This is a genomic window from Streptomyces sp. NPDC002669 (genome assembly GCF_042889165.1).
Taxonomy (GTDB): domain Bacteria; phylum Actinomycetota; class Actinomycetes; order Streptomycetales; family Streptomycetaceae; genus Streptomyces.
The window spans coordinates 80,745-194,659 of the sequence record NZ_JBIAQQ010000002.1 but is presented as its reverse complement, the minus strand read 5'-3'; the positions used below and the strand labels follow the sequence as shown (position 1 = coordinate 194,659).

At 71.8% G+C, this 113,915-nt stretch carries 103 protein-coding genes and 3 pseudogenes (1 of these 106 only partly in view); 43 read left to right on the top strand and 63 right to left on the bottom strand.

The features are described from left to right. Together ACFYW1_RS03315 and ACFYW1_RS03310 are read left to right on the top strand one after the other, a co-directional pair. Positions 1–863, top strand: partial view of a sensor histidine kinase gene (locus ACFYW1_RS03315; RefSeq protein WP_388986247.1) — the 3' portion only. 292 nt of this gene lie to the left of the window's left edge; only the last 863 of its 1,155 coding nucleotides appear in the window; its start codon lies beyond the left edge, outside the window; the stop codon is at positions 861–863. After that, complete coding sequence (locus ACFYW1_RS03310) at positions 860–1,510, top strand: response regulator (RefSeq protein WP_376038051.1); 651 nt, start codon at positions 860–862, stop codon at positions 1,508–1,510. The genes ACFYW1_RS03315 and ACFYW1_RS03310 overlap by 4 nt, the downstream gene beginning before the upstream one ends. A gap of 207 nt (positions 1,511–1,717) precedes the next feature. Here the strand turns inward: ACFYW1_RS03310 and ACFYW1_RS03305 are convergent, their stop codons facing one another. After that, on the bottom strand, positions 1,718–2,131 hold the full coding sequence (locus tag ACFYW1_RS03305; RefSeq protein WP_388986244.1) for a phage tail protein: 414 nt from the start codon (positions 2,129–2,131) through the stop codon (positions 1,718–1,720). 37 nt (positions 2,132–2,168) lie between these two features. Further along, entirely contained in the window at positions 2,169–2,489 is a 321-nt protein-coding gene (locus tag ACFYW1_RS03300) for a transposase domain-containing protein (protein ID WP_388986242.1), read from the bottom strand. Between the two features lie 540 nt (positions 2,490–3,029). On the opposite strand from ACFYW1_RS03300, the gene ACFYW1_RS03295 reads away from it, so the two are divergent. Further along, a complete protein-coding gene (locus ACFYW1_RS03295; RefSeq protein WP_388986239.1) occupies positions 3,030–3,827 on the top strand; it encodes an HAD hydrolase family protein in 798 nt (265 codons plus the stop codon). A gap of 15 nt (positions 3,828–3,842) precedes the next feature. On the opposite strand, the gene ACFYW1_RS03290 is transcribed toward ACFYW1_RS03295, so the two are convergent. Then, positions 3,843–4,702, bottom strand: a protein-coding gene (locus ACFYW1_RS03290) for an IS5 family transposase (RefSeq protein ID WP_388986235.1) whose coding sequence is annotated in 2 segments (ribosomal slippage) — positions 3,843–4,360 and positions 4,360–4,702 — 861 coding nt in all. Because the reading frame shifts where the segments join, the coding sequence is not laid out codon by codon here. Positions 4,703–4,900: 198 nt separating this feature from the next. Continuing rightward, entirely contained in the window at positions 4,901–5,053 is a 153-nt protein-coding gene (locus ACFYW1_RS03285) for a hypothetical protein (RefSeq protein WP_388986232.1), read from the bottom strand. A 340-nt stretch (positions 5,054–5,393) separates the two neighbouring features. On the opposite strand from ACFYW1_RS03285, the gene ACFYW1_RS03280 reads away from it, so the two are divergent. Further along, entirely contained in the window at positions 5,394–6,260 is an 867-nt protein-coding gene (locus tag ACFYW1_RS03280; RefSeq protein ID WP_388986997.1) for a phosphotransferase, read from the top strand. A 463-nt stretch (positions 6,261–6,723) separates the two neighbouring features. Here ACFYW1_RS03280 and ACFYW1_RS03275 read toward each other — a convergent pair whose 3' ends face one another. Beyond that, positions 6,724–7,221, bottom strand: a complete 498-nt coding sequence (locus ACFYW1_RS03275) for a DUF2004 domain-containing protein (protein ID WP_388986230.1) — start codon at positions 7,219–7,221, stop codon at positions 6,724–6,726. A gap of 111 nt (positions 7,222–7,332) precedes the next feature. Beyond that, entirely contained in the window at positions 7,333–8,202 is an 870-nt protein-coding gene (locus ACFYW1_RS03270; protein ID WP_388986227.1) for an alpha/beta fold hydrolase, read from the bottom strand. 104 nt (positions 8,203–8,306) lie between these two features. On the opposite strand from ACFYW1_RS03270, the gene ACFYW1_RS03265 reads away from it, so the two are divergent. Further along, positions 8,307–8,825 (top strand): CGNR zinc finger domain-containing protein, encoded by a 519-nt coding sequence (locus ACFYW1_RS03265; RefSeq protein WP_388986224.1) that lies wholly within the window; start codon positions 8,307–8,309, stop codon positions 8,823–8,825. A gap of 143 nt (positions 8,826–8,968) precedes the next feature. On the opposite strand, the gene ACFYW1_RS03260 is transcribed toward ACFYW1_RS03265, so the two are convergent. The 5 genes from ACFYW1_RS03260 to ACFYW1_RS03240 form a co-directional block, all read right to left on the bottom strand. Further along, entirely contained in the window at positions 8,969–9,931 is a 963-nt protein-coding gene (locus tag ACFYW1_RS03260; protein WP_388986222.1) for an NAD(P)-dependent oxidoreductase, read from the bottom strand. Further along, complete coding sequence (locus ACFYW1_RS03255) at positions 9,928–11,067, bottom strand: Glu/Leu/Phe/Val dehydrogenase dimerization domain-containing protein (RefSeq protein ID WP_388986219.1); 1,140 nt, start codon at positions 11,065–11,067, stop codon at positions 9,928–9,930. Before ACFYW1_RS03255 ends, ACFYW1_RS03260 begins: the two co-directional genes overlap by 4 nt. A gap of 93 nt (positions 11,068–11,160) precedes the next feature. After that, positions 11,161–16,557 (bottom strand): amino acid adenylation domain-containing protein, encoded by a 5,397-nt coding sequence (locus ACFYW1_RS03250; protein WP_388986216.1) that lies wholly within the window; start codon positions 16,555–16,557, stop codon positions 11,161–11,163. After that, on the bottom strand, positions 16,554–19,997 hold the full coding sequence (locus tag ACFYW1_RS03245) for an amino acid adenylation domain-containing protein (protein ID WP_388986214.1): 3,444 nt from the start codon (positions 19,995–19,997) through the stop codon (positions 16,554–16,556). The genes ACFYW1_RS03250 and ACFYW1_RS03245 overlap by 4 nt, the downstream gene beginning before the upstream one ends. Positions 19,998–20,149: 152 nt before the next feature. Next, a complete protein-coding gene (locus ACFYW1_RS03240) occupies positions 20,150–21,865 on the bottom strand; it encodes an amino acid adenylation domain-containing protein (RefSeq protein WP_388986211.1) in 1,716 nt (571 codons plus the stop codon). A 767-nt stretch (positions 21,866–22,632) separates the two neighbouring features. Here ACFYW1_RS03240 and ACFYW1_RS03235 point away from each other — a divergent pair. Then, complete coding sequence (locus ACFYW1_RS03235; RefSeq protein WP_388986208.1) at positions 22,633–23,082, top strand: hypothetical protein; 450 nt, start codon at positions 22,633–22,635, stop codon at positions 23,080–23,082. Positions 23,083–23,311: 229 nt separating this feature from the next. Here the strand turns inward: ACFYW1_RS03235 and ACFYW1_RS03230 are convergent, their stop codons facing one another. Beyond that, a complete protein-coding gene (locus tag ACFYW1_RS03230; RefSeq protein WP_388986205.1) occupies positions 23,312–23,458 on the bottom strand; it encodes a hypothetical protein in 147 nt (48 codons plus the stop codon). A gap of 251 nt (positions 23,459–23,709) precedes the next feature. Between ACFYW1_RS03230 and ACFYW1_RS03225 the strand changes: the two genes are divergently transcribed. Then, positions 23,710–23,931, top strand: coding sequence for a hypothetical protein (locus ACFYW1_RS03225; protein WP_388986202.1), 222 nt, complete (start codon positions 23,710–23,712; stop codon positions 23,929–23,931). 450 nt (positions 23,932–24,381) lie between these two features. Here ACFYW1_RS03225 and ACFYW1_RS03220 read toward each other — a convergent pair whose 3' ends face one another. The 5 genes from ACFYW1_RS03220 to ACFYW1_RS03200 all read right to left on the bottom strand — a co-directional run bounded on the left by ACFYW1_RS03220 (position 24,382) and on the right by ACFYW1_RS03200 (position 28,397). Continuing rightward, positions 24,382–24,738 (bottom strand): hypothetical protein, encoded by a 357-nt coding sequence (locus tag ACFYW1_RS03220; RefSeq protein WP_388986199.1) that lies wholly within the window; start codon positions 24,736–24,738, stop codon positions 24,382–24,384. Between the two features lie 281 nt (positions 24,739–25,019). Then, positions 25,020–25,289 carry a hypothetical protein gene (locus tag ACFYW1_RS03215; protein ID WP_388986196.1) on the bottom strand — a complete coding sequence of 90 codons (270 nt, stop codon included), beginning with the start codon at positions 25,287–25,289 and terminating at the stop codon, positions 25,020–25,022. A gap of 266 nt (positions 25,290–25,555) precedes the next feature. After that, on the bottom strand, positions 25,556–26,812 hold the full coding sequence (locus tag ACFYW1_RS03210) for a WD40 repeat domain-containing protein (RefSeq protein ID WP_388986194.1): 1,257 nt from the start codon (positions 26,810–26,812) through the stop codon (positions 25,556–25,558). A gap of 452 nt (positions 26,813–27,264) precedes the next feature. Next, positions 27,265–27,822, bottom strand: coding sequence for a GNAT family N-acetyltransferase (locus ACFYW1_RS03205; RefSeq protein WP_388986191.1), 558 nt, complete (start codon positions 27,820–27,822; stop codon positions 27,265–27,267). A gap of 227 nt (positions 27,823–28,049) precedes the next feature. Continuing rightward, positions 28,050–28,397: a transposase gene (locus tag ACFYW1_RS03200; RefSeq protein WP_388986188.1), complete on the bottom strand. Its 348-nt coding sequence runs from the start codon at positions 28,395–28,397 to the stop codon at positions 28,050–28,052. A gap of 219 nt (positions 28,398–28,616) precedes the next feature. Between ACFYW1_RS03200 and ACFYW1_RS03195 the strand changes: the two genes are divergently transcribed. Further along, positions 28,617–29,273 carry a hypothetical protein gene (locus tag ACFYW1_RS03195; protein ID WP_388986185.1) on the top strand — a complete coding sequence of 219 codons (657 nt, stop codon included), beginning with the start codon at positions 28,617–28,619 and terminating at the stop codon, positions 29,271–29,273. Between the two features lie 4 nt (positions 29,274–29,277). Here the strand turns inward: ACFYW1_RS03195 and ACFYW1_RS03190 are convergent, their stop codons facing one another. After that, entirely contained in the window at positions 29,278–29,433 is a 156-nt protein-coding gene (locus ACFYW1_RS03190) for a hypothetical protein (RefSeq protein WP_388986182.1), read from the bottom strand. A gap of 558 nt (positions 29,434–29,991) precedes the next feature. On the opposite strand from ACFYW1_RS03190, the gene ACFYW1_RS03185 reads away from it, so the two are divergent. From ACFYW1_RS03185 to ACFYW1_RS03175, 3 genes are read left to right on the top strand one after another with little or no spacing between them, the layout of a single operon-like run. Beyond that, positions 29,992–30,624, top strand: coding sequence for a TetR/AcrR family transcriptional regulator (locus ACFYW1_RS03185; protein ID WP_388986179.1), 633 nt, complete (start codon positions 29,992–29,994; stop codon positions 30,622–30,624). 3 nt (positions 30,625–30,627) lie between these two features. Next, positions 30,628–30,861: a hypothetical protein gene (locus tag ACFYW1_RS03180; RefSeq protein WP_388986176.1), complete on the top strand. Its 234-nt coding sequence runs from the start codon at positions 30,628–30,630 to the stop codon at positions 30,859–30,861. Beyond that, positions 30,858–31,244, top strand: coding sequence for a YrdB family protein (locus tag ACFYW1_RS03175; RefSeq protein ID WP_388986173.1), 387 nt, complete (start codon positions 30,858–30,860; stop codon positions 31,242–31,244). Before ACFYW1_RS03180 ends, ACFYW1_RS03175 begins: the two co-directional genes overlap by 4 nt. Here the strand turns inward: ACFYW1_RS03175 and ACFYW1_RS03170 are convergent. The 3 genes from ACFYW1_RS03170 to ACFYW1_RS03160 form a co-directional block, all read right to left on the bottom strand. Next, positions 31,234–31,626: an antibiotic biosynthesis monooxygenase family protein gene (locus ACFYW1_RS03170; RefSeq protein WP_388986170.1), complete on the bottom strand. Its 393-nt coding sequence runs from the start codon at positions 31,624–31,626 to the stop codon at positions 31,234–31,236. The genes ACFYW1_RS03175 and ACFYW1_RS03170 overlap by 11 nt on opposite strands. A 54-nt stretch (positions 31,627–31,680) precedes the next feature. Then, positions 31,681–32,355: an SDR family NAD(P)-dependent oxidoreductase gene (locus tag ACFYW1_RS03165; RefSeq protein WP_388986167.1), complete on the bottom strand. Its 675-nt coding sequence runs from the start codon at positions 32,353–32,355 to the stop codon at positions 31,681–31,683. 274 nt (positions 32,356–32,629) lie between these two features. Continuing rightward, positions 32,630–33,103 carry a cupin domain-containing protein gene (locus ACFYW1_RS03160; protein ID WP_388986164.1) on the bottom strand — a complete coding sequence of 158 codons (474 nt, stop codon included), beginning with the start codon at positions 33,101–33,103 and terminating at the stop codon, positions 32,630–32,632. Between the two features lie 66 nt (positions 33,104–33,169). Between ACFYW1_RS03160 and ACFYW1_RS03155 the strand changes: the two genes are divergently transcribed. The 3 genes from ACFYW1_RS03155 to ACFYW1_RS03145 all read left to right on the top strand — a co-directional run bounded on the left by ACFYW1_RS03155 (position 33,170) and on the right by ACFYW1_RS03145 (position 35,987). Then, the gene (locus tag ACFYW1_RS03155) at positions 33,170–34,132 is read left to right on the top strand and encodes a DUF5937 family protein (protein ID WP_388986161.1); all 963 of its coding nucleotides are present in this window, start codon (positions 33,170–33,172) and stop codon (positions 34,130–34,132) included. Positions 34,133–34,248: 116 nt separating this feature from the next. Then, positions 34,249–34,941 (top strand): recombinase family protein, encoded by a 693-nt coding sequence (locus ACFYW1_RS03150; RefSeq protein WP_388986158.1) that lies wholly within the window; start codon positions 34,249–34,251, stop codon positions 34,939–34,941. Between the two features lie 218 nt (positions 34,942–35,159). Further along, positions 35,160–35,987 (top strand): SDR family oxidoreductase, encoded by an 828-nt coding sequence (locus ACFYW1_RS03145; protein WP_388986155.1) that lies wholly within the window; start codon positions 35,160–35,162, stop codon positions 35,985–35,987. Positions 35,988–36,421: 434 nt separating this feature from the next. Here the strand turns inward: ACFYW1_RS03145 and ACFYW1_RS03140 are convergent, their stop codons facing one another. Together ACFYW1_RS03140 and ACFYW1_RS03135 are read right to left on the bottom strand one after the other, a co-directional pair. Then, positions 36,422–36,967 (bottom strand): transposase, encoded by a 546-nt coding sequence (locus tag ACFYW1_RS03140; protein WP_388986994.1) that lies wholly within the window; start codon positions 36,965–36,967, stop codon positions 36,422–36,424. 250 nt (positions 36,968–37,217) lie between these two features. Continuing rightward, complete coding sequence (locus tag ACFYW1_RS03135) at positions 37,218–37,865, bottom strand: DUF6518 family protein (protein WP_388986151.1); 648 nt, start codon at positions 37,863–37,865, stop codon at positions 37,218–37,220. Positions 37,866–38,198: 333 nt separating this feature from the next. On the opposite strand from ACFYW1_RS03135, the gene ACFYW1_RS03130 reads away from it, so the two are divergent. Next, positions 38,199–38,864: an MSMEG_1061 family FMN-dependent PPOX-type flavoprotein gene (locus tag ACFYW1_RS03130; protein ID WP_388986148.1), complete on the top strand. Its 666-nt coding sequence runs from the start codon at positions 38,199–38,201 to the stop codon at positions 38,862–38,864. A 304-nt stretch (positions 38,865–39,168) separates the two neighbouring features. Here ACFYW1_RS03130 and ACFYW1_RS03125 read toward each other — a convergent pair whose 3' ends face one another. The 4 genes from ACFYW1_RS03125 to ACFYW1_RS03110 all read right to left on the bottom strand — a co-directional run bounded on the left by ACFYW1_RS03125 (position 39,169) and on the right by ACFYW1_RS03110 (position 44,294). Beyond that, positions 39,169–40,491, bottom strand: a complete 1,323-nt coding sequence (locus ACFYW1_RS03125) for an erythromycin esterase family protein (RefSeq protein ID WP_388986145.1) — start codon at positions 40,489–40,491, stop codon at positions 39,169–39,171. A gap of 291 nt (positions 40,492–40,782) precedes the next feature. Beyond that, entirely contained in the window at positions 40,783–41,436 is a 654-nt protein-coding gene (locus ACFYW1_RS03120; protein WP_388986142.1) for a response regulator, read from the bottom strand. 4 nt (positions 41,437–41,440) lie between these two features. After that, positions 41,441–42,994: a histidine kinase gene (locus ACFYW1_RS03115; RefSeq protein WP_388986138.1), complete on the bottom strand. Its 1,554-nt coding sequence runs from the start codon at positions 42,992–42,994 to the stop codon at positions 41,441–41,443. A gap of 85 nt (positions 42,995–43,079) precedes the next feature. Next, positions 43,080–44,294 (bottom strand): Clp protease N-terminal domain-containing protein, encoded by a 1,215-nt coding sequence (locus tag ACFYW1_RS03110; protein WP_388986135.1) that lies wholly within the window; start codon positions 44,292–44,294, stop codon positions 43,080–43,082. Positions 44,295–44,781: 487 nt separating this feature from the next. On the opposite strand from ACFYW1_RS03110, the gene ACFYW1_RS03105 reads away from it, so the two are divergent. Next, positions 44,782–45,801 carry a carbon-nitrogen hydrolase family protein gene (locus tag ACFYW1_RS03105; protein ID WP_388986132.1) on the top strand — a complete coding sequence of 340 codons (1,020 nt, stop codon included), beginning with the start codon at positions 44,782–44,784 and terminating at the stop codon, positions 45,799–45,801. Between the two features lie 111 nt (positions 45,802–45,912). On the opposite strand, the gene ACFYW1_RS03100 is transcribed toward ACFYW1_RS03105, so the two are convergent. After that, positions 45,913–46,461, bottom strand: a complete 549-nt coding sequence (locus ACFYW1_RS03100) for a cupin domain-containing protein (protein ID WP_388986129.1) — start codon at positions 46,459–46,461, stop codon at positions 45,913–45,915. Positions 46,462–46,541: 80 nt separating this feature from the next. Here ACFYW1_RS03100 and ACFYW1_RS03095 point away from each other — a divergent pair, with 80 nt between their 5' ends. Then, positions 46,542–47,393, top strand: coding sequence for a LysR family transcriptional regulator (locus ACFYW1_RS03095; protein ID WP_388986126.1), 852 nt, complete (start codon positions 46,542–46,544; stop codon positions 47,391–47,393). 609 nt (positions 47,394–48,002) lie between these two features. On the opposite strand, the gene ACFYW1_RS03090 is transcribed toward ACFYW1_RS03095, so the two are convergent. Further along, positions 48,003–48,458, bottom strand: coding sequence for a MarR family transcriptional regulator (locus ACFYW1_RS03090; protein WP_388986123.1), 456 nt, complete (start codon positions 48,456–48,458; stop codon positions 48,003–48,005). Positions 48,459–48,748: 290 nt separating this feature from the next. On the opposite strand from ACFYW1_RS03090, the gene ACFYW1_RS03085 reads away from it, so the two are divergent. Then, positions 48,749–50,017 carry a wax ester/triacylglycerol synthase domain-containing protein gene (locus ACFYW1_RS03085; RefSeq protein ID WP_388986120.1) on the top strand — a complete coding sequence of 423 codons (1,269 nt, stop codon included), beginning with the start codon at positions 48,749–48,751 and terminating at the stop codon, positions 50,015–50,017. Positions 50,018–50,220: 203 nt separating this feature from the next. On the opposite strand, the gene ACFYW1_RS03080 is transcribed toward ACFYW1_RS03085, so the two are convergent. Beyond that, positions 50,221–51,867 carry a TROVE domain-containing protein gene (locus tag ACFYW1_RS03080; protein ID WP_388986117.1) on the bottom strand — a complete coding sequence of 549 codons (1,647 nt, stop codon included), beginning with the start codon at positions 51,865–51,867 and terminating at the stop codon, positions 50,221–50,223. Positions 51,868–52,133: 266 nt separating this feature from the next. Next, positions 52,134–52,880, bottom strand: a complete 747-nt coding sequence (locus tag ACFYW1_RS03075; RefSeq protein WP_388986114.1) for a hypothetical protein — start codon at positions 52,878–52,880, stop codon at positions 52,134–52,136. Between the two features lie 200 nt (positions 52,881–53,080). Between ACFYW1_RS03075 and ACFYW1_RS03070 the strand changes: the two genes are divergently transcribed. Then, entirely contained in the window at positions 53,081–54,646 is a 1,566-nt protein-coding gene (locus ACFYW1_RS03070; RefSeq protein WP_388986111.1) for a hypothetical protein, read from the top strand. A 146-nt stretch (positions 54,647–54,792) separates the two neighbouring features. Here ACFYW1_RS03070 and ACFYW1_RS03065 read toward each other — a convergent pair whose 3' ends face one another. Further along, complete coding sequence (locus ACFYW1_RS03065) at positions 54,793–55,572, bottom strand: NAD(P)H-dependent oxidoreductase (RefSeq protein WP_388986108.1); 780 nt, start codon at positions 55,570–55,572, stop codon at positions 54,793–54,795. A gap of 139 nt (positions 55,573–55,711) precedes the next feature. Here ACFYW1_RS03065 and ACFYW1_RS03060 point away from each other — a divergent pair, with 139 nt between their 5' ends. Further along, positions 55,712–56,560: a helix-turn-helix transcriptional regulator gene (locus tag ACFYW1_RS03060; RefSeq protein WP_388986105.1), complete on the top strand. Its 849-nt coding sequence runs from the start codon at positions 55,712–55,714 to the stop codon at positions 56,558–56,560. Positions 56,561–56,708: 148 nt separating this feature from the next. Here the strand turns inward: ACFYW1_RS03060 and ACFYW1_RS03055 are convergent, their stop codons facing one another. Then, positions 56,709–56,840: a hypothetical protein gene (locus ACFYW1_RS03055; protein WP_388986102.1), complete on the bottom strand. Its 132-nt coding sequence runs from the start codon at positions 56,838–56,840 to the stop codon at positions 56,709–56,711. Between the two features lie 145 nt (positions 56,841–56,985). Continuing rightward, on the bottom strand, positions 56,986–58,323 hold the full coding sequence (locus ACFYW1_RS03050; RefSeq protein WP_388986099.1) for a PLP-dependent aminotransferase family protein: 1,338 nt from the start codon (positions 58,321–58,323) through the stop codon (positions 56,986–56,988). A gap of 88 nt (positions 58,324–58,411) precedes the next feature. Between ACFYW1_RS03050 and ACFYW1_RS03045 the strand changes: the two genes are divergently transcribed. Together ACFYW1_RS03045 and ACFYW1_RS03040 are read left to right on the top strand one after the other, a co-directional pair. Next, a complete protein-coding gene (locus tag ACFYW1_RS03045; protein ID WP_388986097.1) occupies positions 58,412–59,062 on the top strand; it encodes a DJ-1/PfpI family protein in 651 nt (216 codons plus the stop codon). Positions 59,063–59,107: 45 nt separating this feature from the next. Continuing rightward, a complete protein-coding gene (locus ACFYW1_RS03040) occupies positions 59,108–60,607 on the top strand; it encodes a DUF4246 domain-containing protein (protein WP_388986094.1) in 1,500 nt (499 codons plus the stop codon). A gap of 275 nt (positions 60,608–60,882) precedes the next feature. Here ACFYW1_RS03040 and ACFYW1_RS03035 read toward each other — a convergent pair whose 3' ends face one another. The 5 genes from ACFYW1_RS03035 to ACFYW1_RS03015 form a co-directional block, all read right to left on the bottom strand. Further along, positions 60,883–62,286: a DUF3100 domain-containing protein gene (locus ACFYW1_RS03035; protein WP_388986091.1), complete on the bottom strand. Its 1,404-nt coding sequence runs from the start codon at positions 62,284–62,286 to the stop codon at positions 60,883–60,885. After that, complete coding sequence (locus ACFYW1_RS03030) at positions 62,283–63,545, bottom strand: amidohydrolase (protein WP_388986088.1); 1,263 nt, start codon at positions 63,543–63,545, stop codon at positions 62,283–62,285. Before ACFYW1_RS03030 ends, ACFYW1_RS03035 begins: the two co-directional genes overlap by 4 nt. A gap of 8 nt (positions 63,546–63,553) precedes the next feature. Next, the gene (locus ACFYW1_RS03025) at positions 63,554–65,116 is read right to left on the bottom strand and encodes an aldehyde dehydrogenase family protein (RefSeq protein ID WP_388986085.1); all 1,563 of its coding nucleotides are present in this window, start codon (positions 65,114–65,116) and stop codon (positions 63,554–63,556) included. Then, entirely contained in the window at positions 65,113–66,219 is a 1,107-nt protein-coding gene (locus ACFYW1_RS03020) for an NAD(P)-dependent oxidoreductase (RefSeq protein ID WP_388986082.1), read from the bottom strand. Before ACFYW1_RS03020 ends, ACFYW1_RS03025 begins: the two co-directional genes overlap by 4 nt. 183 nt (positions 66,220–66,402) lie before the next feature. Beyond that, complete coding sequence (locus ACFYW1_RS03015) at positions 66,403–67,278, bottom strand: MurR/RpiR family transcriptional regulator (RefSeq protein WP_388986079.1); 876 nt, start codon at positions 67,276–67,278, stop codon at positions 66,403–66,405. Positions 67,279–67,535: 257 nt separating this feature from the next. Here ACFYW1_RS03015 and ACFYW1_RS03010 point away from each other — a divergent pair, with 257 nt between their 5' ends. After that, positions 67,536–68,786: a PQQ-binding-like beta-propeller repeat protein gene (locus ACFYW1_RS03010; RefSeq protein ID WP_388986076.1), complete on the top strand. Its 1,251-nt coding sequence runs from the start codon at positions 67,536–67,538 to the stop codon at positions 68,784–68,786. Positions 68,787–68,834: 48 nt separating this feature from the next. Here ACFYW1_RS03010 and ACFYW1_RS03005 read toward each other — a convergent pair whose 3' ends face one another. Further along, positions 68,835–70,001 carry a cytochrome P450 gene (locus tag ACFYW1_RS03005; protein WP_388986073.1) on the bottom strand — a complete coding sequence of 389 codons (1,167 nt, stop codon included), beginning with the start codon at positions 69,999–70,001 and terminating at the stop codon, positions 68,835–68,837. A gap of 233 nt (positions 70,002–70,234) precedes the next feature. Here ACFYW1_RS03005 and ACFYW1_RS03000 point away from each other — a divergent pair, with 233 nt between their 5' ends. Next, entirely contained in the window at positions 70,235–70,969 is a 735-nt protein-coding gene (locus ACFYW1_RS03000) for an NAD(P)H-binding protein (protein WP_388986070.1), read from the top strand. 86 nt (positions 70,970–71,055) lie between these two features. On the opposite strand, the gene ACFYW1_RS02995 is transcribed toward ACFYW1_RS03000, so the two are convergent. The 3 genes from ACFYW1_RS02995 to ACFYW1_RS02985 form a co-directional block, all read right to left on the bottom strand. Next, positions 71,056–71,625, bottom strand: coding sequence for a rhodanese-like domain-containing protein (locus ACFYW1_RS02995; RefSeq protein ID WP_388986067.1), 570 nt, complete (start codon positions 71,623–71,625; stop codon positions 71,056–71,058). 94 nt (positions 71,626–71,719) lie between these two features. Further along, positions 71,720–73,108, bottom strand: coding sequence for a rhodanese-like domain-containing protein (locus ACFYW1_RS02990; RefSeq protein WP_388986064.1), 1,389 nt, complete (start codon positions 73,106–73,108; stop codon positions 71,720–71,722). 106 nt (positions 73,109–73,214) lie between these two features. Beyond that, a complete protein-coding gene (locus ACFYW1_RS02985; RefSeq protein ID WP_388986061.1) occupies positions 73,215–73,529 on the bottom strand; it encodes a rhodanese-like domain-containing protein in 315 nt (104 codons plus the stop codon). A 383-nt stretch (positions 73,530–73,912) separates the two neighbouring features. Between ACFYW1_RS02985 and ACFYW1_RS02980 the strand changes: the two are divergent. Continuing rightward, positions 73,913–75,154 (top strand): annotated as a pseudogene (locus ACFYW1_RS02980) (MFS transporter); the annotation flags it as partial. Between the two features lie 48 nt (positions 75,155–75,202). Here the strand turns inward: ACFYW1_RS02980 and ACFYW1_RS02975 are convergent. Both ACFYW1_RS02975 and ACFYW1_RS02970 read right to left on the bottom strand, forming a co-directional pair. After that, the gene (locus ACFYW1_RS02975; protein ID WP_388986991.1) at positions 75,203–75,538 is read right to left on the bottom strand and encodes a YnfA family protein; all 336 of its coding nucleotides are present in this window, start codon (positions 75,536–75,538) and stop codon (positions 75,203–75,205) included. A 77-nt stretch (positions 75,539–75,615) separates the two neighbouring features. Further along, positions 75,616–75,870 carry a MerR family DNA-binding transcriptional regulator gene (locus ACFYW1_RS02970; protein WP_388986058.1) on the bottom strand — a complete coding sequence of 85 codons (255 nt, stop codon included), beginning with the start codon at positions 75,868–75,870 and terminating at the stop codon, positions 75,616–75,618. A gap of 45 nt (positions 75,871–75,915) precedes the next feature. Here ACFYW1_RS02970 and ACFYW1_RS02965 point away from each other — a divergent pair, with 45 nt between their 5' ends. The 3 genes from ACFYW1_RS02965 to ACFYW1_RS02955 all read left to right on the top strand — a co-directional run bounded on the left by ACFYW1_RS02965 (position 75,916) and on the right by ACFYW1_RS02955 (position 77,869). Further along, positions 75,916–76,077 carry a hypothetical protein gene (locus tag ACFYW1_RS02965; protein WP_388986055.1) on the top strand — a complete coding sequence of 54 codons (162 nt, stop codon included), beginning with the start codon at positions 75,916–75,918 and terminating at the stop codon, positions 76,075–76,077. A 154-nt stretch (positions 76,078–76,231) separates the two neighbouring features. Continuing rightward, on the top strand, positions 76,232–77,368 hold the full coding sequence (locus tag ACFYW1_RS02960; protein ID WP_388986988.1) for an MFS transporter: 1,137 nt from the start codon (positions 76,232–76,234) through the stop codon (positions 77,366–77,368). Positions 77,369–77,434: 66 nt separating this feature from the next. Then, positions 77,435–77,869, top strand: a complete 435-nt coding sequence (locus ACFYW1_RS02955; RefSeq protein WP_388986053.1) for a GNAT family N-acetyltransferase — start codon at positions 77,435–77,437, stop codon at positions 77,867–77,869. A gap of 212 nt (positions 77,870–78,081) precedes the next feature. On the opposite strand, the gene ACFYW1_RS02950 is transcribed toward ACFYW1_RS02955, so the two are convergent. Continuing rightward, complete coding sequence (locus ACFYW1_RS02950) at positions 78,082–78,621, bottom strand: hypothetical protein (RefSeq protein WP_388986051.1); 540 nt, start codon at positions 78,619–78,621, stop codon at positions 78,082–78,084. 547 nt (positions 78,622–79,168) lie between these two features. Between ACFYW1_RS02950 and ACFYW1_RS02945 the strand changes: the two genes are divergently transcribed. Both ACFYW1_RS02945 and ACFYW1_RS02940 read left to right on the top strand, forming a co-directional pair. Further along, complete coding sequence (locus tag ACFYW1_RS02945) at positions 79,169–79,810, top strand: nucleotidyltransferase domain-containing protein (protein ID WP_388986049.1); 642 nt, start codon at positions 79,169–79,171, stop codon at positions 79,808–79,810. 46 nt (positions 79,811–79,856) lie between these two features. Continuing rightward, positions 79,857–80,076, top strand: a pseudogene (locus tag ACFYW1_RS02940) (DUF4158 domain-containing protein); the annotation flags it as partial. 7 nt (positions 80,077–80,083) lie between these two features. Here the strand turns inward: ACFYW1_RS02940 and ACFYW1_RS02935 are convergent. After that, positions 80,084–80,809, bottom strand: a complete 726-nt coding sequence (locus ACFYW1_RS02935) for a dienelactone hydrolase family protein (RefSeq protein WP_388986047.1) — start codon at positions 80,807–80,809, stop codon at positions 80,084–80,086. 298 nt (positions 80,810–81,107) lie between these two features. Between ACFYW1_RS02935 and ACFYW1_RS02930 the strand changes: the two are divergent. The 4 genes and pseudogenes from ACFYW1_RS02930 to ACFYW1_RS02915 all read left to right on the top strand — a co-directional run. Then, a pseudogene (locus tag ACFYW1_RS02930) lies at positions 81,108–81,494 on the top strand (hypothetical protein); the annotation flags it as partial. A 190-nt stretch (positions 81,495–81,684) separates the two neighbouring features. Continuing rightward, positions 81,685–82,521 carry a helix-turn-helix domain-containing protein gene (locus ACFYW1_RS02925; protein ID WP_388986046.1) on the top strand — a complete coding sequence of 279 codons (837 nt, stop codon included), beginning with the start codon at positions 81,685–81,687 and terminating at the stop codon, positions 82,519–82,521. 72 nt (positions 82,522–82,593) lie between these two features. Beyond that, positions 82,594–83,061, top strand: coding sequence for a cupin domain-containing protein (locus tag ACFYW1_RS02920; protein ID WP_388986044.1), 468 nt, complete (start codon positions 82,594–82,596; stop codon positions 83,059–83,061). Continuing rightward, positions 83,058–83,777 (top strand): SGNH/GDSL hydrolase family protein, encoded by a 720-nt coding sequence (locus ACFYW1_RS02915; protein WP_388986042.1) that lies wholly within the window; start codon positions 83,058–83,060, stop codon positions 83,775–83,777. Before ACFYW1_RS02920 ends, ACFYW1_RS02915 begins: the two co-directional genes overlap by 4 nt. 209 nt (positions 83,778–83,986) lie before the next feature. Here ACFYW1_RS02915 and ACFYW1_RS02910 read toward each other — a convergent pair whose 3' ends face one another. After that, positions 83,987–84,652, bottom strand: a complete 666-nt coding sequence (locus ACFYW1_RS02910; protein WP_388986040.1) for a hypothetical protein — start codon at positions 84,650–84,652, stop codon at positions 83,987–83,989. A gap of 826 nt (positions 84,653–85,478) precedes the next feature. Between ACFYW1_RS02910 and ACFYW1_RS02905 the strand changes: the two genes are divergently transcribed. Beyond that, positions 85,479–87,356, top strand: a complete 1,878-nt coding sequence (locus tag ACFYW1_RS02905) for a hypothetical protein (RefSeq protein WP_388986038.1) — start codon at positions 85,479–85,481, stop codon at positions 87,354–87,356. A gap of 13 nt (positions 87,357–87,369) precedes the next feature. Then, a complete protein-coding gene (locus ACFYW1_RS02900; RefSeq protein ID WP_388986037.1) occupies positions 87,370–87,906 on the top strand; it encodes a hypothetical protein in 537 nt (178 codons plus the stop codon). Positions 87,907–87,993: 87 nt separating this feature from the next. On the opposite strand, the gene ACFYW1_RS02895 is transcribed toward ACFYW1_RS02900, so the two are convergent. From ACFYW1_RS02895 to ACFYW1_RS02880, 4 genes are all read right to left on the bottom strand, one after another. Continuing rightward, positions 87,994–91,368, bottom strand: coding sequence for a protein kinase (locus ACFYW1_RS02895; protein ID WP_388986035.1), 3,375 nt, complete (start codon positions 91,366–91,368; stop codon positions 87,994–87,996). 317 nt (positions 91,369–91,685) lie between these two features. Next, positions 91,686–95,105 carry a DUF4132 domain-containing protein gene (locus ACFYW1_RS02890; RefSeq protein WP_388986034.1) on the bottom strand — a complete coding sequence of 1,140 codons (3,420 nt, stop codon included), beginning with the start codon at positions 95,103–95,105 and terminating at the stop codon, positions 91,686–91,688. 125 nt (positions 95,106–95,230) lie between these two features. Continuing rightward, positions 95,231–95,767, bottom strand: coding sequence for a hypothetical protein (locus ACFYW1_RS02885; RefSeq protein WP_388986032.1), 537 nt, complete (start codon positions 95,765–95,767; stop codon positions 95,231–95,233). Between the two features lie 201 nt (positions 95,768–95,968). Continuing rightward, positions 95,969–96,886, bottom strand: coding sequence for a hypothetical protein (locus tag ACFYW1_RS02880; protein ID WP_388986030.1), 918 nt, complete (start codon positions 96,884–96,886; stop codon positions 95,969–95,971). Positions 96,887–96,994: 108 nt separating this feature from the next. On the opposite strand from ACFYW1_RS02880, the gene ACFYW1_RS02875 reads away from it, so the two are divergent. Beyond that, positions 96,995–98,512, top strand: coding sequence for a S1 RNA-binding domain-containing protein (locus ACFYW1_RS02875; RefSeq protein ID WP_388986028.1), 1,518 nt, complete (start codon positions 96,995–96,997; stop codon positions 98,510–98,512). Here ACFYW1_RS02875 and ACFYW1_RS02870 read toward each other — a convergent pair. The 4 genes from ACFYW1_RS02870 to ACFYW1_RS02855 all read right to left on the bottom strand — a co-directional run bounded on the left by ACFYW1_RS02870 (position 98,500) and on the right by ACFYW1_RS02855 (position 102,400). Further along, complete coding sequence (locus tag ACFYW1_RS02870; RefSeq protein WP_388986027.1) at positions 98,500–99,498, bottom strand: glutamate ABC transporter substrate-binding protein; 999 nt, start codon at positions 99,496–99,498, stop codon at positions 98,500–98,502. The genes ACFYW1_RS02875 and ACFYW1_RS02870 overlap by 13 nt on opposite strands. Continuing rightward, positions 99,495–100,811 carry a hypothetical protein gene (locus ACFYW1_RS02865; protein WP_388986025.1) on the bottom strand — a complete coding sequence of 439 codons (1,317 nt, stop codon included), beginning with the start codon at positions 100,809–100,811 and terminating at the stop codon, positions 99,495–99,497. Before ACFYW1_RS02865 ends, ACFYW1_RS02870 begins: the two co-directional genes overlap by 4 nt. 334 nt (positions 100,812–101,145) lie before the next feature. After that, complete coding sequence (locus ACFYW1_RS02860) at positions 101,146–101,733, bottom strand: hypothetical protein (RefSeq protein ID WP_388986023.1); 588 nt, start codon at positions 101,731–101,733, stop codon at positions 101,146–101,148. 136 nt (positions 101,734–101,869) lie between these two features. After that, entirely contained in the window at positions 101,870–102,400 is a 531-nt protein-coding gene (locus ACFYW1_RS02855) for a DUF6924 domain-containing protein (RefSeq protein ID WP_388986021.1), read from the bottom strand. Positions 102,401–102,588: 188 nt separating this feature from the next. Between ACFYW1_RS02855 and ACFYW1_RS02850 the strand changes: the two genes are divergently transcribed. After that, positions 102,589–102,888, top strand: a complete 300-nt coding sequence (locus ACFYW1_RS02850) for a hypothetical protein (protein WP_388986019.1) — start codon at positions 102,589–102,591, stop codon at positions 102,886–102,888. A 105-nt stretch (positions 102,889–102,993) separates the two neighbouring features. On the opposite strand, the gene ACFYW1_RS02845 is transcribed toward ACFYW1_RS02850, so the two are convergent. Beyond that, positions 102,994–103,431: an SgcJ/EcaC family oxidoreductase gene (locus tag ACFYW1_RS02845; RefSeq protein WP_388986017.1), complete on the bottom strand. Its 438-nt coding sequence runs from the start codon at positions 103,429–103,431 to the stop codon at positions 102,994–102,996. A 312-nt stretch (positions 103,432–103,743) separates the two neighbouring features. Here ACFYW1_RS02845 and ACFYW1_RS02840 point away from each other — a divergent pair, with 312 nt between their 5' ends. Beyond that, a complete protein-coding gene (locus ACFYW1_RS02840; protein ID WP_388986015.1) occupies positions 103,744–104,853 on the top strand; it encodes a hypothetical protein in 1,110 nt (369 codons plus the stop codon). 75 nt (positions 104,854–104,928) lie between these two features. Here ACFYW1_RS02840 and ACFYW1_RS02835 read toward each other — a convergent pair whose 3' ends face one another. From ACFYW1_RS02835 to ACFYW1_RS02825, 3 genes are all read right to left on the bottom strand, one after another. Further along, positions 104,929–105,888, bottom strand: a complete 960-nt coding sequence (locus tag ACFYW1_RS02835) for a phosphotransferase (protein WP_388986013.1) — start codon at positions 105,886–105,888, stop codon at positions 104,929–104,931. A 60-nt stretch (positions 105,889–105,948) separates the two neighbouring features. Continuing rightward, on the bottom strand, positions 105,949–107,607 hold the full coding sequence (gene abc-f / locus ACFYW1_RS02830) for a ribosomal protection-like ABC-F family protein (RefSeq protein WP_388986012.1): 1,659 nt from the start codon (positions 107,605–107,607) through the stop codon (positions 105,949–105,951). Positions 107,608–107,920: 313 nt separating this feature from the next. Beyond that, positions 107,921–108,316, bottom strand: a complete 396-nt coding sequence (locus tag ACFYW1_RS02825) for a VOC family protein (protein WP_388986011.1) — start codon at positions 108,314–108,316, stop codon at positions 107,921–107,923. Positions 108,317–108,611: 295 nt separating this feature from the next. Between ACFYW1_RS02825 and ACFYW1_RS02820 the strand changes: the two genes are divergently transcribed. Together ACFYW1_RS02820 and ACFYW1_RS02815 are read left to right on the top strand one after the other, a co-directional pair. Then, entirely contained in the window at positions 108,612–108,884 is a 273-nt protein-coding gene (locus ACFYW1_RS02820; RefSeq protein WP_388986010.1) for a hypothetical protein, read from the top strand. Between the two features lie 42 nt (positions 108,885–108,926). After that, positions 108,927–109,076, top strand: a complete 150-nt coding sequence (locus ACFYW1_RS02815; protein ID WP_388986008.1) for a hypothetical protein — start codon at positions 108,927–108,929, stop codon at positions 109,074–109,076. Positions 109,077–109,165: 89 nt separating this feature from the next. Here ACFYW1_RS02815 and ACFYW1_RS02810 read toward each other — a convergent pair whose 3' ends face one another. The 3 genes from ACFYW1_RS02810 to rph all read right to left on the bottom strand — a co-directional run bounded on the left by ACFYW1_RS02810 (position 109,166) and on the right by rph (position 112,382). Further along, positions 109,166–109,438: a hypothetical protein gene (locus tag ACFYW1_RS02810; protein ID WP_283856404.1), complete on the bottom strand. Its 273-nt coding sequence runs from the start codon at positions 109,436–109,438 to the stop codon at positions 109,166–109,168. Then, positions 109,435–109,710, bottom strand: coding sequence for a hypothetical protein (locus ACFYW1_RS02805; protein WP_388986006.1), 276 nt, complete (start codon positions 109,708–109,710; stop codon positions 109,435–109,437). Before ACFYW1_RS02805 ends, ACFYW1_RS02810 begins: the two co-directional genes overlap by 4 nt. A gap of 71 nt (positions 109,711–109,781) precedes the next feature. Further along, complete coding sequence (gene rph, locus ACFYW1_RS02800) at positions 109,782–112,382, bottom strand: rifamycin-inactivating phosphotransferase (protein WP_388986004.1); 2,601 nt, start codon at positions 112,380–112,382, stop codon at positions 109,782–109,784. A gap of 284 nt (positions 112,383–112,666) precedes the next feature. Between rph and ACFYW1_RS02795 the strand changes: the two genes are divergently transcribed. After that, positions 112,667–113,320 carry a hypothetical protein gene (locus tag ACFYW1_RS02795; RefSeq protein WP_388986002.1) on the top strand — a complete coding sequence of 218 codons (654 nt, stop codon included), beginning with the start codon at positions 112,667–112,669 and terminating at the stop codon, positions 113,318–113,320. Between the two features lie 130 nt (positions 113,321–113,450). After that, on the top strand, positions 113,451–113,777 hold the full coding sequence (locus ACFYW1_RS02790) for a hypothetical protein (RefSeq protein WP_388986000.1): 327 nt from the start codon (positions 113,451–113,453) through the stop codon (positions 113,775–113,777). The last annotated feature ends 138 nt before the right edge of the window (positions 113,778–113,915 follow it).

The window sequence follows — 113,915 nt, the reverse complement described above, 5'->3', positions numbered from 1 at the left end:
TGGTGTGTGCGGCGCTCGCGTTGGCGGGCAACCTGCTCGGGGTGCAGGCCGGCTTTATCTGGACCGACCGGCGGTGGGCTGCGACGCTGACGGTGCTGCTGTTCGGCCTGGTGGTCGGACTGTGGCAGGGCAACCGCCGCCGCCTGCTGCGGACCCTGGCCGACCAGGTCGACCACCTGCGGGTGGAGGCCCGGCTGCGCGAGGACGCCGCCCGGGCCGCCGAGCGCTCGCGGATCGCCGCCGAGATGCACGACGTCCTCGCGCACCGCCTGAGCCTGATCGCCCTGCACGCCGGTGTCCTCGCCGCCCGCTCCCCCGATCTGCCGCCCCGGGTCGCCGAGCGCCTCGCCCTGCTGCGCGCCACTTCCGTCGAGGCTCTGTCCGACCTGCGCGAGGTGCTCGGCGCGCTGCGCGGACCCGCTTCCGAGGACGGCCCCGGCCCGCTGGAGCCCGCGCTCAAGGACGTCCGCGACCTGGTCGACCAGGCACGTGCCGCCGGGCAGGACGTCACCCTGACCGTCGACGGCGACCCCTCGCAGGCACCGATCACGCACCGCCTGGCCGCGTATCGGATCGTCCGGGAGGGGCTGACCAACGCCCGCAAGCACGCGCACGGCGGGCAGGTGGCCGTCCGGGTCGGCTACCTGCCGCCCGCGACCTCGGTCGAGGTCACCAACGACACCGGTTTCCCGGGGCCGGGCGCTTCGACCGGCTCCGGCTACGGGCTGGTCGGTCTGCGCGAGCGCGTCACCGCGCTCGGTGGCCACCTCGACGCCGGCCCGGCGGGTGCGGGGTCCTGGCGCTTGGCGGCCCGGCTGCCCCACCCCACCTCCTCCCCCGACCGGAACGGGAAGTGCTCGTGATCCACGCGATGATCGTCGACGACGACGCCCTGGTACGCCTGGGCCTGACCGACCTGCTCGACGGCGACCCCGGCATCGAGGTCGTCGCCCAGGCCACCGACGGGCTCCAGGCCATCGAGCAGGCCACCGCGCACCGCGTCGACGTTGCGCTGGTAGACGTCCGGATGCCCCGGATGGACGGCATCACCGCCACCGCCCGGCTGCGCGCCCTGCCCCACCCGCCCAGGGTGATCACCCTGACCACCTTCGACCTCGACGAGTACGTCTACAACGCCCTCGCCGCCGGCGCCGACGGCTTCCTGCTCAAGGACACCGACCCCGCCGAGATCCTGCGCGCCGTCCACCTCGTCGCCGCCGGTTCCGCGATGCTCCACCCCAACGCGGCCCGGCGCGTCATCGACCGCTACCACGCCACCAACCAACCCCACGCCATCGCGGCCCGGGCCCACCTCGACAAGCTCACCCCCCGCGAACGCGACGTCCTGGCCCTGCTCGCCGAGGGCGCCCCCAACGCCGACATCGCCACCCGCCTCGCCATGCGTGAAAGCACCGTCAAAGCCCACGTCAGCCGCATCCTCACCGCGCTGGAGGTCACCAACCGGGTCCAGGCCGCCCTCCTCGCCCGAGACGCCGGACTCACTTCCTGACCAAACCAAAGACCGAAACCACCGAGCGTGAGCGCGGCCGAGCCGACGCCGAGTGACGCCCCCTCCAGCAATCACTGCCTACTGCCGGTCGGTCTAAGCCCACCCAGCCGCTGAAGGGGAACCGAACGGGTTCAGGCCCGCCGACTATTGGCCGGCGGGCCTGAAAGGAGCTGTCAGCGGTCCCGGGCAGGAACCGTGTGACGCCTGCTACTCGATGGTGATGTCCTCGTACGTGATCGTGACCGCCTCAGTTGCCATTCCCGAGTTGGCTGCACCGAGCTGAGGCCCCTCCCAGCTGGAGGCCCATGCGTTGGTGAGGTGAATCCTTCGGACGTGGCCCGTAGCGTCGGAGATTTGGAGGACAGCTGGCTCCGGTGTGCCGTCTTCCGCCGCTTTGGCCAGGGCCTGGGCCTGTTCTGCCGGGAGCACGAGCGTGATTGTTCCGGGCTGGGCGACCTTCGGCTTCACCTCGCCGACCAAGTCCTGAACTGTGGTGGAGCCGTTGACCTCGATGACGTCCTGCCCAATGGTCAGGCCGTCGATCGACTGGACGGTCTCAACCTGGAACTGGCCCAGGCTGAGCTCGAACGTGTGGTCGGTCAGGGCGTCCTCGATAGTCATCCTGCGTCACCGATCTTCTGTCTCATGGCCCGGCGGGTCAGCCCCGGACAGGCGCATCCCGTTTCGGCGGTGCGTCCGACCTTGCATCGCAGCACCGACTGCTGACAGTAGTGGGGCGATTCCACTCTGTCTCGGGTGCGCGCCAAAAACCGGCTACGCGCGCGTTCTCGTACGACTCCCGGGCGAACAGGCAGAGCCCGAGCACGAAGTACATGACCAGCCGGGCGGGCAGTATTCGCCGTCGCTGCTCGGCCCTGCCGTGCTCGGCTATCGCCGCGTCGACCAGCTCCGGAGTGAACACCTGAGCCAGCGTTCCTAGCCTCAGCTGGCCGCCCGGCCCCGCCCCTCGAAGATCCACACCCGTCCAACAGGCCAGGCAGGGCTAAAGCAACGGCATTGGGTTCCTGGCCCCCCGGTACCCCGGCGCCCTCGCGGGCCCTACGCCCACCGCGACGGTGAACCTCTTCTGAGGGCACCGGAGCACGACCGGCACGCGTGGCCCCGCGAGAGCCCTTGCCGATCGAGGCACCCCGGCAGGGGCTCTCGCCGTTCCCGACACCAACCGCGCCCCGGGGGGCGATGTTCAACCGCTGGTCCAGGTAAGCACCTTCAGCCACCTCGGAGCCCGAGCTGTCAGCGGACGTCAAGTCCGTTTCTGGTAGCGGCCTGGCTGCGGGAACCCGGATCCCCGGTTGCCGACCGCGCCACCCGACCCTGCTCCCAAGCCGTGACCATCGCCTCGATCAACGCCCGCTGCTCGTCCGACAAGTCGCTCGGATACGCCCGTCCGTCCATGCGCCGCAGAGCCCCGCTCGCGAGGCCGGCTAGGAGTCTCCTTTCTGCTTCACGTGATTGCAAGCAGCCGAGGCGATGCATCTGGCGGGCGGGTAGGTTGTGTGTGGCGCTGGCCCGATACGATCTGATGGTGATCACTTCCATCGCGCGCACCACGGTCTTCGACATTGACGGCACGCTCTGCTTCGACGGCCGGACCATCGACCGCCGAATCCTGGCCGCCATCGAGGCATGCGAGCGGGCTGGTCACCGACTGGTATTCGCCTCCGCCCGACCGGTCCGCGATCTCCTGCCCGTGCTCAACGGAGCCTTCCCCACCGCCACCCTGATCGGAGGGAACGGCAGCCTCGTCTCCGTTGATGGTCAGGTCCGGGCTCGGGCCGCGTTCGACGGAGGCGACCTCGACAAGCTTCTCGTCAAGGCCGCCCAGTTCCGGGCGGGCTATCTCGCCGACGGCCCCTGGGACTACGCGTACACCGGGCCGGCCGACCACCCGATCCTCGGCCGCGTTGACCAGAGCCGCCTCGCCCGCCGGGTTGACCTCGCCGACCTCACCACCGTCGTGAAGCTCCTGGTGGTCGATGCGACCGACATGGCCGCCCTCGCCGATGCTGGCCGCGCACTCGGGATGACCGTCAACCACCACCTCGACGAGGCGATCATCGACTTTGCCCCGGGCACCACGAACAAGTGGGAAGCCCTCTCCTCCCTCGGCATCAATCAGTACAACGCCTTCGGCAACGACATCAATGACTTCGACCTGCTGCGCAACGCACAGCACTCCGTCCGCGTCGGCACTTACCCGGGCCTGGACCACGTCGTCCGCGTCACCACCACCCCCAACCCAGAGGCTGTCGCCGCAGAGATCTCCAGGCTTGCCGTAGCGACGCCTGCATACTGAGGGCCTGTCCCCGGCTCAGCCCCGGGTCCAGATGAGGATGGCTGCGAGATGAAGCGCAGCGTGGTAGACGATGGCGAGTTTGTCTGTTCGCATGGCCAGGCCGCGCCATTGCTTGAGCCGGTTGATGCAGCGTTCGACGGCGTTGCGCTGCTTGTATGCCTCGGCGTCGAAGCCGGGTGGGCGACCACCGGCGCGACCTCGCCGCAGTCGGTGACCGACCTGGTCGGCCGGCTGCGGGATCACGGCACGGATACCTCGTCGCCGGAGATGTTCACGGATCACGCGGGATGAATACGCGCGGTCCGCCAGAACGGCGTCCGGCCGGGTCCGCGGTCTTCCTGGCCCGTCTCGCGGAACACGGATGCCTGCCATGACCACCTCGAAGGCTGGCGCGTCGCCCGCCTGACCTGGGGAGAGGCGGAGGGCCAAGGGCCGTGCATGGCTGTCGCTGACGAGATGGACCTTCGTACTCAAGCCGCCACGGGAACGTCCGAGCGCATGGTCGTCAGGCTCAGCCCGAAATAACGCCCCTTTTTCCTGGCTCCGGCGGCGTGCTGGTGAGCCCAGCAGACGGTGGAGTCCACCGACACGGTCCAGCCGATGTCGTCAGCGCCGTCGGCCGCTGCCAGCAGCGCGGCGAGGATGCGTTCCCAGGTGCCGTCCACGGCCCACCTGATCAGCCGTTTGTGAGCGGTCTGGAATGCGCCGAGTTCGTCCGGCAGGTCCCGCCAGGGCGAGCCGGTGCGGTACTTCCACGCAATGGCCTCCAGGGTTCGACGATGGTCGGCCCCCCGCCGACCACGGACCGGATCGGCCGGCATCAACGGCTCGATCCGGCCCCACATCTCATCAGTGATCACCAACCGAACAGACACATCCGATCAACTGACCCATCGATCAAAGAGACACGCTCTAAGCGGACCCGGAACAGGATCCCGTTGATCACCGTCCGATGATCAACCCAACGTCCTCCCCGGCACCCGGTCTTCGGCAGATGCGGTGCCAGTTGCACCCACTCGTCGTTCGTAAGATCGCCCCGCCCCATGACCAACACAATGGTCCATGCGAGGCGATCACTTGATCCGCCGGACAGAACCTAGTAGCCGGTAGCCGAGCGTGTGGGCGATCTCGTCGATCCGACGCCGATTCGCTGCTGCGACGTGGCCGAGCCGCAACTCGACGCGGGCGCGGCCGTCGAAGCTCGCGCGTATCCCGTCGTCCTTCACCCGACTCCGCCCCCGGGAAGGCTCGGCATCACTCCAGTCGCTTCCACATCACGATCGTCGCACGCGCCTGCCTCTCGCGAGCACGGGGGTGAACCTCCGGCCGGCCCGCCGCGAGGTGCCGCACCCCGTGCCCCGTACCTCGCGCCCCGTGAAAAGCGGGGAGGTGGCTCGGGGCTGCCCGAGGACGGTGCTCCTCAGGGAACGCTCGGCGGGGTCGAGCGGGTGGTGGGTGAACACGGCTCCGCCCCCCGGTGGCCGGTAGACACTGTTGGCGAATCCGGTCCGCCGAGCCGAGGCGCGACGGCTGTCACGTCATCTATGCCAATATTCGAGGGTGGAGATGACCGACGTCACGCGTGCGATCGCGGCTGCGACTTCGGTCGCTGCGTCCCTCGACCTGCCGGCCAACGATGCAATCGTTCTCCACAACTCGAACAAGCTGGCACTGCGGCTGACGCCATGCGACGTCTTTGCCCGGGTCGCCCCTGTGGGACAAGAGGTTGCACAGTTCGAAGTCGAGCTCGCTCAGAGGCTCGCCGAGGTCGGATGCCCGGTGTGTCCCTTGGAGCCGCGGGCGGACCCGCGCGTGTACACGCGCGATGGCTTCGCAGTGACGCTGTGGACCTACTACGAGCCCGTGACACCTCGCACCTCACCAGTCCACTACGCCATGGCGCTGGAGCGGCTGCACGCCGGCATGCGCAAGGTCGATGTGCAGAGCCCGAGGTTCACGGACCGGATCACGGAGGCGGAAGAAGTTGTCGCCGACCCGGATCGCTCGCCGGAGCTCGCCGACGCGGACCGCGTGTTCCTCGGCGGCAGGCTCGCAAGCCTGCGGCGAGCGATCGACGACCGTGGCGCCGTGGAGCAGTTGGTCCACGGCGAGCCGCACCCGGGCAATGTGCTCAGCGCGAAGAACGGCCCGTTGTTCATAGACCTCGAGACGTGCTGCCGTGGCCCCGTCGAGTTCGATCTCGCCCATGCTCCCGAGGCGGTCTGCGAGCACTATCCGAGCATTGATCAAGGACTGCTGGATGAGTGCCGGCAGCTCGTTATCGCGATGGTCGCCGCGTGGCGTTGGGAGCTTGGCGACCAGTTTCCGAATGGGAGGCGATTCGGAGAGGAACTCCTGCGGTTGCTGCGAGAGGGTCCTCCTTGGCCGACACTCGACACAGTGACCAGGCGGCTGGAGGGTCTTCGGCAGTGACAACCATACGTGCCAGCGGCGGAAGGGCGGAGCGGGGGCGCGGTTCCTCAGCAGCCTGACGCTGTCGAACGTCTCCGCCGCCACGCCGATCGTCGTGGCCACGCGGGTCCGCGCCACGTCCTCGGACGTGAAGTGAATGCGTTTCACCGGGCACTCCGTCCTGCACGTCACTGTCCGGCCCACGACAGTCTCAGTTGCGGGCGAAAGCCATACAACGATCAATCAGGCCATGATCGGTCACTCCAGGGTTTGCGCGGGTATTTCGGCCACCCCGGCACGGACGTGCGAGTGGACTCGTACGACGGGACCAGCGGGACCGAAGGGCCCGGCGGAACCGGCGGCTGTCGTCGGTCCCGCCGGGTGGACCCGGGCGCGGCGCCGCCCGTGGGGAGCGCGCCGTATCGGCAGTGGTGTCGCCCCCGCGCCCGCGCTCGCGTTCTCACGTCGGGCGGCGCCGGATGCGTCAGCTCTCCCAGTCGACGGAAACCACCGTGCCGTCCCGGGTCAGCTTGACGGCGAGTATCTGATCGCTGAGATCGGGATCAAACACGTAGTCCAGGATGACAGGGGGCCCGTCGGACAGGCCGCCCAGCCACAGACCGACGCCGCTCAGGCGCATCGCGGCGGCGAAGGAATCCGCTCCGACCGCTTCCCCGGCCGCGTCCCGTACGAGATGGACGACCGGCTCACTGTCTTCGAGCTCCTCGACGTGGTGGTCGATGAAGGAGCGGTCCTCGCGCAGGTACGCACGCAGCGCCGTGCGCGCCGTCGCGTCGAGGGCCGGCAGGCCGGTGAGGCATCCGGCGAACGCGTCCAGTTCCTCGGCGTCCGGCTCACTGGACGGCCCGGCCCACAGCCGGACCTCGACTTCGTCGCCCCCGAGCCGCGCAGCGCCTTCCCAGACGACGTCCACGTCGTCCAGCGCACTTGTTTCCACGCGCCCGAAGTGGGCGTGTTCCATGGCTTTCACGAGAGATCACCGTTCTCCCGCCCGCGCCGGATGCGGGCAGCTCCGTAGGTCGGTTCACCGTAGTGGGGACCTCTGACATCGACGGCGGCTCGCTCGACCCGTTCAGTCCGGCAGGCCGCGCAGGAAGTCGCGGATCAGCGCCACGCTCCGCCTCCGCTGGGTGGTGAACGGGAAGTGGCCCGCGTCGAGCAGGTGGATGCGGGCGTCGGGCAGGTCGCGGGCGAACGCGCGGGCGCCGTCCGGGCCGAAGATGTCGTCGCCGCGGCCCCAGACCGCCAGCAGCGGCGGCCGGTGCGTGCGCAGGTACTGCTGCCACGCGGCGTAGCGCGGCGGGTTGGTGCCGTAGTCCAGGAACAGGTCGAGCTGGATCTCGTGGTTGCCGGGCCGGTCCAGCAGCGCCTGGTCGTGCAGCGCCTGCGACGGGTCCACCAGTGTGGGGTCCGGGACGCCGTGGGTGTACTGCCAGTGGGTGGCCTCGGCGGCGAACAGGCCGCGCAGCGCGTCGCGGTTCTCGGTGGACGGGTCGGCCCAGTAGTCGCGGATCGACTTCCAGAACGGGGTCAGGCCGTCCTCGTAGGCGTTGCCGTTCTGCGTGACGATGCCGGTGATCCGCTCGGGGTGGCGCAGCGCCAGGCGGAATCCGACGGGCGCGCCGTAGTCGTGGACGTGGAGCGCGTACCGGGTGATGCCCAGTTCCTCCAGCAGCGCGTCCACCGTGTCCGCCAGGTGGTCGAAGGTGTAGTCCCACTCGTCGGCGGGCGGCGCGGAGCTGAAGCCGAAGCCGGGGTAGTCCGGCGCGATCAGGTGGAACTCGTCGGACAGGTCGGCCATCAGGTCCCGGTAGACCACCGAGGACGTCGGGAAGCCGTGCAGCAGGACGAGTGTGGGCGCGGTCGGGTCGCCGGCCTCGCGGTAGAAGACGTCGAGCCCGTCGATCCGGACGGTGTGGTGGCGCACTGCGGTCATGATCATCTCCAACCATCTAAATTCACTTAGCCGGTTAGCTGCCCGATCACCGTAGGACGGCCACGACCAACCAGTCAAGTACGTTTTACCGGTTGAGTAGACTGTGCGGCATGACACGCCCGCTCATCGGCGAGCCCCTGGCCCTGGACCTGGTCGACTCCGTCTGGGTGGACCACGGCCGCCGCCTCGACCAGTTCGACGAGCCCGACGGCTTGGAGAGCTGGCTCGCCGACCACGACATGTCCGGCACCGCCGCCGACATCGCTGCTGTCCGCGACGCACTGGTGCAGGCCCGGTCCGCGCTGCGCGCCGCGCTGGAGGACGGCGACGACGAACCGCTCAACCGGGTCCTCGCCCACGGCTTCCACCGGCCCGGACTGCGCGGCGGAGCGCCGCTGGTCGCCGCCGTCGTGGACGACCCGGCCTGGCTGCCCGCCTGGACCGCCGCCGCCGACCTGGTCCGCCTGCTCGCCGAACGGCCCGACCGCGTCCGCCACTGCGCGCACCCCGAGTGCGTCCTGTGGTTCTACGACACCAGCAAGAACGGCTCCCGCCGCTGGTGCTCGATGGAGGTCTGCGGCAACCGCGCCAAGTCCGAGCGCTTCCAGAGATCGCACCCGCGGCGGTAGCGGGGGCGGTACGGCAGCCCCGTACGGAGGGCCCGACCGCATCGGTGCCGCCCGGTCCGGTGGCGCACGGCTCGTGCTCGAAAAAACCCGCGCCGGGCGGAGCGGGGGCTCCGTCCGGCGCGGGTTTCGGGCGGTCGCGTTTCTCAGCCGCGCCGGGTCCCGACGACGACGGCGTCCCGGGGCGTTCGGCCGGCTCGCAGGTCGGTGAGGTTGTCCCGGAACGCCTGGCCCACGGCGGCGGGTTCGCCGGGGAAGGCGAAGGCGCAGTGCGGGGAGATCACCAGGCCCGGTGTCCGCCACCGGGGGTCGTCGGCGGGGAGCGGCTCGATGTCGTGGACGTCGAGCAGCGCCCCGCGCAGTGTTCCGGTCTCCAGTGCCTCGTGCAGGGCCCGGTCGTCCACCGTGCCGGCCCGGCCGACGTTGACCAGCGCCGCTCCGGCCGGCAGTGCGGCGAGCACGTTGCCGTCGACGAGGTGATGGGTCCGGGCGGTGGCCGGCAGGCAGCAGACCAGGTGGTCGACGGTGGCGGCGGCCTCGGCCAGGCGGTCGGCGCCCACGGTGCGGTCCGCCCCCGGCACGTCCCGTTCCCCGGTGCGGGTGACGGCGACGCACCGGGCGCCCAGCGCGGTGACCTTGCGGATCACGGCCTGTCCGATCCTTCCGGCTCCCACGACCAGGACGGTCGATCCGCACAGCATCGTGGCGGTGGACGTGTGCCAGGCACGCCGTTGGGGGCGCGCCGACAGGGTCGGGAACTCCTTGAGCAGCATGAGCAGTGCGGACAGCGCGTACTCCGCGACGGATTCGACGGGGACCCGCGCCGAGTTGGTCACCAGTGTCCCGGGGGCGAGTCCGGCGGCGGGGAGGTGGTCGGTTCCGGTACCGGTGAGGTGCAGCCATCGAAGGCCGGGGAGCAGGTCGAGGGAGCGTTCGGGGAAGTGGTGTCCGACCAGCACCTCGACCTCGGCGAGTTCGCTCCGCGACAGATCGCGGAGGGAGGTCGCCCGCGCGGCCGTGGCCAGTGGTTCCAGATGGGGCAGCAGCTCTTCGGCCATCGCGGTGTGCGCGACGAGGACACGCGGGTCGTGCCAGGTGGACGTCCTCACCGGTGCACCGCCCGGTGTGCGAGGAGTTCCGCGACGGGGTCGGGGCTGCCGTGGCCGGTCAGCTCGGTCACGAGGGCGCAGTTGCGTCTGATCTTGTCCGCGATCCAGCTGCGCAGCCAGTCCGCGAGACGCGGCGCGGGCAGTCCGGACGGGGCCACCCCGGTCAGGATCGCCCCGGTCAGGGCCGCTCCGCCGACGTTCACCACCACGTCCGGCAGCACCGTGTGGCCCGCCTCGCGCAGGAGGCGGCGCGCGGCGGGGCCGCAGCTGAGGTTGCCGCCCTCGACGACGACGCGGGCGCGCACGTCCGGGACCGAACCGGGGCCGATCGCGTCGGCCCCGGCCGCGAGGACGAGGACGTCCGCGTCGACGGTCAGCCAGGACCGGTCCGGTCCCAGGGACCGCACCCGGGCCGGAAGCAGCGAACGGTCGACGGTGCCGTCGGCGGAGGTCGCCGCGATCAGTCCTTCCGTGCTCAGGCCGGCCGGGTCGGTCAGGGTGCCCAGGACGTCGGCGACGGCCACGACGCGGTGGCCCGCGCGTTCGAGGTGCAGGGCCGCGGCCCGGCCCACCGCTCCGAAGCCCTGCACCACCACGCGCTGGGGTGCGGTGACCCGTTGTGTTTCCAGTGTGCTCAGGGCCGCCGTCGCGACGCCGAAGCCCGTGATGTCGGACATGGTCCCGTAGAACTGTTCCCAGGGCATGTCCAGGCGGGTGGCCCCGGGTACTTCGGTGAGGTCGTAGTCGGCCGCGGCGAAGAACGCGTCGCGGTCCGCCGGTGTCGTGCCCTGGTCGCAGCCCAAATACACACCGCCGTGCAGGAGCGGGCGGCCGACCTTGCCGAAGGTCCGCATCAGCCGGTCGCGGTCGGTGATGGCGGAGCGGGGGCGGATGCCCGCCTTGGCTCCGCCGATCGGCAGGTCGACGAGTGCGAGTTTGTGGGTCATCGCCCGTGCCAGGGCTGCCAGTTCGAGTTCGTCGACGGTCTCGGTGAGGCGGGTTCCGCCCATGGCGAGGCCCCGTACGGTGCTGTCCACGACGACCCAGGCGTCAGCCTCGCAGCCGGGCATCGCGAGGGTGGTGGTGAAGAGCGGCGACGCGGCCAGGGTGTCGTCGCTGTGAAGGAGTTGGTTCATGTCCACGTCTTTCTGGTTCCGGTGGGTACGTCGTGACGGGGGCGCGGGCGCGGGCCGGGTACGTGTCCGGGTGGGGGCGCGGCCCGAGCGGCGTCAGGTGCGGGTGGTGCTCCGGCGCAGCAGGGCGTCCGCCTCGTCCTGGAGCGTGTCGAGGTCGTCCGCCACGACCTCCGCCGTCGAGATGTCGGGGAGCCGGCTCTCGATGTGGCGCAGGGGGCGGTAGCGCAGGCCGAGGACGCCCCAGCCCGCGAGCAGGAGCCCGCCGGTGATCATGAGCAGTCCCATGCCCCGGCCGGGCCCCGTGCCGCCCGCGATCTGGAGGAAGGGGGTCTGTCCGACGAGGGGGTCGAAGAGGTGGTTCAGCAGGAGGGGGGTGAGCAGGAAGCCGAGCGGCATCAGCCCGGTGGCGAGCATCTGGTTGGTGGCCACGACCCTGCCCTGCAGTTCCAGGCCCACCTTGGCCTGGAGGATGGCGAGCCAGTGTGCGTTGAGGAGGGCGTTGCACACCCACCACAGGAACAGGCCCACGCCCATGAGGACGGGTTCCGGCCGCAGCCCGATCAGCGCGGTGGCCAGTCCCATCCCGATCGTCATGCCGATCATGCCGTCGGCCCGGCGCCGGGTGCCGCCCCAGAAGGCCATGGCCAGGCCGCCGGCCGCGGCGCCGAGGCCGCCCGCCGCGGTGACCGTGCCGAGGACGGCCGGGCTGCTCGTGGAGAGGACGAGCGGAGCCGTCAGCACCGTGGTGGTGGCGATGATGTAGTTGACGACGATGAAGAAGAGCACCATCGCCACCATGGGCGGCCGTCGGGCCAGGAAGCGCCAGCCTCCGGTGATCGAGGACAGGAAGCCCTCCTGGCGTCTGCGGAAGAGGCGGTCCGGGAAGCGGATGGCGAGAAGGACGGCCCCGCCGGCGAGGACGGCGACGAGGTCGAGGCAGACCACCCCGGCCAGTCCGGTGAGGCCGACCAGCGCTCCGCCGAGCACCGGCGCGATCAGGGTGCTGAGGGCGGTGCCCAGTTGCACCACGCCGTTGGCCTGGGCGAGGTAGGGCTTGGGCACCAGTTGGGCGACCGAGGCGAGGTAGGCGGGCCGTTGGAACGCCGCGGTGAGGGAGGTGAGCGCGGCGAACACCGCGACCTGCCACACCTGTAGCGTCCCGGTGGCCGCGGCGGCGACGAGGCCGGACAGGGTGACGCCGTAGACGGCGGCGCAGCCCAGCAGGACCTTGCGGCGGTCCCAGCGGTCGGTGGCGGCGCCGCCCAGTGGCGCGGCGAGGAAGGCCGGGAGCATGGCCAGCATGGTGACCAGGGAGTAGGCGGACACCTGGTGGGTCTTCTGGAAGACCCACACCCCGAGGCCGAAGGAGGTGAGTGCGGAGCCGGTCATCGAGGCCGTCTGGCCGAGTGCGAAGATGCCGAACCGGCGCAGGTCCCGCCGTTGCGACGAGTGGTCCGGTGCCTTCGGCACGGGGACGGCTCCGGGCGCGGAGGCCGTCGGCGCGGAGAGTCGTTCCTCGATGATCCCGGCGAGTTCGCGGGCCTGGTGCTTGAGGAAGTAGTGCCCTGCGTGCGGGATGCGGGAGAGGGAGACGTCGTCGGCGACGGCGGTCCACTCGCGGTACCGCTCCTCGAAGAGTTCGGTGGTGCGGTCGCGGTCGCCGACGACGCACCGTACGGGCGCCCGCAGCCGCCGGGGGGCGCGGGTCTCGAAGCGGGCGCTGAACCAGTCGACCGCTTGGCGCGCGTCGTGCCGGACGGCACGGATCACCGAGTCCCGGGTGTCCTCCTCCATCTGCCCGCCGAGGGCCCGCAGCACGTCGTGGTAGGCCCGGTCGGAGGTGCGCCGGTCGTCGGGGAACCAGCGGTGGACGAGGGCGGACAGCCTGCCGGGGAACCGTGCGCCGGGGAAGGCGGCGCCGAGGACGACTCCGGCGAGTTCCTCGCCCGCCTCCTCCAGTGCGAGGGCGAGGGCGACCGCGGATGCGGTGCCGACGCAGTGCCCGTAGACCAGGATCCTGCCGGTGTCGGTGCCGGCGAGTTCGTCCCGGCAGCGGGTCACGACCTCGGTGAGGGGGCTCAGCTCCTCGTCGGCGCGTGCGGGGTCGTGGCCGGGCAGTTCCACGGCGAGCACCTGGATGTCCGGCCGCAGCACGGCGAGTTCGTGGGCGAGGGGCCGGTACGAGGCCGCGGAGCCGCCGCCGTAGGGCAGGCAGACGAGGGTCACTTCCGGGGACGTGCCCGGGGGCGGCCCGGCCAGCCGTTGGAGGAGCCCGGTGCCGGCGGAGGCGGGATCGTCGAGCAGGGTCGCCAGTTCCCGCACCGTGGGGTGGGTGAAGAGGGACACCACCCGCAGGTCGGGGCCGATCAGCCGGGCGGCGCGCAGTGCGCTGAAGGAGTCCCCGCCCAGTGCGAAGAAGTCGTCGTCGATGTCGAGGTCCCGGTCGGGGAGTTCCAGTACCTCCCGCCAGGCCGCCGCGACGCGCCGTTCGGCGGCGCTGCGCGGGGCCGTGCCGTTGTGTTTCCCGGACGTCTGCGGGACGGGCAGGGCGGTGCGGTCCACCTTGCCGTTCGGGGTGAGCGGTATCGCGGGCAGGGGCACCAGGGCCGACGGGACCATGTGGTCGGGCAGTTGGGAGCGCAGCGCCGAGCGCACGGCCGTGGTGTCGAACGGGGTGCTGTCGTCCGCCGGGACGACCCAGGCCACGAGGCGGCGCCGGTGTGCCTCCCCGACGGCCAGCACGACCGCTTCGCGTACGGAGGGCAGTGCCCGGCAGGCCGCGGCGACCTCGCCGGGCTCGACCCGGTATCCGCGTACCTTGACCTGGTCGTCGAGGCGGCCGAGGAACTCCACGAGTCCGTCCGGGCGTACGCGTACCCGGTCGCCCGTGCGGTAGCAGCGCCGGGTCCCCTCGACCGGGTCCGGGACGAAGGCCCGCGCGGTGGCCCCGGTGTTCCCGGCGTAGCCACGTGCGACTCCGGGGCCGGCGATCCACAGTTCCCCGGGGGTTCCCGGGGGCGCGAGCCGGCCGCCCCGGTCGACGACGTAGCACAGCGCGTTCGGGAAGGGGGTGCCGAGCGGGACGGAGACGGCGGTCGGGTCCGCGGGGGCGTCGGTGTGGTCGGCGGGTTCGCATCCGAGGACGGACACGGTCGTCTCGGTGGGGCCGTAGTGGTTGTGCACCCGCAGGCCGGGGCGGGCCGCGCGGACGCGGGCGACGAGTTGCGGCGGGCACGCCTCCCCGGCGAGCACGAGGAGGTGTTTCGGCAGTACGGCTGCCAGATCGCCGTGTGCGGCGAGGAGTTCGAGGTGGCTGGGCACCATCTTGACGACGTCCACCGGGTGGGTGGCGAAGTACGCGGCCAGTCCCTCGGGGTCGGTGGCCCGTTCGCGTTCCACCAGGTGCAGTGTGCCGCCGCTCACCAGCGCCCCGAACAGCGAGAGGTATCCGAGGTCGGCCGCCGCCGTGGAGAGCAGGGCGAACGACCGTCCGTGTCCGTCGATCCGTTCCAGTGCGGCGTGCAGGTAGTGGGTGAGGGAGCGGTGTTCCACCCCGACGCCCTTGGGGGTGCCGGTCGTTCCGGAGGTGAAGATCAGGTAGGCGAGCTGGTCCTCCGCCACCTCCACCCGTGCGCCGGGCCGGTCGGCGGGGGCGGTGCCGGGGGCGGACAGGTCCTCCGTCACCAGGACGTGCGCCGCCCGCACCCGGCCGGCCAGGGCGCGCGGGGCCAGTACGAAGCGGGCGCCGGACGCCGTCACGGTGCGGGCGAGCCGGTCGTCGGGGTGGGCGGGTTCCAGCGGGACGAAGGCCGCTCCGGCCCCGAGCACGCCCAGCAGGGCCACGGGCAGGTGGACGTCCCGCTCGGCCAGTACCGCCACCGGTTCGCCCGCGCGTACCCCGGCCGCGAGCAGGCCGTCGGCGACCCGGGCGGCCCGCTCCTCCAGTTCCGCGTAGGTGAGGGTGCCGTCCTCCGCGACGACGGCGGTCCGTTCGGGTGTGGAGCGGGCCCGGCGCCGTACCAGTTCGGGAACGGAGTCGCCGGGGTAGGTGCGTACCGGTCCGCGCAGCACTCCTTCCGCCGGGTCGGTCAGGAGCAGTTCGCCCACGGGGCGGTCGGGGTCGTCGACCAGGCCGGTCAGCAGCCGCAGGTAGGACTCGCCCAGCCGTCGCGCGGTCGCCGGGTCGAAGCGTTCGCGACGGTACTGGAGCACTCCGCTCAGCGGCCCCTCGGCGCCCGCCAGGAAACAGTGCAGGGCCAGTTCGCTCTTGACGGCGCCGGTCGCGATCTCGGTGAACCGGGTCGTCAGTCCCGGGAAGAGGCCGGTGAGGTCGGGCCGGACGTACAGGTTCGCCATCGTCTCGAAGAGGGGCCCGGTGCCGGAGGCGCGCTCGGGGCGCACCTGGTGCACGACGCGGTCGAACGGGACGTCCGCCCGGGCCAGTGCGTCGAGGACGACGTCGCGCACCTCGGCGAGCAGGCGCCGCCCCGACCACGCCGGTGACAGGACGGTCCGCATCACGACCGTGTTGACGAAGGGACCGACGGCCCGCCCGGCGCGTGCCGTGTGCCGTCCCCCGTCCGGTACCCCGACGGAGATGTCCTCGCTGTCGGACACCCGTGCCAGCAGCGCCTGCCAGCAGGCGAGAAGCACCATGAACAGCGTGACACCGTTGTCGGCGGCCAGGGAGTCGAGCCGTGCCCCGAGTCCGGCGGGGAAGACCAGGGGGACGCCGCCGCCCGCGTCGGAGGGGAACGGCTGGGCGGGGCGGTCGGCGGGCAGATCCAGTGCGGTGGGCGCGTCGCGCAACCGCTCCTGCCACCAGTGGAGATGACGGTGGGTCAGTTCCTTGCGGACGGGCGTGACCACCTCGGAGTACTGCGGGGGTCGTGGTGGCGGCGGTCCCTGCCCCAACTCGTGGGTGTAGAGCGCGGCCAGGTCGGTGAGCAGGAGTCCGTTGGACCAGGCGTCGGTCGCCATGTGATGAATGACCAGCAGGAGGGCGTGCTCCTGCTCGTCGAGGCGGAAGCAGGTGACGCGGAGCGGGCATTCGCGCTCGGGTGCGATCGGCTGCCGTACGTGCTCGTGGACGAGCCGGTCGAGTTCGGCCCCGGGGTCAGCGGCGGCGCCGAGGTCGACGACGTCCAGGGGCACGGCCCGGGCCGGGCGCAGGGCCAGGACGGGGACGGGGCCCGAGGCGTCGACGACACCGCGCAGCACGTCGTGCCGTTCGACGAGCCGACGCAGTGCGGTCAGGAGGGCCGGACGGTCCAGCGGGCCGCTCAGCCGCAGCAGAACGGGGACCGAATAGGCGGGGCTGTCCGGCTGGAGCTGGGAGGCGAGCCACATCGCGTGCTGCGCGGGACCGAGCGGCAGGGGCTCGTCCCCCCGCCGTTCGGCGGCCTGGGGGCGTGGTGTCCTGCGGGCGGCCAGCAGAGCGCGCAGCCGGTCCTGGTCGGCCTGTGAGGTCGTGGTCGTCGTATCGCTCATGCCGTCCCCTCCTTCCGGTCCGGGTCCGTCGCGTCCAGGGCGGCCAGTGCCTGCCGTTCGACCTCGGCGGCCAGATCGCGCAGCACCGGCAGGGCGAAGACCGTGCGCACCGGGACGTCGACGCCGAGCGCGTCCCAGATCTCGGCCGCGACCCGCATCGCGGTGAGTGAGGTCCCTCCGAGGTCGAGGAACGAGTCGGCGGCGGACACGTCCTCCACCGGCAGCAGCTGTTCCCAGACGGTCGCCAGGAATTCCTCGACGACGGTGGACGGTGCGATTCGTCGACTCCCGTCCGGGTCCGGCGACTCGGCCGAAGGGGAAGGGAGTTCGGCCGGCGGGGGCGGGAGGGGCAGGTCGATGGCCGAGCAGGAGCGGTCGGGGGCCTCGGCGCCCCGGGCGAGGACGTGGAGGAGCCCGTCCAGCAGGGCCCCGGCGGTCTGTTCGTCGAAGCATTCGAGGTCGTGGACGAGGTGGATCTCGGTGCCCGACACCGTTGTGTTGACGAGGAAGGTGGCGTCGTCCCGCGCGCTGCCGGTGTCGCGTTCACCGAGGACCCGCAGGGTCACCGCGCCGGCGTCGACCCGGACCGGTGACCCCGAGGGCCGCATGGAGAGCGAGACCGGGGTCAGGGGTGCGCCGGGCCGTCTCGGGAGCCCCGCCGCCGCGGCCGCCTCGGCGAGTACGGCGGCGGGGAGCATCGTGTGCGCGAGCGCCCGGTTGCGTGCCAGGGCCGCCCGCGCGGCCACGGTGCGGAAGGTTTCCTCGGGCCTGAAGGCGACCCGGACCGGGGGGACGAAGAGCAGGGGCCCCACGACCCGGTCGAGTTCCGGTACGGGGCGCCGCGCCACCGGCACGGCGACGAGGACGTCGTGCCGTCCGGTCCAGTGCGCGACGAGCACGTCGAGCGCCGCCAGGTACACCGCGAATTCCGAGACGCCCGAGGAGGCCGCCAGGTCCCGTACGGCCTCGGCGGTGCCGGGCGGCAGCAGGCGCACCAGCCGGGCGCCCCGGTGCGCGGGGATCCCCGCACGCGGGCGGCGCGCAAGGTCCCACGGGGGCAGCGCCCCCTTGAGTTCCTCGTGCCAGAAGTCGCGGTCGGACCGGGAGGAGAGCGCGAGGGCGTGTTCCTCCCAGCGTGCCACGTCCCCGAGTTGCACGTCCGGCTCCGGTACGGGCCGGCCGTCGAGGGCGGCGGCGAGTTCGTCCAGGACGAGGCTCCCCGACCATCCGTCGAAGGCCAGGTGGTCGACGGCGATCACCAGCCGGGCGCGGTCGGGGGCGGTGCGGACGAGCACGGTGCGCAGCAGCGGGGTGTCCTCGGGCGCGAAGACCTGCCGGGCCGCCGCGTCGACGAGCGCGTCGGCCTCTTCCGCCGTCCGCCGCGTCATGTCGTGTTCGGTGAGGGGGGCCGGGGCCGGGGGCAGCACCCGTGCCACCGGGCCCTGCGAGGTCTCCGCCACAACGGTGCGCAGTGCCTCGTGCCGCACCACGAGTGCGTCGAGGGCGGAGCGGAGCGCGTCGGTGGTGACGGCGCCGTCGATGCCGAGGACGAACGCCTCCGTGGTGACGCCGGGTACCGGGCTGATCCGGCGGGTGGTCCACAGTTCGCGCTGCATGTCGCTCAGCGGCGACTCGGTGGCGTCCGGCAGCCGGGTTGGGGCGGGCACCGGAGGGGCGGCGTCGATGAGTCCGGCCAGGGCCGCCACGGTCGGCTCGGTGAGGAAGTCCCCCAGGGATACCACCGCTCCCCATTCGGTACGGACCCTGGCGAGGACCCGCGCGGCGGCCAGGGAGTGTCCGCCCAGCAGGTCGAAGCGATCGGTGCGGCCCACCGGCCGGTCCGTGCCGAGCACCTCGCCGACGATCGCCGCGAGCCGGGTCTCCGCGCCCGGCCGGGGGCGTTCGCCCGGTTCCGTCGGGCCGGCGGGAGGGGTCACGGCGGACAGGGCCTTGCGGTCCACCTTGCCGTTGCTGCTGCGCGGCAGCCGGTCCGTCACCAGGACGCGGGCCGGCACGAGGTAGTGCGGGAGGCGGGTGCGCAGCAGCCGGAGGAGTCCCTCCTCGGTGGGCCCGGGAGCGCTCTCCGGGACGGCCTCCACATGCGCGTGCAGGGTTCGTGTTCCCCCGTGGTCCACGGGGGCGAGGACGACGGCGTGCCGCACGCCCGGGAGGGTCGCGAGGACCGCCTCGATGTCACCGGGTTCGACGCGGAAGCCGCGTACCTTGATCTGCTCGTCGAGGCGGCCGAGGTAGTGCAGCACGCCGTCCGTGCGGCGCACCAGGTCGCCGGTGCGGTACCGCCTGCCGCCGGGTGCGTCGGGGTCGGTGACGAAGCTCTCCGCCGTGGCCTCCGGGGAGTCCAGGTAGCCGAGGCCGACCAGTGGGCCGGCGACCCACAGTTCGCCGGCGGTGCCGTCCGGCACCGGGCGCTGCCGGGGGTCGCGCACCGAGAGTTCGCAGCCCGCGATGGCCGTGCCTATGGGCGGCGTGCCCGTTTCGTCACGGCCTATCGGGTGGGTGGCGCAGAAGACGGTGCATTCGGTGGGCCCGTAGAGGTTGACGACGGTTTCGACCCCCGGTTGTGCGTAGAGCTGGTCGACGAGGGGGCGGGGCACCGGTTCCGCTCCGGCGTTGACCCGTCGTACGCCCGGGGGCAGCGGGCGTTCCAGCAGCATCGCGAGGCCGGAGGGAGGGGCGCTGATCATGGTGACCTCGTCCCGTGCGGGGAGGTCGGGGAGCGCCAGGATGTCGTCGGCGATGACGACGCTGCCTCCCGCGCACAACGGGCCGAAGATCTGGTGGATGGAGGCGTCGAAGGAGAGTGACGCCGTCGCCAGGCCCACCCGCAGGTGCGCGGGGTCGATCGTCCGGGTCATCCATTCCATCAGGGCGAGTACGGAGGAGTGTCCGATGACGACGCCCTTGGGGGTGCCGGTGGAGCCGGAGGTGAACAGGACGTACGCCTCCTCCCCCGGGGTTCGTGCCGGGGGCGGGGCGGGGCTGTCGTGGACGTCCTGGTGCGGGGTGGTGTCGACGATGAGGGGGCGGGCGCCCGCGGCCGCGACGACGGGGGCCAGTTCGGGGGTGGTGAGGACCTCGTCGATCCCGGCGGCGTCGACCATGTGGGCCAGCCGGGACGGCGGGAGCACGGGGTCGAGGGCCACGCAGGAGCGGCCGGCCCGCCACACTCCCAGGAAGGCGGCGACCGTGCGCTCGTCGCGCCCGAGGCAGATTCCGGTTCTGCCCCGTGGGGCGGTCGGGAGGAGTGCGCCGATCCGTGCGGCGAGAGCGAGCAGTTCCCGGTAACTCGTTCTGCGCTCGCCCGCGATCACGGCGGTGGCGTCGGGGCGGTGGGCGGCCCGGCGGGCCACCAGGTCGTGGACCGTCCGGGCAGGGAGCTGCTCCTCGGTCCGTGGTTGCTGCGGGAAATCGACCTGCATGGGGATGGCTCCAGATCTTCGAGGGTGCTGCGGGATGGGGGCACCGCGGCGCGTGGAAACAAGCCCCATGGGTATGGGGGTGCCTCGGACGGGTGGAGGAAGGAAGAAGGAAGAGCGGGGCGCGTGGCGTCCCGGTGGGGCCGACCGTCCGGTCAGCGGGTCCGGTCGCGGGACTCGCCCGCGACGGCACGGGTGTTGCGTTCCCGCAGCAGGGCCGCGAGCAGGGGCCGGTCACCCGGCGCGGCGGAGGATGCGGCGGGCGCGGGCCTCCCGGCACCGAGCCGCTGTTCGGCGCGTGCGCGCAGGCCCGCCCGGTCCAGCTTGCCGCTGCCGGTCTGGGGCATTTCGTCGAGCGTCAGGTAGTGCCCGGGCACGTACGCGGAGGGGAGGGCGGAGGCGATGTGGTTGCGCAGGGCGGCGGAGAGTTCGCGGGTGGGGACACCGGCCCCGGCCGCACGGATCCACGCCACGAGTTCGGTGTCCTCCCCGAGCCGGACCGCCACCACCACGGCCTCGTTCACCGAGGGGTGGGAGCGCAGCCGGTGCTCGACCTCCTGCGGCTCGATGCGCTGTCCCCGGATCTTCACCTGGTCGTCGGTCCGTCCCAGGTACTCCAGGTTCCCGTCGATCAGGCGCACCCGGTCACCGGTCCGGTAGATCCGGTCGACGGACGCCCCCGGTGGGGCGGGCACGAAGGCGCGGGCGGTCCGTACGGGATCGTCGAGGTAGCCCAGGGCCAGTGGTGTGCCCCCGATGCACAACTCCCCTTCGTCGCCGTCGAGGACCGGTCCGTCGTCCTGGCCGACCACGAGCAGTACGCAGTTGTCGATCGGGCGGCCGATGAGGACGCGGTCGATCTCCCGCGCCGGGGCCGGGACGGTCCAGTGGCTGACCTCGATGGCCGCTTCGGTGGGACCGTAGAGGTTGTGCAGGGCGGCGGGGATGGTGTCCACGCACGCACGCGCCACTTCGGCCGGGAGCGCTTCGCCGCTGCAGAAGACGTGCCGGAGCGAGGTGCACCGCGCCGCATCACGGTGCCGGAGGAACTCGCGGAGCATGGTGGGGACGAAGTGGCAGAGGGTGATGCCCCGTTCGCGGATGGCGCGTGCCACGAGTCCGGGCTCGCGGTGCTCCCCGGGCGGCAGCAGGACGCAGGTGCCGCCGGATATGAGGGGCAGCCACAGCTCCCAGCCGGAAACGTCGAAGGTGATGGGGGTCTTCTGCAGGACGCGGTCGTCCGGGCCGGCCCCGTATGCGTCGCGCATCCACACCAGCCGGTTGGTGAGGGCGACGCTCGGCAGCACGACTCCCTTGGGCGTGCCGGTGGATCCCGAGGTGAACAGCACGTAGACGGGCTGCGCGTCGGGGACCGGGGGCAGGGGGTCCCATTCCGTCGGTAAGGGGTCCCGGTCCGTCGGTGAGGAGCCCTGTTCCGCCGGCCCGGAGGCCCGCTCCGTCGGCGCGGAAACCTGGTCCGTCGGCATGGAGGTTCGGGCGGTCTCCCCCGCCGCCGGGTCCTCGAAGCGCGCGGGCAGCACGAGCGTGCGCAGCCCCTGTGCGGCCAGTCGGTCCCGTGTGGTGTCGGTGACGAGGGCCAGGGTGCTGCCCGATACGTCGAGTACGCGTCGCAGCCGGTCCGGGGGGTCGTCCGCGTCCAGGGGGAGGTAGGGGCGCCCGGCCTTCAGGGCGCCGAGCAGGGCCACGAGCAGGGGGACGCTCCGCGGAACGGCCACCACCACGGGCGACCCCGATGGTGTGGTGGCCCGTAGCGTACGGGCCGTCTCGTCGGACCACGCTTCGAGTTGCGCGTACGTCAGTCTCTCGTCGCCGCATTCGACGGCGACGGCCGTGGGTCTCGCCCGGGACACTTCCCTGATCAGCCCCGGGAGCCCTGCGGGGATGGAACACACTGTCCGTCGGCCGGATAACTCGGCCATCGACGGGCCCTGTTGGGGGCGCACATCCGCTCCACTCATTTTTGTGACCGTTTCAGCGCGAACTTGTAGAGGTGGTGAGGCACAACACAAGGTTCCTTGATGCCATGCCGACGCCTTCTTCCCGTCCGGGGAGGAACGCGCAGGTGGGTGCCGGTCTCCCCGGCACGGACCGTTCGTCAACAGTCTTCTTCTGTCTCGAATTTCCCGAGATCATCGGGGTTCCCGGATCTCTCGGACGGTTCGAATGGCGGGCTTCGGTGGCCCCGGAGCCTTTGCGTGAAAGGAGACGGGGGCATTCGCGATCAGGTTGCGCAACCCTCCGAAAAAAACTTCCTGGAACACCACGCAACCTCATGGCGCGATACCCCGTCCGGAGAGTGGGCGGGAGGGCATGACGATGCCGTTCCCGTGGCAGCGACAGCCGTCCTGGCGCACAGTCATGCAGACTCAGAATCAAGGGAGTTGGGGTGGGCCGGCCGGAACGCGGGCAGTTGGAGCGGGGCAGCGGTCATCGACCGTCACGGGAGTCACCCGCCGCACGGGGATGTCGTTGTCGACGAGAACGGGCAGCACCTCCCCAACCGCCGGCGAAGTGCTGCTCCTCGCCATCGGCAGAGCCGATCCACTCGTGCGGCGCCATGGTCTACGGTCTCCTATTGCACCAGCACCGATCAGTTCAGCAACGGAGAAGTACGCACATGCGCAGGACAGCAACCCTCACCATCAGTCTGCTCGCGGCGGCGGTCCTGGTGACCGGGTGCGGCAGTGAGAAGAAGGACGCAGGCCCGGCCAAGGCGAGCGAAATCTCGGCAGGCGGCGAGGCGAAGGGCTCGTCCTCGGGGAAGAAGGGCGTCCCGCATCAGGTGGTCTTTGAGGTGGGTGGCACGGGTGCGGCCCAGGTCATGTGGAACGGGAGCAGCAACCACTTCGAACAGGTGACGCTGCCCTGGACCAAGACGGAGCCCATGCAACTGGAGGGCGCCGAGCTGAAGGTCGGTGTCACGGTGTCGGTGGTGCCGGGCTCGGTCAAGGGCCCGGACGGGATGCTCAAGCCGGCCCCGTGCACGATCAAGGTCGACGGCAAGCAGGTCGCTGACAACCAGAACGGCAAGTCGGCCGAGCCCTGCGAGTACAAGCTCAAGGACTGACGGCCGGCACGCGCTTCGCCTCGTTCCTGCGAGGCGTCCGCGTATGCTCCGCCGCACCGTCATGCGTGGAACAGCCCGCGGTGCGCCGGGGTCGGCCGGTCTCGGCGCTCGCGCGCGAGCGACCTCCAGGAGGTTCCATCGAGCCGGCGGAACCGCGTGGCGTCCAGCAGGACCTCATTTCGCAGCCGGCCTGTGCGTCGGCCTCCAGCTGGGCTCGGCCCGGGACGAATCAGGGGGCCGAGATGACCACCATGAAGACCTCGTGCCCGGCAGTATCAGTGCCCTGCCGTACGCCGGGCACCCCCGTGGCCCTCTTCGGCGACGAGGCGTCCGCGGTGACGAGAGCCGTGCCCGGCGGGACTTCCGGAACCGGCATCCGATTCACCGCAATGATCCTTCCAGGGCGAGGACGTGGCTGTAACGTCAGCCACGAGCCCTCGCAGGAAGGGCCATCGAAGTAGGGGGAGGACTGTGCCAGACATTTCCCGGCGCGCACTCTTGGGTGCCACCGGCGCAGTTGCCGCATCGACACTTCTCACGACAACCGAAACAGCACAGGCCGCCGAGACCGCGGGTGGCACGGACGGGCACACACCACACAGCACCTCGAAGGAGGCCGAGACACTCATGGCCAGTGGCAGTCAGACCCTCAAGTACGTGGCATACATCGGGAGTCCCGACATGGAGGTGCTGAACGACGCGACGTTCGGCGTCGGTGCGGACCCCGCCGACATGTGGGCGTATCTCGACGATGCCACGGCACGTCTCCGGGAGAGACATCCCTCGTATTCCTTCACCCCCCGTCTCGTCCGGTACGACCAGGTCACCACCGAGATACCGCGCCCGTAACGCACACTGCGCCGGCCCCGTCCCCAGCTGGGCCGGCGCATTCGCGAAGTACCGAACCGCGGATCGGGCAGTGCCACGACCCCGCGCAACGAGGTCGTCCTTCCCGCACCAGGGCCCAGTCGGGCCGCCGGCCGAGCGCCGCCCGCACGACCTCTCGCCCCCGCCTCGGCCGGGCCGGACGCGGCCGTACCCGCCTCGGCCCCCACATCGGTCGGCAGGCCGCCCCTGCCGTCTGATCGTCAGTCGTCCGGTCAGGTATCGCAAGGTGCCGTTGGACAGATCCATCGAGGATGGGTGGACAAGCAGGCGAAGCTCCTGGCGGAGACGGGTGACCTTGGTCGAGAACGCGTCCGCCAGGAGCTTCGTCGCTGTGCAGGGCCGTCCAACGCGTGGTCACCACCGCCGGACCAGAAAGGCTCACCCCCCTGTCGCATTCGAGCCGGTGGATTCTCACTCGTTCTCATTCGGGCCGGCAGATGCTTGCCGACCGGGCTGTGAGCCACGAATCCGTGCGACGCCCTTGTCCAGGTCCACGGCGAGTGGCGGGCTCTCGGCAGGCCGGACGTTCTTGCGGATCCTCTCCTGCTCCATCGCCCGCTTCACCGCTTGTGCTGCCGGAGAGAACTCCTCCGCCAGTGCCGCGGTACGCCCCTTCGTCTTGCGGTAGTAGATCCATCCGCGGCGCTCTGCCCATAGCAGAGCGCGATCCACCAAGATCAGGCAGACGCCGGCAGCGAGGCCGACTGTCACCACGAGCAGAGCGCTTCTCATACCGTCGAAACGCAGCAACCCTCTGTCGCGTTCCACACCCCAGCCACAGGTACGGCTGCACGACGACCCCGACTTCCGTGCAGGCCATGCCGTTCGGGAGTGCCAAAAGGCATCGCCCTCAAGTAACACGGCAACCGGGGAGGTCATCGGCTCGCCGTCCGTCGGATGTACTGCGACAGGATCATCACCCCGCTGCGAGGGTTCACCGGTGACGGAACCCGGGGAATTCCATGCCCACGGAATTCCTGCGGGGTCCCGGCCCCACAGGAGGCTCCTCACGCACACGCGTAGAGGCCGACGCCCTCTCGGTCCCGGGTTCAGGCCGGACGATGCCCAGCGGTACGGATCCCCGCCAGGTGGGTCAGCGGCGCTCCCGTCCGGACCATGAGCAGCCGCAGTTCCTCCTTCTCCGCCGTGGTGATCTCAACGTCCTCTTCCGACAGCGCTCCGACGAGGTCGGGGACGGCGATGTCCCAGGCGCCCGCCCCCGCGGCGGTGAGAATCATCTCTCTGTACGTGGGGCCGATACGCGGCACGAGGCACTCGACGGCGAGCGCGCAGCGGCGCAGGTAGTCATTCGTGTCCACATGTCCCCCAACTGTTGGTCTCTCCGTCCGGCTTCTCCGGCCGGCAAACACGTCCGTCGTCGACGCATCCCACGCCCACGCCCAACCTACGGCGCGATCCGACACCGCAATGCCACGATCGGCACCGAGCGGCCTGCCGCAACCCCGCCGGCAGGCCGTTCCCGTCACCCCATATGCCCGTCGGCGGCAGTACGCGGATTCCGGTTCCCCACGGCAGTCGACAACGGGTTTCCGCCTCGCGGGCTCCTGCCCGGTCCGCGGGGATGTCAGGCGCGGAGGACGACGATGCGGCCGTCGTCGCCCCCGCATACCAGCAGATCGCCGGCGTCCGCGTAGACGACCCGGTGGATGCGGCCCGTTCCCGTGCGCAGCTCCGGGTCGAGGAGCGCGGTGCCGGTGGCGGGGTCGTGCAGTGCGACCGTGCCGCGGTCGCCGACCGCGAGACGGGTGCCGTCGGGGGAGAACGCCCAGGCGTAGCACGTGCCCCACCGGTCGGTCCGGTACTGCTCCGGGAGGGTCCACCGGTGCGGACCCGGGACCGCCCACGCCAACGCGCCCGTGTCGAGTGCCATGGCGAACGGGCCCTCGGCGAAGCCCCCGGCGGCGATCAGGAGCCGCTCCGTCGGGTCGAAACCGAGCACGCCCACACCGCCGCAGCCGGCCGCGGCGCGGCGCTCCGGGTCCAGGTACGGGAACGGGAACCCGTGGCGCTGCACCTGCCGCCCGGTGTCGACGTCCCAGACCTCGACGTGGGCCGGGCCCATCCCGAACGCGAGCGCCAGCAGCCGCCCCGACGGGGACAGGGCACCGGCCCGGCACTCGGGCTGCCGCGCCACGTCGAGGTCCAGCAGCGGTGCGCCCGCGGCGTCGAGGACGCGGACCCGGTTCCCCGCGTCGAAGACCAGCAACCGTGCCCGGGCCCGGTCCCAGGACGGCTGCAAGCAGAACGGATTGAAGTCCGAGTTCCGCCACTGCTCGTAGGAGGCGAGGGTGCGCGAGGTGCCGGTGGCGAGGTCCAGGTGCCGGGTCTCCCCGTTGAGCGCGTAGACCACGCCCTGCCCGGTGGCGTCGAAGCGGACCGTGTGCACGAACGTCTGCCGCTCGCCCGCCGGTTCGGTGTGTACCGGGCGCCGGACGCCGGTCGCGACGTCGAGCAGGTGGATCTCGGCGCCGTGGGCCCCCTTGAGCATCGTCCCGACCACGAGCGTGTGCCCGTCGGGGTGCACGTCGAGCGCCCGCGACGAACAGCGGTTCGGCGCGGCGGCGACCAGCACCGGCTCGCCGACGGCCGCCTCGGCCGGATCGCGGAGCGTCACGAACCCGTCGTGCAGCCGCTTCCGTGTCTCCTTCGCCAGGGCGTATCCGGCCTCGGCCCGCGACCCGCAACCCTTGGCGCTGTGCCGGGGCTTGCCGGATTCCCCGCTGCGGCTCTCCCTGCGCAGCGAATCGCCGTCCACCCACAGCCGGACGTATTTGGGCTTCGGGAAGCCGTGATGCACCAGCGTGATCTCATCCGTGTCCACGAGGCGGAACCCTAGTCAGGGGCACCGACAGGGGCGTGGGGTGCGCCGTCCCGGAGCATCGCGAGCAGCACGCCGACACGGTGACGGGCGTACGGGAGCCTCGGACGTCGGGGACTTCGACCGGGGGAGGCGGCGTGCAGTGGGTACGGAACGGGCCGACCGCCCCCGAGGTGCTGCGACGGGCCGCGGCCTCCGCCCGCCCGCTGCTCCGGCTCGGCGCCCCAGAGCCCCCGCTTTCCTCGCGGGGGTCTCGCCGCGCGCTACGCGGACCATCCGGACGGGAACCACCGTCGGTCGGCCGGGACCCGGCCGCTACGCCCGCGTTGACCGAACGGCTCGGTCATGACCCCGTGGTCTGGACACATCGGGCGGCGGCCAACGGTCCGCGCCCGCCGCTCCCCCGGCTCCGCGAGGGAGAAATCGTCCAGAGTTGTGGACCGGTTCGTTGCCGTCTACCGCTGTTCCCACTCGGTACGGGTGAGTTCGTACTCGACTTCACCGTGCTCGGAGCCCTCGATCGCCTCCGGCCAGTCCCCGGTGAAGGTCCGGACGAAGGACAGGCCCGACTTCTCCATGACGCGGCGGGACCGGGTGTTGACGGCCATCGTGTTCGCCGTGACCCGCTCGACCTCCAGGTCCGTGAACCCCTTGTGGATCAGGACCCGGGAGCCTTCGGTGGCGTAGCCGTGCCCCCATGCCGCCCGGTTCAGACGGTAGCCGAGTTCGACCACGGCGGGGCTGTGCTCGTCCAGCGGCCGGAACTCGAACCAGCCCAGGAAGGTGCCGGTGGTCCTCTCCTGCGCGGCCCAGTAGCCGCGGGTCCCCCAGCACGGGTGGTCGTGCAGGAGTCGCGGCAGGACCCGCGTCTCGACTGCCTCACGGCTGGTGGGGCGGCCTCCGTTGATGAAGCGCATGACCTCGGGGTCGTCGTCCAGGTCGATCAGGTGGTCGGTGTCGGCCGGCGTGAACGCGCGCAGGACGAGCCGGCCGGTCTCCAGGAAGTTGGTCATTCCGCGATCTTCACCACGGGGCAGCCGGGCCTGCCACCGGTTTTCCGGCCGGCGGCAGTCGGCGGGGTTCATGCCGCGCGCACCGCGGATCGCTCATCCAGGACGCCCCGCTCGAAGCCCGCCCCCGGCACGGACCAGTGCGACGAGGTGGGGTGCGTTCACGGCCTGCCACCGCTGCTGGGCGGGCTCCAAGCAGCTTGGAAACCATCGTCGAGGCGGCGGCCGCGCTACCGGCAGTCGCGCAGCAGGTCGGCCCAGGAGCCGGCCGATTCCCGGCAGCCGTCGCTCATGGCGATCAGCTCTTTGGCGCCGTCCGCGCGCACGCCCATCAGCACGGGAACACACGACTTCGCCTCCCGCAGGCGCATGCGCGGGTGGATGCCGTCGGTCCACACGTAGACATGGTCGTTGCCGGACAGATCGCGCCGGCCGAACGTCTGGTGGTCGGCCTGCCGCTCTGCTGGGTGAGCCGGGTGACCGTCGCGGACCACGATCCGCTCCTCCCCTTCGCCCTTCTCGTGCGCCAACTCGGCTGTGCGGGAGTCGGCTTCGGCCTTCAACGCGGCGGCCGGCATCCGCCTCGCGCGCTCCCGGGCGAACCTTGCCCGATCCGGCACCGCCGCCTCGACGGGTCGCACCCCGGGGCCCATGCGCGCATGTCGCCCTCGCGAAGATCAAGCACTCAAGTCCCGTGAACACATAGCATGCTGACGCACCAGTAGCCCTGGAATCGGGTGCTGGTGATCATGTTCAAAGGCTCGACCGGGGGGTACTGAGTGCGTTCAAGAGCAGGAGTGACAGTCCTCGCGACGGTCTGCGCGATGCTGCTGGCCAGTTGCGGTGGCAGCGATGCGGAATCGTCGCGCCCGAACGGCAACTCGGTCGAAGGGCACGAGGAAGTACAGGTCAGCCTCTCGGCGGCACAGATCCGCGAGGCCATGCCCGACGGCGACATGCTGCCCGACGGGGTGGGAGGCATCAGCCGCCCGGACACCTTCGAGGGCCAGGAGGCCGGTGAGAAGTGCAGGACCGAGACTGGCACCGCCTGCTCCGGAGTGGTGGCATCAGGTCTCCACGCCTACACCACCCACCCAGGTGAGGGCGACATCTTCTGGACCGCCTTCGCCTTCGACACCGCCGAGAACGCACAGGTGGCGTTGAAGGGCACGGTTACCAGCAAACGGAAGGACGACGAATCGGACGACCTCAAGGAACTGAAGGTTTCCGTACACGCAGACGAGGTCAACGCCTACTGCCTCCCTCCCTCGTACGACTACTCAAGCGGGAAGGACATGAAGTTCTATGACGCCACGGTGATGATGCGGATCGGAGGGGTCGTGATCCTGCTCGTCGGCTACGACATGCCCAACTTCAAGGTCATCCAGGAACTCGCCACGGGGGCCGCGGCTCGCGTGACCACGGTGGCCCGGGGGAAGAATCCTGACGCCTGACTGATCATTTCAGAACCGGATCGTCGACTGTGTTGCTGAGACCGGTCATCTGCAACCGCTCCGACCAGTCCGACAGGATCGTCGCTTCGTCGCGGGTGAGCTTGATCGTGATCTCTGGCTCTTCCGCCCCGGCCCCACCTCCTGCGAACGGGCGACTCAACGCTCCACGGCACAACCTACCGATCACCGTCCCCGCGAGATCGACCAGCCTTCATCAGGGCCGACATGTGCCGTCAGCCCTCGTCTCCGACGACGTGCCCGTGTCCATCACCGACTCGTACGTTCGCCACCGCGGCGCCCTCGGATCATTTGCCCGGACCCACCTGCCGAAGGATCAGGAGGCCCACGCCCGCGAGGCGCTCGCCGAGCCGCCTGGCATCGAGGGGATTCCGGGACCGCGCGGACTCCATGACCGTGCATGAGTACCCCGTCGACCGCATCGGCGGCCTTTGCGGTCACCGCGTCCGCACACGTCGCGCTCGGCCGCCGGAACGAGGACCACGACCTCTCGCCCTGCACGGGGCACCGCGTTCCCGCGGCGGCCGACCCGAGCAGCCCGTGCCGCTGATCACCAGCCGCCCGACGCGGCCGCCGACCGCAACTATTTACGATACGACCGTTGCGTAAAGAGTCGGGTCTCTCTACCCTCAATAACGAAACAGCCGTAGCGAAACGAGCGGAACGCCGGCCCACACCTCCGAGGAGAGGGAGCAACCCCGTGACAACCCCCGCACGCAGAGGCCGCCCCCGTAGCGAGGAAGCCGACGAACGAATCCTGCGGGCCGCCCACGAACTACTGGTCGAGCGGGGATACGACAAGTTCGCCATCGATGAAGTGGCCACCCGCGCCGCCGTGGCCAAGACCACGCTCTACCGCAGATGGCCCACCAAGGACCACCTGCTCGTCGCGCTCGTTGCCAAGATCCAGGACGAAGTGAGCGTCCCCGACACCGGCGACATCCGGCGCGACCTCAGCGTCTACCTCACCGCCGTCGCCGCCGGTCTCGACCGCATGCGCCACCCCGGCCGGGACACGGGACGTACGGACCGATCGGCCGGAGTCGTCGCCGAACTGGTGGCCGCCGCCGCCCGGCACCCGGACGTGGGCGACGCCGTGCGCGGCATGTTCGCCCGGCGCAACGCCCTGCCGCTCGCCCTGCTCGACCGCGCCCGCGAACGCGGCGCGCTGCCCGACGGCACCTCGTCCGAAGTCCTCTTCGACCAACTGGCCGGAGCGCTCTACTACCGACTGCTGATCACCGGGGCACCGATCGGGGCCGACTACGTCGAGGAACTCGTCGACCAGGCACTGGCACGGACCGGCACCACCCCTCGTTCGGAGAGGACCTGAACCATGTCCGCCATTTCCTCCGCCTCCACCCGCCCCAGCCGCATCCTGTTGGCGCCGGCCGCGCTCGGCACCTGCACGACGACCGATGCCGCCCGCACCCACCCGGTCCGGCCGACCGCATCCGCAGCGATCGAGACCGCGCCCCAGCAGGTCCGGGCCGCGCAGACCGACTCCGACACCCCCCTGCAGCAGAATTCCTCCATAGCCGGGACGGCCCGCACAGGGGCCGTCCGATGACCATCACGCTGGCCCTCGCCAACAACAACGCCATGCTCACCGTCCGCTTCCTCCTCGAACTCGCCTCCCTGGCCTGCTTCGGCATCTGGGCCTGGCGCCGGACTCCGGCACCCTGGCGCTGGCTCCTCGCCATTGCACTGCCGGTCGCCGTGGGCTGGGCCTGGGGCACCTTCACCGTGCCCGACGACCCGTCCCGGGGCGATCCCGGCTCCGTCGACACCCCCGGGCCGCTGCGCCTGCTGCTCGAACTCGCCGTTTTCTTCGGCGCGGTGGCCACACTGCACTTCGCCGACCTGCGCCGCACCGCCCGTCGGCTCCTGGTGATCATGGTCGCCTACCAGATCCTGGCCCACGACCGGATCGGCTGGCTGCTCAGCCACTGAAACGGTGCGGGTACGACACGACGTCGTCGGGGAACGTGGCAGCCATGCACTGGAACTCCGGACTGCCGAACGTCGTGGCAAGAGCCCCGATCGGCTCCCGGACCGCGACGTTCATCAGAAGTCGACTGCCCGCCGTTCCCTTGTGCATCTGCAGGGAGACGAATCCCGGCTGAGCCGTCATGAACTCCGCCTGCCTCCGGAAGAGGGTCAGGAACGCCTCGGTCCTCTCCTTCGGAACCAAGAAGGTGTTGGCCAGGCGATGGGCACGGTCTCCTCCTTGAACTGTGCGAACACCGGCGTGTTCGAGTCCGGGCTCTACAGCTTGGCCATCTTCGGTACTTCCTGTCGCAATCGGTTGTCCCAAGGTACCGAGGCCGGCCACCACCGTACTGGCGGATCAGAGATCAACGATGGTGGGACGGGGGGCCGGACGGCGTCACACGGTGAAGACGCGTTCGACTTCGTCGCGCTGCGTGTGCAGGTCCCAGTAGAGGGGGGCGACCTCCTCGGCCGAGGCCGCCGGTACTCCGGGTGGGCCGTCCGTGCCGATCCACACGCCGATGGCGACGTGCGCGGCCTGGACGCCGGTGTCGGCCAGTTCCTTGTGCAGGTTGAGTACCCAGTTGCGCAGCGCGGCCTGGGCGGCGTTGAGGTTGCCGAGCGTCGGAGTGGGGTCGGCCGAGCCGGCGCCGTTGGTGTAGAGCAGGGTGCCGGCGCCGGCCTCGCGCATTACGGGCAGCACGGCCCGTGTGGCGGCAATGGCCCCGTAGAGCAGGATGTCCATCGCCCACTGCACATCGGACGGGTTGGTCTCGGACGGAGCGGTGAGCGGCGTGGATTCGAGGCTCCCGCCTGGGGAGTACTCCAGGACGTCGATGCCGCCGAAGCGGGTGGCGGCGTCCTTGAGCGCCTGGGTGAGTGCGTCATGGTCGAGTACGTCCGCGGGGAACGCGGCGGCGGTGATGCCTTCGGCGTCGAGCCGGCCGGCCAGGTCGTTGAGCTTGTCGCGGTTGCGGGCGATGAGAGCGACGTCGAAGCCGTGGGAGCCGAAGGTACGGGCGATGGCCAGGCCCATACCGGGGCCGGCTCCGACGATGGCGATGCTGGGCACGGTGAATCCTTTGCTGGGAAGCCGTTGGGAAAGGGGTGGATCAGGCGACGGTGAGCGCGGTCTTGCCGAGGGTGCGGGCGCCGAACGCGGTGCACGCCTCGCCGACCTGCACCAGGTCGTAGGCAGAGATCATCAACACCTTGAGGACCACTGCGGACGAAGTCGGTCTCCGGACCCGGCTCGGTGGTGGCGCTCACGCGCGGGAGCAGTTCTACGAGCGCATTACAGGTAGTGGGGTGGGCCGGGGGCGGGGCACATGCCGTTGCCGGTGCCCTCACCGTCCGTAGTCGTCGACGAAATGGTTGTCGTGGGCTTCGTGAAGCCGGTTCAGGTCACGCTCGTTCACAGTGGCGAGCTGTGCGAAGTACTCCTCCCGCGGTACACCTGGCGAGAGTGCCATCAGGAGGGTGGCAGGTTCGGCGCGCTCCTTCCGGAGGGCGTGGACGTCACCCACCGCGGCATGCGCGGTGTCGCCGGGCAGCAGTGTTCGCCAGGCATGCCCATCGAAGTAGTCGACTTCACCTTCTTCAACGATGAAGGTCTCGCTGAAGGTCGTGTGAAAGTGCGGGGCAGGTCCCCGGCTGGAGGGCGACATGCGCCACCGGTAGATGCTCACGATCCCGCTGGTCTCCGCCGGGCCCGCGAGGACTTCGATGGTCGATCCGCTGGCACCCAGCCGGATCGTTCGCGTCTGTTGGGCTCGCTCGGGCTCCTTGGAACACCGGGCAATTGACTCCGTGTCGGTCATGACCCGAGTCTCGGTGCTTCGCCGTTCTGCTCGCGCTCACTTCGGCGGTGGCCTAACAATGGTGGAATGATCCGCTACCGATTGGGCGTTGGCGCTGCGAGCGTGCGGTGGGCGATGTCGCCGATACACGAAGTGGTCAGTCTTGCCCAGCTCTTGACCGAACCGCAGCGTCACCCGATGTTCCACCCGTGGCTTCGCCGTCGCCGCCACCGTCTCTCGCTCCCGGACCTGAGGGCGCTCACGGTCTTCATGGCCGATGGCGCGTATCGACCCGACTTCCTCGACCCATCGCCGATGTCCAGTGAGCCAACGTTCGAGGAAGGCATGGATGCCCTCCTCGCCGCGCCGGCGGACCAGACGTACGCCGAACTGGTCGACGCCACGAGGGGGCGCGGGGCAGAAACAAGCCGCCGATTGCTCGATGACCCCGACCGGGCCAGGTCCGAGGCCGCCGATGCGCTGCGCCGCCTCTGGAAGGCAGTTGTCGAACCGGAATGGCCGTCCATGCGGGAGGCGCTGCGTGCCGAGATGCTGGACCGGGCCCTCCAGGTCAACCGCGAGGGATTGCGCGCAGTCCTTCCGCGCCTGCACCCTTCCGCTGCGTGCGAGGGCGACACCATCACCGTCGAAAAGACCGTCGACATCGACGTCGACTGCCCTGAGGGACTCATTCTCGTTCCGTCGCTGTTCATCACCGACCGGATGCAGTGCACCACCTCGGACCACTGGACACCGGCGATCTATTACCCGGCATCCGGGCGGTACCTCTGGGCGGCACCTCCCACTCCGAGGTCGCTTGACCGTCTTCTGGGGACGACCCGATCGAGGATCCTGGCCGCGCTCGCCACTCCGCTGCAGACGACCGTTGTGGCCAGGCTGGTGAGCGTCACTCCCCCGACGGCCAGCGAACACCTGGCAATCCTGCGAGACGCCGGGTTGATCGACAGCAGCCGGGCCGGTCGCACGGCCACGCACGAGCTCACCAAGGCTGGACGTGCTCTCCTTGACGCGGCCTCGCCGCGGCCATGACAGGTCGGGGAGCTGCTGATGGGCAGTCAAGCGCGGCGCCTACCGCAACCAACCCTGCGGGCGGCCCGCACGACACCGTCGCCGACTGCAAGCCGCTGCCCTCGAAGCCCGAACAGATGACCCCAGCCGTCCCCGCCGACCGAGGTCCGGGGCGGCCGTGGCGGCCGGGCACCCCGCCGTCGGCGCCGATCGACCCGGACCTGCCGAGCGCGGACATCCGCATCGGCTACGCGAGGTGCTCGACGCTCGGGCAGGATCTCGACTCCCAGCTCGATGCGCTCAGCAAGCACGGCATCCCGAGGGAGAAGATCTTCAGCGAGAAGATCAGCACCCGGGTGCGGGTCCGACCGAAGTTCGAGGAGGCGCTGCGGACCGCGCGGGAGGTCAAGGCGCACGCCCCGTACTGCCGGGTCATCTTCACCGTGTACGAGATGAAGCGCCTCGGCCGCGACGCCGCCGAACTCACCGCACTCGCCGACCACCTCACCGCCCACGGCCTGGTCCTGAAGATGCTCGCCGGGCCCCTGCCCGGCATCTACGACCCCACCGGCCCAAGCAAGCTGCTGTTCGCGTTCTTCGCCGCGATGGCGGAGACCGTCGAGCAGATCCAGCCCTACCTGATCGTTCCCACCGGCAAGCGCAAGGGGCAGAACCCCTCCGTCGCCAGCATCTACCGGGCGCTCACCGAACACGCCAAGCGCGAGGCGTACCCCGAGGCCGTCGAGCAGGCCCACGCCGGCTTCGCCGCCCTCCAGGTCGGCGAAGCCCCCGGGCCCCGCCCCGCTATCCCTGACCGAGCGCCACTCTGATTACAGAGAGCTACTGGTCACTTCACCGTCGCTTCGGGAGAGCAGGGCCGGTGTGATCGTGTCCTGTCGCACTGAAGCCGGCGGATTCTCACTCGGTCTCAACCGTGTTGCCGGATTCTCACTGCTTCACCCGCCGCGCTGCTGTTTCTGGCCTGTCTCAGCGGAGTCTGATCAATCTCACCAGCGCGTGAGTGGCACCTCCTCTACCGTGTCGCACCATGACCATCCTGATCATCGGCGGCAGTGGGTTCCTGGGCACCGAACTGGTCCGCCAGGCAGCAGCAGCGGGCGATGCGACGGCTGCGACCTTCGCCACTCGGCCCGGCAGTACTCCAGGTGTCTCGTGGCACGCCCTAGACCTACGCGACGTTGATCTCATCGAGGCGGTCATGGCCAACGTGGAACCTCGCGTGATCGTCAACGCGACGAGCGGCGGACCCGATTGGGCGGTCACGGCCGAGGGGCCGGTCCGCCTGGCGATGACCGCGGCGAAGCACGGCAGCCGCCTGGTCCATGTATCCAGCGACGCCGTGTTCTCCGGCGTTCGCGTCCACTACGACGAATCCTGCCTCCCCGACCCGCTCACCCCCTACGGTGCCGCGAAGGCCGCGGCGGAGACCGGCGTCCGCCTCGTGAACCCGGGCGCCGTCGTCGCACGAACCTCCCTGATCATCGGCGACCAGCGATCGGACCACGTACGCGCGGTGCACGAGCTCGCGGTCGGCGCCCGTACCGGCGTCCTGTTCACCGACGACATCCGCTGCCCCGTACACGTCGCCGATCTGGCCGCCGCCCTCCTGGAACTCGCGTCCAGCGACCGGTCCGGCGTTCACCACCTGGCAGGAACCGACCCCGTGAGCCGCCACGAACTCGGCACCCTCATCGCCCGGCGTGACGGGCTCGACGCCTCCCGGCTCCCTACCGGCCTGCGGGCCGACAGCGCACTTCCCGGAGCACTCGACGTCCGGCTCGACAGCCGTGCCACCCAGGAACGGCTCCGGACCAGGCTCCGCGGCGCCCGCCAGTTCCTCGCCCGGGGGACGTGACCTCCACTTCCGAAGCGACTCGATCGCCCACGCTCGGACTCCGGTGAAACCACGCGGACCGCGATGAGGCAGGACGGCTCCGGAGCGTGTGCTCTGGTTCCGCGAGAGCCAGCTCGGCTGAGAACACCGTCCGGGCCAGTTCCCACACCACCTGGCAGCCCTGCAAGTCACAGCCCCACCCGCTGCCAACTGAAATGAGACGGGACAGATCGGATCGCTGCCGCGTAGGGCGTGGTGCGGGTTCGTGGGCGGTCCGGGAGCCGCTTCGGCGGCGAGGGCGGTGAGGAAGACCGGGGCGGGTGTCCGCGTGGACAAGGGTGCGGCCGTGGTCGATCCTGACCCGCATCGAGCGGGCGACGGCCCTCACGTGGCCGATGCCGCGTGCTTCGAGGGCGGTAAGGAGCTGGGGGCCCGGCCATAGGCTTCGTCGCGGGTCACCCAGGAAGCGGTGATTTTGGCGTCCAGTGCGGCTGTGACCATCTCGCCGGCCGGGCGGGGCTCGGTGGCGAACCGCACCGTCCCGGGTATCCCGGCCTCGGGCGGCGTTCGGGATCGTTGGCCCAGGAGTGCCCGGGGAGATGGCGCCGTCGGTCGAGCAGGGCCCGCCCCCGGCTCGTGGCCAGTGCGGGGAACACTCCGACCCGGGTGTTCTCGTTGTGACCCGCGGTGCCGTTGTACCGCCTCTGCGCTCCTGCCGAGGCCCGGCCCTTCTTCAGGAGGCCGGTCTCGTCGACAACGAGAACGGCCCCGTCGTCGCCGAGGTGTTCGGCGGCGTGGGCACGCAGGTCGTCGCGGACCACGTCGGCGTCCCAGCGGGCGTAGCGCAGCAGACGCCGCATCGGCCCGGACCGGGTATGACCCGCCTGTTCGGCCGGCTGCCGGCAGTTCCTGTGTTCGCCGTTCGACAACAGCCCGAGCAGGTGGGGGCGGGCGGTGGGCCGGGGCTCGACTCGGCCGAAGCGTCCCCCGCTCCGGGCCATGCCCTGGTCGGACATCGGCCGCCGGCGGGCAGGAGCCGCGCTATGGCCTGCGGCCCCCGCACGATCTTCAGGAGTCCACCCAACCCCCGATGATCACGCGGTGGCCGTACCCGTTGCCGCCCAGGGCGGCGACAGGATCGCGAAGTCGAACCGGAGTACTGGGGGACAAATCTCGGCACGACAGCCGGCGGTACAGCGGATGGCGACAGCAGTCGTTCTGGTTCCGGGTCGAGAGTGTGCGAAGGATGTATCAGCCGAGGGCCGGCGACAGGATCAGTTTTACGAAGATGAGGTAGGCCAGTAGCGAGAAGGGGACGGCAGCCAGGAAGGTCAGTGCGCGTTCTTTGTGGGTACGGCCCATGAGCAGCACCACGAGGACCAGAACGGCGAGGCAGGCCCATGCCTGGGAGGGGTAGTGCAGACCCCAGGCGTAGTGGATGGCCTCCATGCCGAAAACGCCCCCGAGGGCAGCGAGGCCGACAACGCGGTGGCGCGGGCTGTTGCCTCGCCACCAGGAGCCCGCCACCCCGAACAGGGGGCCGGCGATGAACGCCATGCCCAGCCAGACGAGGGGAGCGAACAGAGAGCCCATGCCGTCGCGCATGACCTCCGCGTACCCGTAGTAACCGACGACGAGGCCGGACTCGGCGCACAGACCCGCGACGGCGGCCGCGGGCAGGCTGACCTTCCGGGCCAGCAGCGCGCCCGCGGCGAAGGCGGCGACGGACCAGACCGCACCGGAGTTGGCGATCTGGTTCCATTCCCCCGGAAGCCAGCCCTGGGCCAGGTTGGTCAGTATGCCGAGAAGAAGTCCTCCGGCGAATGCCGCCGCCGTTGCGTAGGCCCAGGCTCTTCCGTTCGTGGCGGCCACCGGGGCGACGGCAGGGGAGGTGTTCATGGTGGTGCTCACTTCTGTTTCGAGGGCTGCGAGGCTCACGCCCCTTGGTGCAGTTATAAGGATGCGCGAGGCTATGAGTGCGTTCCCTGCGGATACCTCGCCGGCCGCCTGCCCGCCCCGGCCTTCCTCACCGCCTCGCCGCCGGAGCGGCTCCAGGCCCGCCCTTCCTCCGCCGACCAGCACGCGCCAAAGGCGTGAACGCCTTCCCGGCGATCGCAAGGCGGAGGAGGGAGTGGACGCGGAGCGTCGGCGACCGACGACAACGCCGCGAGCGCGCACACCGGGGCACGCGAGCCCGGCATGATCCAAACGAGAGGCCCTAGGGTGGTCCGCATGACGATCGACACGGGAGCCGCGGGCTTGCTCTTCGAATCCCTCCGGGCGGACGCCCTCACCGCCCCGGAGCAGTTGCGCGAGCTCTACCCGCAGCCGAACCCGAACTCGCTCCGCAAGGAGATCGACCACCTGACCGAGGAGGCCCGGGCGCTGATCGGCTGTTCCTCGCTGGTGTTCGTCGGCAGTGCGGACGCCGGGGGCCGGGCGGACGTGACGCCGCGTGGCGGCCCGGCCGGGTTCGTATCGGTGCTGGACGAGCGGACCTTGGTGATTCCCGACGCGACCGGCAACAAGCGGCTCGACACCCTGCACAACGTGCTGGAGACCGGACACGTCGGCCTGCTCTTCCTCGTCCCCGGCCGCCCGACCACGCTGCGGGTCAATGGCCGCGCCTGCGTCTCGGCGCGCCCGGAACTGCTCGCCCGGCTCACTCCCGTCGGAAAGCCGCCGGTCACGGCGCTCGTGGTGGATGTCGAGCAGGTCTATCCGCACTGCCCGAAGTCGCTGATGCGCGCCGGCGCCTGGCAGCCGGAGCGGTGGGTGCCCGCCGATGCCCAGCCGACCAGCGCCGAGGTGACACTGGCCCAGCTGAACCTGCCGGGACTGACCGTCGGCCAGGTCGAGGAGGCCGAACGGGAGTCGCTGCGCCTGCGTTACGAGTGAGTTGCCGGTCGTCCGCGGGCGGATCGTATCCGCGTCGGGGAGACTTCGGCCGGACAGGAGCCGTCGCCCCTGCCGCGCCGTGCGATGACCGGGCCCAGGCAGGAACACCGCCGCCGGCAGCGCCGCGACGCCAGCGGTGGTGGCGGACGGGTCCGGCCGGTGGAGGTCGGTGGGTGTGCGTTCCTCTCCCCGGGCAATGGAGGTGCCGGCCCCTGGGGACCTCGATCGGCTGCTCGTCGACGCCGACGGACTCCTCCTGGGGCCGTGCCTCACGGAAAGCGGCCGGAGCGGGCGTCGTGCCTGCTCACAGCGATGGCGGCCCGGTTTCGATGTCGATGTCGGCCACGGTGGAGACCGGGGTGTGCAGGATGCCGTCGAACGCGTCCAGGACGGGGGTGTGCAGGAAGGTGCTCTGCAACCGGATGCGGTCGGGACCGGGGCCGGGGATGGAACCGGGGGCGGATTCGGCGGCCTCCGTGCGCGCCCGGCGGAGATCGGCGAGGCCGAGTCCGGTACCGGCGGCGGTGAAGGCGGCCTCGATGCTGTCCGGCTCGGGCGGTTGCAACGCGGTGTGCTCGATGGTGAAGCCGAAGCGCGCCTGCTCGTCGCGGACCATCTCCGCGGTGTGTCCGCCCGAACTGGTCAGGCCGAGGGCGAAGTAGTCGTCGCCGAGGGCGTTGTGCAGGTACTGCCCCATCGGGAACCCGGTGAGGTGGCCGTTGAAGGAGATCGGCGACTTCTGGATGTGGGCGTTGTGGGCCACCAGCACGACGCGGGCTCCGGGTTCGGCGCGCTCCAGGTGCCACCGGACGGAGTCGGCCATGTAGAGGTCGCGGGCCGAGGTGTCGGCGGTCAGTCCGTTCCCGGCGAACAGGCCGGCCATGGCGCGGAAGCCGTGGTCGGCCTGGCAGGCGCCCTCGACGCGGCGCAGGGCGATGTCGTAGTCGTGCCGGTCGCCACGGGCGACGTACAGCGGTTCGACGGCACGGAACCGGATGAGCAGGCGCGCCAGGGTCGAGGTGAGGGCGTCCTGGTCGGCGACGGGCAGACGGGTCCACGCGGGCGCGGCGGTGGCCGCGGAGGTACCGGCGAACGATTCGGCGATCCGCATCGCCTCCTGGACGAGCGGGAGGGTGTCGGGGTCGATCCGGCGCAGGTAGTCGGCGACCGGGGCCAGGGCGGGCAGCAGGGATCCACCGGCCGCCGGGATGTCGATGCCGGCGAACCGCACGGGTGACGGGGCGGTGCGGTTGTGCCGGCGGATCCGGCGCAGCGGCCCGTCGACGCCCACGGGGACCGCCGAGGCCAGATGGTTCCTCAGGTCGTCGTCCGTGCCCTCGCCCCGGCCCCAGGCGTCGAGGTCGAAGCCTTCGCTGAAACCGTGTTCGAAGGCCAGGACGGTGAAGCCGCAGCGTTCGACGAGGAACCGTACGATGCGTTGGCGCAGGCGGATGAACTCGTCGATGAAGTGGGAGTGCTCGCCGATCGCGACGACCCGCGCGTCGCCGACGAGGTCGCGCAGCGGCTCCAGGTCGTCGAGGGGTGCGTCGGGGTCGAGATGGGTGAGGGGGATCGCATGGCCGCCGAGCCAGTCGGCGAACGGGGCGGGGCGGGTCGTGGCAGACATGCTGACAACTCGATTCTCGTGCCGGGGATGAATCAACTGACGTGATGGAAGTGGGGCACCGTACGTACGTGGTACGGCAGAGCGGGACTGATCCGCTCTGCCGTATCGCGCGCTTCCGTGTGTCGGCGGGCCCCGTTGTGTTTCTGCTTCTGACTCTGGCTCTGCGCCTGCCTCTGCTTCGGGTACCGCCCGGGCACTGCGGGTACGGGGCGGCTGGACGGCCACGGGATCATTCCGCCCACCGCCGCCCCGCACCCCGGCCGGTGAACAGATCGGTTGCCGGTGAACCGCTCAGCGGTCCCCCAGCAGCCCGGCGTCATGCGCCAGCACGGCCGCCTGTACGCGGTTGGCGCTGCCCGTGCGCGTCAGGATGCGGCTGATGTGCGCCTTGACCGTGCCGGTGCTGATGTACAACTCGTCGGCGATCTCGGGGTTGGACAGACCTTGGCCGAGCAGGCGCAGCACATCGCGTTCGGCCGGGGTGAGTTCTTCGATCCTGCGCAGGGCGTCCTCGGTGTCACGGCCGTACCGGACGTGGCGTTCGAGGAGTTGGCGGGTGACGCGGGGGGCCAGGACCGGTTCGCCCTTCGCGGCCAGCCGGACGGCGTGGATCAGTTCGTTGGGGCCGGTGTCCTTGAGGAGGTAGCCGGCCGCACCGGCTCGCAGAGCGCGTGTGACGCTCGCTTCCTCGCCGAAGGCCGTCAGCATCACCACGTGCGTGCGGGGCGAGAGGCGGGTGATGTCCTGCGCGGCCGCGATCCCGTCCCGGCCCGGCATCCGGAGGTCGAGGAGCGCGACATCGACCTCCCGGGACCGGCAGGCCGCTGCCGCCTCCCCGCCGTCGGCGGCTTCGGCCACGACCTCGATGTCCTCGGCGTTCTCCAGGATCAGCCGGATGCCCGTACGCATCAGCGCCTCGTCGTCGGCGACCAGAACTCGGATCACCCGCTCATCTTAGGACCGCCATCACCAGCAGTACGACCAGGAAGCCCGCCGTGGGCAGGACCACGGCCACCGCGGCGCAGCCGGCTCCCAGAATCCGCGGCCAGGTCAGTACCTCGGCCCGTACCGGGGGGTGCGCTCCCCTCCGGCCCTGCCCGGGGGCCGGCGCCCCGAACACCGACGGCCCGTACGTCGAGGTGCCGGGCATCGAAGTCCCGGGCAACGGCGGTCCGTACGCGGGGGTGTCGGTGGAGGGCCGAGCACGTGCGGGCAGGGGGCCGCCGCTCGCGTCGTGGCAGGGCAGACGGGCCGTCACGGCGAAGCCCCCGCCCGGCAGGGGCCCCGCCGCGAAGGTGCCGCCCAGCATGGAGACCCGCTCGTGCAGACCGGCCAGACCGCTGTGCGTACCCCCTCGCGAGTGGCCGCCCTCGCGCGGGGCCCCGTTCACCACGCCGATCACGAGCTCCGCGCCCTCGGTGCGGACCTCCACCCGTACGGGCGCGCCGGAGGCGTGTTTCAGTACGTTCGTCAGCCCCTCGCGGACCACCCGGTGGACCGCCTGCCGGGTACGGGCGTCGACCTCGGCCGTCGGGGGAAGCGCCCACTCCAGCTCCACCGGCCCGCCGCCCGTCTGCCGGGACTGCGTGACCAGCGCGGAGATGTCCTCGTACGTCCCCCGCGCACCCGGGTCCGCGGGGGTGTCCCCGCCCTCGTCGGCGAGGTCCGCGTGCCGGAGCACACCGAGGATCTCGCGCAACTCATCCATCGCCGTACCGGCCGTCGTGCGCAGCAGTTCCGCCTGTCCCGCGAGGGCGGGGGCCTGCCGGCCTGCGGCCAGTTCCAGCGCCCCGGCGTGTACCGAGATCAGGCTCAGCCGGTGGCCGAGGAGGTCGTGCATCTCACCGGCTATCCGGGTCCGCTCCTCCATCCGGGCCGCCGCGGCGGTCAGCGTACGGGTCTGTTCCAGATAGGTGTTGCGTTCCCGCAACAGGTCGACCAGGGGTCGCCGTCTGCCGAGCAGCGTCCCCGACAGAGCCGGGAGGAGAAGGAGCAGTACCGCGGAGACCGCGTTGCCGGCCAGATCCGCCGGCAGGGACTCCCAGCGGAAGAGGCCGCGCGCGACGGTGAGTGCCCCGACCACCGCGCAGGCCGCTCCCACCACCCGCCACGCACGTCGTGGCGGCGCGATCCGGCGGGTGGCGGACAGCACGATCAACGGAATCGCCGCCAGCGTCCACACATTGGCGCCCACCAGCAGCGGAGCGGTGCACACCACCGCCGCCACGGGCCGGCCGCGCCGCCCCACCACGAGCAGCGCCGTCCACAACGCCTCCAGCACCGCCAGGACGGGCCGGGCCGGATGCACCACCAGCAGCGGGATCAGTCCGAAGGCCAGCACGAGGACGCCCAGCACCACGTCGAAGGCGATGCCTGCGTGCGCGACGTCCCGTACGGCCGCCCGGCCCGCGATCGCCTCGGCGCGCGCCCACCGGACCGCGTCACCCGGCCCCCGCCATGTGGGCACACGGGCCCGGCCCGCGCTTTCGGGTACCTCGCTCATGATCGTCTCCGCCTCCGACGCGATGGACTCGCCGGGAGGGACGGTAGCGCCGGGCGGGGCTGCCGTGTCCCGGCGGCCCCCGCTGTCACGCGCCCGGCCCGAGCGGCAGGTCGGCCCGCAGCGCGGCGATGTCCACGTGCCGGGCGGTCAACAGCCCGATGACCGTGGCATCCGGGGTCAAGGCTCCCGTGGCCGGGGCGTCCGCTGCGGGCTCGGCAAGGAGGGCGGCCAGCAGGTGGACCGTTCCGACGGTGGCCGACCCGTGCTCGGCCGCCGTGAGCTGGGCTACGGCCCTGGCCCGCTCGGCGGTGTCGGAGAACGGTGCCTCCCCCGCGACGCCGGTCTCCGTGGTGGTGTTCGCCGCCCGGTTCAGCGGGTTCAGCCGTACGCCGTGCCGGTTCAGCAGCGCGGCGGCGGAGTTGGCGGCCGCCAGGTCCTCGGGCAGGGCTCCCCCGGCGACGGTCAGGGCGCGGTCCAGGGCGAGGATGCCCAGCAGGAGGTCGACGGGGCGCGTCTCGGAGCGTCCGCACCGCACCGCCTGCCGGGTCGCTTCGAGGAACACCGCGAACAGCACCGGGGAGCCGTACTGCCCCGACCCGGAGAACCACGACGTCAGCGCGCGCGTCAGACGGTTGCCGCTCCGGCCCAGCGTGCCGGCCCGGCGAAGAAGCACGACGCCGTACGACTCCGGCCGCTCCGACCCGGCCGGGGCGCTCGCGTCCAGGGCGTCGAGCGCGGTCGCCGCGGCGGCCAGGTCCAGCCTCCTCACCGCCAGTGCCTCGCGGGCGCGGCTGTCCGGCAGCTCCAGCAGGGCGCGCGCCACGTGCCGACAGCGTACGGAGACGGTCCCCTCGGCCCGGGCCGCCTTCAGCGCGAACAGCAGGCACGCGCGCAGCGCTCCCGTCATGGCGGGCAGCGGCCGGTCGTCCCCGGCGGCCGGGCGGCGCGAGTCGAGCCCGAACCGCCAATGTGCCTCGCGCCAGGCGGCGGTGATCTCGTAGGCATCGGCCGCGTCCTCGTCGGACCCGGTCCCGGCCGTCCCTGATACGGGACCGGTCGCGTCGGATACGTTCCCGGCAGCGTCGTCCGTACTCGCCCAGCCGCGCCCGCCCCGTCCCGAGACCAGGCCGCCGAGCGCACCGGCCTTCCGCATCCCCGGCGCGATCGCCGCACCCGCGTCGCTGTCCCCCATCACGAGCGCGGCCAACAGGTCCTCGGTCCCCACCGCCGTCGCCCCGAGCTTGACCGCGCCGCGCAGTGCCGCGACGAGCAGCGTCATGACGTCGGTCTCGAACTCCACGCTCGTACCGGCCGCGGCATCCCCGTGCGCCGTGGTCGTACCTCGCCGATCCGTCGTGGCTCGCTGATGTGTCGTACCTCGCTGGTGCATCGGGCGTCCCCCTGTTCCCTCTCCGGCTCCGGTGTCCGGTCGGTTTCGACACTAGGAGGCCCCGCCACGGCACCGCGTCGGCCGACCGGCCATGTCCTCGGGCCGATCGGCCACGGCGGCACGCCGGCAGACGGGCACGTGGGCAACGGGCGTACGGGCACGACAGTTGGCCGGCGACGCGCCGGTATCGAACTCCGGCTCGCTCACCAGGAGTTGATAGAACTTGACGCGTCCTGTCCGAGCCGGTCGGCGCAGGCGCAGGTCGCTGCGGACGATGGCAGGCTTCTTCGTGACCGGCTCACCGCTCACCCGTCCATCCGCATCGGTACGTGTGCCCCGGACACCGTTCGGCGACCCGTTCCCGCCGGTGCGTTCCGCTTCCGAGAAGGGCTCCGACATGCCGTCCCCCACTTCCACTGAACGAACCGTCGCGGCGGTGCACGCCGCCCCGGTGTTCATGGACACCGAGGCGACCGTCGACAAGGTCGTCCGCTTCGTCGAGCAGGCCGGCCGGGAAGGCATCGACCTGCTGGTGTTTCCCGAGACCTTCGTGCCCGGTTACCCGTACTGGATCGAGGCCTACGCCCCGCTGGACCAGCAGGGTGCCAACGCCGCCTACGCCTCGGCGTCCGTCGAGGTGCCCGGTCCGCAGATCGCCCGGATCCAGGCCGCTTGTGCCCGCGCCGGGGTCGGCATCGTCCTCGGTGTCAGCGAACGGCTCCCGGGGACCCGCACGTGTTTCAACAGCCAGGTCTTCGTCGACCCCGACGGCACCCTCCTCGGGGTCCACCGCAAGCTCCAGCCCACCTACGCCGAACGGATCGTGTGGGCCCAGGGCGGCGGCGCCACCCTCAGCGTCTTCGACAGCTCCCTGGGCCGGATCGGCGGCCTGGCCTGCTGGGAACACACCATGAACCTCGCCCGGCAGTCCCTGATCGCCCAGGGCCAGCAGATCCACGCGGCGGCATGGCCGGGCCTGTCCACCATGGCCGGCTTCGAGGCCGTCGCCGACATCCAGATCGACGCCATGATGAAGACCCACGCACTCACCGCTCAGACGTTCGTCGTCTCCGCCGGGAACCCGGTGGACGAGACGTGCCTGCGGTGGATGGAGTCCACTGTCGGACCGCAGAAACACCTCACCGCGGGCGGCGGCTGGTCGGCCGTGATCCATCCCTTCAACCAGTACCTCGCCGGCCCGCACACCGGCGCCGAGGAGAAGCTCGTCACCGCCGGGATCGACCTCGCCGACATCGACGCCGTCAAGGTCTGGGTCGACTCCCGCGGCCACTACGCGCGACCGGAGATCCTCGGCCTGCGGGTCGACCGGCGCCCGCTCTGGCACGACGAGGGGCACCGCGAATGGCCTGCCGCCCCGAGCGACGACACCCCCGCCCCGACGGCCGAAACGTCCTGAGCGGACGACATCGGCTCGCCGCCCGGGTGGACGCCGCCCGTGCCGGGCACCGGAGACCAGGGGCTGGGGACCGGGAGGAGCATGACGCCGGTGCAGGGGGCCGTGCCCGCATCACGGTCCGGCGGCCGGTGCGCCGGGTTCGGTGGCGGGCTCGGTCGCGGGTTCGGTGGCGGGTTCGGTGGCGGGCTCGGTCGCGTAACGGCTCATCGCATCGATGTTGGCCCGTGGCGTCAGCGGCCGGCCGTCGGCGAGCGCCTCCTGGAGGTCCCGGAAGTACTGCACGTACAGGTCGGGGGTGAACGTACTGAGCATGACGGCGGGTCGGTCGGTCGGGTTGGCGAAGGTGTGCGGGGTGCCGGGCGGAACCATCACGAGCGTGCCCTCGGTGGCGTCGTGGTCCTCGTCCCCGACGGTGAACCGCACGGTGCCGGAGAGGACGTAGAAGCCCTCGTCGTGCCGGGCGTGGCGGTGCTGCGGCGGTCCCTGCGTGTGCGGGGCGAGGACGGACTCGGCGATCGCGAGGCGGTGCCCGGTGCGGCTGCCGTCCTCCAGCACACGCATGCGCGTGGTCCCCAGGACGATCGTCTCGCCGTCCCCGGGGCCCACCACCGACACGGCGGGAGCGGTCCGCGGCTCGTGGGGCCTTGCTTCTTCGGTCATGCCACCAGTGCACCGCCGGGGGCCCGGAAGTGTCCAGGACCTGTCCTGACGTGCCGATACCTCATGGGTATTGTCGCAGCGTGGAGCTACGGACCCTGCGCTACTTCGTGGCGGTCGCCGAGGAACGCCACTTCGGCCGGGCCGCCGCCCGACTGCACATGAGCCAGCCACCCCTGAGCCGGGCGATCAAGCGGCTGGAGGCCGACGTCGGCGCCCCGTTGTTCGCCCGCTCGCCCGCCGGGGTCGCACTCACCCCGGCGGGCACGGTGCTGCTCGACGAGGCACGGGCCCTGCTCGACCACGCCGACCGCGTCCGGGTACGCGTGAGCGCGGCGGCCGGCGTCGCGGCCATCACCGTCGGCATCCTGGGCGACGGCACCGACCCGGGAGTGTCCCGGCTGGCGGCCGCCTACCGTCGACGCCACCCCGGCGTCGACATCCGCATCCGCGACACCGACCTGACCGACCCGACGTGCGGGCTGCGCGCCGGGTCGGTCGACGTCGCCCTCACCCGCGCGCCTTTCGACGAGACCGCCCTGACGGTCCGTACGCTGCGGGCCGATCCGGTCGGCGTGGTCCTGCGCGCCGACGATCCGTCGGCCCGCCGCGAACGGTTGCGTCAGGCCGATCTGAGCGACCGCCGCTGGTTCCAGTTCCCGCCGGGGACGGACCTCGTCTGGCAGTCGTACTGGAACGGGGGCAGCCCGCGCGAGGGCCCGGTGGTGCGCACCGTCCAGGAGTGCCTGCACGCCGTGTTGTGGAACGGCACGGTCGGCCTGGCCCCGCTCGGGCACGACCTGCCCGCGGAGCTGGTCATGGTGCCGCTGCTCGACATGGCGCCGAGCCGAGTGGTGGCGGTGTGGAACGAAGGTGACACCAACCCGCTGGTCCGGTCCTTCGTCGAGATCGCCACAGCCGTATACCGCCGCTGAGCACCGATGACCGATGGGACACCCCTTGGCGTTGTGACCGGGAGGCCCGTCGGGAAGGTTCACCGGGACGTTCCACCCTGCGGCAGGGACATGCGAAGGCCAGGTGCCCCGCAGGGGCCGGTGCGGTTGGCCGGTGCGGCCGGTCGCTGCGGGAGGGATGGACGTAGACGCGACCGATCACCTCGCCGCCGGCGGTCCCGATGACGGTGCAGGTGAATCCGCGACGCCGGGCGAAGTCGTCCGCGTGCTGTTGCAGGTCGGCGAGGTTCGCCTCCGGGGTCGTCCCCTCGACGGGGGGCCGTCCACGGTCCCGGAAGCCCGGGATCACGCGGATGTGCTCGATGCTGCTGGTCCGGGCGGCGTGGTCGGCGGCGTTGTCCTGGGGCCCCAGGGGGTCCAGACGGAACTGCGGGGTGATCAGGTCCGCGGGAACGACGAAGCTGTCGAGGACGAGGGCCTGGTCAGCCATGGGGGCGGGGCGCACGGGTCGCACCCGGATTGACCACGCCGCTCGCCCGGCGGGGCGGCCCGGGGCCCGGGCCTGCCGGGCCGATCCCGTCGAAGCGGTGGGCACCGTCCGGAACCCGGCGGGCCTGCGCAGTCACCGTGCTAGGGAAGGTCGCTGTTGCCTCCGAGGTTGGTGATCATCCGGCGGAGCACGTTCAGGGTGGTGACGTAGTCGGCGGTCTCCACGCCGTCGTGCATCTGCTCGTGGACCTTGAGGGTGCGTGTCTTCGCGCGCTGCCGTCCCGCTTCGCCGGCTTCGGTGAGGACGAGGCGGCCGCCCGGCTCCGCGATCCAGCCGCGGGAGGCGAGGTCGGTGTGCACCGCCTCGAAGTCGGTGTCCTGGCGGTCGAAGGAGACGAGCCTGGCGGCGAGGGAGGCGCGGGTCCAATGGTCGGGGGAACCGGCGACGTGGTTGAGGATCCACCAATGCGGTTGTGTGAGCCCCTCCTCGGCGAGGGCGGCGCGGATGCTGCCGACGATGATCTCGTTCGCGATTCCGCTCCAGTAACCGATGGGCTGGGCGGCCAGCCTGTCCTGTGAGTACTCCGTGATCGTCATGCCGTGGAGCCTAAAACCTCAAGCGGAGTCGAAGTCAACAAGAGGAATGCGGGAACGGGCCCGTAACCCAGCCGTTCGCGTCCGGGTTAACGATGACGGGATGACGGCCGGTTTCGGGCGCCGGGGGCGTCCGTCGTGGGGGGGAGGATGATGTCGGGTGCCGCTTCGAACTCCCCGCCGTACGGCGCCCGTTGCTCGAAGCCCGCCCCGGCCTGCGGCCCGTCTCCTCCTCCGACCCCACCCGTACGGGCTTTGCCGAGCGCAGCCCCCACCCGTCTGGACGTCCTGTTGTGACCGACCCCGCCACCACGGATCCGCATCCGACGCACACCGAACTTCCAACCGGCCAGGGCCCGTTGCCCGTACCCGTTCCGGGTCCGAACCCGCTCGACCGGGCACTGCTGTCCTTCGACGGGCCACAGCAGCCGGTGGTCACCCTCGCGCTGGACTTCGCCGGTCCTCCGCCCGCCCCGTCCGCGTTCCGGCAGCGGATCACCGAACGCGCTCCCGCCCTGCCGATGTTCCGCGACACCCCCGCGTCGAAGCTGCGGATGGAACACACCGACGCCGCCGACAGCGCCGCGCTCGACCGGGAGACGGACCGGATCTCCCAACTGCCGTTCGACCTCACCGGAGGCGTCCCGCCCTGGGACGTGCGGCTGATCGCCGGCCCCGGCTCCTTCCGGGTCTGCCTGCGCGCCCACCACGGTTTCCTGGACGGTGTCGGCGCGACCCACGTTGCCGCCGCGCTGCTGTCCGACACATCCGCCGAGGGCGCCCGCCTGCACCTGCCGGCCGCGCCCACCGCACGGGCCCTGGTGCGTTCCCTGCACGACCTCGCCCGCACCCTGGCCGGCCCCCGTCCCTGGACTCCCCCGCCCGCCCCCGGCCCCGCGCCCTCCCGCCGCACCACCGGGCGCGACGTCCCGCTCACGGTTCTGCGCCACCTCGCCGACGCCCGCGGCGTCACCGTCAACGAGGTCGCCCTCGCCGCCCTCGGCATGGCCCTCGCACGGCTGCGGCGCGAGCACCGCACGACGGGCGCGGGGCGCGACGTGGTGGCGACCGTCGCCGTGTCGACCCGGACGCCGCAGGAACGCCACCTCCCCGGCAACCGTCTGGGGGTCCACCGACTGGTCCTCCCGCACCGGGCCGGCACCCTGGACGAATCCATCGCGGCGGTGGCCCGGCAGACCGGCGCCGTCCGGGACAGCCGTCAACGCGACGCGTTCCGCAGCCTGTTGGAGAACCGGGCCACCCCCCAGACCGCCGCCCGGGCGTACCGGGCCGCGCTGCGCGCCCACGTCACACCGCTCGTCGTCAGCAGCGTGACCGTGCCCGGCGGGCTCACCGCCTTCGGCGCGCCGATGTCCTCGGCGGCGCTGCTCCTCAACGTCTTCGAGGGCTTCCCGGCCTACGTCTCGTTCACCCGCACCCCGGACCTGGTCCGTTGCAGCGCGGCGGCCGACGCCGACCGCGGTTCCCTGCTGGCCGTACCGGACCACTGGGCGGAGCTGCTTTCCTCCGGTCGGCGCACCGACGGCGGCCCGGACCAGTAGGCCGCCGACCGGGTGGAGGCGTCTCCGCGGTCACGCACACGACGGCGATCGAGCGGAACCCTCTTCAAGCAGGCCGACGGCCCGCCCCCGCCGTCGCTTCCGCCTCGGGCCGGATCGGGCCGCGTCAGGCCGGACCGGGCCGGACCGGACTGGGTTGGACGGCTCGGCCCGGACCAAACCGCATCGACCCGGCTCGGGCCGGATCAGGCGGGCTCGGCGGTCCACGGCCAGGCTGCCTCGTGGCCGGCCTCGATGAGACCGATCATCCGGAACGCGGCGTCCGTGAGGCCGCCGAACGTGTGCCGGTGGGGGCCCGTGGGGCCGTGGGCGGGCCGGTACCCCGCCAGGTTCCACGTGTAGACGGGGATGTCGGCCGGGACCGGTTCGGCCGGCCCGCGGGGGTCGCGGGGGGCGGTCTGCTCGTCGGTGACGATCACGACCCGGTCGTGTGCCCGGTAATGGGTCCGCACCGCCTTCGTGGTGTGGGTGCCGCCGAGACCGTGGAACCGTTTCAGCACCTCCAGCACCGGCTCGCCCGGCTCGAACGGCACCTCTGCGCTGCGCCAGCCGAACTCCACCAGATCGGCCTGCTCGGCGCGCATGGCCAGCCCGGTGCCGAACACGGCGGCCGCGTCCGCCCGAGTCAGTTCGGACCGCTCGGAGACGGTGTCCCAGAACATGGAATCCGAACGGTCCACCAGGATCAGCGTCCGGCCGGGCAGGGACGGCACGTTGGCCAGGGAGTGGCCCAGTGCCCGTTCCAGCGCGGCTGCCCAGCGCCGCGACGGCACCTGCTGGTGGGCGGCCAGGTAGCGGAAGGGGAACTGCCGGGACCGGGCGACCTCGGAGGCGTCCGAGAACCGTGCGGCGACCCGGGCCGCGACCTCGTCCGAGACTCCCGCCTCGTCGAAGTTCCGCAGGTTCCGCAGGAGCGCCATCGGCGCCATCGTGGGGATCACGGCTTCCCAGGCGGCGGCGTCCATCGGTCCGTGGAGCCAGCCCGCCAGCGCCTCCCACGTCATGCCCGCCCCGGCCAGCCGCTCGGGGCCGCCGGGCCCGGTCAGCACCGCCCGCCGCTCGCCCACGGCCGAGTCCATCAACGCCCGGTGGGCGGTCAGCAGCCGGTCGGAGGCCGGTGGTACCGCCTGTTCCGGGTGGTGACGGCGGTCCAGGATGTACCGGAAGAGCGCCCCCTGCCAGGGCTTTTCCGGATCGGGGGAGGCGTGCACCAGGTTGAGTACGTCGCCGAAGCGGAAGTTCTTGGACCCGGTGTCGTACTTGAGCAGGGACCGGGACGTGTACAGCCGGCGCACGCCGTCGGCGATGCCCCGTTTCACGGGCTGCGGTACGTTCCGCCCGTACACCGAGGTCCAGTACGCGAGCAGCTCGCCGGGCTCGTCGGCGCGCCGGAGCACCGAATCGATCACGGACCGGTTGGACGGGCCTTCGGACACCCCGGCTTCGAGCCGGGCCCGCACGTACGTGGCGGCGCCCACCAGCGACGCCGTGCGCATGTTGCCCTCGCCGCGGAGCCAGCGCAGCAGGCCGGCCGTCCACACGGGGTCCTGGACCGCGAGTTCACCGACGAGACGGGTGTAGCGGTCGTCCCGCTCCTCGCCGCTCTCGTAAAAGGTCCGCTGGGACACGAAGTTGCCGACCGCCAGGAGGAAGAGCTCCTCGCGCGGCTCGCGGACGAAGGCCGGGCCGCCGCCGTAGGTGCGGAGGTCCTGTCCGGCGGCGGGGCCGTTTCCGGGCTGCGACCGGGGCAGGAGCAGGGGCTGCGACCGGGGCAGGGCCGGGAGGTGTGGCCGGGAGCGGGCGGCCGACGCGACGTGCGGGCTCACGAGCATCTCGGACCAGACCTTGGAGACGCGCGGGGTGTGACGGGGCAGCGAATCCTCCGGGATTCAAGGGATCGGACACCCCCGGGCCGGAGGCCCGACAGGGTGAAGACGGCCGCGCCTGCCGAGATCAAAGGGGCGGCGGCATCACTTGGTTGTCATGAGGAAGTAGCCGCAGCCGGGCGCATCGGAGGCGCGGTCGCGCTGCCAACGTACAAGGGTCCCCGGGTCGCGCACCAGCGATTAACGGGGGCTCGTCCGTCGCCGGTCCTCGCTCAGTCCGAACGAGCGGCCACCTGTCCGGCGACGGAGAAGCGCCTTTCGCACTGTGGGCAGGTCGCCTCGCCGAAGACGTGGGTCAGGGCGTGCGCCACGTCCTCGTGGCGGTCCGCCAGGGCCAGTTCGTAAAGGCGGCGGCCGAGGCCGTCGAGGGTGTCGGGAGCGGCCGGACGGAGCGGGAGGGTCTCGGCGCCGTCGGAGGGGTCGCACTCCTCCGACGTGCTGCAGAAGCCCCGCTCGCCGATGAGCACCCACACCTCCGCGCAGCCGTCCGGGTCGGGGCACTCGAGTTCGTACTCCTCGCTGACGATGCCCCAGATCAGGTCCTCCGCCCAGTGGATGTCGCCCTCCAGGTTCAGAACCGCCTCAAGCAGGTGGCAGTAGCCGTTCCGGTCGGTGGTGACCGATCGCCACCGGTTCGCGGCGGCCAACAGGCGTGCGACTTCGGGGGCGTGCCGGTCCCGTAGCGTCCGGGTCTCATGGCGCCGGTCGGCCTGGACGAGGAGGGCCCCGGCCAGGTGGAGGGCCGCGGCCGCCGTGTCGGCGTCGTCGTCCTCGGCCATGTTCATCAGCGCAGGCAGTACCCGCGGATGGGACACGTCGAGGGAGCCGTTGTGATAGAGCTCCGTCCACAGCTCGCTCCAGGCCCGGTCGTCCCGGCCGGTGGCGGCACGGTCCAGCAGAGCGGTCAGGCGGCCGGAATCGGCGTCGTTCGTGGGAAGAAGCGGGGAACTGCTCGTCATCTCGACATCCAAGCAGACTGCGGAAGCCCTCGTTCCATGCCCGTCGGGGCCGGAGGCCCAACGGGCTCCCCGTCCTCGGCGCCCCGCACGCACGTCTCTCGGAGTTCGATGACCGGATCCCGGCACCACGCACGCGTCTCGGGGCTCGATGACCGAATCCCGGCTGCTCGACCGTCGTGCTCCGGGCAGGATGTCCTCCTGTGAACCATGTGCTGTGCGGCCTCGCCGCCAATGAGGCCCTGCCCTTCGAGCTGGTCGGGCGGCTGATCGCGGTCGCGGACGAGGACGTCGCCCACAGCCTCGCCGGTCGCGCGGACCTCAGCCGCGAGCAGGCGGTCGCCCTGGCCGCCCGCATCGAGGAGAGTGCCGTGCGACTCGCGTACGAGGGCCGGCTGACCGCTGCCGACGTCGATCCCCGCACCCGGCCGCAGGCCGCGCTCGCCCTGCTCGACGAGCGTTCCGGCGACCCCGAGTGGGCGCGGCTCCTCGCCCGGGACCCCGATGTCGAGCGCCGGTTGAAGCTGGCCGCCTGCCCCGGGCTTCCGGCCGATGTGCGGGAGACGCTCGCCGCCGACCCGGACGTACGGGTCGTCGCGGAACTCGCGTGGTGGACCACGGCGGACCTGGCGGCCCGTCTGGCGCACCACCCGCATGCCGAGGTCCGCCGCGCGGTGGCGGCCAACGAGGCGACACCGCCGCGGGTCCTGGCCATGCTGGTCGGGGGCGAGGGGCTGCCACCGGCGGAGCGGTGCCTGGTCTGCGACGTGGAGGAGACGCCCTACGCGCACGATCCGCACTGTCCGCGGCTCGACTGCGGCCTGCGGTCCGGTGCCGCGTGCGACGGCTCGCACGAGTCCACCCTCCACGAGCTGGCGGGGCAGGCGTTGCAGAACCCCGCCACGCCGATCGAGGTCCTTCTCCGGTTCGCCGATCACCCTTCGACGCTGCTGCGCGGCCTGCTCGCCGCCCGCCCCGACCTGCCGCCGGAGACCGCCGCGCGGCTCGCCGGTGACCCCGTTCCCGGTGTTCGGGGCGCACTCGCGGAGAACCCGGCGATCGGTGACGCCGTGATCCGTGTGCTGGCCGCCGACCGCGGTCACGACGTGCAGCGCCGCCTGGCGCACAACCCCCGCGTACCGCTCGACGTGCTCTCCGGCCTGGCCGCCGCCACCAAGATCGGCTCGTCCCTGCTGCCCCGGATCGCCTCCGCCTCCCCCGCCGAGGTCGAGCACCTGTCCGGGTCGTCGAGTCCGGTGCTGCGGATGCTCCTGGCCGAGCGGCGCGATCTGCCGGCCGCGATACGCGACGCGCTGGCCGACGACCCCGACGCGAAGGTGGCCAAGTCCGTCGCGCGCCACCCCGGCCTCTCGGCGGCCCGGCTGCGGTCCATGGTCGAACGTCACGGGGCCCGGGTCGCCGCCGGGGTGGCGGCCAACCCGGATGCCCCGCCCGCTCTGTTGGAGGAGCTGGCCGGACACGTACCGCCTGTTCGGAAGGCGCTGCGCGAGATCGCCCGGCACCCCGGCGCGACCGGTCCGGCGCTGCTCGTCTGCCTGGCGGACCGGCGGGCGCGGCAGGTGGCTGCCGGGCATCCGGCCCTGCCGCCGGAGGTCCTCGTCGAGCTGCTCGCCGACGAGGACCGGGAAGTGGGGCGAGCCGCTGCCGCCAATCCGTCCCTGCCGACGGCCGTCATGGCGGAGTTGGTGGCCGAGGCCGACGGAACTCCCGGAGCACGCCCCGGGTCCGGTGCCGTCGGCATCGGCTGAGCGGGGACAGGGAGGGCCGGGCCGGTCGCCCGGGTGCTCCCGGGCGTGCGGGACCGGGGTGGTCGTGATGGCGGCGGACCGACCCGTCGGGGCGGGCCGGTCCCCCCGCGGGACGGCGGTTCCCGAGCCCGCCTCACCGTCGGCGGTCAGCCGCGCACGTGCAGCCCGAAACCGGTGCGGCCCGCGGGCTCCAGCCCCTCCTTCAGGTTCAGCGAGGGGATCTCGTAGTCGCCGAAGTTCTGCCGCCGGAACGCGATCGGTTCGGTCGACTCCAGGGTGAGCAGACGCCGCTCCCAAGCCCCGGCGACGGCCGGGTACTCCTCGTCGCCCATCCGGTCGGCGCCGTACAGCACGAACGGCGGCAGCACCTCGATGCCCGGGTGGTAGAGGATGCCGTGGTGGATCGGGAACAGCAGGTCGTCGATGGGGCCGTTGATCCCGCGGGGAGCGTAATGCGACTCCGGGCCGCCCACGGTCACCGACAGCAGGGCCCTCCTGCCCGTGAGGGTTCCTTCGCCGAAGCGCTCGCCGTACCTGGTGTCGCTGTGTTCGCCGACCCCGTACGCGAAGCGGTGGGTGAACACCCGGTCCACCCAGCCCTTGAGGATCGCGGGCATGGTGTACCACCACAGCGGGAACTGGAGGATGACCGTGTCGGCCCACAGCAGCTTCTCCTGCTCGGCGAGGACGTCCGGGGTGAGCGTCCCGGCGCCGAAGGCCCGGCCCGAGTCCCGGGCGACCTTCAGCGGACTCGATGCGTGGGAGCCGTAGTCCGCGGCGTCCACGACCGCCTTCCAGTTCATCGCGTACAGATCGCTCACCCGCACCTCGTGCCCGGCGCCCTCCAGCGTGGACACCGCGAGATCCTTCAGCGAGCCGTTGAGCGACTTCGGCTCCGGGTGGGCGTGGACGATCAGCGTCTTCATGGGAACTCCTTGGGATCGGATGCCTTCGATCCTGGGCACCGGGGCGCCCGGCGTTCAGGGGCGCCTCTTCCGTCGGACGGGACTTCCTGGTAACGGCAGGGCCACCTTCGCCGACGGCACCGGGGCCATACTGAAGGGCATGGACGATCTCGCGGGCTTTCTGCGGACCCGGCGTTCCCGGGTCGACCCGGCAACCGTCGGCATCCCCACCGACAGCCGCCGCCGGGTCGAAGGGCTGCGCCGCGAGGAGGTCGCGCACCTGTCCGGAGTCAGCGTCGACTACTACGTACGGCTGGAGCAGGGCCGCGCGACCCAGCCCTCCGAGCAGGTGCTCGACGCGCTCGCCCGCGTCCTCGGCCTCGACGAGACCGAACGCGGGCACCTCGACCGGCTCGCGCGGCAGCGCCGCCGCCGCGCGAAGGCACCGGGCGGGCGGGTCCGGCCGGAACTGCTGCGCGTCCTCGACCTGGTCGTCGACGCACCCGCGCTCATCATGGACCACCGCTTGGACGTGCTCGCCGGGAACCGGCTCGCCGGACTCCTCTTCGGCCGGCCGATGCCGGGACTGAACACCGCCCGGCACATCTTCCTGGAGGAGGCCGAGCGCGGCCTCTACGCGGACTGGGAGAAATGCACCCTCGATGTGGTCGGGCACCTGCGCCTGGCCGCCGGCAAGTACCCCGATGATCCCCGACTGGCCTCGCTCATCGGCGAGTTGGCGATGGGCAGCGAGCGCTTCCGCCGCCTGTGGGCCCGTGCGGACGTGCGCGCCCGCACGCACGGGCGCAAGGCGTACCGGCACCCGTTGGTCGGACTGCTCGACCTGCATCAGGAGAACTTCGCACTGCCGGACGAGTCGGGCATGGAGCTGTTGGTGCTGTCCGCGGCCCCCGGCAGCCCCGCCGAGGACGGGCTGCGCCTGCTCGCGGGTCTGGACGCGAACAGCGGTGAAGCCCGTCCCGCGGTGGCCTCCCGGGTCCACGAGTAATCCGACAACACCTGTCCGTCGGCGCCCGTCCGGCGAGGAATCGGCCCCCGAGAAATTCACTTCGTCCGGGGGCGCGGTGGGGTGTGTTCTCTCAACTCCTGGGCGACCGTCCTCGTCCCGCCGGGCCGGCGGGCGGGGCCGGTGGGGTTCACGGGGTCGCGAGTACGCGCCGTACGAGGGCCGGGAGCGTCGACAGGTCCGCCGGGCGGGTGCCGCGCCAGGCGATGTGTCCGTCGGGGCGCACCAGGAGCGCGGTGTCGGCGTGTCCGGTGCCGAGCACGCTCGCCCATCGGCCGGGTTCCGCCTCCCGCCGGGTGGCGGTGCGAAGGGTGCGGAGGGTGAGAGGGGGATGGCCGCCCACCGCCACCGGGGCCAGTGAGCCTTTCGGGGTCGCCTCGGGCAGGAGCCGCCCGACCGGGGGGAGTTCAGACGCAGGCGTCCTCGACGGCGACGCGCCGCACCGTCCGCAGGGTCGACCGGAGGCTGTCCAGGTCGGTCGAGCCCAGGGCGAGGCGGATCGCCTGCGGCGTGCGGGCCGAGGTGGTGAACGGCTCGGCCGTGGCCACCGAGATGCGCCGCCGGGCGAGGGTGGCGGTCAGCCGGTCGGCGCGCGCGTCGTCGGGCAGCGGCAGCCAGGTGAAGTAGGACGAGGGGTGACCGATGAGCGGGAGCCCCGCCAGTTCCTGTCGGGCGATTTCTTGGCGCGCCCTGGCGTCCTCCCGTTTCCGCGCCTCCAAGTGGTCCACCGTGCCGTCGTCGAGCCAGCGGCAGGCGATCGAGGTGGTGAGGGCCGGGGTGTTCCAGGTGGTCGCCCGGATCGCGCGTTCGAGCGACGGCACCATCGGCGGCGGGGCGACGACGAAGCCGACCCGCAGGCCGGTGGCGACGCTCTTGGACAGTCCCGAGACGTGGACGGTGAGGTCCGGCGCGGTCGCGGCCAGCGGAGGCGGCGGGTTCTCGACCAGGTAGGCGTAGGAGGCGTCTTCGATGATGAGCGGGCCGTGCCGGCGGGCGATCTCGATCAGGCGGATCCGGTCGGCCGCCGGCATGACCCAGCCCAGGGGGTTGTGCAAGGTGGGCATGGTGTAGATCGCGCGCACGGGGCGGGTCGCGCACAGCCTTTCGAGGGCGTCGAGATCCGGCCCGTCGGCGGTCGCGGGGACGGGTTCCAGGTCGAGCCGGAAGGAGTGCGCGAGCACCTTGAAACCCGGGTAGGTGAGGGCATCGACCGCGACGACGTCACCGGCGTCGAGCGCGGCCATGACGGTGACGGCCAGGCCGTGCTGCGCACCGTTGGTGACGAGGATCCGGTCCGCGTCGGTGGCGAGGCCCCGGCGTCCCAGGTGCCGTGCGACCGAGGCCCGGTCCTGGGGGCGCCCCCGATGGGGCTGGTAGCGCAGCAGCGATTCGAGGTCGCCGGAGGTGGCCACCTCGCGCAGGGCCTGCCGGAGGAGACCGGCCTGTCCGGGCAGCGACGGGCAGTTGAAGTTGAGGTCGACCGCGTCGGTGGCGACGGCCTGCTGGTCGATGCCGTGGCCGGCCGGAACCGCGATGTCCCGCACGAACGTGCCGCGGCCCTGCTCCCGGCTCACCAGGCCCATCGCCTCCAGCCCGGCGTACACCCGGGTCGCGGTCACCACGGCGACGCCCTCGCGGGCGGCGAGCGCGCGGTGCGTCGGCAGGCGGGTGCCCGCGGCGAGCCGCCCGGTCCGGATGTCGGCGGCGAACGCGTCGACCAGTGCTTTGTACCGCGGGGCTGCCATGCACCGGATTGTATCCATGACAATTCTTTGACTGTCCTGTTCGCGGCTTCCTACTGTCGGGGCCCACCCACCCGGAAGGACAGCCGCCGTGCACATCGCCATCCTCACCTTCGAGGGCTACAACGAACTCGACTCCCTGATCGCGCTCGGTGTGCTCAACCGCGTCAGGACCGACGACTGGAGGGTCACCATCGCCACCCCGAGCCCCAGGGTGACGTCGATGAACGGGGTGGTCATCGAGCAGATGTCCACTCTTGAGGAGGCGTGCGCCGCCGACGCCGTGATCATCGGCAGCGGCATCGCCACCCGCGAGGTCGTCGAGGACCCGGCGATCATGAACGTCCTGCGGGGCCTGGACCCCTCGCGCCAGCTCATCGCGGCGCAGTGCTCCGGCGCGCTCGTGTCGGCCCGGCTCGGCCTGCTCGACGGCATCCCCGCCTGCACCGACCTGATCACCAGGCCCTGGGTCGTCGCCGCCGGCGTCGAGGTGCTCGACCAGCCCTTCCACGCCGAGGACAACGTCGCCACCGCCGGCGGCTGTCTGGCCTCGCACTACCTCGCCGGCTGGATCATCGCCCGCCTCGTGGGCAGGGAGGCCGCCGACGGCGCACTGCGCTATGTCGCCCCGGTCGGCGAGAAGGAGGAGTACGTGGAGCGCGCCTGGCGCAACATCACCCCCTACCTGCCCGCTCCCGCGCCGGCCACGACCAGGACCGCGGCGGCGGTGTCAGTGCGCTGAAGTATCCTTCCGGCCGCTGAACACCGACTGTGAGGATCGAGAGAATTGACCGGCCTGCCCGCTTTCCCGCTGCCCTTTCTTGCTTCCTACGGAATATCGTTCAAGAAGCCCCGAACGCTGCGGGAAATCGAGATGATGCAGTGCAGCGCCCATATCCGGGCGAAATCGGGGTGGTTCGACAAGATGAACGACGCCGAAATCGTTGCCAAGTGGACGAAAGAAGCGACCGATCAGGGCCTGACCGAAGCCCAGATCCGTTATGTGCTCGCCGAACTGGCGCATTACGCCGGGCTGCGGGATGAGCGAACCGGCATCGAGGTGTCCGCGGTCGACGGGGTGTGGCAGTCGGACACGCTGATCGACGAAGGGCTCAGGTCCCGGCTGCGCGAGGCGGTCCGGGTCCTGGAGGAGGTTCCCGAAGCGGAGAAGGACTGGCATCCGGGATCCGACGGGCAGGTGCTGGATCTGGTCCACCCCTCGCTGTTCTGCCTCGTGCGGCAGGCGAGCGGAGCGCCCGAGGAGGTTTGGGAGACCTCGGAGGCCAGCAGGACGGGGTACGAGTTCTCGAAGAACTTCCAGTGGCTGCCCACGGAGGTCGAGGTAGATGACGACGGCGGCATCGCCTTCCGTTCGTACGTCAACAACGTCCACCCCGTGGATCACGCGGAACTCGCCTCCGTCCTGCCGGACCTGTTCGCGCGCATGCGCCCGCTGCTGGAGAACGTGCTCACCGATCTGCACAATCCGCGTCCCCTGCGGATCGACGCCAACCCCTACACCTGGTACGACGAGGCTCCCGGCAAGCCGGTCGAGCCCGAGGACGACGATGACGATGAGGCCTACGCCGCCTGGGAGATGGCCGAGGACAACTGGTGGTACGACCGCCGCCCGGTCGTACCGGACGCCCGGGAATTCGTGCCGCCCGCGCTGCCCGACGAATCCGCCCGCGTCGACCTGCGCGGCCGTCGTCTCCAGGTCATCGTCAAGCTCGCCACCATTCACCTCACCCCGGAGAAGCCCGAGTACTCCGGCGGTTCCTGGCATGTCGAGGGGATGCTGAACGAACGGATCGTCTCGACCGGAATCTACTACTGGGACAGCGAGAACATCACCGAGAGCCAGTTGAATTTCCGGGCGGCACTCGACGACCCGGACTACGAACAGAGCGACGACACAGGTATGAGCGAGGTCTACGGCCTGTCGAACGAGGACCCGCTGAACCAGCTGCTGGGCTCGGCATCGACCCCGGCGGGCCGCTGCCTGGCGTTCCCGAACGTCCTGCAGCACCGCGTCGGCTCGTTCCGCCTCGCGGACCCCACCGCGCCGGGACACCGCAAGATCCTCGCGTTCTTCCTGGTCGACCCGTCGGAAAGGATCGTCTCGACCTCCGATGTGCCGCCGCAGCAGCCGTGGGCAGACACCTCGACCATGACGCTGGAACAGGCCAAGGAGTACCGCGAACAGCTCATGAAGGAACGGAAGTTCTTCGTCGACGAGCACAACTACGAGCTCTACGAGCGGCCGTTCTCCCTGTGTGAGCACTGAACCTTCGCCGTCGCTCCCCCGCGGAGACGCCTCGGCGCCCTTGCGGGGCAGCCCCGGACACCGCCCCGAGCCGGTTCCGCGCCGCGCTGTCCGGCCATCACCTCCGGGGTGGCACCGGGGGCCTGCCCCGCACCGTTCGGTGCGGGGCAGGGAGGACCCGTTCGACGGGTCACCGTCCGACGTGCCGACGATTCGCAGCAACTGCCGTGGCATGCGAAGTGGTTGCGCCGCCGCGACAGAGCCGGGATTCGGTTCCCCCGGGGCGTCCGGCGGGGTCAGCCCCACACGCCGAGGGTGAACTCGGCGATCACCACCGAGAGCAGGAACGAGGCGGTGATCGCGACGAGTCCCACCGGGACGATCTTCCAGCCGATGTGGCGCAGCAGCGGCAGGTCCTTGCCCAGTGACAGCCCCGCGAGGGTCAGCATGATCGTGGCGATGGACAGGAAGTCCACCGAGCCGACCAGGTCGTTGAGGCCGTCGGAGGCGAAGAACCACGGGCTGGACACGTACGCGCCCACCGTGGTGATCCACACGATCGCGGAGACCTTCCGGCTGACCTTGGCGAGGAACAGGCCGAGCAGCACCAGGCCCAGCAGTACGGCGTAGCCGCCGACGATGTCCCAGCCGATCGTGCCGGCCGCGACGGAGGCGGTGCCGAGGCCGAGCACCGTCAGGACGCCGAGCGAGAGCCGGAGCGGGATCCTGATCTCGCCCGAGGCGGCGGCGACCTCCTCCCGGAAGGCGCGGTTCGCGGCGGCGTCGTCCTTCTGGACGGGCGGGGCGTCGGGGGCCTCCGGAGTGCCGGGGGCGGCCGCGGCGTCAGGGGTGTCGGGTGTCGTCGTCCCCGGTGTGCGGGGGTTCCGGCGGCGGGTGAGGAAGCGGTAGAACCGGTCCGCCAGCGGCAGGGCCACGTAGATGCCCACGTAGACCCCGAGGATGGTGGTGATGAGGTTCGACACCGCCGCCATGCCGAGGATGGCCTCCTCGTGCCCCGGGTAGGCGGCCACGATGCTGGCCGAGGAGGCGGCCATCATCGATCCCGAGCCGACGCCGGCGCCCATGGCGAGGGCCAGCGGGTCGAAGATGTTCCAGTTCGACACCAGCGAGGTCAGGAGCGTGATGAACACCGCTCCGAACATCGTGCCGAACACGTACATGGCCAGGACACCGCGGTACTGGTCGGAGTCCGGCCCGTACTTCTCCGAGACCATCGCGAAGGACGGCTCGCGGTCCAGCGAGAAGGTGGCTCCGACCGTGGCCCTGCCCAGGCGCAGCAGGACGGCGAGCGGCAGGGCCACCGCCACCGTGCCCAGGAGGTGGCCGATCTCCTGGAGCAGCAGCGCGGGCCCGGCCTTGACGAGCGTCGGCAGGCTGGGGCCGATGTTGAAGGCGAGCCGGGCGACGAGGAGCATCACGGCCACGCCGACGAGCGCGGACGCCACTTTCTGGAGGCGGATGCCGAGGGGGCGGACCTTCTGGACCGACACCAGCAGGCCCAGGATCAGCCCCCACACCATGGGGAAGACGATGACGGAGCCGATGCCCAGGTCGATGTCGAGTTCTCCGACGGCCTGCACGGCCAGGGCGATGACCAGGGCGAGGGCGGCGATCGGCAGGGTCTGGCGCGTCCCGGCGACGCGGTCCTCGGCGACGGTGGTGGGGGTGGGGGTGCTCATCTCGTCACCGCCTTCTCGCCGCCGTCGCGGCGGTGTGCCGCGGCGACGAACCGCTGCCGGTGTTCGGTGTCGAGCGCCGCGTCCACGACGGTCCGGGCCAGGGCACGGGCCGCCTCGAACATCATGTCGTACGCCACGGGCGTGTCGGCGACGGCCGCGAAGGCGTGGGAGTGGATGGGGGCGTCGACGCCCGGGATGCTCAGCCACGGATGCAGGCTGGGGATGACCTGGCTGATGTTGCCCATGTCGGTCGAGCCGCCGGCGAGCCGGCCGCCGGAGGTGACGTCCCGCCCGGCGGAAGCCATGGCCGCCGTCCAGAAGGCCGCCAGCGCCTCGTCCTGCACGAGCGGTTCGTAGAGCGGCTCGGTGGCCTCGACGGTCAGTTCGGTGCCGGTCGCCAGGGCCGCGCCCTCGAAGCACCGCCGGACGCGCTCCAGCAGCGTTCCGTACTCGGGCAGGGTGAACGCCCGGCACTCGAAGTCGACGACGGCCCGCTCGGGGATGATGTTGGTGGCGGCGCCGCCTTCGGAGACGAACAGCGCCACCCGCTGGTCGCCGGGCAGTTGCTGGCGCAGCAGGCCGACGGCCACCTGGGAGAGCGTGGCGGCGTCGGCGGCGTTCACGCCCTGGTGGGGCGCGGCCGCGGCGTGCGCCGCGCGTCCCCGGAACACGGCCCGGTACCGGCCGACCGCCTGCGAGGTGCTTCCGGCGGGGTTGTGGCCGATCCCGTCCTGCACCGGGTGGACCATCAGGGCCAGGCCCACTCCGTCGAACGCGCCGGCCTCCAGCAGCAGCGTCTTGCCGCCGCCGTGTTCCTCGGCCGGGGTGCCGATCGCCTTCAGCGTGATGCCGAGTTCGTCGGCGTACGGGGCCAGGGCCAGGGCGGCGGCGACCGAGGCGCCCGCGATGAGGTGGTGGCCGCAGGCGTGGCCGATCTCGGGCAGCGCGTCGTACTCGACGCAGAGCGCGACGGTCAGTTCGCCGCCGCCCGCGGTGGCGGTGAACGCGGTCGGCAGGCCGCCCGTGCCGTGCTCGACCGTGAACCCGCCCCCGGCGAGCAGTTCGGTGATCGCCGCGGCGGACCGGGTTTCGTGGAAGGCGATTTCGGGTTGTGCGTGCAGGGTTCGTGCCAGTTCGAGCACACGGTCCTGCCAGTTCGACACACCGCTGGAGGTACCGGTCCTGAGCCGGCTGCGGAGGTCGGCTCCGGTCCCGGCTCCGGCCTCGGAACCGGTGTCGGCGGGATTGTTCGTGGCCACGGTGTCTCCTAGTAGCTCAGTGAGGGGAAGGGGGCGCCGGCGGCCCGGGTGGGCGTCCAGACGGCCTTGGTCTGCGTGTACTCGTCCAGCACTCCGGGGCCGGAGGAGCGGCCGTGTCCGGAGTCCCCGAAGCCGCCGAAGGGCACCGCGACGTGGATGGTCTTGTAGGCGTTGATCCAGAAGGTGCCGGACCTCACGGCACGTGCCACGTGGTGGGCGCGGGCGACGTCCTGGGTCCAGACCGCCCCGGCCAGGCCGAAGTCCGTGGCGTTGGCGCGGGCGATGGCCTCCGCCTCGGTGTCGAAGGCGTCGGCGCCGACCACCGGTCCGAAGACCTCGGTGGTCTCCAGCGGGTTGGCGGGTGTGACCCCGTCCAGCAGGGTGGGCACCACCCAGTGTCCGCCCGCCAGTGCCGAGCCGGTGAGGCGGTCGGGCAGCCGGGTGCCGGTCACCCGGCGGGCGCCGCCCGCGAGTCCGGCCTCGATCAGCGAGGTGACCGTGCCGAACTGGGGCCGGGTGATGATGGGGCCGACCTCGGTGGTGGGGTCGAGGGGGTCGCCCAGCCGCAGCCGGGACGCCCGCTCGGCCACGCGCGCGATGAACTCCGCGTGCACGGAACGCTCCACGAGCAGCCTGGAGCCGGCCACGCACGACTGGCCCGCTCCGGAGAAGACGGCCGACACGGCGCCGTCGGCCGCCCGGTCCAGGTCGGCGTCGGCGAAGACGATGTTGGCGCTCTTGCCGCCGAGTTCGAGGACGGCCGGGATGCCGGCGCCCGCCGCGGCGACCGCCACCCGGCGGCCGGTGGCGACCGAGCCGATGAAGGACACCTTGCCGACCCGGGAGTCGGCGGTGAGGGCGGCGCCGACGGTGGCGCCGAGGCCGGTGGCGACGTTGAACACCCCGTCCGGCAGCCCCGCCCGGTGGGCCAGCCGGGCCAGCCGCAGGGTGGAGGCCGGGGTGAACTCGCTGGGCTTGACGACGACGGCGTTGCCGGCCGCGAGCGGTGCGGCCGAGTTCCAGCCGGCCGTGAACAGGGGCGCGTTCCACGGGGTGACGGCCACCACGACGCCCCAGGGGACCCGCTCGGTGTAGGTGTGCCAGTTGCCCGGGACGGGGATGGTGTGGCCCAGCAACTTGTCCGCCCACCCCGCGTAGTAGCCGAACATCTCGGCGACCTTGGCGGCCTCGGCGCGGGTGTCGCGTACGGGCTTTCCGGTGGTGGCGGATTCCAGGAGGGCGAGTTCCTCGGTGTGCGCGCCGATCGTCCGGGAGACCTCGCGCAGGATCGCGGCCCGTTCGAACGGGTCGGTCGCGGCCCAGACCTCGGCCCCGCGGACGGCGGAGGCCAGCACGGCATCCGCCCCCTCGGCCCCGGCGTCGGCGTAGTCGGCGAAGCCCTCCCCGGTCGCGGCGGCGGTGAGGCGCACCTTCTCGCCGCCGCCGGTGACGACCCGGCCGTCGACGAACGAGCCGAGGCCCTGCGGGAAGGCGGCGTCGAGAACGGCACGGGCGGTGGCGGCGCCGGACGTGCCCGGGCCCGTCGGGAGGGCAGTGGTGGTGGTGCTCATGCTGCGGTGGCTCCTTCGGAGGTGAGGGAGGGGGCTACGGTGCGGGCGATCTCGGTGAAGTCGGCGTCGGGGCCGAGCGTGGCCAGGGCCTCCTGCCAGACCTGGCTGGCGGCGGCCAGCAGGGGCGGGGTCGCACCGCGCCGGCCGGCGGTCTCGACGGCGAGTGCGGCGTCCCGGGCCATGAGTCCCAGGGCGAAGCCGGAGTCGTAGCTGCCGGTGAGCACCCAGTCCGGGTACATGGCCGCGGACGCCTTGCTGGCGCCGGACGCGCCGCTGATGCCCGCCGCCGCGGCGGCGGGATCGACGCCGTACGCCTTCGCCACGGCGAGGGCCTCGCCGACCGCGACCAGGTTGACCGCCGCGAGGACGTTGTTGAGGAGCTTGACCACGTTCCCGGAGCCGGGGGCGCCGAGGTGGCGGTACCGGCCGCCGGTGAGCGCGTCCAGGACGGGCCGGGCCGCTTCGAGCGCGTCGGGTTCGGCACCGACGAACGCGGTGAGCCGGCCGTCGGCCGCGCCGTCGCGGCCGCCCGACACGGGGGCGTCCACGAAGGCCACGCCCCGGTCTGCCGCGAGGGCCGCGCAGGCGGCGGAGGTGCCCGGCTCCGACGTCGTGGTGTCGACGACGGCGAGTGTGCCCGGCCGTGCCAGCAGTACCGGCACGGTCGCCTCGACCACGCGGGCCGAGGGCAGCGACAGGAGCACGTGGGGCGTCCCGGCCAGCAGGTCGAGGTCCTCGACGACCTCCACGCCCTCCTCCGCGGCGGCGGACCGGGCGGCGGGCGCCGGGTCGAACCCGCGTACCCGCCACCCCGCCCGCAGCAGGGCGGAGGCCATGGCACCCCCCATCGAGCCGAGGCCGACGACGGCGATGTGCTTGCTCATCAGTTCAGTGCTCCTGTCATGAGGGGATGTGCGCGTACGGACATGGGCGGGGCCGGGGAAGAAGGGGCCCCGGCGGTCCGGGCAAGCGGTTCTCGGTGCTCCCGGCGGGTCTTGGGAAAGGGGTGGCCGGGGCGGGCCCGTCGGCGCGATCGGCGCTCGTACGTGGCGGGAAAAGGGGTGAAGGGGTGGGTCGAGCGGCGCGCGGGCACACCGGCACATGGGTGCGTGGGCGCGTGGGCACATGGGCTCGGGACGGCACCGGTCGGGCGGCGTGGGAGCGTGTGCGGCGGAGGGGGCGGCTGCGGCAGGTGGGGCGTGCCGCCCGGTGGGGCTGTGCTGTTGTGGTGTCACCGGCCGCGCGGACCGGATCGGACGTCCGCGCGGCACGACGCGGGTGACGGTTCAGTCGAGGTAGACGTCCAGGTCCTTCCAGAGTTGCTGGGTGCGGCGGATCGCGGCGCGGCTGCGCTCGGGCCGGGCCGTCTGCATGCCGGCGAGAAGCCCGTAGACCACCGAGGTGGCGGCCGTGACGGACTGGAAGAAGGAGATGCCCTCCGACGGCACGATCAGCAGGTGGTGGGCGATGGAGGTGGCGAGCCGGCCACGCCGCATGTCGGTGATGGCCACCACCGTGGCGCCTGCCGCGCGGGCCGCGTCGGCGGCGACGATGATCTGTTTCATGGACCGCCACATGTTGACGACCACGAGCACGTCCCCCGGGCCGAGACAGTTGACGGCGGTCGCCAGATGGACACCGGCCCGGTTCTCCAGTGTGACGGGGTAGCCCATGGTGGAGCCGAGGTGTGCCATGACAGTGGCCGGACCGGCGAAGGAGCCGGCCCCGACCACCAGGATCGACCGGGCCGAGGCCAGGGTGGCGATGGCCGCCTCCGCGTCGGCGGCGGAGTTGCTCTCCAGGGTCTGGCGCAGGTTCTCGATGTCGTGCGTGAGCGAGTCGTGCAGCGGGCTGCGGTGCTCGCCGTGTTCGGTCAGGGTCTCCTCGGTGGAGATGTGCACCAGGTAGCGGGCCCGCAACTCGCGTTGCAGATCCGGCCAGCCCCGGTAGCCCAGGGTCTGGGCCGCCCGCACCACCGTCGAGCTGTTCACGTCCGCCCGTTCGGCGATCTCCGCGATCTCCGCGTACGAGGACAGCTGCGGATTGCGGACGATGACGTCGACGACCCGGGCCTGGGCCTTGGACAGCGGCACGTCGGGCAGGGCGTCGCCGAGCCACTGGTTGTCGGCGTCCCCGGGGTCGTGGTTCTGCGGTGCGGACACGGGCCTTGCTCCCTGGTACGAGGTACAGCGCACTGCAAGTGCAGTTGCAGAACCGTACCTCGCAATTCCGTTTGCAGGAACCCCCGTGCCCCGGCCCGAGGGCTCTCCTCGGCCTGTCGGCGGGCGGGAGCAGGTGGCCGAAATCCTTTAGGCTCTGGGGTGTTCGCGCAATTGGACCAGGGGTGGGGATCCGTATGGCAACCGGCGAAAACGGGAGCGGCAGACGCGGCGGGAGACCGTTGACCGGGTGGCGCAGATTGATCGGTCCGGTGGTCGCGGGTGTCGTCGCGCTCACCGTGGTCGGCGGCGTCGCGACCGTCTTCCTGATCGACTCGGGCTACATGCCGTTCTTCTCCATGACCACCGTCTGGGAGGCCCCGCACGACGGCGAGTCCTCCGAGGGCGAGGACGGCGTCTGGCTCGTCGACGACACCGTCGTCCGCAGCCGCTTCGACGGCGTGTCCGGGTTCGACGTCCGGTCGGGGAAGAAGCGCTGGGAACACCTCATCGCCGGCCGGACCGAGATGTGCGCGGTCAGCACCGACGCCACCGCGGCGGTCGCCCTGATCACCTACCGCGAGGCGGGGCCGAAGAAGGACGGGGCCGAGGGCAGGGGCTGCGTCACCGTCGCGGCGATCGACCTCACCGACGGCCGCGAACTGTGGCGCACCGCGGACACCCGGGCGGGCGGAACCGCCGGGACCGTCGCCCGGGCGGGCGACGTCGTCGGCGTCGGCCACGGACTCGGTGTGTTCCATGACGGCAGCCGTCTGCGCGCCGTCGATCCGAGGACCGGTGCCACGCGATGGACGACCGCACTGCCCAAGGGATGCGCCCTGGGCGACCTCGGCCTCGCCCCGAAGCGGGTGGTCGCCGCCATGGGCTGCGAGAGCGAGGCCATGCTCGTCGCGTTCGACCCGGCCGACGGCAGGGCGCGGTGGACCGTGCCCCTGGATGCCCGGCGTGGTGTGGCCGCGGACGCGGAGCTGTCCGTCCTCTCCGCCGACCCGCCCACGGTGTGGTTCGACGAGTCGGACGGCGGCAAGCGGGCCGCTCTCACCTTCGGCCCGGACGGCCGCTTCCGGAGCCGTGTCGATGCCGTGGGCGACTACGGCTCGATCGTCAGGACGGCCACCGAGAACGGCCGGCTCTTCGCGATCGCCTCGTACGAGGGCGGACAGGGCGGCCCCTGGGAGAGGCTCGTCGCCTTCGACCTGGCCGACGGGAGCGAGTTGTGGCGGGAGAGGGTGGGCAACGGCACCAGTGACGTCGACGCGCTGGAGGTGACGGAGGGCCGGGTGACCACCGTGCAGACCAGTCGGAAGTACGGCGACACGCTGTACGTCTTCGACGCGGCCACCGGCGACGAGGAGGACGACCGGGCCTTCCGAGACCGGGTCGTGGGCTACGCCGAACACGTCGGGGGCCTGCTCACCCACCAGGACCTGGTGGTCGTGGTCCGCGGATACGAGGGCGCGCCTCCCTTCACCGTGTACGAGCGCTGGTGACGGCCCCCGGGAGGGACGTCCGGGCGACTGTCCGGCACGCGACGGCGGTCACCAGGTCACGGGCAGGTGCCGGGGGTTGCGGGTGAGAGCGCTCGCGCGCCATTCGACGGTGTCGGCCGGCACGGTCAGGCGCAATCCGGGGAACCGGGCGGCCAGGCGGTGGAGCGCGAGGCGGAGTTCGGCGCGGGCCAGGGAGACGCCCAGGCAATAGTGCTGCCCTCCGCCGAAGGCGAGGGTGGGGTGTTCCAGCGGGGCGAACAGGTCGGCGAAGGGGTCGCCGGGGAAGGCGGCGGGGTCGCGGCCCGCCGCGACCCGGTCGAGGGTGACGAGTTCTCCGGACCGTACGGTTGCCCCGCCGATCTCCTGGTCGTCGGTGGCGCGCAGGGGGTTGAAACGCTTCGCGGGGTCGTTCAGCGGGATCAGGTGGGTCAGGCGGTCGGCCACCAGGCCCGCGGCTGCTTCGTCGGAGCCCAGGCGGGCCCAGTCCTGCGGACGTTCGCCCAGAAGGTAGAGAAGGATGTTGCCCAGCATGGTCATGGTGGTGTCGTAACCGGCCACGACGAGGGTGGTGACGAAGTTGACGAGCTGGGATTCGGGGATGCCGCCCTCGCGGTCGGCGGCCCGTACGAGGGTGCTGATCAGGTCCGGGCCGGGGGTGTGCCGACGGTCCGTCATGAGCCGGGTGGCGAATTCGGTGAACTCCCGGGCGGCTTCCGCCACTTCGGGCTCGGGGACCGACGGACCGGGGAAGGCGAGTTCGGTCCAGCGCAGCAGTCGGGCGTCGTCGACGTCATGGACCCCCAGGAGCTTGTTCATGACCGCGATGGGCAGCGGCCGGGTGTAGCGGTCGACGAGGTCCGCGGGCGGACCGTGCTCGGCGAGGTCTTCGACCAGCCGGTCGGCGACCTCGGCGACCATGGGCGTGAGGCGGTCGACCGCGTGAGGGGTGAAGACCCCCTTGGCGGTGCGGCGCAGCCGCATGTGTCCGATGCCGTCCTGTTTGGTCATGGCGTCGGGGGCGTCGGTGAGCGGCGAGGTGGCCGCGGCGGGCAGGACGGCGCGGGTGAACCGGCCGTCGGCCAGTACCTGGCGGACGTGGTCGTAACGGGTGAAGTGCCAGGCCGGTGTGCCGCCGGGCAGTCTCGTGCGCCGGGGCGGTCCGGGGGCGGCGGAGGTCAGCCGGTGCAGGGGAGGGCGGTTCTCATCGGTGCTCATGGTCCTCCTGCCGTGTGACGGCCGGTGCCGCCGTGCCGGTGGTGTCCCGATTCCCGTCCGCAGCCGCCCCGGTCACGGGACGGGACGCGTCAGGGGTCTGCGGCAGTGCGGCCGGGGCCGTCCCGGTCGCTTCCGGCGGCAGCGCCTTCCGGCCCGGCTCCCGGGGCCGGATGGACCCCGCACCACCCCGAGCGACTTGAACAATAAGTATACGTGCGATTACTCTCCGTATCATGCATGTCGTTGTCGCCGGCGGGCGCGGCCGGGTCGCTCTCGCGGTGTCCGGGCTCGGCGCGGCCCGGGGCTGGCAGGTCACCGGACTCATCCGCCGCCCGGAACAGGCCGACGACGTCCGTGCCGCCGGAGCGGACCCGGCCCTCCTGGACCTGGCCGGGGCCACGACGGAGCAGTTCGCGGAACGGCTCGCGGGCGCGGACGCGGTGCTCTACGCGGCCGGCGCGGGTCTCGGCGATGCCCCCGGCCGGGCGAACCCGGTCGACCGGGACGCGGCCCTCGTCCTCGCGGACGCGGCGCGGCTCGCGGGTGTCCGGCGCTACGTCATGCTCTCGTCCATGGGGGCCTGCCGCGATGCCCGTTACCCGAAGGATCCGCTCGTCGAGACGTATCTGAGGGCCAAGGGCGAGGCGGACGAGAGTCTGCTGTCCCGGCCCTTCCTGGACTGCACCGTACTGCGGCCCTCATGGTTCCGCGACGAGCCGGGCACCGGCCTGGTCCGCCTCGCCGAGGCCACGGGCGCCGGTGAAGTGCCCCGGGCGGACGTGGCCGCCGTCCTCGTGGCCCTGCTGGCCACCCCCGCCACCGCGGGCAGAACACTGGAGCTCGTCTCCGGTCACACGCCGGTCGACGAGGCCGTCGCGGCCCTCGCCCGCCCGTCGGAACCGCGATCTCCCGGCCTGCCCGCCCCCGGCAACCGCACATCGGTTCCTCTCTCCCCCGGCGGGGAGTGAGCCGGGTCTGGCCGGACGGGTTCCGGAGTGCGGGCCCGGCCGGCGAGAAGGCCCGGGGAAGCCGGCCGGACCGGGCACCGCACGGTTCACAGCCGCACGATCACCGTGCCGATGTCGGTGCGGGGGCCGCGGTTGTACGGGAGCTTGGACAGCAGGACGCCCATGGCGCAGGAGTTGCTGATCGCCGCGTAGGTCAGGCCCGCGCCGACCGCCGTTCCGACGAGGTGGACGCCGGGCACGAGGATGCCGACGAGACCGGTGGCGAGGACGATCGAACCGGCGACCAGGCGGACCTGGCGCTCCATGTCCCAGCGCTCGGCACCCCGCTCCACGGGCGCGCTCGCCGCCTCCCAGGCGTTCATGCCGCCGTCCAGGACGCGGAGGTTCGGCAGGCCGGCCTCGGCGAGCATCCGCTCGGCCTGGCCGGCACGGCTCCCCGAGCGGCAGACGAGCACGACGTCCTCGTCGAGATGGGGGAGCAGTTCCGCGCGGTGCTCTCGCAGGACGTGGAGCGGAACGTTGCGCGCGCCGGGGATGTGGACGGTGCGGAACTCGGCCGGGGTGCGCACGTCGAGCAGCCGCGGCGCCCGGCCTTCCTCGGTGAGTTTGCGCAGTACGGCGGGGGTGATGGACTGAACGGTGCGCTCGGCGCTCATGCGTGACTCCGAAGGGGAGGTATACCCACGGGGGTATATGAGAGGGGTGCGGGGGTACGGGCCGGGGAGCCGTCGACCGACGGCTCCCGGGCGGTCAGGCGCCGGTGGATTCCGCGGCGAGGGCCCAGGCCGCGTAGCCGCCGAGGATGTCGGAGACGTCCTCGGCACCGCGGTGGCGCAGGAGGCTGGCCGCGATGGAGGAGCGGTGGCCGCCGGCGCAGTGCAGGACGAGCGGCCGGTCGGCGGGGAGCTCGTCCGCCCGCGCGGCCAGTTCGCTCAGCGGGATGTGCCGGGCCTCGGGGATGAAGCCGTTGGCCTCGCGCTCGCCGCAGGTGCGGACGTCCACGACGACGGGCGGGTTGTCACCGGCGAGGGCGGCCTTCAGCTGTGCGGCGGTGAGGCGGCTGGCGGGGGTGACCTCGTCCTCCATCGCCCGGAGGGCGTCCTCGGGGTTGCGCAGGTAGCCCGCCACCCGGTCGAAGCCGATGCGGGCGAGGCGGGTGACGACCTCCTCCTCGCGGTTCTGCGGGGCCATGACGACCAGCTCGTCGGCCGGGTCGAGGACGGTGCCGGCCTGTTCGGCGAACCGGCCGTCGGCGGGCACGTTGACCGCGCCGCGCAGGTGTCCGGCGGCGAACTCCTGCGGGTCACGGGCGTCGACGACGACCGCGCCGCCCGCCCTCAGCCCGGCGAACTCCTCCAGCGTCAGCGGCCGGGTCGCCGCCGTCGCGTCGTAGCGGACGCGGTCCTTGCGGTTGAGCTCCGCGTCGTAGGCGAAGTAACCGGGCGCGGCGGACTGGCCGGCGGTGACGAGCGCGACGAACTCCTCGCGGCTCATCGGGGCGCAGGCGTAGTTGGTGGCGCGCTGCTCGCCGATGGTCGACTGCTTCTCCGTCGAGAGGTTCTTGCCGCAGGCGGAGCCGGCGCCGTGCGCGGGGAAGACGCGGACCTCGTCGGGCAGGGCCATCAGCTTGTTCTGGACGCTGTCGTGGAGCATCCCGCCCAGTTCCTCGGCGGTCACGCCCACGGAGGCGAGCAGGTCGGGGCGGCCGACGTCGCCGATGAAGAGCGCGTCGCCGGTCAGGACGCCGTACGGGACGGTGTCGTCGGCCCGCTCGTACACGAGGACGCTGATCGACTCCGGGGTGTGCCCCGGGGTCTCCATGACCTCCAGGGTGACGTCACCGAGGGAGATCCGCTCGCCCTCGGCCAGCTTGCGGATGGGGTACTCGGTCTCGGCGCGGCGGCCGTAGCCGATCCAGGCGCCGGTCGCGTCCGCCATCTCCAGGTGACCGGCGACGAAGTCGGCGTGAAAGTGGGTGTTGATGACGCCGACCACGGTGAGGCCCCGGGCACGGGCGTCGGCCAGGTACTCGGAGACGTCACGGCGCGGGTCGACGACCACCGCCCGGCCGGTCCCCTCGTCGGCGATCATGTACGACGCCTGGGAGAGGCAGTCGAGGTAGTACTGGGTGAAGAACACGGCGAATTCCCTCCTGAGGAACGCTCACCCGCAACGGGTGCGAAAGGTTTGGTCACGGGGCGGCGGTGCGCCCGGTGGGGTGGGACCGGTCGGCCGGCTCCGGTGATCAGGCGTCCGCGCCGCTCACCAGCGGCCGTCCGGCGCGGGCCCAGCCCTTGGTGCCGCCCGCGACCGAGAGCGCGTCGACCCCGCGGGCCGCGAGCCGCTCGGCGGCCCGCAGGCTCCGGTTGCCGCTCGCGCAGATCACGTACACCGGCCTGCCCTCGGGCAGGGCGCAGGAGACGGAGTCGAACGCGGACAGCGGTGCGCTGTGGACGCCCGGCACATGACCGGCCAGGTACTCATCGGGCTCGCGGACGTCGATGACGAACGCTCCGGCGGCCAGTTCCGCCGCGAAGACCTCCAGGTCCACTTCACACATCGAGGCTTCCCTCACTCTCTCGGGTACCCCCCGGGGTATTGATGTACTCGACCGTAGGACGGTCGGCGCGAGAAGTCAAATACCCCCATGGGTATCTCTGCACCACGGAGCGCGAACCGCCTCACCCTCTGGGGAAAATACGGGTGGGGGTATATTGGCCTGCACATACGCATTCCTGCTTCACGGAACTGCGCCGCTTGTCGCCATCGGCCGCACGCCCGGTCGCCGTCGCTCGCGCGCTGTACGTCCGGCCGTCTCTCCGCGCGCGGCGTACGCCGGACGGTCTTTCCACGCACGGCATACCCCCGGCCGCCCCCTTGCGCGCGGCGCACCCGCCCGGCGCCGTTCCCCCGCCAGCCCCCGGACCCTGAGGACACCTGCCCGTGAACACCATCGCCGCGCCCGCCCCGCCGTCCGGCGGCTCCGTGCGCCCCGTACGGCTGGGGCTGCGCGAGAACTGGCCGCAGTTCACCCTGCTGGTCATCGTGAACACGGCCGTGGGCGGTCTGGTGGGCCTGGAGCGCACCACCGTGCCGCTGATCGGCTCCGAGACCTTCGGCCTGACCAGCGACCTGGCCGTCTTCTCCTTCATCATCGCCTTCGGCCTCACCAAGGCCCTGACCAACCTGGCCGCCGGAGCCCTCACCGCCCGCTTCCGCCGCAAGCAGCTGCTCGTGGCGGGCTGGCTGATCGGCGTGCCCGTCCCCTTCGCCCTCGCGTACGCGCCCTCCTGGGGGTGGATCGTCGCGGCCAACGTCCTGCTCGGCCTGAACCAGGGCCTGACGTGGTCGATGACCGTCAACATGAAGATCGACCTCGTCGGCCCCGCCCGCCGGGGGCTGGCCACCGGTCTGAACGAGGCCGCCGGATACACCGCGGTCGGCGGCACCGCCCTGCTCACCGGCTACCTCGCCGCCGGCTACGGCCTGCGCCCCGTCCCCGAGCTCATCGGCGCCGTCTTCGTCGTCGCCGGTCTCGCCCTGGCCCTCGTCGTCCGCGACACCGCCGCCCATGTCGCCCTCGAACTGGCCCACCACACCAAACCCCTGCCCACCGGCGAGGACACCGGCCCGAGAGCCACGTTCACCCGCACCTCCTGGCGCGACCGCTCCCTGCGCGGTGCCAGCCAGGCCGGGCTGATCAACAACCTCAACGACGGCCTCACCTGGGGCGTCTTCCCCCTGCTCTTCACCGACCACGGGCTCGGACTGGCCGCCGTCGGCCTGATCAAGGGGCTGTACCCCCTCCTGTGGGGTCTCGGGCAGATCCCCGCCGGCCACCTCGCCGACCGCGTCGGCCGCAAACCCCTCATCGTCCACGGCATGCTCGTCCAGGCCGGAGGTCTCGTCCTCGCCCTCGTCCTCCTCGACCGGCCGCTCCTGGCCGGAATCCTGTCCGCCGTCGCCCTCGGCCTCGGCACCGCCATGGTCTACCCGGCCCTCATCGCATCGGTCTCCGACCACGCCCATCCCGCCTGGCGGGCCAACGCCCTCGGCACCTACCGCTTCTGGCGCGACATCGGCTACGCCGCCGGGGCCCTCGTGGCCGGTGTCCTCGCCGATCTGCTCGGCCTCGGCACCACCGTCATCGCCGCGGCCGTCCTCACCGCCGCCTCCGGCCTCCTGGCTGCCCGGTGGATCACCGAGCAGCGGCCCGGCCGACAGGCCGACCGGTCAGTGGCCGCGCGGGGCGTACATGATCACGGCCATCCCGGCGAGGCACACCAGGGCACCGATGACGTCGAAACGGTCGGGGCGGTAACCGTCGGCGACCATGCCCCAGACGATCGACCCCGCGACGAAGATCCCGCCGTACGCGGCCAGGATGCGCCCGAAGTTGTCGTCGGACTGGAAGGTGGCCACCACTCCGTACAGCCCGAGCGCGATGACACCGGCGCCGATCCAGATCCAGCCCCTGTGCTCGCGGATGCCCTGCCACACCAGCCAGGCGCCTCCGATCTCGAACAGGGCGGCGACGACGAAAAGGGCGACGGAACGGGCGACGAGCACGGTGCGAAACCTTCTGACGGGTGAGAAACGAGAACGGGAGACGGGCCAGGACCGGGACAGGGCGGGGCGGGGCCGGCTCAGGCGGCCGGGCCGAAGAGCTGGGCGAGCAGCGCGGTTCCCTCGGCCGGGGCCCGCACCCGGAGGTGCAGGACCGGACCGTCGAGGTGGAGCCGGAAGTCGAGGAACGGACAGCACCGCTGCTCGTCGGCGGCCGGCGCCGCGACGTCCCCGGCCCGGTCGGCGGGCAACAGCCCGGCGCTTTCGTAGAACCGCAGCGTGGCGGCCGGAACGCCGGAGCGTTCGGCAAGCCGGGAGATCCGCAAGGTGCTCACCGCACCGACGGTAGACCCTCGCCCCGGCTCGAAGGCCAAGGGGCGGTGCGCACCCGCTACGAACCCGCCGACGCACACCCCGGCCGCGCGTCGGGCCACCTGCGCATCGCCGTACTCGTCATGCTCGCCGCACCCACCGTGCTCGCCGTCGGGACCGACCGCAGTTGGCCGGACACCGACTCGATTCGTTCGAACACTCTCGCATGACAGACAAATTCGGTTGCGGCGGAACGTACGGGCCCAGTGGGGTGCTCGGATGGACGGTGACGCGGAACAGACCCGACGGGCCGGGGCAGGGCGGGAACGCGGGGGCGCGCCACGACCGGCTCCCTGGCACAGGTTCGCGGTGCTCGCGGCGCTGATGCTCGCCGCGTTCACCTTCAACACCGCGGAGAACCTGCCGGTCGGCCTTCTGGAGCTCATCGCCGAAAGCCTGCGGGTGTCCGCGTCGGCGGTCGGTCTCCTGGTCACCGGGTACGGCGTGACGGTGGCCGTCGCGTCCCTGCCGCTCGCCCATGCCATGCGGGCCGTGCCCCGGCGTCATGTGCTCACGGGGGTGCTGGCCGCACTGGTGGTGTCCAGTCTCGTCGCGGCGCTGGCCACCTCCTACTGGCTGCTCCTCGCGGCACGGTTGCTGACCGCGCTCGCCCAGGCGTTGTTCTGGGCCGTGATGGGGCCGGTCGCGGTGGGGCTGTTCCTGCCCTCGGTCCGCGGGCGTGTGGTCGGGGCGCTGTCGGTCGCCGGTTCGCTCGCCCTCGTGCTCGGTGTTCCCGTCGGTACCTGGCTGGGCCGGCAAAGCCGCTGGGAGGTGCCCGTCGGCATACCGGCGGCCCTGGGACTCGTCTCGCTCGTGACGGTCGCCGCCCTGCTGCCGACCTCGCGCCCGGAGGAGGAGTCCGCCGCCTACGCGGCACATCCCGACGCCCGCCGGTTCGGGATCGTGCTGGCGGCGGGAACCCTGTCCGCCGCCGGGGCGTTCGCGGGGTTCACCTACATCGTGAAGTTCCTGGGCGACGTGAGCGGGTTCTCCCCGAGCGCGATCAGCGCCCTGCTCATGGTCTTCGGCATCGCGTGTCTGGCGGGGGTGGGCGTCACCGGGGCGGTGCTGGACCGCTTCCCGCAGGCCGCGCTGACCACCGCCGTGGCCGTGCAGATGGTGGGCATGCTCGGCCTGTACGCCGCCGGCTCCCGTCCGGTGGCGGCGGTGGTGTTCCTGGCCCTGATGGGCGGTGCGCTCGGGCCGGTGTTCATGGCCACCCAGAACGAGATGCTGCGTTGCGCACCGGGCCGCACCGACCTCGCGCTCGCGGCGAACTCCGGCGCCTACAACGCCGGCATCGCGACGGGCGCCGCGCTCGGGGGTCTGGTCCTGCCGCTCGCCGACGTACGCGGCACCTTCCTCGCCGGCGGGCTGCTGGCGGCCGGGGCCTGCGCGGTACTGCTGCTCGGCGGCCGGCTCCTGCCAGGGCATGACCGCCGCAGCGGGGCTTCGGCCTGAGGAGCCATCTCATCGGACGCAGCCGCTACTTGGAAAAACCAAGCATCATGGATACTCTGCCGCTCCATGGTCACCAGCGGCGGAAACAACGAGTACGAGCTCTCGACGGACCCGGATCGCCTCGACGTGGAACTGGTGCACCGCTGGCTCTCGACGGACGCGTTCTGGGCCCTGGGGCGCACCCGGAAGACTGTCGAGGAGTCGATGCGCGGCTCGCTGAACTTCGCCATCTACGATGCCGACGGCGACCAGGCCGCCTATGCCCGCGTGGTCACCGACCGTGCCACCTTCGCCTGGCTCTGCGACGTGTACGTCGCCCCCGCCCACCGCGGCAAGGGGCTCGGGACGTGGCTTGCGACCGCGGTTCGCGACCACCTTGCTCCCCATCGGCTCAAGCGCGTCCTCCTGTCGACTCCCGACGCGCACGAGGTCTACGCGAAGGCCGGATTCACCCCGGTGCCGAACCCGGAGAGCTTCATGATTCTGAGCGGGGAGGAATGAGGGGAGCGGACAGTCCGCGGCAGCCGATGAGGTGCGGACGATGCCGGTGAAGGCGGGTAGGCGACCGGCCTTGCGTTCGGAGCGGCGGTGGAGTCGGCGGCAGCCGGCGAGCCGGGCCCGGATGTCGCGTTCGAGGCCATGGGTGGAGAGACCGCGGGAGGAGACGGGCCGGATGCCGGCCGAGCTCGCCGCAACCGGTGCGGTATCGGCTCTCACTGCCGGTCAACAGCGCCGGGGCCGTGCTCCTTGAGGAATACGCCGGCGTGGGCTGCGGCTTCCTCGGCGGTCGCACAAGCCGTCCCGTCGTCGGCCGCACCGGATGCCCCGTCGGCGCCCCTGCCTGTCCAGCTCCAGCCACCGGATGGCCTTTGGACCAGTTCAGCAGTTCCGCCGAAGAGTTCAAGGGTGCTCGTCCGGGCTGCCGCGGGCGCCGGGCGGCTGACGGCGTCGGGCCACTTCTTGCGGGCGCCCTGCCGCGTGATACCCCACACGGCCCCCAACTGCTCGTAACTCGCCCCGTAGGAACCGGCGGTCGCTGCCGCGTTCGCGGTCAGTCGCTTGACCTCCGCGTCCACCACCTTCCATGCGGCAAGAACGGACAGCGCCACTTCGACGGGCTCCGCGTCCCACATGCGATCCACGGACAGCCCGGTCGTTCGGGCGCGAATGGCCGAGGCCAGCGGGTTCAAGGCGTCATACAGAGCCTTGTCGAGTTCTACCTGTTCTTCTCGGGTGATCCCGGACTCCATCATGCGACAACCATAGTTCACGTCACTCGAAATGGTAACTAAAGTTGTCACCATCTACTGGGCGGAGCCGCCCCGGTTCGCGTCGGTCGCGGGTCGACGGGGCGCCGGACGGTCAGGAGACCACCCGGTCAAGTCGCTGTGCTCGAACTTGTGCTCCTCAAGTCCGGTACGACAACGCCTCCTCAGGTCATCGGGTCCTGGTCCGGCCGTACCCGGTGGGCTTGCCCCCCCACGAGCCCAATGGACGGGACCGACCGGCGTTCCGCCTCCTGGCGCGATGCAACGGCCGGTGGCCCGGCCGACGGTCCGCGCTTTCCTGCCGATCACGCGGCGGGAAGCACCGGGCCTCGTTGCCGCCCCAGTCGTTCCGGTCGATGTCGGCTTCCGGCCCCGGTACTGGTGGGAGCTCAATATCCAACTGCCGCGAGTTCACCGAGGAGTTCAACCGGCTGGTGACTTTGTGCGATCGCCGACGGTGCACGGCTCAAGGCCCGTCGGCCTCCTTCATCGACCATGGCCAGGACTTCGAGCCCGCTGATAAATTCCTGCGATGAGCGAGCAACTGCCCTGCGGCGGCATCGAGCTGTCATCCGAGGAGATCGAAGCCCTCCCTGCCAGGTGGTCGTCCTGCTGGACCCCGAGCGAGGTCGCGCAGCGGCTGGCCGGGATCGGCACGCCCTGGTACGTGGCCGCGGGCTGGGCACTGGACTTGTTCCGCGGCAGGCAGACGCGTGCTCATGGAGACATCGAGATCGCGATTCCGGCCGCGAGCTTTCCCGAGGTCCGCCACCGCTTCCCCGGATACGTCTTCGACGCGGCAGGCAGCGGCCGGATCTGGGAGGACGCCACACCAAAGGTGCTGGCTGCCGTGCATCAGACATGGCTCCGCGATCCGGCCACCGGAAACTACCTGCTCGACGTGTTCCGCGAACCGCACGACGGCGACACCTGGATCTGCCGGCGCGATGAGAGGATCCGGCTCCCCTACCGCGACATCGTCCATCACACCAGGGAAGGCATTCCGTATCTGGCACCCGAACTGGTCCTGCTGTTCAAGGCCAAGCACGCCCGTCGAAAGGATCGGACGGACTTCGAGGCGACCGTCACGCACATGACCTCGGCTCAGCGCGAGACCCTGGCCGAGTTGCTCGCCCGCGTACACCCGGGCCACCCCTGGATCGCGGACCTGTAGCCGACGGCCGGAACATCGGTACAGCGGTTGACGCCAAGCCGGTAAGGAGCCGACCCGGCCGGAGCTGAAGCGGTTCTTCTTCCTGGACGACGAGGACCGCGAGCTGATCGCGAAGCGGCGCGGGGACCACGTCGACCCGGGTTCGCGCTCCAGATGTGCACGGTGCGCCGCATCGGCCGGTTCCCCCGGACGACCCGCTGGACGTTCCGTGGGCCGCGCAGCTCGGGATCGAGGACGTCTCGTGCGTGAAGCGGTACACCGAACGCAACCTGATCAATCCGTGATGGGCAGGCACTCGGCGAGCAGGGCGACGATGTCACGCCAGGCCCGCTGGGCGTGCCGTGGGTGGTAGCCGACGCCGGGAGGCACGGTGTGGTCGACCGATGGGTGGTGGAAGGCGTGAAGGGCTCCTCCGTAGACCACGAGGCGCCAGTCGACGCCCGCGGCCTGCATCTCTTCGGTGAACGCGGCCCGTTGCGCGGGCGGCATGATCGGGTCTTCCGACCCGACCCCGGCCCATACCGGGCAGCGAATGCGTGCCGCCTCGCCCGGTCGGCCCGTGGTCAGTGCGTTGACTGTTCCGATCGCACGCAGGTCGACGCCATCGCGGCCGAGTTCCAGTGCGACCGCACCCCCGGTGCCGTAGCCGATGGCGGCTGTCCGGTCGGGGTCGGCCCGTGGTTCGGCACGCAGCACGTCGAGCGCGGCGTGACCGATTCCTCGCATCCGGTCGGGGTCGGCGAGCAGCGGCATGCAACGGGCCAGCATTTCCTCCGGGTCCTCAAAATAGCGTCCGCCGTGGAGGTCGAAGGCGAACGCCACGTACCCCAGCTCGGCCAGAGCATCGGCCCGGCGGCGCTCGACGTCGCTGAGCCCCACTCCCTCGGGTCCGATCAGAACCGCGGGCCGGCTCTCGGCACCGGCCGGGAGCGCGAGGTGTCCGATCATCGTCAGGTTGTCGGCCGGGTATTCGACCGTACGCGTTGTGATCGTCGTCATGCGGCTGAACGGTAATGACCGTTGTGCCCGCTCGGGGTGGTGTTCACCGGTGGCAGACAACAGTCTGTCCCGACTGCGTCACGGACGCAGTCGACCGCTTGCGCTCGCCCTCGGATGACGACAGGGCTGGGCGGTTTCGTTCGGATCAGTCGGTCGCTGGTCCGGGGGTGCCGTTGGCCGATACGCAAGGGGCGCGGATCGAGCCGTTGCTCCCGGACCGGACGCCGAAGCGGGGTGGCCGCCGGTGTTCGTCCCCACCGTCGGAGAGGCCGACGGCGCACCCGTCTTCGCGCACGTCATGGCCCGGCCGGACTCGCACGAGCCGGATGTCGTAGGTCACCGGGTGCATCCACGCAGCCTTCCGCTGCTCGGCGACAGCATTGACCCGGCCTCCAGAAGCGACTCGCCCGTGATGATCCGAACGAAAGACCTCGGCCGGCACCCGAGGTCCGATGAGGCGGCAGGAGCGAGGGGCAGCGTGGCCGATCCCGTCTGCAAGCGGGTGTCGGCCGACCGGCAGTCGGCCGACCGCCGGAACCTCGTCCCGGCCGAGGCCGGGATCGAGTACCCGGTCGTCTTCGAGGAGGAGGCCGGTGTCTCCGGTCGCCTCCACCCGCTTGGGCGCCCGGAGTTCGGCGGCCTGCTCATCCACGCGCGGCCGGGCGACACCGTGCACGTCGCCGGGATGTTCCGCCTCGTGCGCGGCACCGGGCGCATCCTCGACGTGCTCGACGTCCTGCACCGCGCCCCTCCCGCCCGCCGCGGGTACGAGAACCGCGTGAGCACTCCCGAAATCCCGATCTGGCCAAGATCACCGGCTTGGCGTCAACTGCTGTACCGATGCTCCTACCGACACCGGTTCGTACACTGCGAGGGTGGAAGACCATACGGCCACCAGGATCGATGCACGTCCGGCGCCCGCCTTGCGGCAGTACGTCGGCTCGTATGTCGGTTTCGATCTCCGTGGGTTCCCGGCGGGGGTGCACTGCGGTCCGCCGGGTCGCATGCTCACTGCGGTGATCAGTCTGTCCGGCCCTCTGGAGGTGGCGGCCGGCGTCGACGACGGGTCACCGGTCACCGGGTTCGCCGGCGTTGCCGGCGGTCTGATGCGCCGGGCCGTCGCGATCCACCACGACGGACGCCAGGAAGGCGTACAGGTGTCGCTGACACCGCTCGGGGCCCGGGCCGTCTACGGCATGCCCCCCGCTGCCCTCGCCCACCGACTGGTCCCACTCGACGAGCTTCTCGGAGCGCTCGGCGTCGAGTTGATCGACCGGCTCCGCGCGGCGACGACATGGGTGGCGCGGTTCGCCGTGCTGGACGAGTTGCTCCTGCGCGCCGTCGGCCGCGGCTCCGTCGGCGACCGCGTGTCCCGGGTGCCCCCCGAGGTGGCCGAGGCATGGCGCCGCCTCTTGGCCTCGCGGGGCCGCGTCCAGGTCGGGACGGTGGCCGCGGAACTGGGCTGGAGCCGTCGGTACCTCACCGAGCGGTTTCGCGGTGAGGTGGGCCTGTCACCGAAGACCTTCGCCCGAGTTCTGCGTTTCGAGCACGCGCACGAACTGGCGACGGCGCACGAGCCGCTCTCGTGGTCCGACGTGGCGGCCGTCTCCGGCTACGCCGACCAGGCCCATCTCGTCCGGGACTGGCGCGAGTTCACGGGCCGGCCGCCGACGCTCTGGCGTCGCGGCGAAGTCCTTCTCGGGACCGGGTAGCCGCCCATCGCGTGGACTTCCGTTCCCATTCCTTCAAGACCACCCGGTCGCCGTCCTGTGACGATCGTCGGCATGAGACTCCTCAATCACGAATCCGACGCCATCGACCTGCGGACCACCCCCGTGCACCTCGGGCTGGGGTCGAGAGCGAAACCCGTCGAGGGTTTCGCCTGGGACCCGGAGGTGCTCCGTGCCTACAGCGCCGCGGTCGCGGCGGACGGCGCCGAGGGCCGACTGGTGACAATCTTCGACGGCGACGGCCCCGGCGACCATTGGGAGCGCCACCCCGCCGGCGACGAACTGGTCATCTGCCTCAGCGGGTCGGTGACGGTCACCCGCGATGGGGACGCAGTGCCCGACCGGGTTGTGCTCGGGCCGGGCGAGGCCACCGTCAACCCGGCCGGGACATGGCACGCGGTCGACCTGGCGGGGCCTGCGTCCATCCTGACCATCACCGCCGGCCTCGGCACCGACCACCGTCCCCGGACCGGAGCCCACCCGACCGAGCACGCCGGCACGTCCGGCCCGCGAACACCGTGACGACCCGTGTCGCGTGCCTCGGCGACAGCATCACCCGCGCGCAGCTCAGCGTCGACTACCTGGGCCCTCTCGAACGACGCCGTCCTCCGGGCGAGGTACGGCTCGCCCGCTTCGGCGTCAACGGCGACTTCGCCCACAACCTCTCACGCCGCCTCGATGCCGTCGTCGCGGACCCGCCCGACGTGATCACCGTGTTGATCGGGACCAACGACGCCCGGGCGAGCCTCGTCGGCTATCCCGTCGAGCGGGCCATGAAGCGCAAACAGCTCCCCGAGCGCCCGTCGGCCGGCTGGTTCCAGCAGTGCCTGGCAGCCGCCGTCGAACGGCTGCGAACGCAGACCGACGCGATGATCGCCCTGCTGTCCCTCCCGGTCCTCGGCCAACAACCCGACGGAGCCGCGGCTCAGGCGTCACAGGCGTACAGCCGCATGATCGCCGAGGTCGCCACCACCAACAAGGCGGCCTACCTCCCGCTCCACGAACGCCAGACCGAGGAACTGCGCCGGGCGGACCCACCGCCGAGCCCCTACCAGGAGCCGACGCCCGCGTCGAGCGTCGGCGTCCTCGTCCAGCGCGCAGTGCTGCGTCGCGGCCTCGACACGGTCTCCCGGCGCCGAGGTCTCGTGCTCACGACCGACCACATCCACCAGAACAGTCGTGGCGCCGCCCTCGTCGCCGAGGTCATCGACGCCTGGCTCCCGACCCGGAGCACGTAACCGGCTCCTGCGACGGCCCCTTTCCTGAGTATCGGGTCCCACCCCCACGAGGGCAGGAAACGATGACCGGACCGTCTCGAACACTCTCGGCCACCACGGACCAGCACCCGCCGGCTCAACGAGACCGGCGGGACCTGGAGCCGATACGCCGGTGGAGATCACGCACGGTCACCGCAGGTCGGGTCCTACGGGGAACCGGCGCCAGTTGATCACGGGAGTCCGTCAGTACCGAGGCCGGCTACGAGCTTCGCCCGGCGGGCGGCCTCGATGCAGCGCGGGGCGAACCTCATCTCGAATGCCTCGGGAACGTCGTACGGGGACTGCCAGTGGTCCGGCACGAAGGCGTCACCGTCCTCGTGGCAGAGGTGGCACGAGGCGCACCACTCGGTTCGCCGGCCGTAGGCAACGGCGCGGACCCCGTCGAACACCTCGTCCAGCGGCCCTTCCACCCGGTACCAGCGGTGGAGGTCCGTCGCTCCGCATCGGGGACAGGGCGCCGAGAGGTCGGGGGCGGCCGGTTCCGCGTCGAAGGCCGCCCGCCAGGCATCCGCCAGTTCGGGCGGAACCAGCCGCCAACCGCCCGGGCCCGGCAGGGCGAGCTCATCGACGTCGAACAGATCCATCTCCCTGGCCTCGACCGCGCCGAGCATCCTGCATTCACCGGTGAGCAGATCGACTCGGACGGGACCGATGCCGACGATCATCAGAGAAGGGTCGCCGGTCTCCAGGTAAGCCCGGTTCTGGAATCCGAAGTAAGCGGCCTCGCCGGCCACGGCCGCGTAACCCTCGATGGGGACCAGGTCCGCCTGATCGTTGAGGGGATCCTCGTCCACGTACCGCCGCGCCGACTCCGCCGCGTGTTCGGGACTGATCACTGGCCGGTCCCGAGGAATGCGCAGCTCCGGCAGCCACTCGGCCCGGTGTACCCGGGCTGTCCGTCGAGGAAGGTCATGTCTTCCTTCACATCCACCACGTCGAGGAGATGCGAGCCCTCCTTGCCGGGCCCGACCGCCCGCACGATACTGCGAGGACCGTCTCCACCGGGCCCGGATGTGTCCGCCTGGCCCGAATGTGTCCGCCTGGGCCCGGCCGAACCGCGCAGTCGAAGGGCGCACCCGGCAGGGACACGAACACGGCCTTGCCACCAGCTCGCTTCCGGTCGAATATCCGGAAACCGGCAGCGTCTGATGTCACGTCACCACCACACTGTTCCCCTGACGATCGACGTCCTGCCGCCTTCGGTGCCTGTTCCGGCCCCGGGGTCCATGACCGGCCGGACGCCCGGACGCCACGCCCACGGGCGGCGGCCCGGCCCACAGTCCGCAGCCCACATACGGGGGAACGACCATGACGGAGCACGAAGACGCACCCGGGCCCCCGGCGGGCCACCCGACGCAGGATTCTCCCCACGGCCCGCCACCGGGCGTTTTCGGGCCACCACCCCCGGCTCCGCCGACCGTACCGCCCCAGCACTCCCCGTACGCGGCGCCGCCCGGCGCTTTCGGACCACCGCCGCAGGGCCCGTATCCGCAGCAGGGTCCATATCCGCCGCAAGGCCCGTACTCCCCGCAGGGTCCGCCACCCGTGCCGCCGCCGCACTTCCCCCACGGTCCTGTGCCCGGCCACCCGTACGGTTCTCAGCCCCCGGTGGCGCCGGACGGGCCGGGTGGGCAAGGGCCGCTCGCCCAACGGCGCGGGCGCTTGCTGCTGTTCGGTGGCATCGGTGCGCTGGTCGTGGCGCTGCTGGCCGGGCTGCTGTTCTGGAACGACGTCCTCGGTCCGAAGAAGGCGGAGGCCGCACGGGACCTGAAGCCGTTCCGGCAGGCCGTGACCGCGCTGGCCGGCTCCCCCGGCCTGCGGTACCAGGACTCCGCCACCGGTGCGACGAAACGGGACGTCACGGTCACCGCCTCCGGAAGCCGCTTCGGCACCGCCGGGTCGGGCGACACCGAACTCGCCCGCGAGATCCTGGACATCGGTGGCAGGACCTTCACCCGGCAGAAGGATCCGGCCTCCGGAACGGGGTCGGACGCACGGGCCTCCGGCACGTGGACGGCCGCGCAGGGGAGCGACGGCGAGACACAGGAACTCGTGGAACGCAGGCCGTCCCCCGCCCTGTTGGCGATCCAGCTCTCCAAGTCCCTGGACAGGTTGGAGAACACGCCCGCTCCCGACGGACCTGCCGAGCCTCCCACGGTGAACGGCACACCCGCACTCGTGGTGGACACCTCGATGGGCCGTCTGCTCGTCACCGACAAGAAGCCCCATCGGGTGCTGCGCCTGGAACCCTACGGCTCCTCCCCCTCGTCCGGGTCCTCCGGCGACCGGGCCCGGGCGGTCTCGGCCCGATCGGCGACCACCGCGGTCCAGGCCCCGGCCCGGACCCAAGTCCAAGTTCAGCCCCAGCCCCAAGTCCAGGCCCAGGTGCAGGAGTCCTCCGGGGACGAGGGCCCCGCCGAAACCCCCGAGGTGACGGAAGGTCCGCTCGACGGCAGCGACTCCGCGGGGCTGGACCTGGTGCCGGTCACCGGGGATGCCGTCGATCCGATGTTCGACACCCTGGAGAAGCAGGCAAAGGAGCTGAACGGCGCCACCGACAGCGGCATTTCCCTGGCTCTCAGTGGTTCGGGAACGGTGAAATGCGGTTCGGGCGGATGCACGGCCAGGAACAGCTTCGCCGGGCGGATCACCACCGATGCCAGGAGCCGTCTCGTGGGCGGCAAGGTCACCGCGGTGATGGCCGCCTCCTTCAGCATCGACGGCAGGTCCGCGGGCCGGTGCACCAGTCCGCAGCGCTCCTTCTCGGTCACCGGCGCCGGTGTCTCCGGGAGCCTGTCCTGTTCCAACCCGGGCGCCGGCCCCACCTTCGCCTCGATCGAGGCGCGGAAGAAGGCCGAGGCACGGGCCCGTTCCCGGGCCAGTGGGGGCCGTCCGGTCCAGTACCGCATCCCCTACCGCGCCGACACCTTGATCACCGCCCGCGCCCTGGCGACGACCGAGGTCAAGAAGCTGGTCGACAAGGTGCGGCAGGAACGCGACGGGGCCGACTGCCCCGTGGCCCGCAGCGCCTCGGGCGTGGCCCACCACGCTCCCGGCGTTCCCAGTACTCCCGGCGTCCTCGGTGCTCCCGGTGCCTCCGGCCTTCCCGGGCAGTCGGTCCGGGGCGGGATCCTGAAAGTCCGGTACATCGCGGCGTTCCTCCGTCGCGATCGCCCGGCGCTGCCCGCGGCCCGATCCGTCGGTGACGAGGACTGCGTGAACTGGTCCTCCAGGAGCGTGAAGACCTTCGGGCACACCTTCAAGACCCACGGTGCGGGTGCGAAGAACACGAAGGCGCTGACCGACCGCGCCCGCAGCACCGGCAACCAGCAGGGCCAGTGGCTGGACAACGAGGCCGCCGCGCAGTTCCTGCGCAGTGTCCACGTACCCGGTTCCGGTCCCCGCACGGTGCGCATCCCGGACGGGCTCGGGCAGGTGATCATGCCGGACGGGACCATCTCCCCCGCCCGGGCGGCGACCCTCGTCCCGGGGCCGGGCGGCTTCTACCGCACGGCGTACCCGGTCGTCGACCTGGAGTAGGAGACTTGGGCGCATGAGTTTCTCGGTATCGTTCCGCCCGCCCGCCCCCAGGGGTGCCCCCGTCGGCGACCCGGTCTCCCCGGAGCCGGACGAAGAGTACGAGACCCTGGTCATGGAGGCGTGCGAGGTCCTCGCCGAGGCCGGGGACGGCAGCTTCCGGATGGGTGGTTTCGGTACTCCCGAGTGGCCGGTGGACGTGGCGTACGACCTGTCCGCGTTCATGGAGCAGCTTCCGGACCTGCTCGCGGGGGTGCGGGCACACCGGGAGGTCGAGGTCGACCTCTACTCCCAGGGCCTGGAGCGGACGCTGACCTTCCGCCCGGAAGCCGGGGGCGTAGCCATTCACTGCGCCTCGCGCACGCGGTGGGTACCGGACCCGACATGCGAACGGCTGCCGCAGGGCGAACTCCTCACCATGCTGAGCGAGTTGGCCGCCGATTTCGCCGAGGGACTGGTGGCGGTGCGGTCGGGGCTGGCAGAGGTCGCCCCCTTCCGCGAGTGGCGCGACCGGGGCGGCCCACGAGCCCCCCGCTCCGCAACCACCGGCTGACCCGCGCCCGGGGCGGTGCGGTCCGGCTCGGCTCGGCTCGGGAGCCGGGCCGGACCGTGCGGGCCCGGGCGCGGACAGGGGCACGGATCACACGGTCAGTTCCCAGTCGAGCTCCCACATCCGGACGAGTCCCTCCATGTCCCCGGTGAGCACATGGCGGCCGTCAGGGGTCGGTGCGGCCGTGAAGAGTCCCCGGGTGAGGCCGTCGATGCGGTGGACGACGCGGCCCGTGCGGGTGTCGGCCACCTGCACGGCACCGGCGGAACTCCATACGGCGAAGCGGGCGTCGGCGGTGAGACGGGCTCCGAAGTGCGTGTACCCCTCGAAGGTCTGCAGGCAGGTGCCGGACGAGGCGTCCCACAGCCGGATCGCGCCTTCGCGATGAGTCCCGCCGGACAGCACGTACCGGCCGTCGGGGCTGAGCCACACGGACATCACGTGGTGCGCGTGCCCGGTCATGGTGCGCACGCACCGCCCGCTGTCCAGCTCCCACAGCCGTACGGTCCTGTCGTCGCCCCCGGTGACGGCGAGGCGGCCGTCGGGGGTCGTCCAGACCGCGTTGAGCGAGAGTTCGAAGCCGTCGAAGCCGCGCAGCGGCCGGTCCTCGTCCAGGTCCCACAGGCGCAGCATGCGTCCCTGGCCGGCAATGAGGGCCCGGCTGCCGTCGCCGCAGAAGCGCACCGCCGTGCCGAAGGCCGAGGCGTCGAGCACGCGCAGGCACGTGCCGGTGTCGACGTCCCACAGGCGGGCCCTGCGGTCCCGGCCCAGGGACAGCAGGCGCCCGCCGTCGGGACTGAAGGCGACGCGATCGACCAGGTGGTCGTGTCCTTCGAGGACCGAGAGGCACTTGCCGTCCTCGGTCCGCCACAGGCGAACCGTGCGGTCGGCGCTCGCGGACGCGGCGAGCCGCCCGTCGTCCGTGAGGTCGATCCAGTTCACGGAGGCGGTGTGGCCGGTGAGTTCACGCGCCTGCCACCCGGCGCGCAGGCCCACGCGGGTGGCCCGGCCGTCGAGCCGGTGCCAGGCGTCGAGCACCTTCGGGTCGCGCTCGTGGCCCCGGACGGAGCGGGCCCGGGTGAGACATTCCAACGCCTGCGCCAACCGGCCTCGGTCCAGGGCCTGTTCCGCGCGCACGACCAGGTCGGTGACGTGTTCCCGGGACCGGTTGAGATCGGCCGGGGCGCGGGGACGGTCGAGATGGGGCGGGGCGGTGTAGGTGCCCGGCAGCGACCACTGGCGCAGGGTGTTGTCCTGGGCGGCGGAGAGCGCGTGCCCGTTGTCCGGCGAGAGCCAGACCGCGCTCACCTCTCCGCGGTGCCCGTGGAAGGTGCGCAGACATCGCCCGGTGTCCAGGTCCCACCATTGCAGCGCGCCGGCCCTGCCGGACAGCGCGCGGCGTCCGTCGGCGCTCAGGGTGAGCGAGTGGGCACCGTGGAAGGGACCGCTGATGGTGCGCAGGCAGCGCCCGGTGTCCAGGTCCCACAGCCGGATGGAGCGTCCGTGGCCGCTCAGCGCGCGGCGCCCGTCCGCGCTCGGGCACACCGCGTGGACGAATCCGCCCCCGGTGTCCGGGAGCAGGCGGGTGGAGCCGTCGGTGAGGTCCACCAGCCAGAGGCTGCCGTGCGTCCCGCCCGCCAGGGCTCTGCGGCCGTCGGCGCTCACCTCCAGCGCCAGGACCGGTTCGTCGCCGGAGCCTACGGGGACCGCGGGGTCGGCGGGGTCGATGGAGGGAGTGAGGGGAACGGTCCGGCCGTCCCGGTGGAGGCGGACCACCCGGCCGTCGGCCGTTCCGCACAGCACGGTGCTGCTTCCCGGGACCAGCCGCACCACCGGATACCGGGCCCGGCCGTGGTCCTCCGCGGTGAGGGAGAGTTCGTGCAGGCAACTGCCGTCGTCGGGGTCCCACCAGCGCAGTTCGCCGTTCCAGTCCAGGGAGAGCGCGAGGCGTCCGTCCCGGCCGAGGTCGAGGGAGCGCACGGCGCCCGTGTGCCCCCGCATGACGCTCAGGCTCCGGCCGTCCCCGGTGTTCCAGAGCTGGAGCGTGCCGTCCCAGCTTCCGGTGAGCAGGGTCTTCCCGTCCGGGGCCATCCGCATCCGGATCTCCATGGACAGGCGCTTCCGTTCGTCCCTCATCCGGGAGAAGGGGAAGGTCTGCCAGGCCGCTTCCCGGACCGCGGTGCAGCGGGCGTCCGGTACGTCTCCCGAGCGGACGGTGTTCAGGGCCGCCTCGGCCTCGGCGGCGTCGGGGGCCTCCGGGTGCTCCGCCAGGTTCTCCAGCAGGGCCCGTGCCGCCTCCAGGTCCCCGCGTTCCAGGTGCACCTGGGCCAGGAGGAACGCGAGGGGGGAGTCGCCGTCCGCCGATGTCCTGGCCTCTTCCAGGGCGGTGACGAGCCGGAGGTCGGTGATCTCCCCGCGCCGCCAGCGCAGCAGCCCGGCGTTGTACTGGGTGGCGGCGTGGTGCGGATCGGTCACCGCCGCCCGTTCGAAGGTCTCGACCGCTTCCTCCGGCCGGCCGAGGTCGAGCAGGGACAGCGCGCGGTTGTTGAGTTCGCCCGCGCGCAGGTCGGCCGCCCGGGGCGGGGTCCGCAGCACGGTCCCGCCCGTGAGGCGCTCGGCCGCTTCGTCCAGTTCGGCGGCGAGTTCGGCCATGGAGCCGGGCCGGTCCCGCGGGTCCGCCGCCAGGCACCGGGCAAGGACGGAGGCGACCCGTTCCGGGAGCGGGAAGGCGAACTCCCCCGACGCCCGCAGTTCTTCGAGGGTCTGCCCGGCAACCGATCCGAACGCCCAGAGGATCTCGCCGGTGAACATCTCCAGGACGGAAACGGCCAGGCTGTAGATGTCGCTGCGCCGCCCCACCCGTTGCCCCAGGGCCTGTTCCGGGGACGCGTAGGCGGGAGTGAGACCCCCGTTGGTGACCAGTACGCTCGCGTCCCCCGTTCCTTCCGGAAGGGGGAGCAGCGGGCCCCGCGCACGGGCGAGGCCGAAGTCGGCGACCTTGGCGACGCCGGCGTCGACGAGGATGTTCGCGGGCTTGACGTCCTGGTGCACGAGCCCCTGGGCGTGCGCGTGTTCCAGGCCGTGGGCCGCCTGGACGGCGAGGCCGAGGATGCGGGCGAGGACCTGGTCCCGGTTCCCCTCGTACAGGGTGCCCCGGGTGATCCAGTCCCGCAGGCTTCCGTCACGGACGTACTCGGCGAACACCCGGGGCACGCCGTCGAGCGTGCGGACGTAGTAGCAGCCGCACACATGTGGGTGCAGACCCAGCGACACCCATGCCTCGGCCTCGGCGACGAAGCGGTCCCGGCCGTGCGGGTCGCGGACCAGTTCGCCCCGCGGGCTCTTGACCGCCAGGTCGGTGCCCCAGCCCAGGTGCCGCACCTGGTGCACCACGCCCATGGCTCCCCGGCCCAGTACCCGGGTCACCTCGTACCGGCCGTCGACGACCTCACCGATCCGCCACATTGCCCAGCCCCCTTGCCACCGTGTTCCGTCCCGCGGCCGGGCCGGTCGGGCTCCCGCGGTGTCCGCGCCGACCGCACGGGGCGAGCGTACCCAGCCCCGTGGCGCGCCGACGCCGGCCGGTCCGGGCCCGGACCGGGCGCAACCGGTCACCGGACCCCGCCGGGGCCGAGCGGTCACCTGGCCCCGGCGGGCAGCCGCCGGGGCCGGCAGATGGCCGCCGGAATCCGGCGGGTGGTCACCGGGCCCGGCAAGCGGTCACCGGCGCCGTCGATGCCGCCGCCCGGCGCGGGCGTCGGGGCCCGGCGGGGCGGTCGTGGTCATCCCGCCGTCACCTCGGTGAGGTCGGCGAGCAGCTCGGAGGCCAGCACCGGGTCGAGGTCGCCGAGGCGCAGCGGGTGGTCGTCGCCCGTGTAGTAGTAGCTGGGGGAACTGGCGATCCGGACCGCTTCCAGGGTCTGGTCCCCGAGTTCGTTGACCATGCCGACGGCGATGCCCGGGTCGAGGTCGATGACCAGGTACCGGCCCGGGCCGGCCGGCCGGGAGATCCAGCACTCCACGCCCGCGTCCTGCGGTGCGCCGCGTTCCCAGCCGCGCTTGGTGAGGCCGAGGAGCTTGCCGACCGGGACGGTGGCCTTCTCGAAGCGGGCCAGCCGGTGCCCGGCGGCCTCCTCCTCGGTGAGGGCGTGCACGGCTCGGCCCAGCTGCGGGAACGGCTGCAGGATCTCGTAGTCCGCGAACAGCTCCGCCCAGGTGTCCCGTTCCCCGCCCAGGCGCAGCGGGTGGGCGAGCCGTACCGTCGTCCCCTCCGGCAGGGTCAGCAGCTCGTCCTCGGCGTCGGCGAAGGTGCGGTCCTCGGCGACGCGGAACGTCGTCACCGCGCCGTCCCTCTCGCCCTCCCACACCAGGCGGCATACCAGGTGCCTCATCAGCGGGTGGTCCACGAACAGCTCCCGGAACTCGCCGTCCGTCCAGGACCGCTGTGTCACCATTGCCTGTTCGAGCCGCCGCACCTGGTCGGACGCGATCGTGCGGACGTCCTTCTTGAGCGTCGCGAACCGCTTCCGCTCGGTCGGTGCGAGCGTCCGGTCGTCCTTCACTCCGGGTGCGGGCAGGGCCTTGCGGACCGTGCCGTCGGCGTCCTTCACGTACGGCCGCAGCTGTTCGTCGAATCCGACCGTGAACCGGCGGGTGCCGTAGTCGATGACGGTACTGCCGTCGGCGTCCAGGCCGAAGTCCGGGACGAGGCGGTCGCCCAACTGCTCGCCGGTGAGGCCGAGTCCGTCGGCCACCTCCGCGATCTTTTCCTGGGCGCGGGCCTTGAGGCCCTTGAACTTCACCCGCTGCGAGATGCCGTGCAGATGCATCAGCGCCACGTCGCTGCCGATGGCCGCGAGCACGTCGAGGCCGTCGACCGCGCGCTTGTGGGAGCCCTCGCCGGGCCAGGCCCGCAGCAGCGGGCTCAGGCGGCGCACCGTCCCGTCGTCGCCGAGCGGGCCGAGCGACTGCAGCACCCAGCTCTCCTTGGCCGGCATGCCGATGAACTGCCACTGCTCGAACAGGCCCCAGGCGAACGCCGCGAGGGAATCGGGGGTGCAGTGCTCCTTCACCACGGCGATGCCCGGGTAGACGCTGTGCGGTTTCGAGAGGGCGAGCATGGTGAGGACGTGCCGGGCCGCCCCGACGGGGAGCGCACCGCCGTCCTTCAGGAGGATCTGCGGCAGCAGGCCGGGGTCGGCCCAGGAGCCCACCGTGGGCATCCTCTTGGGCAGGGCGAACGCCATCGGGTCGCCGTCCAGGGTCTCCGCGACGATGTCCGCCGCCTCCGGTCCGCCGGCCGCGGCGGCGGCCTCGCGGACCGCGTCGACGCCGTGCTTCTGGGCGATGGCCTTCAGGGCCGTCTCCGCGCCGTCGCGGGCGGGGCCCGTCGGTCCGACCGCCTGCGGCAGCAGGTAGGGGACGGCGGCGAGGCCGTGGCGCGTCAGCCAGCCGCGGGCCGTGGCGTTGGCCGACTTCAGACGGATCAGCCAGTCGCCGATCCGCACGGCGACCTCGGTGCTGAGGAACGGCAGGACCAGCTCGCCCATTTTCACGGAGAAGTCCGCGGACGCGTCGAGCACCAGGTGCAGGGCGTCGGTCCCGAACCGGGCGGCGATCGGCCTGATGATCTGGTGGTTCCCGTAGCCCTCGGCGGACTTGTACGTGGACACGATCCGACGGGCCTCGTCCTCGGGACCGTGCAGGAACAGGTGGGCGCACCAGGACAGGTGGTTCCACCGCCGGTCCCCACGCAGCTCTTCGAGGTGCTCGGTCCACCGCTCGGCCGGGAAGGCACGCCGGACCAGCCAGGTCGGCATGACCGACCACTCCTCCCGCTCGCCGGGCTGCCACACGGCCTTCGGTCCGGGAGCCGCGGGGATCTCGGCTGCCACCCGCTTCTCGGGGGCCTTGGCCCGCTTGCGCGTCCACGGCGGATCGGCCAGGAGCGCGGGCAGGGCCTCGGCGGGGGCGTCCGCCACGCGGTCGGCGCCGTCCAGCAGCGGCTCCACATGGGCCGCGGCCCCGGGCGTCAGCTCCGGCAGGGCGGCCTTCACCAACGCGCGGTGGGCCATGACGTGGTGGGCGAGCATGCGGTCGGCCGACTGTGCCGCCCGGTCCTGGCCGCCCGGGGCCGAGGCCGCCTCGGCGAGCAGCCGGAGGGCCCGCACGGGGTAGCGGTCCATCGCCTCGACCAGGCTCGTACGGACGTGCTTGTCGTCCGCGTGGGACAGCAGGATCCGGAAGGCGTCGTCGGTCGGCAGCGCGACCAGCGCGCGGGCCACCGTACGGGTCCGGTCGGCGCCCGGTGCCGTGGCGATCGCCTCCGTCAGGAGCGGCGCGAACGCCTGGCCGGTGCCCTCGGCCAGGGTGGCGACCAGCTCCATGTCCCAGCCGTTCCACGACAGATGCACCGGGCGCGGGAACTTCTCGATCTGCTCCGCGGAGCCTAGCGAGCACAACAGCATCGCGCGCAGGGTCGCCCCGGCCGCGTCCGCCTCCGCGCAGCACTCGTCGACCCAGTGCTGCTCGCCGGGCACCAGGTAGGAGACCGAGCAGCGGCGGCGCAGGTTGTCCCGGTAACCGGCGAGGTCGGAGACGACCTGGGCGTACTCCTCGTCCCCGGACACGGCGATCAGGGCGCGCATCCGGTCGGCGAACCGGGGCCGCGCCCAGTAGTCGTCGGCCGAACCGTCCGCGGGGCGGCGCAGCAGCCGGGAGTCCGAGCGGACGGAGCCGTGCTGGGTCCACATCGCCTCGATGTCGATGTACTCGACGACCGACCGGGCGGCGAAGGACAGCCCGTGGGCCAGCACCCAGGCGTCCACGAGCACGCCGGGGCGGTGGTCCCAGCGCAGCGACACGGCCGCCACCGCGGCGGCGCCCAGCGGGTTCGGGCTGCCGGCCAGGTGGGCGCGGGTGGCGGCGACGATCTCCGGATCGCTGTCCGGCGACGAGAGCATCTCCGCCAGCCAGTCGGACTGTCGGGCGAGCTCCTTCTCCGCCACCCGTGCGGCGTCCGGGTCCGGGTCCGGCACGCTCTGCGGGAAGCCGCCGCGCCGCGGATGCACGAGCCGCCGCCAGGACGACGGCACCTCGAAGGTCTCCTCGTCCGGGAACGCCACCGTCCCCCCGGGGGCCTCGGCCCCGGTCACCTCCTCGCCCCGCACCGAACCGTCGCTCCCTTCCCGCAAGCCCCGCACAGCCCCTCCTCGGCCCACTCCAAGCAGCGTGATCCCTCGATCAGCTGTTCTCACAGTAAGCGGGCCCACTGACAACGCCCCGCCGGCCACCTCTCCCGCCCCGGGCGGCCCCTCCTCGGCAGGTCTCAGTGCCTCGGTGACGTGCGGTGGCGGTAGGAGTGTGCGGCGATGTACAGGCCGATGCCCCACACCAGGAACTGCGGGATCCCGTGGACGACGGTCCAGGGGCTGAAGATGCCCTCGTCGTCGAAGGTTCTGAACAGCTGCACGGCGGCCCAGACGGTGTACAGGAGGAGGAAGACCGAGACGACGTAGGCCGTGGCGGTCAGCGTCCGGCGCGGAACTCTTCGCCCGGCCAGGAACGGAGTCCAGCCCGGAAACACCAGTCCCCACGGCCGGACCAGGCTCACCGCCAGGACGCCCGCCAGCAGGGCCATGCCGCTGAGCATGAAGAGGTACGGGCCGCCGCCGACCCCGTACCACTCCCGGAACGCCTGCTCGTCCGCCCAGAGGGGAATGCCCAGCGCCCAGACGGCGTGCAGCGGGATGAACCCGGCGGTCGCGGAGAGCGCCGAGGCATGAGCGGCCCGGACGGCCCATCGGGGCGGGGGCGGAACCTCGGCGACTGTGCCTTCTGGACGGGAGACGGTGAATTCCGGCATGGCCCGGTTCTCCTGACGCGACGGAAGAAGAAGCTGAACGGGAGAAACGGTTCCACGGACCGTGTTCCAGGACATCGGGCCCGGGGCCGACGATCACTCGTCCTCCGGGACGGGCGCGGTATCGGGTCGCTCCCCCGGGCGGGGGAGCCGGTCCCGTACTCGTCCGGCAGATCGTGCCGATGGCGCTTCACGGCGTCCCGGTCATGGTTTCGGAGGTGATCCGCCGGACGGTTCCTGGACCCCCAGCACGTACCACTGCCTGGGCGACGGGCCGCGCAGGTACAGATGCCGGCCTCGTCCCACGGGGGGTGCGTACCGCTTGAGCGGTGCCCCGTTGGGGAGGGTGAGCCGGGCCTCCTCGACCGGCAGGGCCTCGCTCTCCGTCAGACGGCAGAGGTGCAGGCGGTCCGGTTGCCGGTCGCCTCCCAGCATCGTGAGGTGTTCTCCGTGCACGGCCAGACCCGCGGGAGCGACCACGGGGGTCCGCCGTAGCCGGATCTCACCGTTGGTCCGGGCCTCGACCAGCGGAAAGGTCGGGTAGTAGTCGGCCCACGCGACGCCGTCGCCGACGTTGAAGGCGTAGACCGTGTCGATGTGTTCGACGCCCTCCGGAGGTGTGTACCCCCATCGGCGGTTGCCGCCGCTGTCCCAGCGCACCAGGCCGGCGGCGCTGATCGGGTCGGTGTAGACGCCCTCGTCGAAGTAGGTGCTCCACACGTGGTGCCGCCGGTCCGCCATCAGGTGCTCGACCGCGCTCCCCATCGCGAAACTGTGGCGGCGTCGCCCGTCCGGCCCGTGGATCCGCGCGTTCCGGTCCCCTGCGGCGCCGTACCCCTGCACGACGAACCGGCCGTTGGGCAGTGCGTCGAGACGGGTCACCCACAAGTCCAGCTCGCGCAGGGGCTGTTCGCGGACCGCGCCACCGCTGTCGATGACCAGGAGCGCGTCGTACGGAAGGCCGCGGGGCCGGGCACGGGGCCTTCCGTACGGGCTCGGTCGGAGTTCCGCGTCGGGGCAGATCAACCAGAGCGTCCGGTCCCAGGCGTCCACGGTGGTCGCCAGAACCTTCCGGTGGTCGTACTGCCGGGGCAACAGTGCGTGGGAACGCAGTGCCACCATCCTCAAGAAATCACCTCACGGGCGAACGAACACGGCCCGCCCATGATCGCATCCCTCGAATCCGCCGGCCGGGGCTCCGGCACCCCGAACGTGCTGGATGATGAAGGGGTGCGACTCCCCTACGTCTACCGCGTCACTGGGTACGATCCCGCCGATCGTGACGAGTACGGGCATTACGCCGGTACCGAGGACACGGTCGGCGATCACGGCGAGATCGAGGCGGCCCGCCTTCGGGCCGTCGAGGCGTTCGCCGGGGAAACCGGCGTCGCCCACCTGACCGTGCGTGAACCGCAGGTCCCCTCCCTCGCGCACTTCGGCGCGGAGCCCCCGGTGGACGGTTTCGGACTGGACGGGCTCTTCCCCGTCGGGCCGGCCGGTTCTCACGACGGTTTTCACGACGGGGCGAAGGTGCCGCTCGAAGTCGGGCTGGAGCTGGTGCGTGCCATGTTGCGCGACAACGGCGCCTGGTGCCGGCTGGAGGTGGAAGGCACGTTCGCCGTCCATGTGGGGTGGGACCAGTACCTCTACATCGGCAGTGTCCGGCCCTGCGAGGAGGCACTGGCCCGGACCCGCGCGCTGGGGCTGTTCCCGGAACGCCTGGACTCCTCTCCGTATGGGACGGAGACCGACGACACGAAGGTCCAACGGCCCGGCGACGACGAGTTCTGGGCCGGTGTGCACCGGTCGGTCGACACCTGCCGCGCCGGGCTTTTGGAGGAGATGTACGTCGAAGGCGCCGCACGGTGGCACCGTCTCACCCGCGACACCGTCGACACGGTGCGCGCCGGGCTGGCCCCCCGCGCCCGGCTGGCCGTGTGGCCGGGCCTGTCCTGCGACGTCGACGCGGTCATCGGTTCCCTCCCCGCCGAGGGCCTCGTCGAGGGCGTCTGGCAGGACGGGGACGGCCGGATCCACAGCGCTGTCGCCGACGAGGACGCGTTCTCGGAGCTGGTCGCCCGGATGTCCGGCGCCGAGGCCGCGGCGCTCCTGTCCATGTACGCCGATGAACGCGTGCCGCTGTTCACCGCTGTCATGCCCGACGACGACGGAGTGGTACGGGCCCGCTGGCGGACCGATCCGACACCGGGCGACCGGACCTGGGCCTTCCTCAAATCCCTTCGCCCCGGCGGGATCATCACCGGCACGGTGACCGAGATCGCAGACTTCGGCGTCACCTTCGTGGACATCGGCGGCTTCACCGCGATGATCAATGCTCCTGAGCTGTCGTGGCGTCCCGGCGCGCACCCCTCCGACGTCGTCTCCGTCGGTCAGGAGATCGACGCCGAGATCCTCGGCGTCGACCCGGTCCGTGAACACGTGGTGCTGTCCCTCAAGGCCCTGCACGAGGACCCGATGCTGCTGCTGGCCGGGCAGATCGGCCGGACCGTCGTCAGCCGCGTCACCAGACTCGTACCGTTCGGCGTCTTCGTGCGCATCGAGGAGTCGGAGAACGGTTTCGAGGGGCTGGTGCACGAATCCGAACTGGCCGACGAGCACCTGGAGACGGCTCGGTCCGGCCTCCGGGTCGGCGACCCCCTGCCGGTCAGGATCCTCGACGTCGACCCGGTCCGGCGTCGGATCGTCCTCTCGCACCGGCAGGCCGGGCGAAAACGTCAGTCGCGGTAAGCGGCGTCGGGGATCGCGGGCACCGGGTGCAGCTCCTTCCCGAGCCACTCCTGTGCGCTGCCCGCCAAGCTCCCGTTGGCCCGGTCCCGTTCCAGCAGCTTGTTCACGAACCGCACCAGATCGGGCTGCTCGGGGCTCATCCCGACACCGTAGTACGCATTGGCGAGCGGCCGCCCGACCACCTTGGTCTGCGGGTCCTGCGCCGCCATCCCCGCGAGTATTCCGTCGTCGCTGGACACGGCGTCGACCTTGCTCTGCTGCAACGCGACCACGCAGTCCGGGATGCTGGCCAGCGTCACCACGTTCAACCGCACCGGCAGCTTGCGCAGCGTGACCTCGGTCGTGGACCCCTTGGAGGTGCAGAGCTTCTTGCCCGCCAGCTGTTCCACTTCCTTGACCTTGGAACGGCTCGGCACCAGCAACCGCTGCGTCGCGTTGTAGTACGCGCTCGAGAACTCGACGGTGCGCTGCCGCAGGCAGGTGGCACTGAATGTGTTGACCACGACGTCGACCTTCTTCTGCTCGATCAGCAGCGCCCGGTCGGCCACGTCGCGCACCACGAACTGGACCTTGTCCGCATCGCCGAAGATCGCCTGGGCGATCTTGCGGACGATGTCGATGTCCGCGCCTTCGAGCTTCCCGGTCTGCGGGTCGCGGTAGCCGAGCAGGTACTTGCCCTGGTCGACGCCCGCGATCAGCCGTCCGCGCTTGTGGATCTTCGCCATCGTCGACCCGGACGGCATGGCGCCCGGCTCGGGCAGCGCGCCGCCGGGGCGCAGGCTGTTCTTCACGGTCCCGCACTCGGGCTGCGACGACGTCGGCGGCCGCGGCGCGCCCCGGCCGCTGTCGCTCGTGTTCGCGTCGGTGCCGTGCAACGCGGGCAGGGCGATCCCGGCGAGCGACAGCACGACGGCGGCGGAAAAGAGGAAGAGCGGTCGCCGGACGTTGACCATCGGCGTGCGGAAACCGTTGTGGGGACTGGTCATCGGTACTCCTCCACCCGACGTGCGACGCCGATCGCGAAGCCCGCGGCGGCCAGCGCGAACAAGACGGCGGGCCCGAACGCGAGCAACGTCGTCGCGTCATCAGCGGCTGATGTGGCGGCGGCGAGCCGGGTCTGGGCGTCGGCGCCCGCACGGCTCACCGTCTTGTCGAGAGCGGCGAACGCGGCACCGGAACTGCCGGCGTCGGTGCCGACCGCCGACCGGACGGCCTTCTGGTAGTCACCGCTGTCGTCGAACCGGCGCAGCCGGGCATGTGCGTCCGACCACATGGTCGCGGCGGCGCGGATGTCGTCGACGTCGGCGCCGGACTTCTCGGCGACGCCGAGCGGGCCGTCCTTGGCGGTGAGCCGGTCGAGTTGTTCGGTGAAGCCCGAGTCGGACGCACTGCCGCCGCTGCGGGCCACCAGCAACAGGCTTTCGTTGCTGCGGGCCTGGAGCACGAGCGTGCGGGCCTCGTCGAGCGCGGTGGTCGCGTCGCTGGCCTTGTTCGCGTCGGCGAGCGCGCTCTCCCCCGCCACCGTCGCCAGCCCCCACCACAACACACCCGCGACGACGAGTACGGTCGCCCCGGCCACCCCGACGTTGAACCGGCGCTGCGTGCGCCAGGACTCCCGGCGGGCGAAGTCGAGCGCCGCGAGGAACAACGCGATCCCGAACACCACGACGGCGATCGGCAGCGAACTGGCGGTGCGGTAGTCGGTGTTGAGCGCGTCGACCTCGACGCGCCGGAACGTTTCGGCCGCGGGCAGCAGTTCGGTGCGCATCTGTTGCGACGCCTGCGCCAGATACGACTGGCCGAGCGGCAGCCCTTGACGGTTGTAGGTGCGGGCCGTCTCGACCAGGCCGGTGTACGCGGGCAGCCCGGTGATCAGGGTGTCGAGCGGCTTCGCGGCCGGGTCGTCCGGCGCGACCTGCCGGGACGCCTCGGCGAGACGCTTCCCGGCGTTGGCGATGTCCGCGTCGTACCGGGTGCGGATCGCCGCGGGCTCCTGGCCGGCGGACACATAACCGCTGGTGGCCATGGCGTCGGCGTGGGCAAGTGCCTGGTAGATCTCACCGGCGTGCTGCGCGAGCGTGGTGTCCCGGCCGGCCGCGTCGGTCACCGCGCCGGCCCGCGAGGACCCCCCGATCAGACTCAACACGGCGGTGATCAGGCCGGCCAGGGTCAACAGCACCCCGACGCGGCGCAACCGTGCCGGCGTGCGCGGTCCCGTCCACTGCGTCCACCACGACAGTTGCCCGTCCCCGGCGCCCCTGGAAACGGGTGGCGCCGCCGAACTCTGCGTCGTAGTCATGATCACCCCCTGGAAGGAACCGATCCTAGCCGCCGCCCCCCTGCGAAACTCGGCTTCGAGGCAAACTGGCCGAGGCAAAATCCGACGGGGATCGCTTCGCCGCCGGGATGGGCGGGCAGCCGGTCGGCCGGGGCCTCGGCGGAGTGTCCGGGCAGGACCTCCGGGACCGGCCGGACGGTGCGGCGCCGCACACGCCGCACGCCCGGGCGGCCGGGTCGGCCGCGTCGAATCCCTGCCCTCCCCAGGACCTCCCGGAGGCCGTCGAACCCCTTCTGCGTATCGGGAGTTCGGCCTTCCGGAGCAGGAACACCTGCGGCGGCCCGACGGGGAACGTTCAGCGGGCCGCACCCTCGCCGACGGGCGTGTGCGTGGTACCCGGTGCGTGGCCGCGGGTCAGTGGTGCGAGGCCGGCCATGAGGACCACGGCCGCGAGCGGGATCAGGTCGAGACCGACCGCGATCAGGGCGAAGGACACGAACACGAGCACCGGGCTCCACACGGGCAGCCGCCTGGGCCGTGCGGCCGCCATCATGATCAGCAGGGCGAGCATTCCGAGCTGGAAGGCCATCGGCCCCGCGAGTTCCAGAGGCCCGGGCAGCGGCAGGGACTCGGCGAAGCCGGAGAACAGATCGCCGAGGATCACCCAGACGAAACAGCCCGCGCCGAACACCCCGGCCACCATGGCGGCACGGGAAGCGGTTCTCGTGCGGACGGTGTCCGCGGGAACGAGGCCGCGCAGCATCACGACAAGAGCGCCGAACAGAAGGAAGGCGGCGAGAAAGAACGTGTGACCGAGGTTCCAGGCCACCCCCGGCCCGTGGTCGCCGTCCATGCCGTCGATCAGCCGGAGCACGCCGTACAGCAGCAGGAAAAGGGGAACGAGGAAACAGAGCAGTCGAGTTGTGCGTGTTGTCGATGTCACGCCCCTACGGTGGCTGCCCGGTGCGCGTACGGGCCATCCGGGCAACACCCCCGGCGCACCCGGAGAACCGCCGTAGGGGTCGGCCCTCCCGACGTCCTGGTTTCCCCGGAGACGTGGGCGTTCACCAGCCGGTGTTTCAGAGGGAGCGGTAGATCCCCTCGGGATCGTCGTGGGCCGCTGCCGCGTACTCCTCGAAGCCCAGGTTGCCGATGCTCAGGTTCGCCTGGACCTCGTGGACCCCTGCGGGGACGGTGCGGAACTCGCGGCCGAACTCGGTCAGTCGACCGTAGTCCTCGTCGTCCGCGCAGTCCTCCCGGGTCAGCGTGGTGACCGCCAGCAGCGCGTGGTTCCCGGCCCGCATGGTTGTCCGGTCGGCGAGGAAGACGACGGACAGGTCCTCGTCGGTGCGTACCGCGGCCAGCACCTCGTCGACGGTCACCTCCGCCCAGGCCGGATCGTCGACGACGTGGATGTGCGCGTCGTACCCCTCGTCTCCCCGGGGCTCCGTCAGCGCCGCCACCACGTTCTGCCACGCCCGGTCGTCGTGGTGGTCGGTCCTGATGACCAGAGCGTCGAACTCACCACGGTCGACGACGGCGGGCAGCGCTCTCATGACTTCGTTCTTCTCCTCGGTGGCGATCGACGATCCGTGTCCCGACTGTCTCACGGGCCACGGCCGTACTCCGCCGGGGCGGGCGACGACGGAGCGCGGCCGACGGGCCCGTCCCCTTCCGGCGCTCGCGGTCGTTGGAGAACCGTGAGCAGCAGAGCGAGACGCCTTGCCATTGCCGTTGCGTTCAGGGGTGCCCGTCGGCCCGGATCGCCGGCGGGCGTTCTCCTGGAGAACGGACACCGATGAACCCGAACCACCTTCCCGAACTCGGCCGGGCACTGCGCGTTCTCGGTGAGCACGGGGACAACATCACCCGCGACACCCCTGTCGAGAAGCTCCACGAAATCCGGACCGACCTGCAGAAGGCCCTCATGCTCCTGGAGGCGACCGCGGGGCCGAAGCCGCACACCAGGTGCCGGGAGCACCCGTACGGTGCCGTGGACGAGGAAGCGCCGGACCTGTGCCTGCTCTGTCAGACCCGCCGCCGACGCGGTGAGCAGGCCCAGAAACGAGCCGTCGACTGGTCACGGCCCACTCGATAGCGGCCGGTCACGGGCCGTGGCTCCGCCCCGACGGCGCGGTGACGCCGTGGACCGGAACCGTGGCGCAAGTGCCCCGAGGCGCCCCCTGTTGTGCCGGGCCGGATGTCACGCGGTCTGTGCGGGCGGGGTGACGGCCATGTTCTGGCCCGCCACGATGTGCCAGCCGTCCGCCTGTTCGGCGATCACGTAGAGCGTCGCGCCCCAGGGGCCGTCGGTGGGTTCGCCCGTGTTGTCGGTGGGGGTCTGCACCACGTTCACCGCGATCACGTCAGGGGCTATCGCCAGCATCTTGACCACGTCGTACCGGGCGAAGGAATCGCTCAGGAAGCTCTTCAGCGCCGGGGCGCTGAACTCGACGATCGCCGACCTGCCGTCAAGACGCGTGCCCTTCGCGTTGGTCCAGGAGGCGTGTTCGGCGTACTGCCCGCCCAGCGCGATGGGGTCCTTCTCGTTGAAAGCCCTCTCCAGCCCCTTCACCACACCGGTCACCGCTGCCCGGGTCTCCGGCGGAATCGTCCCCACAACAAGAATGTCGCTCGTCATGACAGTGCCCTTTTCCGTATCGAGGCGCTCAAGTGACGGCTGTGATCGCCGCCGTCACCCACCCCACGACATCAACCACGGTTGAGGTCAAGCTCGGCGAACGGCCTTGCGGAGATCAGGGACGCGGTGCGCATGCGGCCGTACGCGGCCGAGCGCCGTTCACCGCCCCCCGGCAGGTCGATCGCTTGTTCGTGCGATCATACGGGCGGCTCTCGATGGGCCGGGGCGCCGTCGGCCGTCCGGACAACGGGCATCGGGCATCGGGCATCGGGCATCGGGCATCGGGCAATCGAACGAGAACGGGAGTGCGGTGTGAGCGGGGCTGGGGGGCAGGACGGGGCATCCGTACCCGACGAGGAGTGGGATCGGTTCCTCCGTGAATCGGTGGCGGGTGTGCCCGGGGCCCCCGTGGAGCCGTCGGCGCGCGCCCGTGAGGTGGAGCGGCGGCTGCGGGAGCGTCCCGGGCAGCCGGAGGGCTGGCGCACGTACTCACCGGCCCGGCCCCGGCGCAGGACGGGCTGGTACGTGGCCGGGCTGGTGGCGGTCGTGGCCCTCCTGGTCGTGTCGCTCTTCCCGCAGCAGGTCTTCGGCTGGTTCGGTGACGACGACGGCGGGCAGGGCGGGGCACCGTTGGCCGCCGAGTCGGAGGCCCCGCGGGAGGCACCGGACGCCGAGCGGGATCTTCCCCCCACCCTCGACGAGCCCTTCCGGGGTTCGCCCGCCGCCCGTTGGGCCGACGGGGCGGCGGGGATCACGGTGCCGCCGGCCAGGGCGACCGGCTGGATGGACGCCGCCCAGGTCGAGCGGGCGCTGCGCAAGAGCCGGGACTTCCTGGTGGCCGCGGCGCTCGACCCCCGGGTGCTGCGCGGCGAGCGGCCCACGGAGGCCATCGCGCTGCTGAACCCGCACCAGGAGGACGTCCAGGAGTACCTCCGTACCTCCTTGTCGTCGAAGAAGCCCACCTCCAAGACCGATCCACTGCTGCTGTTCAGCCGCTTCCGGCCGGATCAGTCCCGGCTGGTCGGCGACGTGGTCAAGACCCGTGGCCGGCTCACGTACCGGGAGGGGAAGAAGGGGGCGGTCGAGGTGACGGCGGACGTCACCTTCGTGTACCCGGTCACTCCGGCGGACGGCGGGCGGGACTCCGAGGTCCTCCGTACGATCGTGCGGCGCGAGGTGGTGATGAGCTGGGACGATCCGGACAGGATCATCATCGAACCGGGCACGATGTCCCTCGTCTCGTACACGCTCGACATGGTCAACGGCGGCTGCTCCACCCCGACCGGCTACCTCGTGCCGCCCTTCGGAACAGCCGACGAGCAGCCCACCGACCAGGACCGCCGGGTCGATCCGTACGACCGCAGCAAGCCGGTCGACTCGACGGCCGCGGGCGACAACTGCGCGACCGCCACCCGCTCCTGAGCCACCCGGCCGAGTCCGGAGCCCGGCCGTCGGACGGCCGGGCGGATGCCGGACTCGACCGCCGGGCGTTCGGTGTCAGCCGTTCATGCCTCCGGCGAAGGGCTTCGTCTGCCACTGGTCGACGGTGGGCTTGAGATACCCCATCAGATCGGGCAGTTGCGGGGCCAGCGTGAGTGTGGCGACGATCCGCAGCATGCCCAGGGTGTTGGCGAAACCGAGCACCTCCTCGTCGAGCTGCCTCATGCCGTTTCGCCGTGCGCCGCGGTTGTAGGCGGCTTCGTGCTCGGGCCCCAGCGCGGCCAGGTCCCACTCGACGGGCCCCAGCGTGACCAGTTCGAAGTCGGCGTAGCGGTCGCCGTCCACCCCGGAGAAGATGTTCGCGGGCGGGCAGTCGCCGTGGACGGGCTGGAGGCCGATGCCGGGGAACCGGGCCTCGAACGCCTCGCGTGAACGCACGAGGGGCTCCAGGACCTGCCACTCGCGACGGGCCCGGTCCAGTTCGGCCGCCCCGATCAGGTCGGGGTGACGGTCGAGCCGGACGAGGCTGTCCGCGACGAACTGCGGCTCGGCCGTGGACAGGAATTCCAGGCGCCCGGGGTAGGCGCGCAGTGCCGCGTGCAGGTCGGCGACGCTCTCGGAGTTCGCCACGTAGTCGGGTTCCTTGTCCCGGGCCTCCTCGATGAACGGCCAGAACGTCATCGAGAACCCGTCCCGCTGCACGGGTTCCCGCGGCACGAGCGGGCTGGGCGCGATCACCGGGACTCCCCGGCCGCCGAGCCAGCTCGCCACGTCCAGTTCGTCCTGCTGGCGGCGCGCGAGGGCGACCAGGTCGTCGGAGTGGGGCAGGACGGTGGGGATCCGGGCCACGACCGGCGAGGGCGCCAGGTGGACGACGACGGAGAAGACGTCGTGGAGCACCGTGGGGTCGGTGACGGTCAGGCCGAGCCCGCGTCCGGCCGCGACGGCCGCCCCGACGGCGGCGGAGGTGCGGTCGGCGAGCTGGTGCGGTGTCAGGAAAGTGGTCGGGACGATCATGGATGTCTCGTTTCGGTGGATTCTCGGGAGGTGAGGGGCGACGGGACGGGTCCGGCGGGGTCAGTGCCTGCGGCCGGCCCGCAGCTCCAGCCGCTCCCCCTCGAAGCGTGCGCGGAAGCCCCGGTCGTGCGAGACCGCGACCACCGCCCCCGGGTACCCGGCGAGCGCGGTCCGAAGGTCCTCGACCAGGTCGAGCGCGATGTGGTTGGTCGGCTCGTCGAGGACGAGGAGGTCCGCGGGCCGGGTCACCAGGATCGCGATCTGCAACCGCCGTTGTTGCCCCGCGGACAGGGCCGCGACCGGGACGTGCAGGTCCTCCTCCCGGAACAGGCCCAGGGCCAGGAGCTGTTCGGTGTGCTCGTCCGGCGGGCCGGGCCGCCCGGCGGCGAACGCGGCGAGCAGCGGGAGCCGGGTGGAACGCGCGGGCAGTTCCTGCGCGAGGTAGCCGATCCGGGCGGGGCGGCGGGCGGTGCCGGCGTCCGGCTCCAGGTCGCCCGCCAGGACACGCAGCAGTGTCGTCTTGCCCGCCCCGTTCTCGCCCGTGACCAGCAGCCGCTGGCCGGGGCCGATCGTCAGGAGCCCGTCCAGGCACAGGCGTTCGCCGACCCGTACGCCGTCGAGCTCGGCGAGGGGGCCTCGGTCCGGGCCGCCGTCCGCCGCCGGCAGCGCCGTCGTGAAACGGAGCGGTGCCGGCGGCTCCGCCACCGGGTGGCGCCGCAGCCGGTCCAGGCTTTCCCGGGCGGAGCGCACCTGTCCGCCGAGCTTCGCCTCGCTGGAGCGGCGGTGCTTGCCGAAGCCCTGCTTCGGGTCGCGGCCGGTGGTGGCGAGCCGCCTTCCCGCGGCTTCGAGCAGTTCCTCGGTACGGGCCACCTCCTCGGCCCAGTCCGCGTACCGCTGTTCCGCCGCCCGCCGGGCGGCGGCCTTCGCGGCGCGGTAGCCGGTCCAGCCGTCGCCGTACCGGCGCACGGTGCGCTCGTCCCGGTCGACCTCGATGATCGTGGTGGCGATGTGTTCCAGGAAGCCGCGGTCGTGGGTGACCGCGACGACGGTGCCGCGGTGTGCGCGCAGGTGTTTCTCCAGCCAGTGCACGGCCGCCGCGTCGAGGTGGTTCGTCGGTTCGTCCAGGAGCAGCAGTTCGGGGGCGGCGGCCAGGACGCAGGTGAGCGCGAGCCGGGACTGCTCGCCGCCGGACAGCGAGCCGAGCGGGCGCTCACGGGTGATCCGGGCGAGTCCGAGGCCATGCATCGCGGCATCCACCCGGGCGTCCGCCCCGTATCCGCCGCGGTCCTCGTACGCGGTCAACAGCTCTCCGTACGCGGCGAGTTCCTCGTCCGACGCGTCCGCGAGGGACTCCTCCGCCGTGCGGAGCGCCCGTTCCATGGCGCGCAGTTCGGTCAGGGCGAGGTCGACGGCGTCCTGCACGGTGCGGGCCGCGTCGAGGTCGAGGGTCTGGGCGAGGTGGCCGATGCCGCCGGGGAAGCTGACGGTGACCTCCCCGGCGTCCGGTGTCTCGGCCGCGGCGAGCAGCCGCAGCAGGGTGGACTTGCCGGAACCGTTCTCGCCGACGACGGCGGCCTTCTCGCCCGGCCGGACGGTGAAGGAGACCTGGTCGAGGACGGTCCGGGTGCCGTAGGACTTGGTGACGTCCTTGACGGACAGTTGCGCCGTGGCAGCGGGGGTGGCGGTGGGCAGGGTGGTGGTACGGGCGCGGTCGCGCATAGGGCTTTTCCCGGGCATGCGAAGGGTCTACGGGCAGCAGAAACGGCGGCATCGGCCGTGCCCGGACTCAGACGAAGAAAAGGAAAGCCATGCGCCCACCCTAACAAGACGAACCGTCTCGCCTCAATTCAATTCGCGTACGGAGCGGAGGAGGACCCGGACCCGAACGGCAGCGGGCCGTACGGAACCGGGCTCCACCACTCACCCGGCCCCGTACGGCCCTCACCGGTTCTCCGTCCGGCCCTTCGCGGATCACGACCCGACACGGCCCGACACGGCCCGGTCGGGAATCACCCCCGCGGCGCCCCTGCCGCTACCGGCGCGCCTCCAGTACGTCGAGGTAGTGCTGGTTGTACATCACGCCCAGGACGTTCCCGAAGGGGTCGACCACGGAGGCGGTGACGAACCCCGGCCCACGCTCCATGAGCGGTTCGTACTCCTTCGCCCCCAGGGACAGCAGCCTTTCGAGAGCCGCGCCCGCATCGTCGACGTGCCAGTACACGACGGCGCCGCCCGGCGCGGTCCCCGAGCCGGCGGGCGCGTAGCTCCTGTCGATCAGCCCCAGCTCGTGCTGGTAGTCACCGAGGCGGAACTCGGCGTACCCCGGCCGCTCGAAGTACGGCTCCACACCCAGCAGCTCCGCGTACCAGTCCTTCGCCGCCGCCAGGTCGTCGACCCAGAAACTGACGGTGGTGAGTCCTCGCAGCACGGGTTGCCCCCTTCTCTCCCGCCGCGGATCCCGCATCCCGGCTGATGCCATGAGAGTAGATGCCCATTAGGTCAGATCCTGTCCGAATCGAGAACGGGGCCTACGGGAAGAGAGGGTCTTCGGCACGGGGGCGAGGGCGCCTTCCCGTTCGAGCGTCGATGCGAACGACGCGCCGAACCACCCCGAAACGGGTCACCCTCGCCCCGACGCCCTCCCCCTCGCGCCCCGGCCCTGCCAGACTGGCTCCCGGACCCGCCGCACCCCCGCCGACGGGCCCGCCCCGGGGAGGCCCACCATGACGTGCGGAAACTGCGGCGCAGCAGCCACCCAGGGCCCCGATGGGTCCTGGACCTGCAGCAACCAGTGCGGCTGGTCGTCCACCGCACCCGGCCCCGCCATGACCCCGGAGATCACCACCACCAGATGCCGCGGCTGCGACGCCGAGATCCACGGCCTCAACGGCCGGTACGCGTGCGGGCTCTGCGGATGGTCCAATCACTGGGACGAGGGCCATCAGCCGCTCCCCAGCTGCGGCAGCGCCCCCGAGGACACCAACACCCTGCGGTAGCGGAAAAGGCCGGCGTCTTCGGGGCCCCCGACCGGGAGGGGCGTGGCCGGCCGTCCGGGATTCACCGAGGAGGGCTTGCTGCGCGAAGCGGTGATCTTCCCCGACGGTTCGCGCGACGACGACGTCGTGTACGGGCTCCTCGCGCGGGAGTGGCTCAAGTCCCGTGAACAGGACGGTCCGACGCAGCCGTAGGAGCTGACCGGGGCGGACCGCCTCCGCCCGAGGCACCCGGGGCGGCGGGCCCGTTCTCCCGGTGGGACCGGGAGAACGGGCCCGGGGCCTCAGTGGAACCAGACCAGGACCGGGACGCGGATCTCCTTGGCGTCCCGCATGATCATGTACTCGATGATGACCGGCTCGCCCGGGATTTCGAGGGAGTACCGGACCTCGATGTCGTCCAGCGCGTCGCCGGGCGGCCGTCTGCCGAGATCGACCGCGCCGCCGACCTCGATGGCCAGGGCCCGCAGGAAGTTCGCCGTCTTCCGGCGGAGGTCGACGGGCATGTCGAGCACGGTCCGTGCCGGAATCTCCTCCGTCCAGACGGACCAGCTCACCGGGCCCCGTCCACGAACAGCTCGTCGACGGAGACCAGGGAGTGGCCGGCCTCGGCATTGGCCCGGCTCCGGGCGGCCGCGGGGGCGCGGTGCAGCATCGCCACCTTCCACCAGCGGCGCATCGTGGCCGGTACGTCGCTCTCCTCGGCGGCCAGGACCTCGGTGTAGAAGCGGGCGCGCTCGGCACCGTTCAACGCGTCACCGATCGCGTTGATGGTGTGCGGGACACCGGTGATCCGGGGGTCCGCGGGGTGCTCGGGCTGAGCCGTCACAGATCTCTCCTTCGTTCTGCTGCCCCAAGTCTGCTACGCCGGGGCCCCGGCCGGGAACCGGACCGGGGCGGTCAGTCGGTCAGGATCTCGACGTACCCGTCGGTACCGTGCACGCGGATCCGCTGCCCGTCCCGGATCAGCCGGGTGGCCCGCTCCACGCCCACGACGGCCGGCAGGCCGTACTCCCGGGCGATCACCGCGCCATGGGTCATCAGGCCCCCCACCTCCGTCACCAGGCCCGCGATTCCGACGAACAGCGGTGACCAGCTGGGGTCCGTGAAGGACGTGACCAGGATGTCGCCCGGTTCGAGCTCGGCCTCCGCCACGTCGAGGACGACGCGGGCCCTTCCCTCGACGGTCCCGGCGGAGACCGGCAGACCGGCCAGGGCACCGGCCGGCACGTCGTCGCGCCGGTATGCGCCGGTGAGGGCCTCGCCGTCCGAGGTGAGCACCCGGGGCGGGGTGAGCGTCCGGTACGACCGGAACTCCTCCTTGCGCCGCTGGACGAGCCGTTCGTCCACCCGGTGCGAACGCGCGACGTCGCGGAACTCCTGGAGCGTGAGGTGGAAGACGTCCTCCTTCTCGGAGAGCACACCGGCCCGCACCAGACGCCCGGCCTCCGCCAGCAGGGCCTGCTTGTAGATGAAGTAGCGGCTGACGATGCCGTACTTCGGGTACTCCCGGTACCCGATGAAGGTGCGGACCCGGTCGATCATCCGCTTGGTCTCCTCGGCCTTCCGGTCCCCGTCCGGCAGGGCCCGCAGCCGTGACAGCACCTCCTGTTCCTTCTCCCACGCCTTGCGCCGCCCCTGCTCGAAGCGCTGTTCGGCGGCGCCCGGCCCGAAGTTCCTGACGTTGTCGAGGATCAGGGGCACGAGCGTGTCGGGACGTTCGCGCCAACGCGGCCTCGTGATGTCGATCTCGCCGACGCAGCGCATGCCGTACCGGTCGAGGTACGCCTCCACGGCCTCGCGCGCCTCGGGACCGCCCGCGAGCCCCGTCAGCCCGTCGAGGAAGTCCTCGCTCCGGACGTCCTGGAGGAACGCCACCACCTCCGGCCACGGACGGATCACGTCCGCGACGTCGAGCAGCGCCAGCCCCATCTCGGACGTGATGTTGTCGGGGGCGGACAGGGTGAGCGTGTCGGCCGCGTTCTTCTCGCCCAGCCATTCCCCCAGCTTGTCGTTGAGCCACCAGGTGGCCTCCATCCCGGCCATGATGACCTGAATGCTCAGCGGGTCGCCGAGGACCCGCTTGTGCTCCTCGAACGCCTCGGTCAGGAAGTCGAACAGCTCCGGCCCCGTCTTCGTCCGGATGTCGCGCTCCAGGGCGGCGACGGACGCCCGGCTGCGCCCGATCAGTTCGGTGACGACGGCCGGATCGGTCTCGACCGGGGCGGGCGCGCCGCCGCCCGGCAGCCCGCCGGGCTCCGGGTCCGGGAGCGACGGGACGAAGTCGCCGCGGTCGAGGACGGTTTCCAGGGCGTCCCTGACCAGCGGATCGCCCTTCCCCACCATGTCCAGGAGCCCGGCGCGGCTCGCGGGCGAGGCCAGGCGCCCGGTGACGTCGACGAACAGCCTTCCCCCGGCCTCGTGCATCGGCACCATGGCCGTCGACTGCCACATGGAGAGGCCCAGGGCCTTCATGGCGTCGGTCATCATCTGCTGGTGACCGACGGAGACGTAGACGTGTTTCTCCTGGTCGTCGCGCTCGGGAATGGGGAACAGCGTCGTGATCGGCCGGCTCTGAACGATCCGGAAGCCGTCGTCGACCAGGCACCACTCGATGTCCTGCGGGCGGCCGAAGTGCGCCTCGATCCGCCGCCCCGCCCGTACGAGCCGCACGACCTGTTCGTCCGTCAGCGCGGGCCGCTCCTGCTGTCGCGGCTCGATCTCCACCTCCCGCGTGCCGCCGGTCGGCAGGGCCCGGACCGCGCGCTGTTTGGCGGCGATCGTCCTGGTGACGACTTCGCCGTGCCGCACCGTGAAGACGTCCGGGTTCACCAGGCCGGAGACCAGGGCCTCGCCGAGACCGAAGCCGGCGTCCACGGTGGCGGTCCTCCGGTCGCCCGTGACGGGGTCGGCCGTGAACAGGATGCCGGACGCGTGCGGGAAGACCATCCGCTGCACGACCACGGCCATGTGGACCGTACGGTGGTCGATGCCGTTGCGCCAGCGGTAGGTGACGGCCCGCTCGGTGAACAGCGAGGCCCAGCACCGGCTGACGTGCCGAAGGATCTCCGCCGGTCCCACGACGTTCAGGTACGTGTCCTGCTGGCCGGCGAAGGAGGCCGTCGGCAGGTCCTCCGCCGTGGCGCTGGACCGCACGGCGTAGGCGGCCCGGTCGCCGTGCCGGGCGAGCGCCTGGGTGATCGCCGCCGCGAGATCGTCCGGCACGGCGGTTGCCTCGACGGCCCGGCGGATCTCCGCGCCGAGTGCGCGAGTTCCCTCCCGGTCGTCCGGGTCCAGGTGCGCCAGCCGATCGAGCAGTTCGTCGATCGACGGCGTCCTCGCCATGATCAGCCGGAAGGCTTCCGTCGTCACGCAGAAGCCGCCCGGCACGTCGATGCCCTCGATCCGCGAGAGCCCGCCCAGGTGCGCGCCCTTGCCGCCGACGGTCTCGACCCGGGACTCGTCGATCTCCTGGAGATCCAGTACGTACTGCCCGGTCACCGCGCCACCTCCGCCCGCACGATCACCGCTCGGACGTCATCTCGTCCCTCGTACGTCGACAACAACACACGCACGGTGTGTCCCTCATTTCCGCAGGTTGCAGGCTCGGCGGACGATTCTGCGGCACCACCGGGGCCTTGCCGCAAGCCCCCCGGTGCGCTATAAGTTGAGAAAGGCAAGGAGATCGGTCTCCTTGCTCTTTCTTTTTTGCCGCCCGTACTCCGTCGCTTCGTCGTCGCCGACGGCTCCCGTCCACGGTCCGGGCCGGTCGTACACTTCGCCGGATGATCGTGATGCAGCCCGTCCTGGAGAACCGCTCCCCCGACGGCTTCGGCCTCTGGCCGGTGACCGGTACCGGGCCGTCCGGCTTCCTGCCCCTGGGCGGCGGTCTCTCCCCCGCCGAGGTCGGGACGGCGGTGATGTGCATCGCCGGCTGCAACGACATCGACCCCGACGGCGACCGTCCACCCCGCCCGGCCGACCCGCTCGGCTCGTTCCTGCACGGGCTGCTGACCTTCGACACCCTCTTCGCGGCCGGCGGGCTGCGCGTCGTCGACGACTCCACGGGGGTCACCTTCCTCCCCGGCTGCTGCGACGGGCTGGAGGACTGGCGCGACTGGTACCGGCTCGTCGACGGCGTCGGCGGGGGCGGCGTTCTGCTCGGGTTCGGCCACGCTCCCCTGTCACCGGTCGCGGAGCGCATCGGCGACGTCGTCCGGCTCACGGTCGACTCCGAGCGGAGCGACAGCCCGGTGATCGAGTCGTCCGTCGCCGGGATCCGCCACCTCCTCGCCGGTGTCGAGCGCGACCTGGCCGGCTTCCTCGTGCTGGCGGCCGACTGGGCCCGCGGGCATCTGCCCAGGCGTGCCGATCCTGTCGTCGCCGCCCTCGCCCGCGTACTCGACCTGCCCGCGCCGCCCGTACCGCCGGAGCCGTGACGGGCCCGGCGGGGTCGTCCTTCCGGGTACGTTCCGGAGTGCCGCGGTGGCCCGGAGTGAGGTCGCGGCGGGGTCCTGTCTGTAGGAGCCTGGGAAAGCACGCCTGTACTCGCAGACCAAGGAGAAATCCATGCGTACCCACAGGGCGTTCGCAGCTCTCGGCTCGGCTCTGGTCGTCGGCGTTCTGACACTCACCCCGGCGCTCGCCTCGCAGGCCTCGGCCGCCCCGAGACCCACGCAGGCAGTGGCCGCGCACGACGCCGTCACCGATTCCTACCGGGACGGTTATCGCCAGGGCTTCCGGAACGGATTCGCGGACGCGCGGGACGACTGCGACCGCAGTTCCGGTTTCGGGCAGCAGTTCCTGCAGAGGCAGAGCCAGGACAACCGTTGGGCCCGGGGTTACGCCGACGGTTACGGCGACGGCTACGACCGGGCCTTCGACCGGTTCTGCTGACGGCCCCGCCGGTTCCTGACCCGGGGGACGGAAAGACCCGACGACAAGGCCGTGGGCGGGGGGGGCCGCGGGGGGGGGGGGGGGGGGGGCCGGGGGGGGGGGGGGGGGGGGGGGGGGGGGGGGGGGGGGGCCGGGGGT

Coding starts and splice junctions, on each gene's coding strand:
- ACFYW1_RS03305 (WP_388986244.1), bottom strand. CDS start 2,131: ATGACTATCGAGGACGCCCTGACCGACCACACGTTCGAGCTCAGCCTG.
- ACFYW1_RS03280 (WP_388986997.1), top strand. CDS start 5,394: ATGACCGACGTCACGCGTGCGATCGCGGCTGCGACTTCGGTCGCTGCG.
- ACFYW1_RS03275 (WP_388986230.1), bottom strand. CDS start 7,221: ATGGAACACGCCCACTTCGGGCGCGTGGAAACAAGTGCGCTGGACGAC.
- ACFYW1_RS03270 (WP_388986227.1), bottom strand. CDS start 8,202: ATGATCATGACCGCAGTGCGCCACCACACCGTCCGGATCGACGGGCTC.
- ACFYW1_RS03265 (WP_388986224.1), top strand. CDS start 8,307: ATGACACGCCCGCTCATCGGCGAGCCCCTGGCCCTGGACCTGGTCGAC.
- ACFYW1_RS03255 (WP_388986219.1), bottom strand. CDS start 11,067: ATGAACCAACTCCTTCACAGCGACGACACCCTGGCCGCGTCGCCGCTC.
- ACFYW1_RS03250 (WP_388986216.1), bottom strand. CDS start 16,557: ATGAGCGATACGACGACCACGACCTCACAGGCCGACCAGGACCGGCTG.
- ACFYW1_RS03245 (WP_388986214.1), bottom strand. CDS start 19,997: ATGCAGGTCGATTTCCCGCAGCAACCACGGACCGAGGAGCAGCTCCCT.
- ACFYW1_RS03235 (WP_388986208.1), top strand. CDS start 22,633: ATGCGCAGGACAGCAACCCTCACCATCAGTCTGCTCGCGGCGGCGGTC.
- ACFYW1_RS03230 (WP_388986205.1), bottom strand. CDS start 23,458: ATGCCGGTTCCGGAAGTCCCGCCGGGCACGGCTCTCGTCACCGCGGAC.
- ACFYW1_RS03225 (WP_388986202.1), top strand. CDS start 23,710: ATGGCCAGTGGCAGTCAGACCCTCAAGTACGTGGCATACATCGGGAGT.
- ACFYW1_RS03205 (WP_388986191.1), bottom strand. CDS start 27,822: ATGACCAACTTCCTGGAGACCGGCCGGCTCGTCCTGCGCGCGTTCACG.
- ACFYW1_RS03200 (WP_388986188.1), bottom strand. CDS start 28,397: ATGCCGGCCGCCGCGTTGAAGGCCGAAGCCGACTCCCGCACAGCCGAG.
- ACFYW1_RS03180 (WP_388986176.1), top strand. CDS start 30,628: ATGTCCGCCATTTCCTCCGCCTCCACCCGCCCCAGCCGCATCCTGTTG.
- ACFYW1_RS03175 (WP_388986173.1), top strand. CDS start 30,858: ATGACCATCACGCTGGCCCTCGCCAACAACAACGCCATGCTCACCGTC.
- ACFYW1_RS03160 (WP_388986164.1), bottom strand. CDS start 33,103: ATGACCGACACGGAGTCAATTGCCCGGTGTTCCAAGGAGCCCGAGCGA.
- ACFYW1_RS03155 (WP_388986161.1), top strand. CDS start 33,170: ATGATCCGCTACCGATTGGGCGTTGGCGCTGCGAGCGTGCGGTGGGCG.
- ACFYW1_RS03150 (WP_388986158.1), top strand. CDS start 34,249: ATGACCCCAGCCGTCCCCGCCGACCGAGGTCCGGGGCGGCCGTGGCGG.
- ACFYW1_RS03145 (WP_388986155.1), top strand. CDS start 35,160: ATGACCATCCTGATCATCGGCGGCAGTGGGTTCCTGGGCACCGAACTG.
- ACFYW1_RS03140 (WP_388986994.1), bottom strand. CDS start 36,967: ATGGCCCGGAGCGGGGGACGCTTCGGCCGAGTCGAGCCCCGGCCCACC.
- ACFYW1_RS03135 (WP_388986151.1), bottom strand. CDS start 37,865: ATGAACACCTCCCCTGCCGTCGCCCCGGTGGCCGCCACGAACGGAAGA.
- ACFYW1_RS03130 (WP_388986148.1), top strand. CDS start 38,199: ATGACGATCGACACGGGAGCCGCGGGCTTGCTCTTCGAATCCCTCCGG.
- ACFYW1_RS03125 (WP_388986145.1), bottom strand. CDS start 40,491: ATGTCTGCCACGACCCGCCCCGCCCCGTTCGCCGACTGGCTCGGCGGC.
- ACFYW1_RS03115 (WP_388986138.1), bottom strand. CDS start 42,994: ATGAGCGAGGTACCCGAAAGCGCGGGCCGGGCCCGTGTGCCCACATGG.
- ACFYW1_RS03105 (WP_388986132.1), top strand. CDS start 44,782: ATGCCGTCCCCCACTTCCACTGAACGAACCGTCGCGGCGGTGCACGCC.
- ACFYW1_RS03100 (WP_388986129.1), bottom strand. CDS start 46,461: ATGACCGAAGAAGCAAGGCCCCACGAGCCGCGGACCGCTCCCGCCGTG.
- ACFYW1_RS03090 (WP_388986123.1), bottom strand. CDS start 48,458: ATGACGATCACGGAGTACTCACAGGACAGGCTGGCCGCCCAGCCCATC.
- ACFYW1_RS03080 (WP_388986117.1), bottom strand. CDS start 51,867: ATGCTCGTGAGCCCGCACGTCGCGTCGGCCGCCCGCTCCCGGCCACAC.
- ACFYW1_RS03075 (WP_388986114.1), bottom strand. CDS start 52,880: ATGACGAGCAGTTCCCCGCTTCTTCCCACGAACGACGCCGATTCCGGC.
- ACFYW1_RS03065 (WP_388986108.1), bottom strand. CDS start 55,572: ATGAAGACGCTGATCGTCCACGCCCACCCGGAGCCGAAGTCGCTCAAC.
- ACFYW1_RS03060 (WP_388986105.1), top strand. CDS start 55,712: ATGGACGATCTCGCGGGCTTTCTGCGGACCCGGCGTTCCCGGGTCGAC.
- ACFYW1_RS03050 (WP_388986099.1), bottom strand. CDS start 58,323: ATGGCAGCCCCGCGGTACAAAGCACTGGTCGACGCGTTCGCCGCCGAC.
- ACFYW1_RS03035 (WP_388986091.1), bottom strand. CDS start 62,286: ATGAGCACCCCCACCCCCACCACCGTCGCCGAGGACCGCGTCGCCGGG.
- ACFYW1_RS03025 (WP_388986085.1), bottom strand. CDS start 65,116: ATGAGCACCACCACCACTGCCCTCCCGACGGGCCCGGGCACGTCCGGC.
- ACFYW1_RS03020 (WP_388986082.1), bottom strand. CDS start 66,219: ATGTGCCGGTGTGCCCGCGCGCCGCTCGACCCACCCCTTCACCCCTTT.
- ACFYW1_RS03005 (WP_388986073.1), bottom strand. CDS start 70,001: ATGAGCACCGATGAGAACCGCCCTCCCCTGCACCGGCTGACCTCCGCC.
- ACFYW1_RS03000 (WP_388986070.1), top strand. CDS start 70,235: ATGCATGTCGTTGTCGCCGGCGGGCGCGGCCGGGTCGCTCTCGCGGTG.
- ACFYW1_RS02995 (WP_388986067.1), bottom strand. CDS start 71,625: ATGAGCGCCGAGCGCACCGTTCAGTCCATCACCCCCGCCGTACTGCGC.
- ACFYW1_RS02985 (WP_388986061.1), bottom strand. CDS start 73,529: ATGTGTGAAGTGGACCTGGAGGTCTTCGCGGCGGAACTGGCCGCCGGA.
- ACFYW1_RS02960 (WP_388986988.1), top strand. CDS start 76,232: ATGCTCGCCGCGTTCACCTTCAACACCGCGGAGAACCTGCCGGTCGGC.
- ACFYW1_RS02955 (WP_388986053.1), top strand. CDS start 77,435: ATGGTCACCAGCGGCGGAAACAACGAGTACGAGCTCTCGACGGACCCG.
- ACFYW1_RS02950 (WP_388986051.1), bottom strand. CDS start 78,621: ATGATGGAGTCCGGGATCACCCGAGAAGAACAGGTAGAACTCGACAAG.
- ACFYW1_RS02945 (WP_388986049.1), top strand. CDS start 79,169: ATGAGCGAGCAACTGCCCTGCGGCGGCATCGAGCTGTCATCCGAGGAG.
- ACFYW1_RS02935 (WP_388986047.1), bottom strand. CDS start 80,809: ATGACGACGATCACAACGCGTACGGTCGAATACCCGGCCGACAACCTG.
- ACFYW1_RS02920 (WP_388986044.1), top strand. CDS start 82,594: ATGAGACTCCTCAATCACGAATCCGACGCCATCGACCTGCGGACCACC.
- ACFYW1_RS02900 (WP_388986037.1), top strand. CDS start 87,370: ATGAGTTTCTCGGTATCGTTCCGCCCGCCCGCCCCCAGGGGTGCCCCC.
- ACFYW1_RS02895 (WP_388986035.1), bottom strand. CDS start 91,368: ATGTGGCGGATCGGTGAGGTCGTCGACGGCCGGTACGAGGTGACCCGG.
- ACFYW1_RS02885 (WP_388986032.1), bottom strand. CDS start 95,767: ATGCCGGAATTCACCGTCTCCCGTCCAGAAGGCACAGTCGCCGAGGTT.
- ACFYW1_RS02880 (WP_388986030.1), bottom strand. CDS start 96,886: ATGGTGGCACTGCGTTCCCACGCACTGTTGCCCCGGCAGTACGACCAC.
- ACFYW1_RS02870 (WP_388986027.1), bottom strand. CDS start 99,498: ATGACCAGTCCCCACAACGGTTTCCGCACGCCGATGGTCAACGTCCGG.
- ACFYW1_RS02865 (WP_388986025.1), bottom strand. CDS start 100,811: ATGACTACGACGCAGAGTTCGGCGGCGCCACCCGTTTCCAGGGGCGCC.
- ACFYW1_RS02850 (WP_388986019.1), top strand. CDS start 102,589: ATGAACCCGAACCACCTTCCCGAACTCGGCCGGGCACTGCGCGTTCTC.
- ACFYW1_RS02845 (WP_388986017.1), bottom strand. CDS start 103,431: ATGACGAGCGACATTCTTGTTGTGGGGACGATTCCGCCGGAGACCCGG.
- ACFYW1_RS02835 (WP_388986013.1), bottom strand. CDS start 105,888: ATGATCGTCCCGACCACTTTCCTGACACCGCACCAGCTCGCCGACCGC.
- abc-f (WP_388986012.1), bottom strand. CDS start 107,607: ATGCGCGACCGCGCCCGTACCACCACCCTGCCCACCGCCACCCCCGCT.
- ACFYW1_RS02820 (WP_388986010.1), top strand. CDS start 108,612: ATGACGTGCGGAAACTGCGGCGCAGCAGCCACCCAGGGCCCCGATGGG.
- ACFYW1_RS02795 (WP_388986002.1), top strand. CDS start 112,667: ATGATCGTGATGCAGCCCGTCCTGGAGAACCGCTCCCCCGACGGCTTC.
- ACFYW1_RS02790 (WP_388986000.1), top strand. CDS start 113,451: ATGCGTACCCACAGGGCGTTCGCAGCTCTCGGCTCGGCTCTGGTCGTC.